Source organism: Polaribacter sp. 20A6, from assembly GCF_011378915.1.
Lineage (GTDB): Bacteria > Bacteroidota > Bacteroidia > Flavobacteriales > Flavobacteriaceae > Polaribacter > Polaribacter sejongensis.
This window is the reverse complement of record NZ_WTPZ01000011.1, coordinates 1-98,858: the sequence shown is the minus strand read 5'-3', so window position 1 is coordinate 98,858 and position 98,858 is coordinate 1. Positions and strand designations below refer to the sequence as shown.

Genomic DNA, 98,858 nt, shown 5'->3' with positions numbered 1-98,858 from the left:
GATTTTGAGGCTGATGTAGAATCTTCATAAACGATAGTTCCAATATTTTCGAATCTTTTTTCGAAACCTGTTGCTTTGTCTATAATACTTTTTAACATAATTATGCTATTAGAATTTTTATATTAATACGTATCTTTTATCCAATTATAAGGTTTACGCTTTACCCACATACCTCTTGTAAAATCTGGAAAATCTTGCGGTTCTCCATTATTTTCTATAGAAGCTTCAGAAAGTGGTGTTACAGCACTCCAAGCTGCAGCATCGTAAACATCTATAGGTGGTGTTACATTTTCTTTTGCAGCTTCTATAAAGGCATTTAACACAAAAAAGTCCATACCTCCATGTCCTGCTCCAGTTGCCTGCTCCTCATACTTTTTCCATAAAGGATGATCATATTTATTAAGCCACTCATCTGCTTCATCCCAACGGTGTGGTTTAGATGCACCTTCAATATACATGCGGTTACCATCTACTTCCCATAATCCATTAGCTCCTTGTACTCTAAAACCTAAAGAATATGGTCTTGGTAAATTACAATCGTGTGTTATAATAATGGTTTCTCCGTTAGCTGTTTCAATAGTAGAAGTAATTACATCTCCTTGCTTAAATTTTAACTTTGCATTAGGATGTTCTTTCCCTCCTTTTTCGACAATATAATTATGCAAACCAATACCTTTTGTAGCATGTGAGGTTAAAGACATAAAACGATTTCCTCTATTAATATCACACATGGCGGCAATAGGTCCAACACCATGAGTAGGATACACATCTGCATTTCTTAAAAGAGAATGTTGTGTGCGCCATTTAGCTTCCGAATATCCTTTATCACCAAACTCCACACCTCCTCCGTAAGGTTGTTTACCATTGTTAAATTTAACTTCACGTAAATCGTGCTGGTAACCACATCTAAAATGAACCAACTCTCCAAAAACATTTTGTTTTACCATATTTAGAACCGCAAGTACATCTCTACGATAATTTACGTTTTCTAAAAGCATTAAGTGTGTTCCTGTTTCTTCATGGGTATTCACTAAGTCCCAACACTCTTCCATTGTATTTGCTGCAGAAACCTCTAACCCCGTATATTTTCCTGCTTTCATGGTGTCTACCGCCATTCTTGTATGCCATAACCAAGGTGTAGAAATTACTACAGCATCTACTTCTTTTAATGCTAGTAAGTTTTTATAATCATAATCTGAATTTCCAAAAACTTTTGGTTTTTTAAACTTTCTATCAGCTACCATTTTTAGCGCAATATCTATTCGTTTAGAATCTACATCACAAATAGCAATAACTTCTACATCTTTTCTGTGCATAGCATTGCTTAAATGCATAATCCCCCTTTCTCCAATTCCTATAAAAGCTAATCTAAGTTTTTTGTTAGAACTACTATCTAAAGCACCAAACGCCATGTTTGGTAACATTGTTAATCCGGCTCCTAAAAGCGCTGTTTTTTTTACAAAATTTCTTCTAGAACTCATACCTTGTATATTTAATTATCCTTTTTTCTATACTAAACACTTTCTACCTTTTGTTTGTTAGGTAATATCAAACTAAAAATATATCCAAAACAAAAACAGGAAGCTACGCCTAAAAATGAATACATTAAAAAATTGATTTCAGTAAATACACTTATATACCAAATAAAAATAGCACTTACCAACAAGCCTAATAACGTCCCTTTTGCATTGGCTTTTTTAGTTAACATTCCTAAAAGAAACATACCTCCTAAACCTCCTGTAAAAAGACCTAAAAAACGATAAAATTGGTCCCAAAGAGATTTAATATTAGAACCTGCCATCCAAAGTGCTAATAACACACCCAAAACACCTGTAACTAAAGTTACTATCCTTGCAATTTTTAAAAGGTTTACATCTGCTACATTAGGTTTAAAGTGCATGTAAAAATCGTTGCAATACGCTGTAGAAACAGAGTTTAAACTACTACTAATACTAGACATCGCTGCAGAGAAAATACCGGCTACCAATAAACCAGAAACTCCTACTGGTAATTCTCTAACAATATACCAAGGAAAAATAGAGTCGTTATTTGAAATTGCAGGCGATAATTTTTCTGGCATTTCTGTATAAAAAACAAACAAGAGTGTACCTAAACCAAAAAATATTATTGTTGCTGGTAGCGTAAGTACCGCATTGGTGTAAAGCGTTTTTTGAGAATCTTTTACACTAGAACTTGTTAAGAAACGCTGCACTATAGTTTGGTCTGTACCCTGAGTAACCATTGCAGAAGCAAGCCCTCCAATAAATACAACCCAAAAAGTAGAATCTGTAAAATTCATCTCAAAATTAGCTATATTAAACTTATCCCTTTCAGATGCATAGGTTATCATGTCTCCAAAAGAAGTTTCTGTATGTAACATAATCCATACTACCGCTAATACACTTCCTCCAAGAAGCACAACTACTTGCATTACATCCGTCCAAATAACTGCTTCAATACCTCCAAAAGTGGTATAAAAAACACAAAGTATTCCCATTATTAAAATACTGGTTTCTACAGGAATCCCCGTTACAATAGAAATTGCTAAAGAGGGCAATAGTAATACAATACCAATTCTTCCTAATTGAAATAATATAAAAGATAAACTACCAAAAGCACGTGCTGTATAATTAAAGCGATCTTCTAAGTATTCGTAAGCTGTTTTTATTTTTAGCTTATTAAAAAAAGGAATAAAAATAAAAGCAATGACTGGCGTTATTAAAATTGCCGTAATATTTAAGAAAAAGAAAGACCAATCTGTTACAAAGGCTTTGGCAGGAATAGCCATAAATGTAATAGCGCTTAGTAAAGTACCAAAAACACTTAAACCTGCAGCCCACCAAGGTATTCTACCTCCACCTGTAAAGTAGTCTTCTGTAGATTTTTGTTTACGAGCAAAATAAAGACCAATTAATACAGAGATTAATAAGTACAAAGCTAGTATAGTATAATTAACAATTCCGAAAGGATGACCAGCATCCCCAATTTTAAAAATTTGCACACCTGGTGTCCGTATCCCAGGAGAAATTTCTCCAGAAACAATTACAAATTCATCATTATTTTTAAACGAAAGTGCTGTTACAGGTATTTTTGTTGTAATACGATCATAAACAAACCATTTCTTTGTTATGGTGTTATAAGCTAAAATATCTTTAGAAAAACCTTCATGATTATTTAAAATATAGTCTCTTCTTTTTTTCAATTGATTCACTATAGAATCATCTTGTGCAGCTCCCATTTGTAGAGAAATATTTTCCAACTCATCAAAAAGAGACTCATCACTGCCGCCATAAGTCATAATATGCATAGACCCCATCGTTTCTGCTGAAGCCCCCATTAAAACTCTAGGTTTTCCATCTATTTCGAGATCCCCTTCTTCTTGCCATTTTTTCTCCTTAAAATCATAAGATAAATAATTTGTAAGTGTTTTAGATTTTTTTCCGGCCACTTCATTTCTTCCACCAATAACAAATAATTTTTTATTGGTCTGTGTTTCTTGAACCGCTATACTATGAAGTGCTCTGGGAGCACCAGGAAAATCTGCTAATTTTACCCAATTGTTCTCTTTTAGATTTAGTCTATAAAATAAGTTTGTGCTATTCTTAACATTATTGTTACCACCTACTACATATACAAAATCATCTACTACAACGGCAGATGAAAATGCTAAAGGTTCAGGAAGGTTTGGGTATTCTGAAATCTCAACATCTTTGGTAGATTTATTATAAGACAAAAGCAGCACTTTATCACTTATAAGAGTTTTATTATTACCCCCAATACTTAAAACTCCTTTTGGAGTAGCAACTGAAGCAGCATACCCTAAAGGAATAGGTAATTGTTTTGTAGATAATCGCCATTCGTTGTTTTCAAAAATATAAATACGCTTACTCCATACTTTATCACCACCCTCCCACGGCAAACCATCAGGAAAATTAGCTCCACCTGCAGCTAAAAACACTCCATTATGAGTACCACCCAACATACCAGCAAACCCTAACGATTCTGTAGAACTATTATCTGATGGTAAACTTGGTAAATCGGTAATACTTAATTTAGATATTTCTTGTCCGTAAGAAGGAATTAAAGTTAAAACTATAAATAGAATTACGACTAAACTTTGAATTTTTTTCATTTTAAAAATACTTTAAATAAGGGATTCTTTTTGTAAAGCCAAAACCCTCTAAATTTTATTACCTATACTCTTTGTGTTCTAATTTAACAAATTAGAACTTTTACATTACAAAATTTTATGTTGCGAAGCTAATAAAAATAATTCAATTGTATTATGTATTACATATAAAATTGTAAATTTGCATATCTTTTAATTTTTTTAATGTACTTTTTATGAAATCTGTAACAATCTATTTATTAATACTTGTGGTAGTAATTGTTCAATCTTGCTCTTCTGTAGAGCCTCCAAAACCAATCTACCCAATTCCTACAGCCCCCCAAATGGCGTGGCAAGAAATGGAGTTTTATGGTTTTATCCACTTTAGCATCAATACATTTACAGATGTAGAATGGGGATATGGAGATAAATCTCCAGAATTATTTAACCCAACCGAATTAGATGTGCGTCAGTGGGTAAAAGTAGCTAAAGAAGCAGGAATGAAAGGTTTAATTTTAACAGACAAACATCATGACGGATTTTGCTTATGGCCTTCTGAATACACGGATTATTCTGTAAAAAATTCTCCATGGAAAAACGGTAAAGGTGATGTTGTAAAAGAACTAGCAGAAGCTTGTAAAGAATACGGCTTAAAAATGGGGATTTATTTATCTCCATGGGACAGAAATCATGCCGACTATGGTAAACCAGAGTATATAGAATATTTTAGAAACCAACTAACCGAATTATTAACCAATTATGGTGATATTTTTGAAGTTTGGTTTGATGGTGCCAATGGTGGCGATGGATATTATGGTGGTGCAAACGAGGTGCGTACTGTAGATAAAAGAACTTATTATGATTGGGATACCACCAATGCATTAATAAGAAAATTACAACCTAATGCAATTATTTGGAGCGACAATGGTCCAGATGCACGTTGGGTAGGTAATGAACATGGTTTCTCTTATGATACCACTTGGTCTCCGCTATTAAGAGACTCTATTTATGGTGGTATGCCAGAATACAAAACCAAATATGCTTTTGGGCAAGAAAACGGCACACATTGGGTGCCTGCAGAGGCTGATGTTTCAATTCGTCCGGGTTGGTATTACCATAAATCTGAAGACAATAAAGTAAAAACCTTAAAAGAATTATTAAATATCTACTATAATTCAATTGGAAAAAACAGTACTTTTTTATTAAACCTACCGGTTGATAGAAGAGGTATAGTAAACGAAAATGATGAACGTCAATTAAAAAAATTAACAGCACAGTTAAAAGTAGATTTTGCTAATAACTTAGCTTTAAATGTAAAAACTACTGCAAGTAATGTTCGTGGAAACTCATCTACTTATAATGCTGATAACGCTGTAGATAATGATAAAAATACGTATTGGGCAACAGATGATAACATTATAAAATCGTCTATAACTATAGATTTTGAAAAACCTACCCTATTTAACAGATTCTTAATTCAAGAATACATTCAATTAGGACAACGTGTAAAACAGTTTTCTTTGGAAGCTGAAATTAATGGAAAATGGAAAACTATAGACAACCAAAGTACCATAGGTTACAAAAGAATTTTAAGGCTTGCTGATGTAAAAGCAACCAAAATTAGGATAAATATTGAAGATGCAAGAGGTTGTCCATTAATTTCTAATATAGAAGTTTACCACGCTCCAATAATTGTAGATGCTCCTAAAATAAGCAGAAATAAAAAAGGCGAAATCAGTTTACAAGCACCAGAAGAAGGCTTAATAGTTTATTACACTTTAAACGGAGAAACACCTACAACAGCATCTTCAAAATATTCGATTCCTTTTTTAATTGAGCAACCAACGGTTCTAAAAACAATATCAATAGATCCAGCTACTAATCGTACAAGTGACATTATCTCAGAAAATTTTGATATTAGTAAAAATCTTTGGAAAATAACGACATTGAAAGGTGCACCAATTACAGAACAGGCTATTGATGAAAACCCATTAACAAATTGGATTGCCAACAAACATACACTATCCAATTATAAAATAGATTTAGGAAAAACTACCGATATAAAAGGATTTACCTACACACCTACTCAAGGCAGAAGGGTTTCTGGCGTAATTACACATTATATTTTTTACGGAAGTACCGATGGTAAAAGTTGGATTCAATTATCAAAAGGTGAATTTTCTAATATTATCTCTAACCCTATTCAACAAAAAGTACTTTTCAAAAAAAGTACTTCTGTAAAATATATAAAATTAATTGCCAATAAAATAATAGATGATAAAGACCAAGCAACCATTGCAGAAATAGGCGTTATCACAAAATAAAAACTAAATAAAAATTAAATTAAAACTAAATTGTATTATGAAAACTACTTTTTTAACATTAATCATAATGATGCTTTTTGCATGTAACACTCCAAACAAAGACCATCAGAATTTAGCAACAGATTATCAAATTATTCCAAAACCAGTGTCTTTAGAACTATCTAATGGTCTATTTTTGGTTGATCATAAAACGAAGGTTGTTGGTGACGAAAATTTAAAAAATGAAGGTGATTATCTTGCAGATATGTTAAGTCATATTTCAGGCTCAAACATTACTTTTAAAGCAACTTCTACTGGTAATATTGAATTAAAAATTGATGAGGCTATAGAAAATAATGAAGGATACACACTTTCTGTTACCTACAACAAAATAACTATTTCTGGTAAAACAGCAAAAGGTGTGTTTTATGGTATTCAAACATTAAAACAATTAATACCAGCCACAAAAGTTAGCCAAGAAACAGCACTAACCATACCTGCAGTTACTATAAAAGATGAGCCAAGGTTTATTTATAGAGGAATGCATTTAGATGTAGCTCGTCATTTTTTCTCAATAGATTTTATAAAAAAATACATCGATTTATTAGCAATGCATAAAATGAATACGTTTCATTGGCATTTAACAGAAGATCAAGGGTGGCGTATTGAAATTAAAAAATATCCAAAACTTACCGAAGTGGGTTCTAAAAGACATGGAACTATTAATGGTCATTTTAATAAAAAAGAAGGAAATGATGAAACAGCCTACGGCGGATTTTACACGCAAGAAGATATTAAGGAAGTTGTTAAATATGCTACTGAAAGACATGTAACGGTAATTCCAGAAATAGAACTACCTGGTCATGCTAGTGCTGCCATTGCTGCCTACCCATTTTTAAGCTGTTTTCCAGAAGAACCAACCATCGTTAGTAAAAATATGGGCTCTAAAGCAGGGAAAAAAGTACAAGCCAATGGTACACCAAAAATTGTACAAGAAACCTGGGGTGTTTTCGATGATGTTTTTTGTGCAGGAAATGAGAAAACGTTTCAGTTTCTAGAAGATGTATTAGCAGAAGTAATTCCATTATTTCCATCAGAATATATCCATATTGGTGGAGATGAATGCCCTAAATCTAACTGGAAACGATGTGCAGATTGCCAAAAGAGAATTAAAGATAACAACCTAACAGATGAACACCATTTACAAAGTTATTTTATTCAACGTATAGAAAAATACTTAAATGCTAAAGGCAAAAAAATTATTGGTTGGGATGAAATTTTAGAAGGAGGTTTGGCACCTAATGCCACGGTAATGTCTTGGAGAGGAGAAAAAGGCGGAATAGTAGCCGCAAAAGAACAGCATGATGTTATTATGACACCCGGACACTCTTGCTATTTTGATCATTATCAAACTGAAAACAAAGAAAAGGAACCTTTAGCATTTGGTGGTAAAACAACCGTAGCAGATGTATATGCCTACAAACCGCTCCCTAAGGAATTAACCCCAAAGGAAAGTAAATATGTTTTAGGAGCCCAAGGAAATGTTTGGACCGAATATATGGAAACTTCAGACCACGTAGAATATATGATTTTACCTAGAATGACAGCTTTATCAGAGGTAATATGGTCTCCTAAAGAAACCAAAGACTTTAACGATTTTAAACTACGTTTAAAAAACATGAAAGGACATTATGATGCTATGGACTTAAATTATGCAAAACATATCTTTGAAACTAAATAATCTTAATATTATGATAAAAACATTCATATCATCTACCTTAGTTTTTGTTTCATTTATGGGGTTTTCTCAATCTGAAATTACAGAAAATGAAATTAAAGACCACATTGTATTTTTGGCTTCAGAAAAAAATGCAGGCAGGTACCCTGGTACAAAAGCCAACAGAAAAGTTGTAAAATATATTGCAAAAGATTTTAAGAAACAAGATCTTATTCCTTTTGAAAAAGGGTACAAACAAAAATTTAAAGCTCGTTTACGGGTAGCAAAAGGTGAGAATGAAAAGCCTTTAGCAAAAACAAGTAATGTAGTTGGCTATATAGAAGGTACCGACCCAATCTTAAAGAATGAATATATTATTTTAGGAGCACATTACGATCATTTAGGCTTGGGTGGACCATCTTCTAAATCAGAAAACAAAAACACCATTCATTATGGTGCCGATGATAATGCTAGTGGAACTTCAGCTCTTTTAGAAATTGCAGAAAAAATAGCAGCTAATAAAAAAGCCTTAAAACGTAGTGTAATATTTATTGCTTTTGGCGCCGAAGAGCAAGGTTTATTGGGAAGCCAATATTTTATAGATAATTCTCCAGTTCAACTTTCGCAGATTAAATTAATGATAAATATGGATATGGTGGGCAGGTTAAATACAGCAAAACACGTCTATATAAACGGTGCAGGCACATTTCCGGAAGGGGTTACATTTATGCAAAATTTAGGAGAATCCTTAGAGTTAACCCCTATTGTTCATGCTGGTTCTGTTGGTGGATCGGATCATGTTTCTTTTTTTAAAAAAGACATCTCTGTTTTAGGGATCCATACAGGTGCACACCCACAATACCATAGACCAGAAGACACAGTAGATTTAATTAATGTTCCAGGACAAAAAAAGGTGTGTGAGTATATTTATAAAACAATAATGAAACTTGCAACTACAAATTATAAAATGGAATTTATTCCACAAAAATAAAATGTATTGTAAAAAATAAAAAAATTAAAAATATATTATAACCTAATAACACTTATATACGAAGAGCTTAGTCGTTTGTCGAAATAATTTAAACCTTGCTGTACATTATATCTATATTCGATACAGTTGGTTTAAAAAACAACATTTAGACTAATGACAGTTATTCCGCCTTCTTAAAATAAACTTATTAAAAAATGAAAATTATTGTATTCGCACTAATCGCACTTTTAACATTTAGTAACTGCGCAGAAAAAAACATGTCCTTTACTCAATCTGAAATAGCCATTCTACCAAAACCAGCCAATTTAAACCTACAAGAAGGCTCATTTGCTATTCTAAAAAATCAACTTATTTTAGCTAACCTAGAGGAACAAGAAAAGGCAGCTAAAGCTCTAGAAATCTATATTAATGAAACAGCAAATTATACAGCTACCATAGTTGATAGCAATACAGCTACCATCCGTTTCGAGAAAAAGGAAGATTTAGAGACAGAAGCATACGAATTAATAGTAACTCCAAAAAACATACGCATTTTAGCGAATGATGCTGCAGGCTATTTTTATGGAGTTCAAACGATAAAACAATTGATGTCTTTAGAGACTTCTGACGACAGTAAAAAATCGATTTATCTAATTCCTTCGATTACCATTAAAGATAGTCCGCGTTTTAGATGGCGAGCATTTATGTTAGATGAATCTCGTTATTTTCATGGTGAAAAATTTGTAAAACAGATGCTAGATCAAATGGCGCTGCTTAAAATGAATACTTTTCACTGGCATTTAATAGACGATGCAGGCTGGCGTGTTGAAATAAAAAAATACCCACTATTAACCGAAGTTGGTGCTTTTAGATCTGATAGTGAAATTGGTACTTGGAAAAGTGGAAAAACATCTGGAAAGCCACATGGCGGATTCTACACGCAAGAACAAATAAAAGACATTGTAGCTTATGCTGCAAAAAGAAACATTAAGATAGTACCAGAGTTTGAAATGCCAGGACATTCTAGTGCTGCCATTGCCGCTTATACTTGGTTAGGAACTGCTGGTGTAGATATAGAAGTTCCGATTAAATTTGGCCGTTTATACGACAATTATGATGTTACAAAACCAGAAGTAATTACATTTATAAAAGATGTTTTAAACGAATTATTTGAATTATTCCCTTCGGAAGTAATACATATTGGAGGTGATGAAGTAGGTTATGAAGTATGGGAGAAATCTGCTTCTGTTCAGAAATACATGAAAGAAAATAACATTAGTACTCCTGCCGATTTACAGATAAATTTTACCAATAAAATATCTAAATACCTAGAAGAAAATAATAGACGTATGATGGGGTGGAATGAAATTTTGGGTAAAAATATTCATAAAGATTTTGGAGAAAAGAAAAACGACAAAGAGGCAGAAACAACTTTAGCAAAAAATGTAATTGTTCACTTCTGGAAAGGAGATTTAGAACTATTAACAGATGCTGCAAAAAACGGTTATGCCATTGTAAACTCATTACTTAGTGAAACCTATCTAGATTATAATCATAAAAATATAACGTTAGAAAGAGCCTATTCATTCAATCCAATTCCTGAAGGTTTGGATGCAAAATATCATAAAAACATATACGGTTTAGGTTGCCAAATGTGGAGCGAATGGACACCTACAAATGCAGATGTAGAACGCCAAACTTTTCCTAGAATTGCTGCTTATGCAGAAGTTGGTTGGACAACTCCTGAAAACAAAGAGTACAAAAGTTTTAAAATTGCCCTTAAAAAAATGCAAAAACACTGGGACAAACTAGGTATCAATTATTTTAAGGATAGTGATAAAATTGAAGCTGAATTAAAATCAAAACAAAATAATTTAAACAACTAAAAACATGAAAAATTACGCTATACTCTTACTTCTTTTTGTTGCTTTTACTAGTTGTAAAAACACGTCTAAAACATTTACTGCAGAAGAAATTTCCATCGTTCCTAAACCTTCTTCAATGCAAATTGCAAAAGGTTCTTTTTCGATTACTAAAAACAGCAAAATTTCTGTTGAAAATGAAACTCAAAAACCAGCTGCAAAATACTTGTCGGATTTATTTGAGAACGCAGTAGGTTATACACTTGCAATGTCTGAAGGTACAAACAATGCAAATATTATTTTCATAGAAGACAAAACATTAAACCCAGAAGCATATACTTTAGAAGTTACTACAGAAAAAATAGTTATAAAAGCAAGTGATGCTCCAGGGTATTTTTATGGAGTACAAACACTTCGTCAATTGCTTCCTCCTAGTATTGAAACCACAAACAGTGCAGAAAAAAACTGGATCATTCCAAGTATTAATATTACAGATGAACCTCGTTTTGCATGGCGTGGTATGCAAATGGATTTTAGCCGTCACTTTTTTAGTATAGACAACGTTAAAACCTTTTTAAATTATATGGCTTTGTATAAGTTAAATACATATCACATGCATTTAACAGATGATCAAGGATGGCGTATAGAAATAAAAAAATATCCATTATTAACAGAAAAAGGTGCGTGGCGCGTAGAAAGTTCTCATGATAAAACGTGCAACGAATTAGCTAAAACAGATTCTTCATATACCATTGATAAACAACATTACCACAATCGTAATGGAGAAAGAATGTACGGTGGTTTCTTTACTCAAGAACAAATTAAAGAAATTATTGCATACGCTGCAGAAAGACAAATTGAAGTAATTCCGGAAATTGATATGCCAGGTCACTTTAAATCGGCTATAGACAATTATCCATATTTATCTTGTACAGGAAAAGCAGGTTGGGGAGAAACTTTTTCAGATCCTGCTTGTCTAGGAAAAGAATCATCTTATGAATTTACAAAAAACATTTTATCAGAAGTTGCCGAGTTATTTCCATCAAAATACATACATATTGGTGGCGATGAAGTAAGTATTCAATCTTGGAAAGAATGCCCGCTATGTCAAACAGCTATTAAAAATAACAACCTAAAAGACGAACATGAATTACAGTCTTTCTTTAATAAAGATATAGAAGCTTTTCTAAAAACTAAAGGAAAACGACTTTTAGGATGGGATGAAATTGTTGAGGGTGGTTTATCTGATGACACTACTATGATGTGGTGGCGTAATTGGGCTCCTAAAATGAGAGACATTGCAGCAAACAATGGTAATGACATGATTATTACGCCGTGTTTCGAGTATTATTTTGATGCACAACACACTGTAACTCCATTTGAAAAAGTATATAATTACGAGCCTATCCCTGAAGATTTTACCCCAGAACAAGCCAAACACGTTTTAGGTATTCAAGCCAATTTATGGTCAGAGATGATTCCTAATTTTAAGCGTTTAGAATACCAAGCTTTTCCTAGGTTATTGGCCATGGCAGAAACAGCTTGGACTTCTAAAGAGGCAAAAAACCTTGGTGATTTTCAAAATAGAATGACGCTACAGTATAACAGGTTAGATGCCTTGGATATCAAATACCATATTCCGTATGTAACAGGCTTTAATGATAAAATAGCTTTTTTAGACAAAGCTACTGTAGAACTGCAAGCTCCGTTAAAAGGGATGGATATTTACTATACCACAGATGGAAGCGTACCTACAAAAGACTCTAAAAAATACACAGAGCCATTAGAATTTACAGAAACAATTACATTAAATACAATTGCTTACAGAGGCGATATTGCTAGTGACACTAGAGCTGCACATATAGAAAAACAAACCTATTTAGAACCACTAGACATCAACCCTAAAACAGGATCTATAAACCGTTGGGTAGCTGTTAAAGAATTTAAAGTAGTAGATGATATTGTTTTGCCTAAAAATGCTTCTTTTACATCAGTCGATCACATTTCTTTAGAAAATTATGATGTTGTAGAACAATTATCGATGGTATTTAAAGGCTACTTCTATGCAGAAGAAGAAGGTTTGTTTGAGTTTGCTACAAAATCAGATGATGGTAGTTTGCTGTACATAGGCGATAAATTTGTAGTGGATAATGGAGGTAACCACTCTGCAATTGAGAAAAACGGAATGGTTGCACTTAAAAAAGGATGGCATCCTCTTACTGTAAAATTCCATGAAGCAACTGGTGGCGGCCAGTTAACCGTTTGGTATAAATCTCCTAATGGAGAAAAGACAGTTTTAAAAGGAAATGTAATTGCACATGATTAATTCACTAAGAAAAAGTACCTATTTTCTACTATTTCTTACTGTTTTTATAGGCTGTAAAACGGTAAATAAATACACTGAAATAAATGAAGAGAAACCAAATATCATTTTATTTATGGTAGATGATATGGGATGGCAAGATACTTCTGTTCCGTTTTGGAAAGAAAAAACAGCTTTTAATAGTCGGTATCATACACCAAATATGGAACGTCTTGCTAGTCAGGGTATGAAATTTACACAAGCATACGCAACACCAGTTTGTACGCCAACACGGGTAAGTTTAATTTCGGGAATGAATGCTGCGAGACATAAAGTGACCAACTGGACTTTTAAAAGAGATATTTCTATGGTAACGCCTCTAAAAGGGTTAAAAATGCCCCTTTGGAATTTAAATGGAGCACAACCTACAGATACCGTACCACGTTCTGTTCATATTACACCGTTACCACAGTTATTAAAAAACAATGGCTATGAAACTATTCATGTTGGTAAAGCGCATTTTGGTGCAATTGGTACGCCTAGTGCAGATCCCAAAACGCTTGGTTTTAATGTAAATATTGGTGGTCATGCTGCAGGACAACCCGGAAGTTATTACGGAACGGATGATTTTAGAAGTCTAAACAGTCAAACCACTATTTGGGATGTTCCTGGTTTAGAAAAATACCACGGAAAAGATATTTTTCTTACAGAAGCACTTACTAAAGAAGCAATCACTGCAATAGACAATTCGATTGCCATTGATAAACCTTTTTATTTATACATGTCTCATTACGCAGTGCACACTCCAATTCAAGGAGATTCTAGGTTTGAACAAAAATATATGGACCAAGGATTGCATCCAACAGAGGCAAAATACGCTTCGTTAATTGAAGGAATGGATAAAAGTTTGGGTGATTTAATGAATCATTTGGAAGATAAAGGCATTGCAGAAAACACAATTATTCTATTCATGTCAGATAATGGAGGTTTAAGCGCTGTTGCTCGCGGAGGTAAAAAACATACGCACAACAAACCATTATCTAGCGGAAAAGGTTCTGTACACGAAGGTGGTATTCGCGAACCAATGCTCGTAAAATGGCCAGGAATTACCAAAGAAAATTCAATAAGTAATGATTTTGTTATTATTGAAGATTTTTTTCCTACCATTCTTGAACTAGCAAAAATAGATGGTTACAAAACCGTACAAACAGTAGACGGTAAAAGTTTTACTCCTATTCTAAAAGGAGAAAAACAAGACAACACCAACAGAACCTTAATTTGGCATTATCCTAATAATTGGGGACCAACAGGCCCTGGAATTGGAGCTACAAGCACCATCAGAAAAGGAGATTGGAAATTAATTTATTATCATCTAGACAGTAGTTTCGAGTTGTTTAATATCACTGCAGATATTGGAGAAACAACCAATTTAGCATCCAAAGAGGGTGAAAAGCTACACGCTTTAGCAAAAGAGTTGAGTACCTACTTAAGAAGTGTAGATGCTCAAATGCCAACGAACACAAACACCAACGAGCTTGTGCCTTTACCAGACAATGAGTTCGTATTAAAATCTTATATAAAATAAATTATGAGTTATCGTTTTTTACTATTTTTAAGTATCAGTCTTATTGCTTTTGGTTGTCAAAAACAAGACTTTAAAATTGAGCAAACGTATCAAGAGCCAAATGATCCGTCACCAAGTTTAGATGACAATTGGGCTGCCGTTCCTAAAGGATTGCAAGCGTCTATTACTTCTACTAACATTCGTTTTGTTAGAAGTAAAATTCCAACTATAGAACCACAAAACACTTGGTCTGGAAATGTTTGGAAAGGCGAGAGAACATCTGCACAATTAGTACTTTGGAGCACCGATTCTATAACAGAAGTAAAAACGACTATTTCAGCTTTTAAATCTGATACTGGAGACGTTTTACCTTCTAATATTGCTAAAATCAGTTTTGTGAAATATCTAATTACAGATGAATTTGCGAACGGTTGTGGTTATAGAAAACCAGAAGATTTCGCCGCTTCTTTAGCCGCAGATGTTTTAGACCCTGTGAGTTCTTATACGGTTAAAGCAAATGAAACAAGACCAATTTGGATTACAATAAACACACCATCCGATGCCAAAGCAGGAAGCTATAAAAGTACTTTTCAAATAGTAATAAATGGACAAAAAACTCAGAAATTCGAACTCACTTTACATGTAATTGAAAAAGTATTGCCACCAGCAACCGAATGGAAATTTCATTTAGATTTATGGCAAAATCCGTATGCCGTTACACGTATTCACAATGTAAAACCTTGGTCTTCGGAACATATAGAGCTATTAAAGCCTGTAATGAAAAGACTTGCAGATGCCGGACAAAAAGTAATTACTGTATCGCTAAATAAACGCCCTTGGAATGGTCAAACTTTTGACCCGTTTGAGGCTATGATTGATTGGAAAAAGAAAACCGACGGTACTTGGACCTATGATTTTACTGTTTTTGACAATTGGGTGCAGTTGATGATGGATTTAGGAATTAAAAATCAAATTAGTTGTTATTCTATGGTTCCTTGGGGAAATGAGTTTTATTATTTTGATGAAACAGAAAACAAGGAAATTAAAATAGCTGCAGCACCAGGTACCAAAGCTTACGAAGATTTATGGGTTCCGTTTTTAAAACAGTTTAAGATACATTTAGAGCAAAAAGGATGGAATAAAATAACAAGAATTGCAATGGATGAACGCGGTCCTAAAGAAATGAAAGCAATGCTTGAATTATTAAATGAGCATGCGCCAGAATTTGGAGTTTCTTTTGCCGATAATCATAAAAGTTATAAATTATATCCAGATGAATTAAAAGATATGTCTGTAGCTTTTGGGCACCCTGTAGACGATAAAGACTTACAGCAAAGAAAAGCAGTTGGTCATATCAGTACCCATTATGTGTGTTGTACCGATAAGTTTCCGAATACGTTTACCTTTTCTCCTCCTGCAGAAGGTGTTTTTATAGGCTGGTATACAATTGCAGCAGATTTTGATGGCTTTTTACGTTGGGCTTACAATAGTTGGACCGAAAACCCATTGCAAGATTCTCGTTTTAGAGCTTGGCCTGCGGGCGATACGTATATTGTGTATCCTAAAAACAGAAGTTCTATTCGTTTCGAAACGCTTCGAGAAGGGATTCAGGATGCTGAAAAAATTAGAATTTTAAGAGAAGAGTTTTCTAAAAAAGGAATGTTAGCGGAACTAAAATCCTTAAATAATTTAGTAGCCACTTTTAACATCACTACTAAACCAGCAGATTTAGAAAAGATGTTACAAGATGCAAAAAACACAATTAATGCTTTCGCTGAAAAATAAAATTGAATACAATGAAAATCCAGAAAAATAATCAACAGAAAAAAAACAAAACGAACTTAAAGATGCGTCTTACTTTTTTAATAGCTTTCGTTTTAGTATCTAACTTTAGTGTTGCACAAAGTTTAGATATAAATCCTACACCTCAACAATTTATGAGTGAAGGAAGTATAGAAATGCCAATTAGTTTTAATATTCAACAGAAAAACACAGACAAAGCTACACAACATTTATTGAGCTCTTTTTTTACTACTGATAATACAGATGCTAAAGGCTTTTCTATCATTATTGGCGATGTTGATAGTAAAATATCAAGAAAACTAAGAAGAAAAGTTCCTGGAAAAGCAGAAAGTTATTTTATTAAAAGTACCAAAAAAAGCATCACTATCATTGGTAGAGATGCCAGAGGAACCTATTATGGTGTTCGTACATTATTGGCATTATTGCAAAATAAAAAAATGCCTTTAGGAGAGATTTTAGATTATCCAGATGTTGCTGCGAGAGGAACTGTAGAAGGTTTTTACGGAACTCCTTGGAGTTTTGAACATAGAATTCGTCAAATAGATTTCTACGGAGAAAACAAGCTAAATACGTATATCTATGGACCAAAAGATGATCCTTATCATAGTTCACCAAATTGGAGAAAACCCTATCCAGAAAATGAAGCAGCGCAATTAAAAAAATTAATAGACAGAGCTGAAATGAATCAAGTGGATTTTGTGTGGGCAATTCACCCCGGAAAAGACATCAAATGGAATGATGAAGACAGAAAAAACCTATTAAATAAATTTGAATTGATGTATGATTTAGGTGTGCGTGCCTACGCTGTTTTTTTTGATGATATTTCTGGTGAAGGTACAAACCCAAAGCAACAAGCTAGTTTATTAAATTTTTTACATACCGATTTCATCAAAAAGAAAAAAGACGTAAAACCTTTAATTATGTGCCCAACAGAATATAACAAAGGTTGGTCTAAACCAGAAGGAGGTTATTTAAAAACTTTGGGAAAAGAACTAGATCCTTCTATCAGAATTATGTGGACAGGAAATACGGTTGTTGCTGATATTGATAAAGAAACGATGAATTGGATTAATACTGAGATTGACAGAAATGCATTTATTTGGTGGAATTTTCCTGTATCCGATTATGTGAGAAATCATATGCTTTTAGGCCCTACCTACGGAAACGGAAAAGATATTGCCAATGATGTATCTGGCTTTGTTTCTAACCCGATGGAACATGCAGAAGCTTCTAAAATAGCTATTTATGGTGTTGCAGATTATTCTTGGAATATGACTGAATATCAACCAGAAAAAAAATGGTTAGAGGCATTAAAAGTAGTGATGCCAAAAAGTTATAAAGCACTAGAGGTTTTCGCTCGTCATAACAGCGATTTAGGCCAAAATGGACATCGATACAGACGAAAAGAATCTGTGTCTTTTTCGCCGAAAGCAACCGCTTTTCTTAAACAATTAAAAGCAGGTGAAAATATTGATAATTTTAAAGCAGTAGAAAATGAGTTTCATGCAATGGTAGAAGCTTCTTATATTTTACTAAACAGTTCAGACAATGCGGTGCTTTTAGATGAAATTCGTCCTTGGGTACAACAATTTAAATTATTAGGTCAATCTGGACTTGGTATGCTACATATGCACACATCTTTACAAGCAAAACAAACTGATGATTTCGAAAGAAGTTACAATGCTATTATTGCAGTTAAAGCAGAAATGTATCAAATTGATCGTACAAAAAACCAAAACCCATATCAACCAGGAGTAAAAACGGCTACTTTAGTGGCTACCCCTTTAATTGATGACAGTTTTGCTTATTTAACAGCTGCTTACAACAAAGAATTTAATAAAAATTTAGCGGTAGCATCCAATTACAATCCACATCTTTTATTTACAAATATTAAACAATTACAGAACCAACAAATAAGTTTAACAGACAGAACATTGGTTTTAAATCCGCCATTAGAAGTAATTCAAATCGCTGCCAATGCCTATTTTGGTTTCGAATTAGACAAAACAACGCGCGTACCTAACGTTCAGTATCAATTAGAAAATACTTCTATTTATAAAAAATTAGAACTACAAACTTCTACTAATGGAACAACTTGGGCAACTATAAAAACGGAAGTTAAAAAAGACGCCATTCATGTTAGAGTAAACAAACAAGTAAAATACATTCGAATTATAAATACTAGCACAGAAAACATAGAGACTAAGATTATTCATTTTAAAATTGAAGTGAAATAATCTATTTTATAAACAAAATTTATCAAGCTAGATTAACTGTATATAAAAAATAAAAGTTGGTAGTTAGATGTATTGGTCAAAACAAAAAATTTCTTTTTTATAACATTAACAAAATACAACTTTATCAGTCAAATCCATTTTACCCCATTTTTTTTTTACTAGTTTCGTTTTTTTTTCGTATCTAATTTATCATCAATAATTAATTATATCTCTAAATAAAAGCTCAAAAAAGCACTTAATTTACTAAAAATATAAGTTATTAGTAAGCCAAGTGCTTAAATAAAATTCGTCATTTAATGCAATACTACTTATTGCCGTTTTTATGGAAGCTTTTTACATCTGTAATTAGACTATTTAATAGGTGCAATAGTGCAACCGTAGTTATATGTTTTATCATTTTACACGAATAAAATTTTGATTGTGAAATTTAAGTGCATACTGGCCTTTAGCACAAAAAATCGCTAATAACGAAATGAAACCTAAAAAAAGGAATGTGAAAACCATAAATTAAAATTTTAAAATTTGAGAATTAAATACATATTAAAAAGGTAATAAAACCTGACAAGTCTGAAGTACTAGAAACTGTTATAATTAATACACCGATTTTTTATAATACTTCGGATGAAAACGAATGCCATTTGCTTTCCAATAATCATAGTGACCTTGATTTAAACGTTTCTTAAAATCGATGTAATTTTTATTTTTAGGAACAGACCACATATTTTCTGCAAAAGCAGGCATTCTAGGTAAAAGTGTGTATTCTAAATATTCTACGGATGAAATAAATTCTGTCCAAATAGCAAACTGTCCGCCAATAATATACTGCGCTTCTTCTTTATTCAATTCTTTCGGAATTAAATTATATTCATATACTTTTTCTAATGTATTTATTGAATATGCGACAGCAAGTGGTTCATTTTTAGGATCTTCTTGATACCTATTAAAATATAACGGATTGTTAGGTGTCATAATTACATCTTGCTTTAGTTTTGCCGCTTCAATACCGCCTTTTTCACCTCGCCAAGACATTACGGTCGCATTTATCGGTGCTCCACCTTCTAAAATTTCATCCCAACCAATTAATTTACGGTTGTTCTTTTCTAAAAATTTTGCGATCCTTTTTATAAAATAACTTTGCAATTCATTTTCATCTTTCAAATGATTATCTGCTAATCGCTGTTGACAATCAGCACATTTTTTCCAATAAGATTTATCAACCTCATCACCACCAACGTGAATGTATTTTGAAGGAAATAACTCCATCACTTCAGTAAAAACATCCTCTAAAAACTCAAATGTAGTTTCTTGACCGGCACAATAATTTAGGTTTACATTGGCTGGGTTTACAACCCCATTCCACAACGTAGAATTAGGAGACTCTTGTACATGTTTTTCACAAGAAAATTCTGGATATGCTGTTAAAGCCGCACCCGAATGACCAGGAACATCTATTTCTGGAACTACCGTTATATTTCTGTCTTGTGCGTACGCAACAATTTCTTTTACTTGTTTTTGGGTGTAAAATCCGCCATATTGATAGGGCTTACCATTTAATTTTTCAGTGTATGTACTGTCTTTTTTATAAAATAAACTACCCGGAATTTCGGTTCTCCAACCACCAACTGATGTTAATTTTGGATATTTTTTAATTTCTAATCGCCATCCTTCATTATCTGCCAAGTGCCAGTGAAACACATTTAATTTATAAAAAGCCATTAAATCTAACAGCTCTTTTATCGTTTTTGTATTATAAAAATGTCTGCTGACATCCATGACCATTCCACGCCATTTTACATTTGGTTTGTCGCTAATTATTAACCCTGGTAATTGAATAGGCGTTTGTGTATTGTTGTGAATTACATATTGCAAAAGCGATTGTGTTCCGTAAAACAAGCCTGCATATCCATTTCCTGTAATATGTATTTCGGTTTCAAAGATTGTTAAAAGGTATCCTTCCTCCCCTAAATTCTTAATAGGCTTCTGTAGTATTTGTAAAATAATATTTTTTGAAGCTTTCTTTTTCGAAGCGATGCGAACACTTGTTTCTGCTTCTATTTTATCAACCAAATAATTGGTTAACTTTGTGCTCTCTTCCTTTTTTAAGCCTTTAAAAATGACTCCTACGGTTGCGTCTAACTCAAAATTCCCTTTGTTAAATTCCAAAGATACTGGCGCAGGAATAATTTGTGCATAATGAGAGAGACTTGCTAAAATTAGAAAGATAATTACTAGTTGCTTTTTCATGATTTTTAAATTGAAACGTTCTTTTAATTTTAATAAGTAGTCATTATTATTTATTCTACAAGCTCCCAGACTTTCAAGTAATCTATGGCCATTTCATACGGAAGATTTTCTGTTGAAGTAACCTTCCCTGGCCAATAATAAATTCCTGATTGCCCTTTATCTGCGAGTGCGTGATTTAAAATAATGTAGAAATCGGTTTCAAAAGGCCATCTTTTTTCAAATTCTCCTTTAGATTCATGCACCATTGTTAAAATATCATTTACATAAAACTCAATGCGGTTTGGTAATTTTATAATTCCATACGTATTGTAAGCATCTACATTTATAGCAGCTGTTGTTGCAAAAGAATTTTTCTTGGCTTCACCGTCTGTTTGATGTACTACTTGATGCACAAAACCATCATTATTTAGACGTTCCATAATATCGATTTCACCACCATTTGGCCAACCTTTGTAAATTTCATTTTGTGGCATCAACCAAATTGCTGGCCAACCTCCTTGTCCAGCCGAATTAAATTTTGCTCTAATTTCAATTTTTCCGTATTTAAAACTGAATTTATCTTGGCTTCGTATAGCACCCGTTTCTGGCAAATCGGTTTTAGTATTCCAACGCGCCCTCATGTGTAAATTCTCGTTTTTAACCTCTGCCAATGTGGGGTCTTTTACCACATATCTATTCCAAGCGGCACCACTAGTTTGTGTTGGTAAACTCGTCCAATATTTGGTATTGTAAGCATCTCCGTTAAATTGGTCTTCGAAAACTAAGTTATAGTGTGTTCCGTTTTCACCGTCGTTTATATTTCTATTTACAGAACATGACACAACTAAAAGAAAAAAAAAGGCTCCAAAGCAAACTTTTACGAATTGTAATTTATAATTTACTTTCATCCCATTTATTTTTTATTATATAATTCAATATAATGATTGTCTAATATTTCTGAATCTTTGTATTTTTCTCTTGTTTCTTTTAATTTCTGTTTCATTTCGAGAACCACTTCAGCATACGCAGGATCATTAATTATATTATTAATCTCTTTTGGATCTTTTTTGCTATCATACAATTCCCATTCATTCACATCGTGGTAAAAGTGAATCAATTTAAATTCTTTCGTTGCAATACCATAATGTCTTTTCACTGCATGCTCTGCAGGATATTCATAATAATGGTAATAAACAGCTTCTCTGTCCCAAGCTTCTTTTTTCCCTGTTAATAAAGGCACCAAACTTTCTCCTTGCATCTCTTTTGGGGCATCAACACCAGCAATTTCAAGAAAAGTTTGAGCAAAATCTAAGTTCTGTACCATTTCATCTTCTGTAATTCCTGGCTTAATTTGATTAGGCCATTTGATTAAAAGTGGTGTTTTAAAAGACTCGTTGTACATAAAACGTTTATCAAACCAACCGTGTTCCCCTAAATAAAAACCTTGATCTGAAGTATACACTACCAACGTATTGTCTGCAAGCTTTTCTTCGTCTAAGTAATCCAATACACGTCCTACATTATCATCTACAGAAGCAATTGTTCCTAAATAATCTTGCATATACCTTTGGTATTTCCAAACAGTTAATAAAGAATCATTCATGGTTGGATATCGCTTTTTAAAATCTTCGTTAATAGGTCCATAAACGGCATCCCAAGCTGTTCTTTGTTCAGGATTCATCCCACCAATACTTTGTCCTAAATTACTCCACTCTTTGATCCCTAATTCCTTAATAGTTTGTGGCGTAAGCTTGTTATCATTGGTTAAAGACATGTGTTTAAAAATTCCCATTTGCGCAGTTTTAGACGCGGTTCCTCTTGTCTTATAATCATCAAACAGCGTTGCTGGTAAAGGAAATGTCTTTTTAGTGTACTCTGTAAAATACTTTTTACTCGGCAACCAAGCTCTGTGTGGTGCTTTGTGCAAATACATTAACATAAAAGGTTTTTTAGGATCTCTTCTGTTTTTCATCCAATCTAAAGTAAGATCGGTTGTAATATCTGTTACATAACCGTTAATAATGGTATCTCCTTTTTGTGTGATAAATTTCGGATTGTAATACGCTCCTTGGCCTGGTAAAATTTTAAATTCATCAAATCCTTTAGGATTATTTCCAAAGTGTAACTTACCAAACATTGCTGTTTGATAGCCTGCTTTTTGGAGAATTTGTGGAAACGTGACATTGTTGGTATCAAACTTGCTTAAATTATCAATTTTACCATTGATATGACTATGTTTTCCTGTTAAAATTACGGCTCTAGATGGCGCACAAATAGAGTTGGTAACACTTGCATTTGTAAACAACATTCCTTCTTTTGCAATTCGATCTATGTTTGGTGTTTGTATCAACCTATCATCATAAGCACTTATCGCTTGATACGCATGATCGTCTGACATTATGAAAATAATGTTTGGTTTTTCTGTATTTTCTTTTGATGAATTTTCAGTTTTACATCCCACAGTTAAAAGGGCTGCAGCAAAAAAGGTAATATATTTAAATAATTTCATATTGTTTTTTAGTTTGATGTTATATTGTTTCTAAAGCTTCAATTATAAAAGAGCTATTTTCTGGGGTTTTGTGTTCTTTTTTAATAATTTCAAAGAATTTCTCAAGCAATTCTGGATGTTGCTCCATCACATTATTTTGTTCTTGAATATCAATATCTAGATCATACAATTCTACTTCCTTGTTTCCTGTTTTAATATTTTTCCAAACCATTTTCCACTTCCCCATTCTTACGGCAACTTGTCCTTTATATCCTGCAAATTCCCAATACAAATACTCATGTACCTCTTGTTTGTTTTCATTTGTAAGTGCATTGTAAAAACTAATTCCATCACTTTCATAATCGGTTTTTACGTTTGCAATTTCATTAAAAGTTGGTAATACATCATAAAATGCAGATATATGATTGCTTTTAGAACCCGCTTCTATTTTAGCTGGCCAAGTAGCAATCATCGGTACTCTAATTCCTCCTTCATAGGTAAAACCTTTTACCCTTCCGTAGTTATTCTTGAAGATTCCGCTACTGTTAAACCATTCAGAATCTGCCCCACCATCACCAGGACTCGCAGGTCCATTGTCTGATGTAAAAATGATTAAAGTATTCTCATACAAGCCTTCTTTCTTTAAATAAGTAACCAACTTCCCTACGTTTTCATCTAAATAAGAAACCATTGCTGCATAGGTTGCACGCGGGTTTCTGGCTGGAAAATAACTTCCTTTTTCTTTGTGATAATAAGGTTTTTCATCTCCAAACTTGTTCACATAATAGTCTACCCATTTTTTTGGTGCTTGCAAGGGCACATGCGGAATAGGACTAGCCCAGTACATAAAGAAGGGTTCTTTTTTGTTTTTTTCAATAAACCCCATCATTTTATCAAAAATTAAAGTCGGACTATAATCTGGTTGATAAAACTTCTCATATGTTTTTTCATCTAATGGATTACCATCATTCCCTGTGCCTTCATGAGGTGCAATCGTGTCATTCTTTAAGTGAAAACGATGGTTATTTTCATATAAATGCATTGGTGTATAGGTATGTGCTTGTCTTTGGCAATTGTATCCAAAGAAGTAATCGAAGCCCATTTCTGTAGGAATAGATTGTGTTTGTGGCGCTCCTAACCCCCATTTACCAACAATACCTGTTTTGTAATTTGCTGATTTTAATAATTGGGCAATCGTTGTTGTATTTTTAGGCATAGGCCTTTGCCCTTCTAAAGTAGAATCTTTTAACATGGCAGTATAACTCCAAACATCACCTCTTTCCTCCCATTCATCATTTCCGCGAATACTTGCGCTTCCACCGTGTTTGCCAGTTAAAAGTGAAGCTCTTGCTGGCGCACAAACTGGTGCTCCTGTATAATGTTGGGTAAATAACATGCCTCCTTTTGCCAAAGCATCAATATTTGGAGTTTCAATTTTTGTTTGTCCATAAACGCCTAAATCTCCATAACCTAAATCATCTGCTAAAATATAAATGATGTTTGGTTTTTGATTTTTTTCTTCTTCGGATTGTTTTTTTGATGAACAACTCACTAATGAAATTAGTATAATAAGTGTTGTTAGAATGCGAAATGCTTTCATATTTATTATTTTTTAGTACTTATATTTATTTTTGCTGTTTTTAAACCTTTACCTGAAACTGTTAAATCTATTTCCCCTTGCTCTTCATTAGATTGCACTAAAACAACCAATTTTCCGCTAAACAACTTCATAGTTGGTGCATGAAACATTTCTAGCGAAGTAGCATCGCCATTACTTGCAGCTCTATAAGTTCCGTTTCCTTTTACTTTAAATTTTAATTGATTGGTTGCTGTCGGACAAATAATTCCGTTTTTATCTACCACAGAAACTGTAACAAAAGCCAAATCTTTTCCGTTTGCTTTTAATGTTTTTTGGTCTGATTCTAAAATTAGTTTGTAGGGTTTACCAGCCGTTTTTATTTCTTTTTCTGATGCAACTTTTCCTTCATCATCAAAGGCAACCACTTTTATAGTTCCTGGTTCATATTTTACGTCCATCCACATTAAACGGTAGCGATTTTTAGGAGAACTATTATTCTTTTTCTGAATCCCCATACTTTTTCCGTTTACAAAAAGTTCTGCACTCTCATAACTTGTGTAGACAAAAACGGGTGTAATTTCTCCTTCTCGTCCTTCCCAATTCCAATGTGGCAACATGTGTAACGTTTCTTCTTTTGTATTCCAACGACTGCGATATAAATAATAGCGATCTTTTGGTAAACCTGCCAAATCGTTAATTCCGAAATACGAACTACGAGACGGCCATTTGGTATCATAAGGAGTTGGTTCTCCTAAATAATCGAAACCAGTCCATACAAACTCACCAATAACCCAAGGCTTATCATCTTGTAAAACAAAATCTTCATCAGGAATATTAGACCAGCTGCAAGCTTCTAAATCGTAAGAAGATGACTGAAAATCGTCATATTGTTTCATTTTAGCTTCTACGACTGGGAATTTATAAATTCCGCGAGAACTTACGGTAGAAGCTGTTTCTGAACCTAAAATTAAACCTTGCGGAAAAGATTCGTACGCTTCTTCGTATAAATTTACACGATAATTTAAACCCGGAATATCTAACAGCGCTCCAAAACCAGATGCCATGGTAGCTTTTACTTGATCCATCCCCACAGTTACAGGTCTTGTTGGATCTTCTCTATGAAAAATATCTTGCAATCTCTTCGCACGTTTTGCGCCATCACTTCCCCATTGATCTGGCACCTCGTTTCCAGAACTCCACATAACAATACTTGGGTGGTTTCTGGTTGCATGTACCAAATTGACAATATCTTTTTCTGCATCTTCTTCAAAAAAACGATGATACCCATTTTCTACTTTTGGTTTTGCCCATTCATCAAAACTTTCCGCTAAAAACAAGAATCCCATTTCATCACTTAATTCTAGTTGTTCTAAAGAAGGCATATTGTGTGCGCTTCGAATGGCATTTACGCCCATATCTTTTAAAATACGCAATTGTCTTCGGATGGCAGATTTGTTTACAGCCGCTCCGATAGGTCCCAAATCGTGATGCAAACAAACTCCTTTAAACTTTGTAATCTCTCCGTTTAAACTGAAGCCTTTTTCTGCTTCGTATTTGATGGATCTAATTCCGAAACGTGTTGAAATTTCATCTTTTAGAATAGTTCCTTTGTATACTTGAGAAATAGAAGTGTATAAATAAGGCGTTTCCGGACTCCATAAATTCGGATTGTTGACAGCTATATTTTGCTCAAATTCATTTCCATAAATGGACGAAGTTTTATTGGTAGTAATTAGACTTCCTTGTGCATCTAAAATTTTGGTAACAAGAGTCAATCCTTCTCCTAAAACTTTCGTTTTTACGTTTATTTTCGCTAATTCTTTGGTAACTATGGGCGTTGTTATAAACGTTCCCCATTGCTTAATACTTTCTTTATTCTTGGTAATAATTCGAACATTTCTGTACAAACCTGCTCCCGGATACCAGCGTGAAGACAAACCTTTATTTGTTAATTTAACGGCTAATGTGTTTTTTTTATTTGCTAGAATATGCTCAGTAATATCAAAGTAGAAATAACTGTATCCATAGTTCCAACTTCCTATTTTTTTTCCATTCAGAAAAATTTCGGGTTCACTCATCGCACCTTCAAATAATAGTATTACCTTTTTATCTTTGTTGAAATTTGGCAACGAAAACTCATTTCTGTACCAACCAACACCAATGTATGGCAACGCACCTGTTCTACCAGTTTTTTCGGTAGGGACTTTTTCTCCATTCTGAACAATGGCAACCATTTGTTTGTCTATTTCTTTATCAAAAGGACCTTTAATTGCCCAATCATGAGGAACAACAACCGTTTCCCATTTAGAATCATCAAAAGAAATATCTTGTGCATTTTTTAGATCACCTTTGGTGAATTTCCAGTTTTTTTCTAAAGTGAGTACCTCTCTTACATTGTTTTGCGCCAGTATTGAAACTGTAAAAAAAAGAATATAGAAAGTTGATATCAGATTTTTCATTGGTTTTATTTTACTCTTTTATTTATTATTAATAGACAGAGATATAGTTTATAGAAGTATCTTACCTCCTAAAATAATGCTTCCTTTAGTAACTTTTAAAATATCATTTAATTATAAAAAAACATCTTTAAAAACATCTCTATATAATTTTGTGATAAACAAAATCACTAGATCTCGCAGTTTGCAAACTAGAATTGATAAAATTGGCTGTCCGTTCGAGTGAAATTACTTTCTCAAAAATTTTGCATCAAATAATCAATTTGACTTTATCCTTTTCTAGCTTTTCGACTGAACTCAATATAAACTTTAGGAGATTCCTCCTATCGTCGGAATGACACTACGAATAACGTATCGAAAAACTTAACAAAAACAATCAGAATTTAGAGAATCTTCATTCCGTTAAACTTCAAACTAAATGACGTACACTTTATTTATTCTGAAATACATTAAATGGTTTTGAAGTTCCATCTATTGTTAAAACTACTACTCCGTGAGGAGCTACTTCAAAGGTCCAAGTTTCTGTTGTTGTTTTATCATAGTCTTTTTTAGCCCAAACATCTCTAAAAGTATACCCTTTTGAAGCATCTAACCCTACTTGATCTAAATCAAAAGAAATATTTGCTATTTCGTTTGACCTGTTCAATAAAGTTACTGCTACTTTACCACTCATCGTAGAAACTAATGGTTTTGCCCAAACTTCTAAATCGCCATGATCTATCAACCTTCTTGCTTGGTAAACCAACGGATCTTGATTTAAGGCAATAATTTCTTTATTTGTTAAAATATCAATGGTTTGCTGACTCATATCTCTTAAATCATTACCCGCCAATAGCGGCGAATTCATCATTGCCCACATAGAAAAATGGGTTTTATCCTCTTCAAAACTCATTCCTCTACCTACTTGTAACATATCCATATCATTTACATGACCAGGACCAGAATACCTCCATAAATCTGCATTCAAATCAATGATGTGTAAAATAGAACTAAATTCATTTGAAATATCTCCTGAAATCCTCCAAGAATCAGCTATCTGAAGCACCCATGTGCCAGGAAATTCCCATCTACAAATATTGTAAACAGTATTTGGTTTTACCTCTTTTATAACATTTGCTATTTGTGTGTATCTCGTTTCTTCATCCAATCCTAACCAGTCTCCACCACACCAATCTATTTTTATAAAATCGTAATTCCAGTCCTTTAACATCAATTTTAAATCTTTTCTATCGTGTCCTAAAAGACCTCCACCAACACCAATCGTATCCCTATCCCAATGAGATGCACAGGTATTAATCCCTGCATCAGAATAAATTCCGGCTTTTAATCCTTTAGAATGGATATAATCTGAAACAACTTTCATTCCGTTTGGAAATCTTTCTTTATGCACTAATAAATTTCCTTTTTCATCTCTACCTCCAAAAAAACCATCATCAATATTCACATACGAATAACCAGCGTCTGCCATTCCAGAAGACACCATGTAATCTGCTTGTGCTTTAATAATTTCTTCATTAATATCTACATGAAAATTATTCCAACTAGACCAACCCATAATCGGAGTTTGTGGTTTGCTGGTTTCTTGAGTATTATTTTTATGTGAAGAAATAGCATCATTTGTCTGCTCTTGCATTTTACAAGAAGCTAAAACAATAAGCGATAAAAAAAGAAAGTATTTATTCATATTCGTTTTAATTTAAAAAATAATTTAATTGTCAGTAAAATAACATTATGCTACAAATGGTCTTATTATCATGACATCTGTTCTTCATTAGAAAAACCGAATTGTTGTTTTTATTCTGCGTAAAGCTGCAATATTTGATAGATAATTCTCCCATTTCTTATAGCGTTATCTCCCGCTGATATTCACAGATTTTTTTACGGGTATATCACAACCGATATATCGTTAAATTAATATCGACTTTTATTATAAAAATAATCGTCGATATTAACCTAATTTCATTTACTATTTATCTAAAGGAATCATCCAGTAAGAATATGAATAATCTTTATAAGGCAATCTGTATTTTTCCATTGGTAAAGTACCCCAACTATTAATACTACCTAAACCTTGTTGAAAACCATCTATATTTACAAAAACTTCTTTTCTTACATCTAATTCTCCAGCATGTTTTTGAGTTCTCTTTTCTCCAGAACTTAAATCATCTTCACTATAATTAAGTGCAGATATAGAAAGCGGATTTTCACTTAAAATTTGAATTCCAGATCCATCTTCTTTTGTAATAGTTGCCCAACGTACTTCTAGTTTATTTCCATTTTCTTGCGGACGGATGTAAGGGAAATACTGTTCTGCTATAGTCTGTTTGTATAAGCCTACTTTTGCTGCATGTTGCCTATCTGTATATGCCTCAAAAGGTCCTTTACCGTAAAAAGTAATATTTTTATAGGTTTCTGGCAACACCATTTTATTTCCAAATTTATAGAAACCAACATGTTCTCCTTTTATAGCTTTTAAATCGTTGGTAACTTTAACAGCACCATTACCATCTACTATATACGTTTCTGTTAGACTAGCATCTCCATTAAACAAATTTCTTGTGAATGTAATTTTAACTTCCGTTTTTGAAACTTGTTTTACAGAAGTTACAATATCTCCAGATACACCTGCATCTTTCCATTGCTTGTATCTTCTTTGCGTTCCTGCACCATAATCATTATCTACGGGTGCTCTCCAAAAATTAACTTCTGGTCCACTATTTAACAAATTTGTATTCTTAAAACTATAGTCTGTTAACTTACCTGTTTTCTGATTAAATGTTACTACAAAGTCTTTTCCGGTTACGTGAACCACATCATCTTTTGCTTTATAACTTACTACTTCTGTTGCTTTTTTAGGACCTTGAAATGTTGCTGCTTGTAATTTAAATTGCTCATAAGCAATTCTATAACCTGCTTTTAACAAAGGTTCATCCATTTTTAAAACTACAGAAACATTTAAAAAATATTCTACACCTTTTGTAAACTGCTTTTTAAATGGAATATGTAGTGCTTTTGTTGCTTGTGGTGCTGTTACAATATTGTCTTCCTTTCCGGTTTCAACAACCTCTCCATTGGCAATAACTTCCCAGTTTAAAGTGTAGTTAGATAAATCTCTAAAGAAATACCAGTTTTTAAGATCTATCATGCCATTGGCAAGGTTGTTTTCATAAAACTTTACATCCTGTTGTATGTGTGCTACTTCATGAATATGTGGATTTACTTTTCTGTCTGGTTGTACCAACCCGTTATTTAAAAAGTTGTTATCACTTGGTGTTCCTTCTGGACCGAAATCTCCACCATACGCAAAAATTTCTCTACCATTCTTTTTAATTTTAATACCCTGATCTACAAAATCCCAAATAAAACCACCTTGTAATTTGTCATATTTTTCAAATAAATCCCAGTATTCTTTAAAACCTCCCATACTATTTCCCATAGCATGTGCATACTCACATTGCACTAAAGGCTTGGTTCTTCTATCATCTTTAGCATACGCTTCTACATCTTTTGGTGTTGCATACATTGGCACAAATAAATCTGTATTCCATTCATGTACTGCTCTTTCATGCTGTACAGGTCTTGTATCATCTATTTTTTTAGCTAACAAATACGATTGATAAAAATTATGTCCATTTCCTGCTTCATTTGCCAAAGACCAAATTACAATAGAAGGATGATTTTTGTCTCGCTCTACCATTCTACCTACACGCTCTAAATGTGCTTTTAACCAAGCAGGATTGTTTGCCAAAGTTCTATCTAAAGCATACCCCATTCCGTGAGATTCTATATTTGCTTCATCTACCACATAAATACCGTATTCATCACATAATTCATAAAAATAAGGGTCATTAGGATAATGCGCCGTTCTTACTGCATTGATGTTGTATTCTTTAAATATCTGAACATCTCTAAGCATATCTTCTCTAGAAATTACATGCCCTGTATTAGCATCATGCTCGTGCCTGTTTACTCCTTTAAATAAAATTGGCTGCCCGTTTACCAAAAAATTCCCATTTTTAACTTCAGAAGTTCTAAAACCTAATTTTCTAGAAATAGCTTCTAAAACTTTTCCTTTTTTATCTTTGATGGTAATATTTAATTGATATAATTCTGGCACCTCTGCAGACCACGTTTTTACTTGCGGAATCGTTTTGTTAAACTGTAAAGTTTTACTAGAATTTGCCCCTAATTCATACAATGATGAATTGCTATAAACGGTTTCATTATTTTTTGTAATTGCTACAGCAACCGTTCCTTTTTGCTTTTTAGTATGAATGTTTTTAAGAGCTACAGATAAATCAAAAACACCGTCTTTATAATTATTTTCTAAACCCGCTTTAGCAAAATAATCTTGTAACTGTACATTTGGTCTAGCATATAAATAGACATCACGCTCTATACCAGAAATTCTCCAGAAATCCTGACACTCTAAATAACTACCATCACTCCAACGATACACCTCTAAAGCAATACTATTGCTACCAGGTTTAACAAATTGGGTTAAATTAAATTCAGCAGGAAGTTTAGACCCTTGGCTGTATCCTACTTTTTTACCATTTACCCAAATATAAAAAGCAGATTTAACGGCTCCTAAATGAATAAAAATATCTTTTCCATCCCAATTTTCTGGAACATTAAAAGTTCTTTTATAAGATCCAACAGGATTGTCTCCATCTGGAATATCTGGTGGGTTTAAATATCCTTTTTGAAAAGGATAAGAAGCATTTACATAAATAGGAACTCCAAAACCTTCTACCTCCCAGTTTCCTGGTACTTTTATAGTATTCCAATTAGAAGAATCAAAATCGTCTTTATAAAAATCTGTTGGTCTAACTTCTGGCGTATCGCTATAATTAAATTGCCAAACACCATTTAATAGTAAGTAATTTTCTGCCTTAGACAACTCGTTTTTATTTGCCAATGCAACCGAATTGTAAGGAAAAAAAGTAGCGCGAGCATCTAATTTGTTAATACCTACTACATCCGGGTTTTCAATAACCGGGTCTAGTGTTTGTGCCTGCACGAAGTTCGTTCCTATTAGCCAAAGGAAAATAACTTTTAATAGTTGGTTTGTTTTTTTCATTTCTATACTGTTTTATGCTACTAATTATTTTTGGTTTGCGTATAATTTACTCCACTTTATAAAATCTTCTTTTGTTCCTTTGTTAAAAGGAATAAGGTAAAAATTATAAACTTGTTTTGTTTTTCCTTTAATCTGATATTTTTCTTGTGGTTTAGAATACCAGCTATCATCGCCAGCAAGCCCACGTTGCCCTAAATCTATATTTAATTGAACCAGATCTTGTTCTTTAATATCGTTGGTGTGTTTAGAAGCGTTAATTTTAGGAATACCATCAATTCTATATTCGGTATCTAAAGTATCATTTTCATTATATTTTAATCCTGTAGTAGTATCAAAATCTTCGTTTGGCATATGCAACGCACTTATACCAACGCCTTGTAATTGTTTGCCTGCAACAACCAATAGTCCGTTGTTATTGGCATCAGAAAAAGCAGACCATCTAACATCTACTTTATATCCATTTTCTTGCGGACGAATATATGGCACGTATTGATCTTTTACTTTAGATTCATATAAATCTATAAAAGCAGATGCCTTTCTATCTTGATAATTCTCCCAAGGACCACGTCCAAAATAGGTCATATTTACATATTTTTTTGGCATTTGCATACGCATACCTACACGAGGAATGTCTGCGGTATACTCCGTTTCATTTAGGATGTTACTAATTTTAACAACTCCGTTTCCAGATACTTTATAAATCGATTCAAAAGTAGTATCAACACCTGGTAAATTATAAGTAATAGTAACACTTACGCTACCGTCTTTATTGGTATTAGATGCTAATTTAGACACCTTCATAAAAAGTGACGCTTTTTTCCATTCAATATTTTTAACCTGCATATGATTCCCAAAATCGTTGTCAGTTGGTGCACGCCAAAAATTAGGTTTTGGTCCATTTTCGTCTTTTATTAATTCTTCATTTTCATAAACATAAGAACTAATTTGTCCTTTTTCCGTATCGAAAACCAATTGCACTTTATTATTAGAGATTTTTAACTCTTTACCAGATTCCTGAATTTTAAGTGATTCTTTGTTATCAATTTTAGTAACTATATTTTTGTATTTTTTAGATAAAACAATTTGCTCATGTGCAACTTCATAACCTTTTGGTAGTATACCCCAAGCAGTTTTAGTTTTTGCTGAAATCTCTACAAAATACTCGGTATTATCAAGAAACTGAATATCCTTAAGCGAAATTCTAATTAACTTACCAGTATGCGTATCTACCGAAATAGTTTCTAAAGGAATGGTTTTTAAAACAGTACCATCTGCTTTTATTTCTGCACTAAAGTCGAAGAAATCTAAATTGGTAAAATCATATAGATTTTCTAACAATACTCGTAATTCGTTATGACGGTTAATGCCTTTCTCTTTAAAGTTGATAAATTCATGTACTTTTTTTACTTCAAACAACGCAGGTTGTGGCGTTCTGTCTGGAAATACAATTCCGTTATTTAAAAATGAGTTGTCGGTTGGCATATCTTTTCCATAATCACCACCATAGGCATAATAACGTTCTCCTTTTTCGTTGGTTTTCCAAATAGATTGATCTACCCAATCCCAAATAAAACCTCCTTGCAAGTTGTCATATAGTTCTATTATATCCCAATAATCTTGAAAATTACCTGTACTATTCCCCATTGCATGAGCATATTCACTTGGTATGTAAGGTCTGTCTGTTTTTGTTTTTCCTATGGCTTCAAATACTGCAGGCGATGGATACTGAGGTACAATAATATCTGTATTAGAATCCATATCCCATATACTGCCATCATAATCTTTATACGGACGTTCATATTGCACAGGACGTTTTGTTTTGTCGTTTTCTTTTATAGCATCATAGCCTTTAAAGAAATTAACACCATTTCCGGCTTCATTACCCATAGACCAAATAATTACAGAAGGATGGTTTTTATCTCGTTTTACCATTCGTACCATTCTATCTACATGTGCGTTTTCCCAACTTTCTTTTTTTGCTAATGAATATTTTCCATAATACATTCCGTGCGACTCTATATTTGCTTCATCCACCACATACAAACCGTACTCATCACATAATTCATAAAACCTACGCTGCTGCGGATAATGACTTAAACGCACCGCATTAATGTTATTTTCCTTCCAAAGCTGAATATCTCTTAGAATATCTGTTTCCGAGACTACATGACCTGTTTCTGGATTTGCTTCTTGAGTATTTACCCCTTTTAGAGTAATACGTTGTCCGTTTACTAAAAGTAAACCCTGTTTTATTTCAATAGATCTAAATCCTATTTTAGAAGTAGTAACCTCTAATGTTTTTCCTTTTCTATCTTTTGTTTCAATTAATAAAGTATATAAATTAGGATGTTCTGCACTCCATTGTTGTACGTTTGGTAGTGTTGTAGAAAAATTAAAATTGTTTTCTTTAGAGTTTTTTACTGCAAACGATTTTGTTTCTGATGCTACTATCTTAGCTTCCGAATTTAATAATTTATAAGAAATACTTCCCTTTGTAGTTTTAGATAAGTTATTTTCTAGTAGTACAGATAATTCAAAAACACCATTTTTATAAGCACCATCTAAAACAGAAAGCACTTCATAATCCTGCACTCTTATTTTAGGTTGTGCATATACATAAACGCTTCGTTCAATTCCGCTAATTCTCCAGAAATCTTGACATTCTAAATAAGAACCATCCGTCCATCTAAAAATTTGAATCGCAATTTTGTTATTACCTGTTTTTGCTGCTTTTGTAATATTAAACTCAACGGGTAATTTACTCCCTTGTGAGTAGCCAATATACTCTCCATTAAGCCATACAAATCCTCCAGATTTCATAGCACCAATATGCAAGAACATTTCTTTGCCATCCCAATTATTATCAATAGAAAAATCACGAACATACGTACCTACAGGATTGTATTCATTTGGAACTTTACCTGGGTTTTTTGGATAAATTCTATTAACAAACTCCATATCATCTGCAACAGGAGCTTTATAATCTGAAAACTCATATTGATGATTTACATAAATAGGAACACCAAACCCTTCTACTTCCCAATTTGATGGCACTTTAATATCATCCCAAGTAGATACATCTTCTTTTGGGTTCATAAAAGTGGTTGGTCTGTCTTCCGGATTTCTTACCCAATTAAATTTCCATGTTCCATCTAAAGATTTATGAAATTCTGGCGTGTTTTGTAAGGCATCAGCCTCTGAAGCATACGAGGTAAAAGAAACATGTGTCTCTAACTTATTTTCACTTATAACTTTTTCATTTTCTATATAATCCTTGTAATCTTTAATAGGATGTTTATTCTGACTACTTAGAGATGTACCTGTAAAAAAGACACCTATAAGTGATAACATTATGAAACTGTTTTTTTTTAAAATCATCATAATTAGTAGCGTTTATCTAAGTTAAATATTTCTTTTAGTTTTGATTGGTTAAATCAATTTGCTAAAATAATTAAAACATCCATTATTCGTATTATGTTATACATATTAATTAAACTAAATTCAAAAGTATTATCACTAAAGAAATAGCTTCTTATAAAAATAAACCCCGTGAAATCAATAAGATTACAAGGGGTTTACAAAACTAATTCAAATTCAAATAATATTTTACCACCCTGGGTTCTGCGTTAAATTCTCTAGGCTCAATACAATTTCTTCTGTAGGTATTGGCGACAAGTAATCTCTTCCTATTTTAAACTCAAACCCTGAAGGAATTGTATTCTTATAAGGATCTATATTACCATCTGAGTTTACAAGAATAGAATTTCCAATTAAATCTGTAAATTCTGTTTCCATATCACCACTTCCAATTATTTTAAAGCCTAACAATCTTTTACCAACAATTAATTCATCTGCAGCTGCCCAACGCATTAAGTCATCAAAACGCTTTCCTTCTAATGCCAGCTCTACTCTACGCTCTCTTCTAATTTCATTAATAACATCGCTTAATGCAGGAAATGCTTTGTTTGAATCTGCAACTGGTGCTGTTGATAAGTTTGGCATCCCTACACGAGTTCTTAATAAATTAATAGAAATATCTAAATCTCCTTGTGTTAAAGTACCTAACTCTGCCTTTGCTTCCGCATAGTTTAACAATACCTCTGCATATCTAAATATAATAGCCCCCGTCCAACTATCATATCTTTGAGCCTCATCTGTAGTACCACCTTTGTAGATTTGAAAACCTGTTGTTGAAGTAATTTCATTGTTTCCCCTAAATACTGGAAATTCAAATATTTCATCTGCTACCCCTGAGTTTACAGTTATTAAATCTCCAGGTGTGCAAATTGTTTGTGCAAGCCTAGGATCTCTATTCGCAACAATATCTGTAAGACTACTTTCTTGATTTACATTGTACATTGAACTCACTGAAATTGGTTGTCCATCTAAAGCTAAATAAGAATCTACTAAAGATTTAGTTACACCAGTTCCAGAACCTGTGTACGGTAAATAATGACCAACCTTATGACTTACTCCTTCAGAAACACTATATTTTTTCCAAAACATTACTTCGGGATTTCCTGAATAATCGATTTGATTGAATAAATCCCAATACGTTTTATCGGTTCCATTATTATACAAAGAATAATTCCCTTGATCTATTAATGTTTTTGCAGCTTCTGCAGCCCATTCTAAAAACTTAGTACTTTCATTAGTTGGTGCTGCAAAGACAGTACCATCATGATATTTCTCCCAAGTACCTTCATAAAGACAAATAGTAGATTTTAAAGCCAATGCAATACCTTGGTGCACTCTAAATGATTCTGCAGAGCTTTGAGGCTTTAACTTAGCAATCGCCATATCTAAATCTTCTACTATTTTAGTAGCCAATTCATTTCTAGGTAATCTTGGAGAATACAGTTCTGGAGAATCTGTATTTAACGTTTTAACAATATGTGGCACACCACCATATCGTTTTAATAAATTGAAATAAAACATAGCACGGAAAAAATAAGCTTCTCCATTATAATGCTTAATGGTTACTTCATCTCCTTGCGCAGTACTACTATTTTCAAGATAAAAATTTACGGCTCTAATGGAGTTAAAATTCCAAGAAGCATCAGTTGTAGGTACATTTGTAGAATTACCTACTAATCTAGTATTAACAAAAATATCTGCAAGATTATCACTATTATTATCTATTTCAAAAGTACCGCCATTAAACCCAGAGTGAACTTGAAATGATGTATAAAATTGATTTAAGAAAAGTGCCAGATCATTGGGAGTTTTCCAATACGCCTCTGGAGAAATTTCATCCTCGGGTAATTTATTTAATAAATCATCAGAACAGCCTATAAAAGAAACCATTGCTAAGATTAGAGTGATGTATTTTATGTGTTTCATAATATATATATATTTAAAATTGAACATTTAAACCAAGTGATAACGATTTTTGAAGTGGGTAAATTTTACCACTTCCCCAATAACCTCCAGTAGCTTCAGGATCGTACATTGTTGGCATATCTGTAATGGTAAGTAAGTTTTCGCCTGTTACAAATACTCTAAGTTTTTTAAGATTTAATTTTTCCATGATATCTTTAGAAAAAGTATAACCAAGACTCACATTTTTTAATCTTACGTAAGCTCCATTCTTTAAATACCTAGTTTGCACTTCTTGATTTCTCCAAGCACTATTAAAAGTAGGTCTAGGTAAGTATGCGTCTGTATTATCTTCAGACCAATAATCTGCATGTTCTACAAATGCTGCAGACTGCCATTGGTTACCTACCGCACCAAAAGTATAAGGATCTTGTTTTCCTGTATTTACATCTCTTTTTCCAACACCTTGCCAGAACATAGAGAAATCAATACCTTTATAGTCTAAACCTGCAGTAATAGAGTAAGAATATCTAGGTGTACTGTTACCAATTACTTTTTGATCTCCAGCATCATCTGAAGTAGACTTACCCCAATCTATATGACCATCTCCATTTATATCATTATACTTTACGTCTCCTGGTTTCCAAACACCACCCCAAAAAGTAGATTGATCAAAACCATTATCTATTTCATCTTGATTTTGATATAAACCTAGTGTTTCAAATCCCCAGATTTCTCCAAGTGTTTGCCCTTCACGGAACGTATTTAATAAGTTGTTTGGGTTACGGTATTTTGTAACTTTTGTTACAGCATCAGATAAAACAACACCTACATTGTAACCAACATCACCAATATTATCTTTCCACTGTATACTAAAATCAAATCCTTTTGTTTCTATAGACGCATTATTAGCTTGTGGTGCCGAAGTACCTAATAAAGCTGGTAAACGTTCTGCAGGACCAAACATATTGTCTGTAGATCTTATAAAGTACTCAAAAGTCATTTGCAAACGATTGTTATACGCAGCTAGATCTAACCCGTAGTTATCTGTTTTTACTGTTTCCCAAGTAATATCTGGACTAATAAGACCAGGAGTTGTAGTGTAATTTGGTCTTCCAGAATCTCCTAACCACCATAAATTGGTATTAATAGGCATACGAGAAATATATAAATAGTTAGACACATTTTGGTTTCCAATAGATCCTGTAGAGTAACGAAATTTAAACATGTTAATTCTATCTATCGTCCAAAAATCTTCTTTTGCTACGTTATATCCAACAGAGATAGACGGAAAAAAGTTCCAACGACTGTCTGGTGCAAATCTAGATGATGCATCATAACGTCCGTTAATTTCAAAAAGATATTTTTCTTTGTAATTGTAATTTAATCTTCCAAAATATCCTTGTGTAGCATAAGCACCTGCAGAATCATTTACGTTATCTTCTCCAACTGCTGTAGATATAGATGGCACATTGTCTGTTATAAGATCATTCTTAGAACTTGTTAAAGAACTATAATCCGTATTTTCTTGTTGAAAACCAAACAATCCCGAAAAATTATGTATTTCGTTTAACGATTTTTCATAAGAGATAACTAAGTTAGGTGAAACATAGTTAGATTCTGAAGCATATCTAGTAAAACTATTATTTTGACGAATTAATCTGTCTTGTCCATCTGGCTCTGTAACACTTACTTTAGCACTATGAGAAGTAATATTAGAAGTACCACGTTGGTAATAAAGACTTGTTTTAATCTTTAAATTCTCGATAGGTTCAAATATTAAATCTAGACCAGCATTGGTGCTTAGGTCTTTAGACACACGTCTACCACCTCCTAAAAGAAAAGGAATTTCTGAACCATCACTATAACTTCCGTTTGGCATTACAACACCGTTTACAGGCCAGCGTCTTGCTATGTTATGTAAATATAAACCTGGATCATAACTAGGCCTATCTAAATCTTCTCTAGCAATTCTAATATTTGCGTTAAAAGTAAACCAATCGTTCATTTTACTTGAAACCTTACTATTAAGCGTATATCTCTGGTATGTATCATCACCAAAACTCATTATCCCTGGCGCATTAAAGAAAGAACCAGACACATTATAATTCACTTTATTTTCGTTACCAGAAAAGCTAAGATTGTGCTGCTGACGTACTACTACATCTTTATACATAACATCAAACCAATCTGTATTTGCATTAGAACCAGTATATTGTTCCCATTTAGTACCATTTGCATTCGGAACTGTTACAGGTGTATTTATAGGGTCGGCGATATAGTCTTTTATACGACCTAAAACATCATCACTAAATATAGGAGCACCACCACCATTGGTAGCAGATAGGTTAAAATAATTTGCAAAATCTAAAGAATTCATCATTTCCGGAGTTTTTGTCGGTGATGAATAAATAAAATTATTTGAATATGTAATAACATGCCCTGACACTCCTTCACCACTCTTAGTTTTCACCAAGATAACACCAAAGGCTGCTCGAGATCCATAGATAGCTGAAGAAGATGCGTCTTTTAAGACAGAAATACTTTCTATATCATCTGGATTTATATTATTTAAATCTGAAGGATCACTTAATGGAATATCATCTACAATAACCAAAGGAGATCCCGTTCCTTGAAGGTTACCAACACCACGAATACTAATATTCATACTAGATCCTGGCGCCCCACCTGCATTCCCTACAGTTAAAGCTAATCCTGGTACAGATCCTTGAATAGCCTGCATTACGTTACTTACAGGTCTATTTTCTAATACCTCTGCATCTATAGTACTTACAGCTCCCGTTAAATTTCCTTTTTTCTGAGTACCGTAACCTACAATAACGATCTCTTCTAAAGTACTTGTATCTTCAGTTAAACTAGCGTTAACCACTTGTTTTCCGTTTACAATAATCTCTTTAGTTGTAAAGCCAATGTAGCTAAACTGAAGCGTAGCATTCGCACTTACGTTAATTGAATAATTTCCATCAAAATCAGAAACTACCCCTTTTTTTGTTCCTTTCTCCATAATGTTAACACCAGGTATTGGGTCTTCATTATTAGCATCGGTAACTGTACCGGTTACTGTACTTTGAGCATGAACAGTCATAAGACCGAACGCAAAAAATGTAAACAGTAACAAACTTAGTTTTTGAATCATAAAATTTAGTTTATAGTTGAGTTATGTATTATGTATTACTTAATACAAATATGCATAAAATTTTGTTAATTTTTTATATCATTTCGACAAGTAACAATACAACTGCTATAAAGAGCAAGTTAGGAAGTATGAGCTAAAAAAGCATATAAACAATAAAATCAGTTAGTTATCAATTCAAAATGATAACTAACTGATTTAAAAAAAAACAACTATTTTAAATACTACTTTATTCGTATGTTAAATATGCAGAAACTAACCAATGATTTAATTTATCTCCGTCTACTGGTGTAGCAGCAATTTTTATTTTTAATGTGTGATCTCCCGCTTTTAAATCTCCTAAATTAACAACCATAGGCTTTACAAAAGAGCCTGGACACCAATTAGATCTAGATAAATCTGATGAAGCAATACGTTCTTCAATTTCTTTAACTTGATAAGAATGAGTTTTAGAATCTATATAAGATGCAGAATCTTTTCTAATCCAAACGCCAGAAGTAGGGTTAAATCTTCTAAATGAAGCACAATCATCTCTCCAAGGAATGGTATCTAAAACCAATTTGTTGTTAAAAAACACACTATTCTTAATTTTGATAAATTCATCACCACCACTATGCCCTCCATGACCTGTTGTAATATAATGTAATTTTACATTTTTTGCATTCTTTTTTAAATGTATAGACTGTTCTAAATCATTATGAGCAAAATTATCTGGTATTTGCTGTCCACCAACGTAAGGTATTGTATTCACCAAAGGCAATACAGATACTTTTTGCTGTTTTCTATTAGAGTACGTTAGTTCTAAGTCAAAATCATAGCCTTCTGCTGTCCAAGTATCAATCCAAACACCAACATAAAATGTACCTGTTACTAAACTCTCTAAATCTGTAATGTCATTTTCCCAAACCACTTGTTTTTCCCAACTTGGTATGTATACTGGTCTTCTATATTTTACTTTATTGTCGCTATAATGCCCTACTCCAAAAGGAGTCATAAATCGCATTAGTTCTACAACAGGATTGTAATTTGTTCCTTTTACAAAACCGGCATATTTACCATCGATATAAGAATCTTTTGGAAAATCATTCTTTTTTTCTGTAACAGAAAGTATAGATAGTTTTTTTGGATCACTTACTACAAAACAAGAACCAGATTTATCCCAACGATCACCATTTGAGCGTACAGTTATTTTTATTTTTACGTCTGTTCCTTTTTTAAACTCTGGAATGCTTACTTTTTTATACACCAATCTTCCGCTCATTAAGCTTACTGCCTCTGAGTCTGTACCTTTTTCGCCACCAAAATTTAAAACTTGTTTATTAAATACATTAATTTTAGTACTATTTTCTTGCGCAAACAAATTAACACAAAGCACTAATAAACTGATTGTTATACTATTTTTAAACTTCATTTTATTCTAATTAATTATTATTTATGTAATGTATACTTAATAACAACAGGTAGGTGATCTGACGGAAATTCACCATCTTTAGAATCACTTAAAGTTGCATATTTTAATACTTTAACCTGTTCTTTACTTGTAAAAATATAATCTATTCTATCTACAACTGGTTTGTTAAAATCAAAAGCATTAAAGGTTCCGATAGGCCCAAAAGGTTGTGATTCACTTGCTATCTTAGCATCATTAAAGGCATTGGATAATAATTGAATGGGTGCTGTTTCTGGTTTCAAGTTAAAATCTCCAATTACAAGAACAGGTAAATTATCTGTGTTAAATTCGGCTATTTTATCAATGATTAATTTAGCACTTTTTACTCTCGCTATGTTACCAATATGATCAAAATGCGTATTAAAAACCCAAAACTGATCATTATTAGACTTATTAATTAAAAGAGCGAACGTACAAATTCGCTCCATAGAAGCATCCCAACCAACCGAAATTTTATTTGGTGTTTCAGACAACCAAAATGTACCTTTATTTAGGACATTAAATTTTTCTTTCTGATAAAAAATAGCACTGTACTCACCTTTGGTTTTACCATCATCTCGTCCAACTCCTACATAAGAATAACCTACCAAAATACTATCTAAATACTGTACTTGATGCTCCAACCCTTCTTGTATACCAAAAACGTCTGGACTATTATACACTATTTGATTACTTAAAAAATCTTTTCTATTGGACCATCTATTTACACCATCGTTCGGGTTATCATATCTAATATTATAGGTCATTATTTTATAGGCTTCTTTTTCCGAAGTACAAGAAAATAAAAAACAGACTAAAAGTAAAATAACCGTTTTTTTCATATTATTTATTTATTTATTGGTAAAAATCGGATAGCTTGTCCACCACCACCAGCTAATTTTATAGTAAGATTGGTTTTTGAAGTCACTTCTTTTTTTAGAATATCAATTTCTGTCGGATTGGTTTTCCAATCGGCATTCATACCATCGGCATAGATTTGAGCGATGTACGTTTTATTCTCTTCAAGAAAACTTAACTCTATATCTAATTCTCTTTGGCTCTCATCCGTAATGCTTCCTAAAAACCAATCATCACTATTTTTATCTTTCCTAACAATGGTTATGTAATCTCCTATTTTTCCATTAATCATTTTTGAAGACTCCCAATCTGTAGCAACATCTTCAATAAATTTAAAAGCAGGTTGATTTTCATAATTCTCTATCAAATCGGATGCCATTTGCATTGGGCTATACAACACAACAAATAAAGCTAATTGCTTTGCTAATGTTGTATTTACCCTAGAAGTCCCATCGTCTAAATCATTCCATTTCACTCTGTTTTTAGCGTTTTTATATAAAATATCAAATACACCAGGTGTATAATCTATTGGTCCTGCTAAACCTCTTGTAAAAGGCAAAATTGTATAATGTTCTGGTGGATTCCCTGAACTCCAAGCATTCCATTCCATACCTCTTGCACCTTCACGAGTCATCATATTTGGATAGGTTCTTCTTATTCCTGTGGGTTTAATCGGCTCATGAGCATCAATCATAATTTTATATTTAGTAGCAGTTTTAACAACCTCTCTATAATGATTTACCATAAACTGCCCATGATGAAATTGACCTTTTGTTTGAATGCCTCCTGCGTAACCCGTTTTTACAGCTTTAACCCCCAATTGTTGATACATTGAAAAAATAGGTTCTAATTTATTTTCAAAAGATTGTGCAGCCCCACCAGTTTCAACATGACCAATAAATGAAATGTTTTTTTCAGTTGCATAGTTTGTAACTTCTTTCAAATTAAAATCGTCGTAAGGTGTTACAAAATCGAAAGCATCCTTCTTTCCCCAATTTTCCCAACCTGTATTCCAGCCTTCAACTAAAACACCTTTAATTTTATGTTTGTCTGCAAAATCGATGTATTTCTTTGTTTCTTCGGTTGTTGCTCCATGTCTTTCACCTAAAGTCCAAGTTTGTGTTCCTAAGTGCATTCCCCACCAAATTCCAATATACTTCATGGGTTCAACCCAAGACACATCTTCAATTTTATTTGGTTCATTTAAATTCAAAATTAAATTAGACTCCACTAAATCTTTTGCATTGTCTGTTATTTGAATGGTACGCCAAGGAGAAACCATTGGTGTTTTTGCTTTTACTTTAACACCATCTGGCCACGGTGCCAAATCACTTTTAAAAGAAAATGAGGCCGCTTTATTTTTCTTTAAAGTCATGCCTGCATAATTTGTTAAATTCGCTTCATGAATACTTATAAAATTACCAGCTTCCGTTTCTAATGTTATTGGTGTATTTGCTGACTCAATTTCATTTAAAGATGCATTTTTATAGAGTGTTTCGTATGATTCAAAATTTGCTGGAATATACCAACCACTATGGTTTTTCACGAAATTAAATTCCGTTAATTCTTGTGTAATTAGAAGACTGTCTACATTTTTTTGTTTAGGAATTTCATAGCGAAACCCAATACCGTCGTTGTAAACTTTAAAATAAAGATTCAGTTTTCTTTTGAATCCATCTTTTTCTTGTAAGCAAATTAATAGTTGATTGTAATTATCTTCTATTACACTTTTTTCTCCCCAAGCTGTAGTCCATTTGGTGTTGGATTGTGTAATGCTATAATCTGTTACTATAAAGTTTTTAGATAAAGGATTTGCATTTTTAAATTCGTACCCTAATTTTGAGGAATTTATAATTACAGAATCTTTAAAATTAACCATGTAAGATATACCACTGGTCGTCTGTATTGATACCCCAATTTTGTTATTTGGTGATTCAATTTTTAAAACCTTTTCACTAGAGCAGCTTACAAATGAAAAAATTAACAAGAATGCTATATAAGTTTTTTTAATCTTCATCTTTATTTAATAAATTTTAATTTACGATTGGCCTTATTTAGCCGAACGACCTACATTAGAGCGAAACGTTAGTTTACTGGTAGCATCGGTTACTTTTTTAAACTTTAGAACGATTCCCTTTTTATAGATTAAAGCGACTACCTTGTAAACTTGTTACTTCTTTACCTCTAACTTTTTTACCTTTAAAGTTGATAGATTGATGCCTAAAAATGGCACAGCTTGATTCTACTTATACTATTCCTTTTAAGCAAAATAAAAAGGAAAATTAGAATTAATTTTTATACCAATAACTTAATTTATATTAAGTTAATATTTTGTATTCTAGTAATTTACGATTCTAAAATCAATAGCCCAGTCTTTCTTTTGCATCTTCTTGATTAAAATCAGATTTTTTAAAGGTATGAGCTTCTGTATTAAATACGTGCTCATTAAAATTAAATTCACCTTGAGAAAAAGCTATATAAAAGTATTTGAATGTTTCTGCAAAAACATAAGTAGCTAAATAATCTTTTGGCTCTTTTGTTCTAACATCTTTGATTGAATTGTAGGCTACATCATTTCTACAATACTTATTTATATCTTTCCAATACTTCTTAATCATATTCAAATACTCTTCCTTACCTGTTATTTCATGAAGGTAATATGCTGACTCAATTATTTCTGGGTTTATTTCTGATTCTGCATATTCAATTCTATCCTCATCATATTTATATCTAGTTGGTAGAAGTCCATTTTTATCCCACAACCAATCCCAAGTTTTTTGATTTTTTTCTGCGGCAGAAATATCTCCAGAAATTGCTTGTATAGCAGGGAAAAAAGCATCGTATAAAGATACAGAGCGTTTTAATACTTTACCTGTTTCCATATCAACAATAGTGTAGAATGTATGTCCCTCGTATTCATCTAACAAATATTCATCAATTTTAGATTTACTAAAGTCCCAGATTTCTTTAATTTCAGGATCAGGAAAAATCATCCAACTTTTATACATGTATTCATAATAAGCATCAACTCCAGCCTGCAGATGGTGCCATTTTGTACCAACCCATTCACCTGTATTTATGTTTATTTGCTCACCAGGCAAACCTATTTTTGATTTGCGATTAAAGACAGCTTTTGTTGCTTTTTTAGCAGCTTGATAGTATTTAGGATCCTTTGTATAATAACTTAAAATACCAAACTCAAATAAATAAGTGGCTGCTTGTGCAACGTTAACCACATCACCTTTTCCTTCTCCTAAATTACCTGCTAACTTGCCTGTTTTTAAATTAACTGAATGAGCAGGAATTCCTGTAGGAGTATTAAATGCTGGTAAAATTCTATCACCAAAATCTTTAGTTTTAGCTAAAATAGCTTCGTTTTTTGTGTAATGATACATTGATAATAAACCACCTAAAATTCTTATGTTTACCTCAAAAGTTTGAACATATAAATCTTTATCCCAATCCATTGCGAGCGCATAGTCTTCAATTTCTTTAGCTTCTTTTTCTAAGCCCATTACTTTTAAGGTGCTATAAGCGTCTATTGGAGAAATTCCCAAAGAACCTTCATACCAATCTTTGTGTGATTTAGATAAAGGTAATAAAACATCATGACCCCAAGCATATTTTTTATAAGCATTCCAAGAGCGTAATGTTTCTTTTTTAACTTCATCTTGGAGCATTGAAATTTCTTTATCCTTTACTTTCTGTTTGGTTTTTGTTTTATCTTCTTGCTTACAAGAAAGCAACATGAATACACTAAAACAGATAACTATTAGTTTATTGATTTTAATCATTTTTACTTAGTTTATTTTTGAATAATTTTTAAATTTTGACCATTAACAAATTCATCATTTGAAATAAAATAACTCTTATAATTTTTTCCGTTAAGTTCTATTCCTTTTATAACAGCTTCTTTATTACCAACTCTTTCAATTATAATTTTTTTGTTCTTATAATATCTTGTGTCTAAATGAATGGTAATTTTATCAAATGTCGGTGCTGTAATTGTGTACATAGGATCTGCAGGAGAAACTGGATATATTCCCATCATGCTATAAATTAACCAAGCAGACATGGTTCCAGTATCATCGTTTCCAGGCAAACCTGCCGGTTTATTTGTAAAATATGTATGAATTAAATTGGTAACACGTTGTTGTGTTTTCCATTCATATCCTTTTGCATAGTTGTATAAATAGGGGTAAGCAATATCTGGTTCATTCGCCATATCAAATTGTTTTTTCTCAAAAACTTCATCTAATTTAGCAACGTATTCTTTTTTACCTCCCATTAACTTCATTAGGGCTTTTGTATCATGTGCAACCATAAAAGTATATTGCCATGAATTCCCTTCTATAAATCCGACATTTTTTTCGAAATTAGCACCTTGATTAGGATTAAAAGGCGAATGCCATGAACCATCATCATTTTTTGGACGCAATAAATTAAATTCCTTGTCAAAGAAACTTCTATAGGAAACAGCACGATTAGAAAATAATTTATAATCTTTTTTCTTCCCTAATTTATTTGCCAATTGTGCGATTGCAAAATCACTGATGTTATATTCTTGTGTTGTTGAAACAGAACCGCTATTGGTTGTTTTTGTTGATAAATATCCGTTCTTTATATAATCTTTAATTCCTGGTCTTAACGAGTTGTTTTCTAGTTGTGTAGCGCTTTTTCGCATGGCTTCATACGCTTTTTCAATATCAAAATCTTGTATGCCTCTTAAATACGTATCTGCTAGAATAATTCCTGCAGGATCACCAACCATTGTGGTTGTTTCGGTTGCATTCAGTTCCCATTTAGGTAACCATCCGCTTTCATCATAAATATTCAACATACTTTTAACCATATCCGATTGTTGTTTTGGATAGATCAAAGACATTAAAGAATGAAGGTTTCTATAGGTATCCCAAAAAGAAAATACGGTAAATCGTGTTCCGTCAGTTTTTGCAGTTTTGCGTTTTCCCATTGTTGGATATTCGCCATTCACATCATTTAACGTATTCGGGTGAATTAATGTGTGGTACAACGCTGTATAAAAAATAGTTTTATCATCTTTTGTTCCGCCTTCTACTTCAACTTTAGATAATAATTGATTCCATTGTGAAGCAGTATTTTTATAGATAGCATCAAATGATAAATGTTGCGTTTCCTTTTCTAAATTTTCTCTGGCATTTTCTATACTAACGTAAGAAACACCAATCTTAACCTCTACTTGCGTTGGTTTTTCAAAATTATAAGTAAAATAAGTTCCAATACTATCGCCAATAACCTCTTTTCTATAGTTTTTATAAAAGCGTTTTTTGCCATTATATCCCATCCATTGTCCTTCTACACCTTCGTTTTTTCTAGTTTTTTTCCAAACTCCAAATTCATCAGCTGGTTTACTAAATTTTGCAACAAAATAAACAGGATATGATTCTTCTGGTTTGTAATAACAAAATGAACCCACATTACGCATGCCTTCTATTTCGGTTGGCGATACTACTTTAACCATAGCGCCTTCTTCGTTGGTTAAACCCAAGCCTAAATTGATTAAGATGTTCGATTTTCCTTTTGGAAATGAATATTTACTTACGCCAACTCTGGTGGTTGCAGTAAGTTCGGTTTTTACATCATATTTTGAAAGTTGAACACTGTAATAACCAGGTTTTGCAACCTCATTTGTATAAGTCGTTCCGTATTTTAAATGATCTGTTTCCAGTTCTCCTGTTGTAGGCATCGCTAAAATAACACCCAAATCTGGACAACCAACACCACTTAAATTTACATGAGAAAATCCGGTTAAAAAAGCATTTTCATTTACATAAGGTGTAGACAACCATTGGCTATCTTTTTCTAAAGGTAAATTTTTAGGACCAGCAACATTAAAAGGCGATGCACTTGCCATTCCTCTTGGTGCAATTGCACCAGGATTTGTTGCTCCAAAATTAGATGTTCCAATAAATGGGTTCACATAATCGATAGGTTCTTGTGCATTAATACACGTTAAAAACGATATCATAAAAATTAACAAACAAGTATCTTTATTCATAATCGAATATTATTTTTTAAGTTTTTTACTTAATGAATATGGCGCATTTTCAGGTTTACTTGCCCATGCTTTATTTGGTACAGCATCCATATTAAATTCTAAAGAACCACCATCTTGAACAGCATCTGAGTATAAAAAACTATTATTCCATGGTTTTCCATTTAACGAAGCAGATTCTATATACACATTCTTTTCTGAGTTATTACTGGCTGAAATAACAAAGGTTTTTCCGTTTTCTAAAGTCAGCGTTGCTTTTTTAAATAATGGACTTCCAATTACATATTCATTAACAGCAGGTGTTACTGGGTAAAAACCTAAAGAACTAAATACGTACCACGCAGATGTTTGTCCATTATCTTCATCCCCACAATATCCATCTGGGGTTGCAGAATATAACTTGGTTAAAACCTCACGTAATTTTTCTTGTGCTTTATAGGATGTATTTGCATAATTATACAAATAGATCATGTGCTGAATCGGTTGGTTTCCGTGTGCATAATTTCCCATGTTGGCAATTTGCATTTCAAGAATTTCATGAATTCTAAAACCATAATAAGAAGCATCAAAATTTGGTGGCATTTCAAAAACCTCATCTAATTTAGCTTCAAAAATTTCTTTTCCTCCCATGAGGTCAATTAAACCTTGGGTATCATGAAAAACAGACCAGGTATAATGTAAACTATTTCCTTCTGTAAAAGCGTCTCCCCATTTTAAAGGATTAAAAGGAGATTGAAAAGTACCGTCTTCATTTTTTCCTCGCATTAAGTTAGTAGAGGAATCAAATAAGTTTTTATAATTGTAAGATTTCTTATAAAAATCTGCAGCTACCCCATCTTTATTTAGTTTTTTCGCCATTTCTGCAATGGTAAAATCTGCAAATGCATATTCTAATGTTCTTGCTGCATTTTCATTAATCCCAACATCATAAGGTACGTAGCCTAATTTATTGTAGTAATTTGCTCCTTCTCTACCAACAGAATTTACTGGACGTCCTTCTACTTCATTTGCATTTTTTAAAACAGCTTCTAAAAGTACGCTTACATCTTTTTCTTGCATGTTTCCTTTTAAAAATGCGTCAGCAATAATAGTAGCTGAGTTAGAGCCAATCATACAATCTCTATGCCCAGGACTTGCCCACTCTGGCAACCAACCAGATTCTTTATAGGTATTTGCTAGCCCTTCCATAATTTGTGTATTTAACTCAGGATACATCATATTAAAAAATGGAAAAACAGCTCTAAACGTATCCCAGAAACCATTGTCTGTAAACATATACCCAGGTAAAACCTCTCCGTTATAAGGACTATAGTGTATTACGCTTCCTGTAGCATCATACTCGTAAAACTTTCTTGGAAATAATAAAACACGATATAAACATGAGTAAAAAGTTCTAACATTGTCAATATTATCATCTTCAATAACAATTCTTTGCAATTCTTTTTCCCAAGCAGCAGCCGCTTTTTCTTTAGTATTTTCAAATGAATCGTTCCCTATTTCTGTTTTTAAATTTAATGCCGCTTGCTCATGACTAATAAATGAGGATGCTACTTTAACATTTACTTCTTCTCCCTTTTTTGTTTTAAAACCAATAATTGCTCCAACGTGTTCTCCTTTATTGTCTGTTGAGTTTTCTATTAGCTTCCAACCATCTCCCCAAGTGTGGTTTAATTCGAAATCTTTATCAAATTCAGCCACAAAATAATTATGAAAATTATCTGGTACGCCTCCACTATTGTTTCTACAATAACCAATAATTTTTCTTTCCTTCGGAAGGATTTTCACCATCGATCCTTTATAAAAAGCATCTAAAATAATGAAAGCCGAATCTGTTTTTGGAAATGTAAATTTAAAATGTGCGGCACGTTCTGTAGGTGAAACTTCTGCAGTAACATCATAATCTGCAAGATATACACTATAATGATTTGGTTTAACTATTTCTGCTTTATGCGAAAAATAAGAAGCGCGTTCTTCTTCTTTATATTTTAAATTACCTGTAACCGCCATTAAAGAAAAGGCCGCATAATCATTAATCCATGGACTAGGCTGATGGGTTTGTTTTATACCTCTTATCGTTTTATCATCGTACTTATAAGCCCAACCATCACCCATTTTGGCAGTTTGTGGTGTCCAAAAATTCATTGCCCAAGGTGTTGCAATTGCTGGGTAGGTGTTTCCGTTTGATAAACTAAAATCGGAATCTGTACCCATCAATGGATTTACATAATCAATAAGTGCAGTCGTTTTCTCATTTTTATCTATGGTCTTCGTTGGCGAATCACATGCCATAAATAAACCAATACTTGCAATTAATATACTCTTTAAAATATGTTTTATCATCTTTATAAATTCAATTATTAATTTTTCTCAACTACTATAACTACGTTCCTAAAAACATTGAGAAAAAACTTAAAAACCATTAATTGTTTGCTTTAGTTCTTTTTCCTTCTCAACACTACCATCAATACATATTAATGCTGTTATTTATTTAATTCTACAGCATTTCCATGTCCTCTATACAGTTTTAAAGCATCCTCTAATTCAACTTCTAAAATAGTTGTATAAGCATCTAAATTATTTTCTTTAGGAATTTCTATTCTTAAAATTCCAGGAATATTGTTCCAAGCGGCACCACCGTTTCTTTCGAAACTAAGTTCTTGCCCACTACCTACAACTTTAATAGATTTTACTTTATTCTGAATTCCTTTTAATGAAATGTAGTTTTTAGGAGCATCAAAAATGGCCAAATAAATTTTAGTTTCATCTTTACTTAAAAGTGTTGGTCCATAAAAATGGCCATAAGGCAAACCTGCTTTTGAGTTAAAAACAGCTGTTTCATGTTTGTTAATCCAAGTTCCTAAAGCTTCTAAACGCTCTAATTGCGGTGCTGCAATAGTACCATCTGGTTTTGGACCAATATTTAATAACACGTTTCCTCCAGAACCAATAACTTCTACAAAAGTTCTTACAATTTGCGATATTGGTTTGTAATTTGTATCCGAAGGAAAATACCCCCAATTATCATTCATAGTCATACAGAACTCCCATGCTCCTTCTGGTCTTACTACAGGAATCCCTTGTTCTGGCGTACTATAATCTCCATGTGTTTTTAGTCTAGAGTTAACAATAATTTTTGGGTTCCATGTTAATAATGAATCCTTTAAAGATTCTGCTCTCCATTGTTCGCTAGATTTTTCCCAGTCTCCATCAAACCAATATAAATCTGGATTAAATTTAGTACTTAACTCTTTTAACTGCCCTGTATTAAATCTTATAAATCGCTCCCAAGGTGTTAACTGGTTTTGCCTTTTTTGAGGATAGTCTTTTCTGGTATTAGGACGTGGAAAAACTACATCGTAATCTGGATGCGACCAATCTATTAAAGAATAATACAGACCTACTTTTAAACCTTCGTTTCTTAAAGCGTCTACATAAGGCGCCACTAAATCTCTTTTTGCAGGTGTTTTTTCTATTACATTTAAATGACTAAGTTTTGTGTTCCACAATGCTACACCATCATGATGTTTTGTTGTTAAAACAACATAACGAGCTCCTATTTTTTTAAATAATTTTGCCCAAGCTTCAGGGTTGTAATTTTCTGCTGTAAAGCCTTTTCCTTGTGCCATATAATCATCATAAGAAATACGTTTATGATACATAGACCAAGACTCACCAATACCATTTACACCATAATATCCCCAATGTATAAACACCCCTAATTTAGCATCTTGAAACCACTCTAAACGCTGTTCTTTAGTCAGTTTTTCTTGTGCCGAAATTTGATTCACAAACAAGAAAAATAAAACAATTGTTATATTTAAATACTTCATATTTTAATTTATTATAATTTCATCAACAAATAACCAAGCGTTTCCTCCTTTAGGCGTTTTTCCTAAATTTTTAGCAATCACTTTTACATATCGTACAGATTGTGCTTCAAAAGAAACTTTAAAATCCTTTAAATCGAACGAAGGGTTTTTAGCATACGCTCTTTTTTCTACCCCCACTTCTGTATAATTTTTACCATCGTTAGAAACAAAAACAGTTACCGCTGTTGGAAAATAAATTTGAGGACCTTGATTTTCTAAAGTACCTACAATTACTTCTTTTATTAAAGTTAGCTCACCTAAATCTACCACTGCTTCCATGTCTTTCTTTAACCATGCTTGCCAATGACCGTCTGTATAATTTTTTGTTGCACGCAAAGTATTTACCAAACCAAACTCTCCTTCTCCTTGGTATCTATCATCATAAATTTCTTTAAACGTTACTTTTTTCCCTACAGCTTTATGAAACTTAATAGTGGTATTAAATGCAACGCCTACTGGTTTATCATCCTTGAATAAAGATGCATGAACCTCTGTTGTTTTATCAATTTTTATAGGTGTTGAATATCTTATAGCGTTTTCTGATAGTTTGTCTTCATTTAATGTATAACGAATATCTGAATCTGTAAATTCATTGTTCAACACTAAAGTAACTTCCTCTGTATCCATATTAATTTTCACATCTTCCATCACCAAAAATGCACTTTTTGCATAATTAATATCCATTACATCATAACGTTTAAACATGCTAGTCATTCTTAATGAAAAATCTTCCCAATTACGAGATTCTTTTGTTGACCAAAGTGTTTCTGACAATGCAGCCAATCTTGGAAAAATCATATATTCTGAGTGAGATTCTGTTTTAATTTGTTCAGACCAAAGGTTTGCTTGTCCGCCTAAAACATGATTTGCTTCTGTTTCTGTCATTCCTTCTACAATAGGATCAAAAGTGTACACTTTACTTAACGGAGTATAACCTCCCCAAGCCAAAGGCTCTTCGTTTTGTGGCCCTTGATAATGATCAAAATAACAATGAGAACCCGGTGTCATAATAACATCATGTCCTTGTTTTGCTGCTTCTAGTCCGCCGGCAACACCTCTCCAACTCATTACAGTTGCTTCTGGCGCTAAACCACCTTCTAAAATTTCATCCCAACCAATTAAACGTTTTCCCTTAGAATTTATCAAACGTTCCATTCTTTTGATAAAATAACTCTGTAACTCTTCTACATTTTCTAATTTTTCTGAACGCATTCTTTTTTTACAATCAGCACATTTTTCCCAATTGGTTTTTGTTGCTTCATCACCACCAACATGAATATATTTTGATGGAAAGATATCCATTACCTCTACTAAAACATTCTCTAAAAACTCGAATGTATGCTCTTTTCCTGGACAATAAATATCTGTAATAGGCCAAAGTCCGCCAGAAGGAACTCCGATAGGTCTTTCATGACACGATAATTCTGGATACGCTGCAATTGCAGAAGATACGTGCGCAGGAATTTCTATCTCAGGAATAATTTCAACATTTTTTGTTGCTGCATACGCTACTAAATCTTTTAATTGGTCTTGCGTGTAAAAACCACCATAAGTTCCTTTTTCATCTGGTGAAGTTTCATCTCTACCATCCCAATGTTTGTCTTCTTGGTCTACTCTCCAAGCACCAACTTCTGTTAATTTTGGATATTTTTTAATTTCGATTCTCCAACCTTGGTCGTCTACTAAATGTAGATGAAGCACATTCATTTTTAACATTGCCAAACGATCTATGGTCTTTTTTAAATAATCAATTTCAAAAAAATGACGTGATACATCTAACATTAACCCTCTGTATTTATAACGAGGATTGTCTGTAATACTAAGATTTGGTATTTGCCATTGTTCATTAGAAACTACGCTCTCACTTTCAATACTTACAGGAAGTAATTGCCTAAGCGTTTCTATTCCATAAAGAAAACCTGCGTTTCCACTAGCAGTAATGATTACTCGGCTAGAATTTACTTCTAACTTATATGCTTCCTTCTCTAGATTTTCATCTACCGTAAATTGAATAAAATTATTTTCAGGAGCTTTTTCAGAGATACTAAGCGTCCACCCTGCAGCATTCTTAAATTTATCAATTAAAACTTTAGTTACTTCTTTTTGGGAAGCATCTGTGGTTACAAATGTTGTTTTGCCAGTAAATTCAAACGATCCTTGTTCTAAATTTAATGCTACCGGTTTCGGAATAACAGTAATATCTTCTGTTGTGAAAATTTTTGCTTCTTTACTTTTTTGGCATGATGCTGTTATGGCTATTAAAACCAAAACTAACATCGTTTTAAATACATTCATTCTAATCGGTTTTTATATTATTAATTTTTATTAAGTTGGTTTACGCTACTCGTTTTATGTAAAAAATTATTTCTAAACATAATTATCTATTACTGTCCAGTTTTTTAATCATCCCAAGACATTTTAAATGCGGCATCCTCCATTCTATTGCCACTTTTTTCATCTGCAACCGCATAATTAAATCCAGATCGCAAACTGTAGCCTGCATGTTCACCTTTTTTATTTACTGCTATAAAACCAACTTGTAAATACTCCATATCTTTATGGTTTTTATGTTTTGCATAAATGCGTTCTACAATTTCTTTACAAGCTTCATAAGGAGATTTTCCTTGGCGCATTAACTCAACTACCATTGCACTTCCTGCGGTACGCAAAACAGCTTCTCCTAAACCTGTTGCAGCAGCAGCTCCAATATCATTGTCTAAAAACAATCCTGCTCCTATTATTGGTGAATCTCCCACACGACCATGCATTTTCCAAGCAGCACCACTTGTAGTGCAACCTCCAGAAATATTACCGTCTTTATCTACAACCAACATAGAAATGGTATCGTGATTTTCCATATTGATAACTGGTTTGTACTTGGATTCTTCAACCCAGTTTTTCCAGTCTTTTTCAGCTTCTGCTGTTAGTAGGTTTTCTTCCTTAAACCCTTCAGACAATGCAAATTGGAAAGCACCTTCTCCAACAAGCATTACATGCGGTGTATTTTGCATTACTTTTTTAGCTACTGAAATAGGGTGCTTAATTCCTTGTAAAAAGGAAACCGAACCACAATTACTGTCATGATCCATAATACAAGCATCTAAAGTTACCTTTCCTTCTCTATCCGGAAATCCGCCATAACCTACACTTCTTACTTTTGGGTCTGCTTCTGGAATATTCATTCCTGCTACAATAGCATCAACCGTAGGTTTACCCTCTTTTAACTGTTTCCAAGTTTCTTCATTTGCAGGCAAACCATGATTCCAAGTAGAAATTATAATAGGTTTAGATCCTTTACTAATTTCCGTGCTTCCCGTAATTTCAGATTTGGTCTCTACAGACTTATCGCAACTTAAAATTGCACCAATACCTACTGTTCCTAAAGCTGCTTTTTTTATAAAATTTCTTCGATCTGACATGCGTTGTTTTTTTTATTGATACATTTTTGAGGTTAAAGCCATTGAGTTTTTAGTATTCTTATTAGGAGTGCTTCCCATCGTAAAAATCAATTCGCCACCGTTCATAATTTCCTTATGTGTAATGTAATTTCGTTCTATTACTTCGTTATTTAATGAAATAGACTGTATGTATTTATTGTCTGAACTATTGTTTAGAACCTCTATAGAAAATGTATTCCCGTTTTCTAAATGAACTAAAGCAGTATCTACAATTGGTGAACCAAAAGCATAAACGCTTTGTGCTGGATTTGTAGGGTAAAAACCTAAAGCACTGAAAATATACCAAGACGACATTTGTCCGCAATCTTCATTTCCGCAATGTCCGTCTGGTTCATTTTTATATTGTGTTTCTAATATCTGACGCACCAATTTTTGAGTTTTCCATGGTTTATCAATATAATTATATAAGTAAGCTACATGATGACTTGGTTCGTTTCCATGTGCATATTGACCAATCATTCCGGTACTAAAAATGGGTAATTTATCTTCTGGAAGCGGATCTAACGTAAACATTGAATCTAATTTTTTTTCAAAAATATCTTTACCACCTATAATATCTGTTAACCCTTCGATATTATGCTGAACCGACCAGAAATATTGCCAAGCATTACTTTCACAGAAATAAGGTGAATATTCTTTAGGAACAAAGTTTTTAATAAACGAACCGTCCTTTAATTTTGGACGCATAAACCTACTTTTAGAATCGTAAACATTACGCCAATTCTCCGATCTTTTTAAAAACACTTCATAATCATCAATCTTTCCAATGGCTTTTGCAAACTGAGCAATGCACCAATCATCATAAGCGTATTCTAATGTTTTAGAAACCGACCAATTTTCATGTTGCTCGTCAATCGGTACATAACCCAACGCCGTGTATTCATTAATTTGCCTAGAATTATCTTTGGCACTTTTTAAACATGCTTCATATGCCAAAGCGGTATCAAAACCTTTAATACCTTTAAAATAAGCATCTACAATTACAGGAACTGCATGATAACCAATCATCATATTCGTTTCATTTCCTTGCAAAGACCAAACTGGCAGCAACCCTGTTTCCTCATAATGAGCAAGAAGTGAATTTACCATATCTGAAACCCGATTAGGATGTAAAACAGTGTACAATGGATGTGCAGCCCGATATGTATCCCATAATGAAAAGGTATCATACCTATTAAATCCTTCTGCTTTCATAACGCTATCATTTGCACCTTTGTAGTTTCCGTTATGATCACTTAACAAAGTAGGTGCCAGCATAGATTGATACAGCATGGTGTAAAAAATTCGCTTTTGAGTTTCATCTTTAGTAGTAATAACTATTTTACTAAGTTCATTTTCCCATTTGGTTTCAGCTTCACCTTTAATAGCATCAAAATTAAAATGAGGAGCCTCTACTTCTAACGATTTATAAGCACCTTTAATATCTGCAGTTGATACGCCTGTTTTTAAAATGACTTGTTCCCCTTTTGTAGTAGCATAATTTAAACTAATTCTTATATTTTTAGCGGTAACAGGCGATGTTGTTATCGTATCATTTTTATATAATTGATAAGATTCAAATGGTTTAGATACTTTTATTACAAAATATGCACGCTGGTCTTTTGCCCAACCTGTAGATTTTCGATATCCTTCTATAGTAGTATTATCAACAACCCTAAAATGAGTTTCCGTTGGGCTATCCCAATTTAAAGCATAGCCTAAATCTATATGAATCTGAGTAGCTTTATCTTCTGGAAAAGTATACCTATGAACACCTGCTCTTTCTGTAGTGGTTAATTCGGCTTTAATTCCATAATCTAATAAATCTACCGAATAATATCCTGGAGACGCAGTTTCTTTAGCATGTTTAAAACTAGAAAAAGGCTTAAAGTTATTAGCTTCTATCCGTTTAGAGGATCTGCTGTTGGTTGGCATTACTAAAATATCATACAAATCTCCGGCACCTGTTCCTGTTAAATGCATGTGAGAAAAACCAGAAATTATAGAGTCTTTATAAAAATACCCTGCTATTCTATCCCATCCAGGAATACCAATATCTGGACTCAACTGCACCATACCAAAAGGAACCGTTGCTCCTGGATAAGTATTACCTGGTCCATCTGTTCCTATAAACGGATTTACAAAACTGATCAATTTAGATTGAACTAATACATCTTGGGGCTCTTTACATTGTGAAAAAAGAACAATATACAATAGCGTTATAAAACAAATCTTTTTCATTCACTTTTATTCTAAAATATTTATTTTTAAATAGAAATACTTCTTGTTAACCAGTTAAACGAACTATACAACCGCTACTTGAGCTTTACCATTTTTATAACCAAACCAAACAATATATGCATAACAAAGTATAATTAACAATAATGCATTTTTAAATGCGATATAATCTGTTAAGAAACCAAACATTGGAGGAATAATTGCCCCACCAACAATAGCAGTACATAATAAACCTGATGCTTTTGGTTTTAAGTGTCCTATACCATCTATAGCTAGGGTAAAAATGGTTGGAAACATAATAGAGTTGAATAAACCAACTGCCAAAATACTCCACATACTAACCAAACCAACAGTACTCACAGATAAAATAATTAAGGAAATAGAAATGGTGGCAAAAATAGCCAATACTTTTCCTGGTTTTATAATTCTGGTAAGATATGCACCTGCAAACCTACCAATCATTGCACCAGACCAATAAAATGTTACAAAAACACCTACAACTGCTTTGTCATCTCTTTCTGCCAATCCAGAGTTTAAAATGCCTTCTGCAATGGTTCTCATAAATCCGTTTTCTTTAATAACCGATACAAGATTCATGTCTAAGAAATAGTTTACTAAGTAACTACCAATAGCAACTTCTGCCCCAACATAAAAAAAGAGACCTAAAACTCCTTGCATTAATTTCTTGTTTTTAAAAGCCTCTCGATATGTTCCTGAAGAAGTTTCTGAAATCATATTTGGTAATTTTGCAAACAGAAAAATAATTGCTATAACTCCTATAAAAACAGCCAACCCTAAAAAAGGAGTTTGCACTGCTGCTGCTTCAGAAGTTAAGTAAGCTTCTTTTGCAGCTCCTTCTAATTCTGCAATTTGATCTTTGGTTTTTATAACATCACTTAAAATAAACAAAGCACCAACCGCAGGTGCTACTGCAGTACCTAAAGAGTTAAATGCTTGAGAAAGATTTAAACGACTAGATGCTCCGTCTTCAGAACCTAATACAGCTACAAAAGGATTGGCTGCAACTTGTAAAACAGTCATACCTGCTGCCAAAATAAAATATGCCAACATAAAAATACCAAACTCACGATATGAAGCTGCTGGATAAAACAATAAGCACCCTAAAGCCATGGTTGATAACCCCAAAATAATTCCTTTTTTATATCCTATTTTAGATAAAATATAACTTACTGGAATAGACAATAAAAAATAGGCACCAAAAAATGCAAACTGCACCAAGCCTGCTTGAAAATAAGTTAATGTAAATAATTCTCGTAAACGAGGAATCAAACTATCTACGAGTACAGTGATAAATCCCCAAAGGAAAAATAACACCGTTAATAAGATAAATGCTGAGCGATAGGATTTTTGATTCGTCATAATTTTATTTTTTTACTATTTAAAACGTACAATGATTTTCTAATTTCTACTTAAAACTATCTTTGGTTTCTTTAATAGCTTTTAAGTACTCATCGGTTAACTGTGGACCATCAAAAAAGGTAACCCCTTTTGCTCCATTTTCTTTTGCTAAAATAATTGCTTGTTTTAGTTCTGCTGATGATGTGAATGGTGGAATATAAATACCCGTATTAACTGCAATATTTTCTGATTCTACATCAGCAACACTCTGTTTGGTAGCATAACCAATCCAATCTATTTCTTCATTATAAAAACCATGATAAATCATTGGGTATACCTCATCAATATTCCATTTATCCCAACGCTGACGTACCATATGGTCTGCCATTTCTGGATACGGAAATACTGCTGCTGTTAATTTTTTATTGTGTTTGTGTACCAGTTTATATGCATCATCTACAATCGCTTTTATAGCATTTAATCGGAAGTTTTTCCATTCCATATCAATAGCTGTATTTTTACTTTCTCTTGGGTTTTTATCGTGAATTTTCTCAAAAGCATTGATACATTCATCACAATAACAAAAATCATATTCTGCCATTTCTGTATCTTGTACTAGGTCGTATTTAGGAAGTAATCCAATAGGTAAAAAAATATCTGGAAAACGGATATAATCTAAATGTACACTTTCAATTCCTTCTACTTTTGCCAAACCTTCTACCAAGCCTAAAATATGATTTCTAGATTCAGTTCTTGTAGGACACAGCCATTGATAATACCCAACATACGGTCTTGTATCAAAGCAAGATTTACCATCTCTACTTACCATATACCATTCCGGATGCTTTAGTGCAACCGTATCTCCTGGACGATTTACAGCCATAATCCACGCATGTACATTTAAACCTTCTTCCTTTGCTATAGGAACCAAACGTTCTAATTCTTTAGGATCTGTTCCTGTATTAATTAAAATTTCATCAATTCCGCCAGCTTTATATTTTTTAAATTCAGACTTATAAGCCTCATTTGTTTTCTCTTTACTAGAAGTTATCCAAGTACCAAAAGTAAATTCATCAACTTTCTTTGCTGAAATATCAGAAGATTTCACTTCTTTTTCTTGTTGCACTTGATTACAGCCTACTATTAAAAAAATAGACCAAACAAATAATGTAAATTTTGTCTTCATAAAAACCTGTTTTTATACGTTAAAATTATTTTAATCCTTTAAAAAGTGTGTTTAATAACTCTTGATCTTTGTCTAAACTATATTCCCAGAACATCGCTCCACCAAAACCATTTTCCTTTATAAATGCTGTCTTTAATTGAATATCTTTAGACGTTTCCCAAGAAACAAATGTACTATCGCTTTCACTCCATAAATAGGACGCTTTTGCAGATTCATCGTACATTTCTTTATATTTTCCGTTAGCAATTCTTTCTTTAAGTTCTTTGTAAGGCACAATATAACCGCCTTCTTGAGAATGCTCATTTAATCCATCTTCTGTAGAGCTCACCTTTTTCCATTGTCTTCCGTAAAAAGGAATCCCCATCACTAATTTATCTGCTGGCACACCCGCTTCCAAATGTCTTTCCATAGCATCTACTCCGCTATTTACATTGTATGCATCTCTTTCTGAAGGATATAAATTTGCATGATGCCCCGTTTGATAATACCAACCTTGATAAAAATCGTAACACATTACATTTATAAAATCGAGGTATTTATGTGCTTCTCCCAAATCAGTTTGTTCTATGTAAGTTTCATCAGATCCAGTAGCAATGGTTAACAAATAATGGGTATTATTTTTCTTCCCTTCAACATCTAAAGCTTTTCGAATTTCTGCCAAAAGCAAGGTAAAATTATCTTTATCTGAAGGACGAAAAGGATTGTCTTGTCCACGTTGACCTGGATATTCCCAATCTAAATCGACGCCATCAAAACCATGTTCTATTAATAAGTTTACACAACTTTCTGCAAACTTTATTCGAGAGTTATCAAAAGCTGCCATCGTAGAAAATTGATCTGACCAAACCCAACCGCCAACAGAATACAATACTTTTAAAGTTGGATTTTGTTTTTTTAAGGATATCAACGTCGCAATTTTTGCTTTATCTGTCTCTAACTCAAATTTTGCTTTACCATCTACAATATTTGCAAATGCAAAATTGATGTGTGTTAATTTAGTTGCATCAATTTTAGAGAAATCATAGTCTTCATAACCTGCTGCGTAACCAATTATTTTATAATTTTCATTTTGCTTTTCTTTCGGTACACTATTTTGTTTTTCTGCGGTTTTATTACATGCAAAAAACAATAGCAAAAGGAATATGTATTTTATAAATTTCATCTTATTTATTTTTTAATAAAAGTACCATCTTCTTTTATCGTCATCAATTTATTTGAAAATGGACTCTTTACAAAAATAGACCAACCAAAACGATGATTAATAAGCGTTGGTTTTATTGTTTTTCCATCTACATTTATTGCAGAGGATGCTATTTTCTTAAGAGAAGTTGACCACGTTTTATTTGTTTCAAAATACTGTTTTTGAGCACGGTATAATTTATACAATTCCCATTTAATTTTTTCATCATTAGAAATTTCAAACGTATCTTTTTCACCAACTTCTTTGGATGAAAAATAAACATAGCCCCACTTTTCTGGTTCGTGCATATTAATAACTCCTTGTGGAGACCAAACCCAATTGTATTCTGGAAGATACTTACCGTTCGCATCTTTTTTACGTTCATATTTACCATCGGTAAGTTGATAATCCCAATTTACTCTAGAAAAATTAACACGCCAAAACTGATCTTTAGGAACATTTTTTTCAAAATAAGATTTCTTATAAACACTCCAAGGAATCGCCATTTCAAGAGTCCAACCTTTGTCTGTATCATTTGGGTTATTTAAAGTACCATCAATGGTAATGGCAGTTTTCATTCCGGTTGCAGTCCAATCATTTAAAACAACATTATTTTGTTCTCTATACGGTTTTGTAATAAATAAATCCCAAATGGTATTGATTGCATTTACTTCTATTTCATAATAATTATGTGTATCTCCGTCTGGATCAACAAAAACTTCAAAATCATTATTATGAAAAATAATAGCATCATGCTCTGTAATATCTGCCCAAACGTGCGGCTCTTCCATTTTTGCTAAAATGTAAAAATACGTATCGTCCCACAGCATTTTAATCTGGGTTTTATAGGTTGGCTTTTTTATTCCTTGAATATCTATAAAAGGGTCTGACCAGTCTACTTTGCTCCAAGAAACATCATTTTCATTTCCATCAATAATAATTGCTTCAGCACTATGATATGCAATGTAGTTTTCTGGTGTAATGGTCTTTGTTTCTTGGGCATAAGATGCCATTGAAATCAAACAAAATAAAGGTGCTAAATATTTTAATTTTAAACTCATTTTTAATATTCTTAAGTTTGGCTAAAGCCAATTATCCACTCATTATTCATAACACAGACTGAAGCCTATGCCTATTTATAAACTATGCTCTTTTGTATATTGAATAACTTCACTCAATTTACCAAAAGCCATTGCTACCACTGTATCTGCAGCACCATAATAAATAGCTAATTTATCTTCTTCTACATCGTGTAACGCTGCACAAGGAAATACAACATTAGGTACATCGCCAGTAGTTTCATATGATTCTGCTGGTCCTAATAAATAAGGTTGCGTTCTGTATTTAACTTTGTCTGGTTCATTTTCATCTAAAAGTGCAGATCCCATTGCATAACGGAACCCATTGCAAGTATTTATTACTCCGTGATAAATCATTAACCAACCTTCGTCTGTTAAAATAGGAATTGGACCTGCACCAATTTTGGTACATTGCCACGCACTATCTTCAAAAGGTGTTGCTTTCATTACACAACGATGTTCTCCCCAATATTTCATGTCTGGACTGTAGCTAATGTAAATATCACCAAACGGAGTATGTCCATTATCACTTGGGCGACTTAACATTGCATATTTACCATTTATTTTCTGCGGAAATAAAACACCGTTTCTATTAAAAGGTAAAAAAGCATTTTCACATTGAAAAAATTCTTTAAAATCGAAGGTATACCCAATTCCAATTGTTGGCCCGTTATAACCATTACACCAAGTAATCCAATATCTATCTTCAATAAATACCACACGTGGGTCGTATTTATAATCAGACTCTATCATTTCGGTATTTCCTGCTTGCATTTCAATTGGCTCATGATTGATATCCCAATCAATTCCGTTTTTACTAAAACCAGCAAAAATATTCATTTGTACTGCTTTGTTATCACACCTAAAAACACCTGCAAAACCATCTTTAAAAGGAACAACAGCACTGTTAAAAATACTGTTAGAAGATGGAATGTCATACCTGTTTATCACAGGGTTTTCCGAATATCTCCAAACTACATCATTGCAACCTTCTGGTTTATCTTGCCAAGGAATTGATTTCATATTTTATTTATTATTTAATGTCAATTTTATTATTTTTAATTCGGAATTTTTCTCACTTTATCTAGCCATGTAAACTTCAAAATAATAGAAGTCACCAAAAATACGCCTAAAGAAATAAACGCTTTCGGGTAATCTCTTATTAGAAAATAGATAGGCAATACAATCATACTAGATTGCCAAACAATACCTATTGCACAGTTTAACATATCTGACCAAAATTCAGAATTTTTCTCAATTTTATGATTCTCTTTCTTTAATTCTTTTAATACCGGTTTCCAAAATCCCCAAGGATGTACATTTGTATAGAATGCTTTTAAAACCTTTATATCTGTAGGTTTCGTTAAAAAGGTTCCTAAAAATGAACCAAGTAATGAAAAACCAAATATGACTGGGAATAAGTAAATAGCAGAAACATTAGACAAGTCATATAAAAGTGAGCCTTCTGTAAAATGTGCTTTATTTTGATCTAATAGAAATTGCAAACTGGCAATAATTAAACCAGATAACATTCCCCAAAAGTATCCCCAACCGTTAAATCGCCACCAAATCCATTTTAAAAAATTAGCTGCTACATAACCACCAAATAAAGAACTTGTAATCCATAAAGTTAGTGAGTTAATAGAATCTGCAAAAAAGCCCATAAAAACACCCAATCCTACCACTGCAAAAGAAGCCAAATGACTCGCTTTAATATAGTGATCATCCGTTGCTTCTGGTTTAAAATATTTTTTATAAATATCGTTAACAATATATGCAGGACCTGCGTTTACAAATGCGGAAAAGGTAGACATAAAAGCAGCCAAAAGTCCTGCTAAAAGCAATCCTTTAATACCTACAGGAACGTGAAAATTAATTACTTGTGGTAGTAAAATTTCTAAATCTCCACCTACAAAATTGGGATTAGCTGCCATTTGGGGTGCTAAAACTACCAACGCAATAACTACAACACCTCCAATTAATAAATAGCGCGGAATAAACAATACCAAATTTGTAAAACCACTCATGTAAGCAGCTTCTTTTACTGTTTTTGTTGATAAAATACGTTGCATATCGAAACTTGGTGTTGGACCAGCAATACTTGCGAAGAATCCTTTAAAAAGACTCATACCAATTAAAGCACCAAACATTTTATACCCTTCGGAATCTACCAAATCATTAAATTTTTGATACTTAGAATCCCAATGTGTATCTAACTCCCATCCGAAGAAAACGTTTTTCCACTCTTCTGTAATTACACTTGTAATTTCTATATCACTAAAAGCAATAAAAGTATAGCCTGCAACCAAAACACCTGCAATAACCATTATTCCGTATTGTAACACCTCTGTTGCCACTACAGAAAACATTCCTCCTTTTATTGTATAAATAGTAGTTAGAATAATTATAATGAGTGCATAAGATTGCTCTGAAGTTAAAATTTCTGAAGCACCTATTATAAAAGTCATATCCCAAGGTAAAATAACGGTCATAAACTTACCTACACCTTCAAAAAAGTAGGCAATAAAACCAATGGCAGCCACCACAGCAAACAGTGCTACAATTTTATGAGATGCTCGTCCTGCTTTATCATCACCAAAACGTGTTAAAATCCATTCAGACCCCGTCATAATATTAGAGCGTCTAATCCAAACGGCTAGGAACATCATAATAAAAATCTGATTCCATATGGGCCAAAGCCACATTAACATAAAACTCTTTGTTCCGTATAGAAAAAGCCAACCTACCATTAAGGCTGTTCCAGAAATATCGAACATTCCAGAGCCATTACTTAACCCTAAATAGTACCATTTTATAGATTTACCTCCTAAAAAATAAGAATCTAATCCTTTAGAAGCTCTTTTTGAAATCCAAATTCCAACAGCCAGTGTTAGAATAATGTAAATTGCTATAATTGAAATATCTATTATATTCATTAGAGGGTAATTATTAGTTGATTAGTTATTGTTGGTTACCTGTTACTCCCCAATTTTTATTAGGGTTAGCCCCCATTACAAAATGCAAGCTCCCTCCTTTTAAAATAGCATCGTGTGAAATAGCCGTTTTATTAAAAACTTCACCATTAAAAGTTGCCGATTGAATATAGAAATTTTTGTCAGATACATTTTCTGCTTCAATAGTAAATGTTTTACCATTAGGAAGATTCATCGTTGCTTTTTCAAAAATTGGAGTTCCAATTTCATATTCTCCAGAAGCCGGATTCATAGGGTATATTCCCATAGAACTTAACACATACCAAGCACTCATTTGCCCACAATCTTCATTACCACTCAATCCGTTTGGCGTTGTGTTATATTGCGTGTCCATAATAGTACGTGCCCAAAACTGAGTGCGCCAAGGTTGTGCTGCATGATTAAACATATACGCAATGTGGTGACTCGGTTCATTACCATGTGCATATTGACCGATAAGCCCCGTAATATCTGCAGAAACATTATCGCCAGTAATTTCTGAGCTTTCTGTAAATAATTGCTCTAAACGATTTGTAAAAACTTTATTACCACCATGAATTTCGATTAAATTATCTACTGCATGAGGCACAAACCAACTGTGTTGCCAAGCATTTCCTTCAGTATAATCTGTCTGCTCTCTGTGGTTAGAATGTTTTGGATCGAAAGGTTCGTTCCACGATTTTCCGTCTTCAGATTTCCCGCGCATAAAACCACTTTCTTTGTCAAATAAATGTTGATATGCTTTAGATCGATTTAAGAAAAATTGATAATCTTCTTCCTTTCCTAACATTTTTGCCATTTCTGCAACACACCAATCATCATATGCATATTCTAAAGAAATGGTTACAGACTCATCTATTAGATTATAAGGAATATATCCGTATTTTTTATAATGATTTAAGCCACGTTCGTCTTGCAGCATGGTAATTTTCATTGCCTCGTATGCTTTTTCCGCATCAAAACCACGAATACCTTTTCTATACGCATCTACAATTACAGGTATAGAATGATAGCCTGTCATCGTATTTGTTTCGTTTCCATACAAAGTCCAAACTGGTAATATTTTTTTAGGCTCGTAATATGCCAACATAGAGTTAATCATATCCGATGCTTTATCTGGAGCAATCAAGGTTAATAAAGGGTGTTCTGCCCTAAAAGTATCCCAAAGAGATAAAGTAGAATATGCCGTATAATTTTCTGCAGTTACAATACTATCATTCTCTAATCTAAACTGTCCGTTTTTATCACTAAACGTAACAGGAGCTAGTTGAGCATGATACAATGCGGTATAAAAAATAGTTTTTAAAGACTCTGTTTTTGTTTCTACATTAAAACTAGACAATGCTTTCTCCCAAGAGTTCTCTGCAGATGTTTTTACACCTTCAAAATTAAAATCAGAAGTATCTAAATTGTCTTTTGCATTTTCTATACTCACAGATGAAAGTGCTACTTTTACTTGCAATTCATTTTTATCATCTGTATCAAAAAATAATTGTGTGGATGTTTTTTTGCTTTTTGCTGATTTTTCAGCTGTTAGATTACCATCAGCATACAACTTATGACTGACAATTGGCTTCGAAAATTTAGCGACAAAAAATACTTTTTGATTATTAGCCCAACCTTTACTAAATCTAGTTCCACTTACAGTGAACTCGTCTTCAATATTTAAAGAAGTTTCTAAAGGTCTGTCCCAATTAATAGCAAAGCCTAAATCGATGACAACAGAATTTTTATCTCCTTTTTTAAATGAATATTTATGATTTGCTATTCTTTTAGAGGTTGTTAACTCTACATTAACATTATGGTCTTCTAAAAAAACTTGATAATATCCAGGAGAAGCTTTCTCTTTTTTATGACTGTAAGAAGATTTATAAGAAATGCTATCTCTAGACTGCGGATTTATAGTTAAATCTACTTCTTTATTTACCGGCATAAAAATAATATCAGCCAAATCTCCAATACCTGTTCCGCTTAAACTTAAGTGGCTAAACCCCACCAGAACATCGTCTGAATAATGATAACCAGAACACCAATCCCACTCGCTAATACCGTTTACCGGACTTACCTGCAACATACCAAAAGGCACCGTTGCGCCAGGATACGTATGACCATGTCCACCAGTACCTATAAAAGGATCTACATAGCTTATTAAAGATTTTTCTTGAGTATTATTTATGGTTTCTGAATTCTTAGAGCAGCTTACCATTAAAATAGAACAAAGAATGATTAGGTATTTTTTTTTCATGTGTATGTATTAAACAAAATTATAAAACTCAATATTTACTTTTATCAAAACTAAAATACTTAAAAGAGTTTCTTTTTTATGAATAAATAGTATCATTAATTTATAAATAACCTCAACTAACAATTTTAATTCTAAAATGAAAAAGGCAAAATCTATTTATTCTATAAAAATTCATAAATTTAACCACAATTAAAATAATTTTAGACGGATAGCACAACAACTCTCCTAAACATCAAAAAAAAGATTTTTATTAATGAATTTTAAATCGAATCACCTCTATCAAATCTCTTTTTGGCACCACATTATTTTCTGGTCTATTTATTTTCTTTTCAACACATTTCGTTGGGGTAGCTATTTTAACGACTATTTGTATTCTTTAAAAACAAATTTATTAGGGTTTCCAATTCACATCTCTTTATGTTATTTTAACATCCTTTTTTTGATGCCAAAATTTCTATTCAAACGAAAATATACGTTATACATTTCTCTATTTTTTATTGCAATATTTTTAATGGTGGTCACAAAATTTAATTTAACTTATTTTTTAATAAGTAATGAAGTTTGGCCAGAAGGCCCTGAACCTATTAATTCGCTGTCATTAAATTACGTTTTAGACATGATGATAGGTGAAGTATATGTGATAACTTTTGTTACGGCCATTAAGGTTACTTTCGATTTTTTAGAGAAGCAAAAACTCGTTGCAGATCTTGAAAAAACACAATTAGAAACAGAATTATTGTTTTTAAAAGCGCAAGTATCTCCTCACTTTTTTTTTAATACACTTAACAACATTCATTCACTTGCGTTAGAAAAGTCAGAAAAAACATCCAAAATAATTTTAAGACTTTCCGAGCTCATGCGATACCTGCTTTATGAAACAAAATCTAAACGACAATCTTTAATGAATGAGATACAATGTATTCAGAATTATTTAGATTTAGAGAAAATTAGACATGATGAATTGTTACAAATTAACATGTCTATTTCCGGAGATATTCAAGACAAAGAAATTTCTCCTATTTTACTACTTACTTTTGTAGAGAATGCTTTTAAACATGGGGTTAATAAAAACATAGGTGTTAAAAAAATTGATATCGATTTTACTATAAAAGAAGATTTCCTCTATTTTACCATTACCAACCCACTACCTGCAGTATCAGAAAATAAAAGTTCTTTTGAACATTCCAGTGGTATAGGTTTAGAGAATGTAAAAAAAAGGTTAACTTTAGGCTATAATAAAAACGACTATAAACTAACTATAAATACTAATGATAAGTTTACTGTAGAGCTAAAAATTAAAGTAACTTAATTGTACTTATTTTTTCTATAAAACTTTTTATGAATGTGAAGGTGTATGAAAATAAAATGCTTAATTATTGATGATGAACCTTTAGCGGTTAATGTTGTAAAGAACTACTTAGAACAAATTGAAGATGCAGAATTAATAAACTCTTTTAACAATGCAATTGATGCTTTAAATTTTCTAAAAAACAATAAAGTTGATCTTATATTTCTTGACATTAACATGCCTGTTTTAGACGGACTTAATTTTATTAAAAGTCTAAAAACCCCACCTTTAATTATAATTACTAGTGCATATACGGAATTTGCTATAGATGCCTACGAATTTGATGTTATTGATTATTTAGTAAAACCTTATGAATTTCATAGATTTATGAAAGCCATAAATAAGGTATATAGTAGATTAGACATTAACAACGCTACAAATCCTGTTAAGAATACACGCCAATATCTTTTTATTAAAATTGATAAGAAAAAAATGAAAAAAATTTTCTTAGATGAAATACTGGTTATAGAAAGTCTTAAGGACTACTTAAAAATCAACACTACTAACGGCAAGTTTTTAATTCACAGCACCTTATCTAGATTTACCGATTTATTACCTAAAAATAATTTTATTAGAATACATAGATCCTATACTATTGCTATGAATAAAATTGATGCTGTAGAAGGTAATAGTATTGAAATTGATGGAATGAGGTATGTGATAGGAAGATCTTACATAAATGAAGTAAAGGATATAATCTTAAAATCTTCTATTTAATTTTTTATAACAAGAACATACAATACCAAATAAATTTACAAAATAAATAACAATAAAAAAGGAGAGCTATTAAGCTCTCCTTTTTCTTTACATCTAAAAACCAAGTATTACCTTTTTGGCATCCTTAAATTTTAATTTTGCTGTGCCCACCATAATGGTGTAAATACAGTATCTGGCCCCCCTAACTTACCAACTGCTTGTTGGTATCCTCCAGGAATATTACTAGAGAAATTTGAAGGATACTTTAAACGTTGACCATAAAAATCAATACTATTGGTCATAAAGTTTCCATTTGTTAATTGTGGCATGTCCGTTAAAGGCTTTTCTACTGCTGGATTCTCGAAAAATGGCAATCCAAGTCTTCTGTGATCACTCCAAGTTTCTAAAGGCAACCATGGTGTTTGCGCAATAAACTTTTGAGTAATAATCTTTGTTAAAAGGTCATTCTTTACTGCTCCATTTTTATAGATTGTATTATCTGGATACTGTAAATTCATTGTTCCAGGTAAGTTGGTATATCCATCTAAGTAAGTTACAAGAACAGAAGAAGAAGGCTCTGTGGTATGTGACCAACTAACAGAAGTACCTACTCTACTGTAATCTTGAGAAGTTAAATAGTTAGTTAAATGACTAGCAACACCATTATATGCAAAACTTTGTGCAATTCCCTGCTCATAAGCTACTTGACCAGTCATAGGAACTACCCAACCTCTTACTGCAGCTTCAGCTATTAAAAAGTGAGATTCCCAAGAAGCAAAGAAGATTCTACTATTAGAGTTATTTCTATATTTATTAGCTAAACGAGGTAATGTGCCTGTAAAACCATACACTTTGTTTTTAGACCCTTTGTCTCCCCAATTACCACCTGGGTAAGCGTTCCATGTAAAAGCAGACTCTATTTCTTTAACAATATTATCAGAAGCATCTACAAGGCTTCTTTTAGTAGTACTAGCATTACTGTTCCATGAAGGGTATGAGTTAAATTCTGAATCTGAAAAATCTCCTGGAATTTTAAATAAATCATACGCTCTAGGATCTATCTTATTGTGCAATCCGTCAAAAAAGAAACCTGCTGAAGGATCATTCGTCATAGACGTAAAATGATCATCAAATTTAAGCCCCATATAATTTGCAGGCTTAATATAGCCGTGCTTATCTGCAGATAACAAACTTTGAGAAGTTACCCCACCTAAACCAATCATTAAATTGTTAAGTGTTGCAGAAACCTCATGATCCCACCATTCTCTAGTTATAACACCTGTATAATCACTCCACCCTGCTGTTTCTTTTACAGAAAAATTATCTGCAGCTTCTGTAATAAAATCATTACTAACTGCACTTTCAAATTCTGCTTGTGCTTTTGCAGGATCTACTTCAGACAAACGCATTGCTAAACGCATTCTTAGAGAATTCCCATATTTTTGCCATTTTTTAAAATCATACTCAAAAGCTGGGTCTAATTTCTTTAAAGCATCATTAGGGTTAGAAACTGTAAGATCTAATGCACTTGTAGCCTCACCTAATTCCTGTAACATATAATAATACACATCTTTAACATCACTATATTCTGGATTTACACCTTCAAAACCATTAATAGGAATAGGTCCAAAATTATCAGTCATTTCACTCATAATATATGCACGCCAAATTCTTGCAACCTGTTTAAGGTTTGGTGTATGTTCTCTAAAATTACCTGAAGCTATTTGCTCATCAGCAATTTTAATCCCTGCATTAATATTTCTTAACCATGAAGATACATATCCGTTGTAATAATCACTAGACCAACCATCATTAGCGCTTCCTTCTGACAAAGTACCAACCCTTGTCATTCTTCCTGCATCATTCCAATAAAGAACAAAAATACGTTCTGAAATATGTGGGTTTTGTTGAGCACCACCTATAGCGCTGTTAATAAAATATTCTATTTGTACTTGATCTTCATTTGCTGCAGTTGGATTGATATTTATCTCCTCAAAATCTGAACAAGACATAAATGCAAATAGCATTAGAACAAGTAAGTTTGTATTTTTTAATATTTTTTTCATTACTTATATTTTTTAATTTTTAGAAACTTAATGATAGGTTTAAAAACACGCTACTTGTTGTAGGAGGAGAAAGATATTCAAAACCTGTAGCATTTGTAGACGTAGCAAAAACTGATTCTGGATCTATACCATTCAAGTTATTTTTTATCATCCACACGTTATTTGCAGAAATTCCAATTTTAGCATTTTGAATTCCTGAATCCGTTAACCACTTACTTTTTAAATTATAATTAACATTTACATTTCTTAACCTGATGTTTGTAGCATCAAAAATATTCGCTTCAGTTATACCTAAGTTACCTGTTCTTGCAGTAATAGCTGTCCAATAATCTTGTGGAGAAACTGCAGTATTGTTTGCCGTAAAACCTCCACTACCATCACTAACTACTCCTTCTACGATAAAATCTGCTCTATCTCCATTAACTACTGTTGCCGATGCGTTTCCTGAAGCTTGTAATGCATGGTTAGATCCAGAGAAAATCTCTCCTCCTAAACGTGCATCAATTAAAAAACCAAGAGTTAAGTTTTTATAAGTAAACGTATTAGAAATACCAACCATAGCATCTGGCTGTTGCTCACCTAATTTAAATTTTTCTGATGTTGCAGTTGGCAAACCATTACCATCTACTATAATTTGTCCAAAATTAGCACTCGTTTCATCAGCTACTCTTGCATATTTAGTTCCCCAAATTTCTCCATAAACTCCATTTTCAATAGCTAATACAGATAAGTTATCAAAACCTCCTAGAGCATATTGCGTTACATCTTCTGCTAAGCTTTCAATAGTGTTATCATTTTTAGAGTAGTTTACACCTAAATCCCAATTTAAACCTTCTGGATTGTTAAGAATTCTACCATTTAAAGACAATTCAAAACCTTTATTTTGAACATCACCAGCATTTACTTTTTTAGAGTTATAACCACTTAAAGGATCTAAAGGCAAGTTAATCAACTGGTTTGTTGCATTAGATTGGTAGTATGCAAAATCTAAACTTAAACGGTTATTAAAAAATCTACCTTCAAAACCAATCTCTTTAGATTTAATTAACTCACTTTTTAAATCTGGATTAAACAACACGTTATTAGTACCCGCAGTAGTATTACCATTTGCGTCGTTACCAACCGTATAGAAGTTATACAGTTCATAAGGAGATAAATCATTACCAACGGTTGCGTAAGAAGCTCTAATTTTACCAAAATTCCACCAACTAGGCATGTCTACATCTTGTTTTCTTAACATTTCTGTAAAAACAAAAGAAGCACTCACAGAAGGGTAGAAAAAAGACCTATTTTCTTCACTTAACGTAGAAGACCAATCATTACGACCTGTAAAATCTACAAATAAATATCCATCGTAATTAACCTGGAATGTACCATAAATAGAGTTTGTTTTTCTGTTACTAGAACCTTGATTGATACTTGCTGGATTTACACCATTATTTAATGTAAATAAATTTGGTACAACTAAATCCCCAGAACTTCCACTAATATTATCAGAAGATCGAGACATTAAATTACCACCAAGCGTTGCAGAACCTCCAAATTTGCCAAAGATATTATCTTTGCTTGCAAGTAATAATAAGCTGTAATTTTTCTCGATAAAAGAATCTTTACCAAAACTATATCTACCAGTATTATTTCCTGGGCTACCAGAATATAATTTAGTTTCTGTAGTTGTAGTGTATAAATCTGCTCCTGCTTTTAATTCTGAACTTAACCAATCATTAAATTTATACTTTAATGATCCATTTAATAAGAAACGATCTCTTGCATCTTCACTCAATCTGTTTTTTGCAGACCAGTATGGGTTTTCTGCATTCTCAGAAACAAACCATCTCATGTTACCAAATTGATCTGAACTTTCTTCAAATTGTGTAATATCTACAGAGACTGGTAATTGTGCTAACGTAGCAAAAGCATTGTTATTATTACTACCATTTAAAGGTCTGTTACCTGCTTGCGTATTAATATACTGCACCTTTACATCAGAAGTCCATTTATTATCTTCACCAAAATGAGAAACCGCTCTAGTAGTTAAGTTTAACCTTTCTAATGTAGATCCTGGAATATTACTTTCATTTTCTAAATAATTTACAGAAGTATATAATGATGTTGCATCTGTAACTTGTTGTTGAAATGATACACTATAATTTTGATTAAATCCTCCATTATAAAAATTATCGATATTATCATACGCTCTTAAAGTAGTTTGATCACCTTTAAAATCTGTTACTGTTTGACCTATAATTTGAGGTCCCCAACTTGCACGAGAATCATTTACATACACACCTTCATTTCCTTGTCCAAATGACTGTTGAATTTCTGGTGTTATAAATAATCTTTCAAAACCAGTAGTTACAGAAACTGTAATACCAAGACCTTTTCTAGATTTACCCGTTTTAGTAGTTATTAAAATTACACCGTTTCCTGCACGAGAACCATACAAAGCAGCAGCAGAAGCACCTTTTAAAACCGTCATTGTTTCAATATCATCTGCATTTAAATCTCCTAAACCATTCCCTAAATCTTGAGAAGGATTAAAGAAATCTGTATTCTCTGCTCCTGTAAAGTTATCCATAGGAATTCCATCGACAACAATTAAAGGTTGGTTATCTCCAGATAATGAACTATTTCCTCTCAATACTATTTTTGATGAACTAGCAGGACCATTACTCCCTTTTATAATCTGTACACCTGCAACCTTACCTACCAAAGCATTAGCAACGTTAGACTCTCTTGCTTCTGTTAAACTCTCTCCTTTTACTTCTTGAACCGCATATCCTAAAGATTTACGTTCTCTTTTAATACCAAGAGCTGTTACTACTATTTCGTCTAATTGGCTAACATCTGGCACCAATGTAACATTAATAACTTTCTGCCCATTAACTTCAATTTCTTGCAAAGCAAACCCCATGTAAGAAAACTGTAGAATAGCATTTGATCCTGCTATATTAATGCTGTAATTACCATCAAAATCAGTTGTAGTACCAGCGGTAGAGCCTTTAATAACTACACTAACTCCTGGCAGCGCTAAATTGCTTCCTGCTTCTACAACACTCCCTTTTACAGTTGTTTGTGCCTGCATACCGTATGTGCATAGAATGCCCAACACAAACAGTAATTTAAGTACCTTTTTTGTCATAATTTTTTGAATTTAGTTTTATTTAAAGTTAAATTAAGTTTAAATTAACAAAATAAAACACAATCAATTAATTATTTTCGACTAACAACTAAACATAAGTGGTGTTGGTTAAAATTATTGAATAATAAAAATATGTAACTTTTCCATAGAACAAGCGCTAAGATTATGTTAAATAATTGTAATTTACTCTAAAACCGAAGTAAAACCAACCGCACCAACTCCAGTAACTTTATCTACAAGCCATGGACCGCTATAAGGTTTTGATGTTAAAAAGTAATTATCTCCTAAAACATACGTTAAGCGATCTCCTTTTGATAAGGACTGTTCTGAAAATGCTAACCTTACCTTTTTTGAGTTTTCTGCGAAGATTTCTATTTTTGAGATAGAAGATATTTTATGACTATTTAAAGCAAACAAATGATCTTTCACAGCGTACAAAACGCCATCAACTAATAAATTTGGTTGAATAGCAATCGGTTTATCAAACGCTATAATTAAAGACTTAGATGACTCTAGCTGAACTTTAATTAATTGAGGAGCCTGATAATCTACTTCTCCTCCATAGAAATCATATTTAGCTAAATTAGAAATCCAATTTGCTAAGACTTCATAACCATGCGCATGATAATGACAGCCATCTGATAAAAAATAACTTCCGTCCTCAGTCTTGGGATTTTCTAAAAAACCGTGGCGTGTTAGAATCCGTATTTTTTCATGTTCCTTTGCAAACTGTCTTTGAGCCTCTCTAACATTTTGATGTCCTATATTAGAATTACACCCTGGAGGAGTTTGAATGATATAAAATTTTTCAAAGGAAAAATCAGTTTTTAAATCGTTGTAAAACCTTTTAAGCGCTTTTTTATAATGCACTATACTATCTGTAGCATTGTTTTCACCTTGATTCCAAATAAAGGCTTTTATACTCCCTTTTACCCCAGAGGCTTCTAACCTCTTTTGTAAACGTCCATAGGGTTTATTCAAATCATAATCTATTGTTTTTTGATAGTAAGAAATTGCTCCTCCACCTCCGCTTCCATTAATAATAGCAATAGGCACATTTTCTGATTTCACCAAATTCAAGCCAATATTCATTCCCAAAACACCAACCATACCTCTACCTACAAGTTCTTTCCCACTGCGAATATCTGGTGCTTTTCCACTAGCCAAGTACCAATCTGTATTTTCTGCTTCTGGCAAAATAGCAGGGTGGTTGTAAACGTGCATTGCTCCAATAGTACGCACCCACTGAGCGTTTTCTGGTAAATGGTTATTATTATAATCATAATCTATAGCCCAAGCATTCGATTGCCCGTTTATAACATAAACATCTCCAGCTGTAACGTGAGTCGCTTTTTTAATAAACACTTCTTCCCCATTCTTTGCTTTTACAAAAAGAGCTATCGTATAATTATGCTTAATTGCATCAATTTCTATCGGAACAGAAAACTCTGTTTTTACTGCAATAGCTGTTCTTGTAACAGTACTCTGTGCTCTGTGCACCTTCACTATTAAACTATCTATAGAACTGTCTACTTTACCAGAAATATTAATGTTTGCTTTATTATTAAAATTTCTGGCGTAAAGTTGATAATTTTTAGGGAAAGAACTCAGAGAAACTTTAGAAGTCATATTAAAAGCGGTTCTAAACTTTAATTCTTTAACCTCACTTACACCCTCATTTTTAACAGTTACAGGTACACAGGTAAACATCCATTTCCATGAATTTCTATCTTGTGGTATTTTTAAAAGTACAGTATTCCACCCTTTTTTCAGATTGATTTTGGTTGGTGCTCTATAAAAATAATCTTCATCTATAAACGCAATCTCATCTGTTTTAGTCCCCAAATTGGGTTGCTGCCAAATAGGTGGTGCAATTTCATTATTGTTTACCCAAATTTTAGGATTTGTAGTGTGCCACTGCCCTTGATCTGGAAAAGGACCAACTCTACGTCCGCCAGAGCGCGACCAACCCTGAAAACCAATCCAAAAATCTTGTGTTCTGTTGTTTGGTGAATAAATTTGAGTACGCGCATAAAAAGTTCCGGTTTTCTGACTTGTTAAAGCTGGGAAATTAAAAAAATGTTTTAAATGAACCGTAGCGCCAACCACGGGTTCCGACCAATTAAATGTTTTTCCATTACTTTTATAAGATTGCTTTAAAGTATCTTCAACCTCAAACGCTGTTAAAACATCTCCTTTATGATCAAAAGGACCAATTATGTTCCATAAAACATCTGTTTGTTTTAGATACGGAAACTCCTTTCCCTTAAAAAACAAATCTCTGTGAGCTATCACTTTTTCTTCAAATTTTTGAAATGCTTTAAAAGCGTGTGTTTCTTTTGATGGTAATTTTGCCCAATATTCCAAATGATCTTTTTCCCTTCCTTTCCAAATCGCATCAGCATAAAATAAGATAGAAGGATAAATAGGGTTTTGCTTTAAAATATCTCTTTCATTATTTACATTATTGTCTGGCCATGCACATAAAACACCTCCTAAAGCAAATTCATCTCCTTTTGGCTGCCTGCAAGGTTGTTGAAAATACAATCTAGACATGCCTGCAAAAGGATCTAAATGATTAATATAATTAGCTCTCGAATCTATAAAACGATGTCCTGCTCTTGGTTCGTGCTGTGCCCATAATTGATTTATAGAGGTTGTATCTTCTTTTATTTCGATTCCCTCTTTCCAAACAATTAGCTCTCTATTGTTTGCTTTAATTCGTTTCATAATTTCTAACACAAAATCTTTAGAAACATACTCTTCACTGTTCCTTACTTCATCTGTGCCAATATGGATATAAGGCATTTCTTCTGGCCCCGCCAACGAACAAAGTTCATTAAACAATGCCAGTAAAGCAGGCAGTGCCCTTTCATCTTTCATCGATTTAAAACCTAACGCAGTTCTAAAAGCTCTAGAATGTCCAGGAATATCAAATTCTGGAATTACTGTGATGTTTCTATCCTTGCAAAATGCCAAGATCTCTTTAAAGTCTTCTTGTGTATAAAACTTCCCTTTGCCACGAGAGGTTGCGGCTTCAGATTGTAATTCTGGGTAAATTTTGCTCTCTAAACGCCAACCAGGATCATCTGTTAAATGCCAATGAAACACGTTGTATTTGTATTGAGAAAGCACTTCAATCTGTTCTTTTAATTGAGATACAGACTGAAAATTTCTTCCTGTATCATGCATAAAACCTCTAATTTTAAATGCTGGCCAATCTGTAATTTCAAGCTTTGGAAAACTTCCTTTTTTACCGTACTTTCTAAAAATTTGTTTTAAAGTTTGCATCGCATAATAAGCGCCTTTTTCTGTAGATGCCCAAATTTTAATTTTAGAATCTATGACTAACCGATACGCCTCATCACTATTGTCAACAGGAATTTCTGCTTTTATAATTTGAATACTTAAACCTTTTGATGACACTTTAATTCCTTTAGCATAAAAGAATGCTTCTAATTTATTCGATACATTTCTAAAATTAGACTTCGCAATATTGATGGTTTTAAACGCTACCTCTCCATCTCCATAATTAATTTCTTGAGGTGTAGGAATTACTGGATACTTTTTTTGAAGATTATCTCTCAACAAATTAGAAGAATACACATTAAAAGATAGTAGTAAAAGAGCAATTAAAAAGAAACTTGATTTAAAAAAATGATTCATATTCAAAGAGTTTTATTATTTCATCAACCTAAATACTACAACATCTCTACTAGGAATTTCAATTGTAAAATTAGCATCGGTAGTCCCAATTACTTTATTTTTCCAAAGATCTTTTACTTTATATGTTCCAGAAAAATCCTTTATTTTAATTTTAGACCAATCTACTTGATATTTTTTTCCTTTCGTTTCCCTATTGAATAAACAAATTGCCATATCACCATTTGATAATGGTTTTTGCCAAATTTCAAAATTCCCCATGTCTTCAATCTTAAAACCTTGTTTTCCTAAAACATCTTGATTTATAGCAATTAGCTCTTTATTTGTTAAAATATTTTGATCGTTTACAGACATATTTCTTAAATCGTTGCCAGCCATAAGTGGAGCTGCCAACATACTCCACATGGTAAAGTGTGCTCTAGCCTCATTTTCTGGCATATCATTATTTCCAACTGCTAACATATCTGGGTCGTTCCAATGCCCTGGGCCAGCATATTTTTCTAAGCCAACTTGCATATCTAAAATAGTTGTCCAACCAAGATGATTGTCCCAAATATCGCCATCAAACCTACCTTTCATATCTATATCTAGAGTTGTTCTCCATAAATGACCTACGTCTTCTGCCCATTCCCAAGGCTTATTTTCACCCCATTCACACATACTAAAAACAATAGGTCTACCAGCTTTATACAAGGCGTCACGCATTTTTTTGTACGATATTTTAGCATCTTGTCCTTCTGTAAAACACCAATCGTATTTTAAATAATCTACACCCCATTTAGCATACATTTCTGCATCTTGTGTGTCAAACCCTTTACTTCCCGGACGACCAGCACAAGTTTTTGTACCAGCATCAGAATAAATTCCAAATTTTAGACCTTTTGAATGTATATAATTGGCTAGACTTTTAATTCCAGAAGGAAACTTCTCTTTATCTACTATAATATATCCATTTTTATCACGGCCTATTTGCCAGCAATCATCAATAACAATATATTCATAACCGGCATCTTTTAATCCTTTTTCTACCATGGCATCTGCCATTTCCTTAATCACGTTTTCATTTACAAATTCACATTGAAAACTGTTCCAACTATTCCATCCCATTGGTGGAGTTTGTGCTAAGTTTTCAAATTTCTGAGCAATAATTTCGTTTGTTAAAAATAGGATTAGCATTAATAAAAGCGCTTTTGTTTTCATGTATTTACTTTTTAAATTATTCAATAATATTAGAAAATGTTGAAGCAGGTAAACCTTGCTTGTTAACTAAATTCCCACTAGAAAAAGATGTATAGCCATATTTTACATATCTAGGGTTTTTAATTTCTGATGACCAAACCTGCAGAGTATTTTTAACAATCTTAGCTTTTGCAGGAACAAATTTTTTATCGGAATTAGCTATAAAAATATCTTTTACAGATAGATTATCTATCGTTTTTAATCCTTCGTTATATTTAAAATAAACTTCTAAGATGTTACCTTTTACATTTACAAAGTCTAAAAGTGGTCCAGAAAAAGTGGTATTAAAATTATAACTCTTATGAAGTGCAATATTTGACAACCGCTCTCCAACAATCCATTTTTTCTTAGGATGGACATCCTTTTTGTTTCCTACATCCATAGAAACTGCCATACCTGTATTTGGAATTTCTAATAAAGATCTTTGTGAATCTCTAAATGGTCCCCAATTTGGTCTATCAATACTGCTTAACTGAACATAATAGAAAGGCAATTCTTTATTATTAAAATGAGTACGCCAATCGGTTACTAACATTTTAAACAATTTAGAATGCAGCTCTAATTGTTCTGTATTAGATTCTCCCTGATACCAAATAACACCATTAATGGCATACTCTTTAATTGGTAAAATTCCTGAATCAAATAAAAATGTAGGTTGGTATGGATGTCTTGCTTTTATTTTATTTTTGGCTACATCTTCCATATTCAATACAATTCTTTCTGCAACCCATTTATCTACCATAGGGTTTAAATGTGTGTCATTTAGTAAATTGATGGTTTTATGTTTTTGCTCCATAGATTCTCTACTAATCCAACTCTGAATAGGAGAACCACCAACAGCATTATAAATGATACCAATAGGTACGTTTAATTTTTCTTGAAGTTTATACGCGAAGGCATAAGCAACTGCAGAAAAGTTTTTTAGATTATTTTCTGTTGAAGTTGTCCAACCAGTATTTTTAAAATACTCTTTGGTATTGCAATTTAGAAGGTCTTGTTCGTTAAATTTTTGTCCAGACAATGCTTTCCCATCCATAGAGAATAAGAAAACGTTTTTATTTAAAGAATCTTTTAAAACAGTGGAAGCACTTTCCATATCTCTGACTTTAAAATCCATATTAGACTGCCCAGAAGCTAACCAAACTTCACCAACATAGACTTTATTGATCTCAATAGTTTTATTTGCTGTATGGAATTTTAAGGCATAAGGCCCTCCTGCTTCCATGGGATAAAAGCTAATGTTCCAACGCCCATTAAAATCGGCTTTTGCAACTTTTATTTCGTTTTTAAATTGAACTGTAATGGTTTCATTCACATTAGCGATTCCATTAAATTTTATAGGCTTGTTTCTTTGAAGCACCATATTTTCTGCATAGAGAATTGGTAATTGTAAACCACCATAATCTCCTTTTATAGCACCATAAACTTTTTTAGAAATTATTTTAGCACCTTCTTTTGTAGGATGTAAATTATCTGGAAATAACTCCGGATAGCGATACAAAGGTTCATGTAAATCTATCACTTCAACAGAAGCTTTTGCTGCTATTTCTTCAATTTTAGATTGTATTTCTTTAAAATTTTCACGCATACCTTCTTCAAACCAATGATGTCCAGAAAAAGTAGGAGTCATTTTGCAGATTATAACTTTTGGTTTTGAAGGCAAATTTTTATAAACAGCAATCATATCTAAATAATCACTTTCAAACTCGTCTTTATGTTTTGGCCAATTGTTATTGCCTTGGTCATTTAGTCCTAAGTGAATAATGACAATATTTGGCGTAAATTCTTGTGATTTTTTAAATTCTGATTTTTCCCAATACGGCTTGTGCCCCTTTTTTAGCATGGTAGCACCGGGATACCCAAAATTTTCTACCCTATAACTTGAACCTAATAATTGTTGCAATTGTTCTGGATACGAGTTGTCTTCTCTGTTTTCAATTCCTGAGCCATATGTGACGCTGTCTCCAATACATGCTACTTTTATTATTTGGCTATTGCATATAAATGCAAAAAACAACAAAAACAGCGTTAGTAAATAGTCATTTTTTGCATTCATTTTTTTATTTTTAATAAAATATTAATCTTCTTTTCTTACTTTTTCCTTGGCTTTTTATATACATCTGCTCCATCTGTTAACCATTCTAAAGAAAAGCTTACAAACGGATTTTTAGTATATCCATCTTGTTCAAAAAACAATCCGATATCTCCATTTTCTAGCACTGTTAAAGAAGAATATGCAGAAGAACCTTCGTAAATTGTTTTTCCTTCTGTCCAAGTTTTACCTTCATCATAACTAACTCTAACCGCCATATTTACACGTCCTTTTTCTGATTTTGCATTCGAAAAAAGTAAACGATTCTTTTTATAACCATCTTCTATAGAGGTATAACGGATAATACTTGCATTACAACCTGGATCTATTAATTCTGGAACTGCTTTAGTTTCCCAAGTTTTACCTTCATCTGTTGATGTATGTACATAACGAATTCCTTTACCATTTACACGAGCATTAATCATTAAGGTGCCATCTGCAAGTTCTATTATTTTAGATTCATCTGCAGGCTGAATTGGTGAATCTATAAAATACCAAGTTTTACCGTGATCATCACTACCAAAAACATGTAAGCCACTATTTAAATTAACCATAGTGTGTAATAATTTTCCTGAACGGGTTTGAATACCTCTACCAGAAGTAATAAATTTAAAATCTTTATGCCACTCACTTTTGGCTATTTGAGACGTAATATCTACTGGTTTACTCCATGTTTTACCATTATCTGCACTTTTTACAACATGTAAATAATAAATATCCTTTTCTGTATCTAAATTCATATAGTTGTAAAAAAGAAAAATTTCTTTAGTAACCGCATCTACAATCATAGAAGGATCTGACGCTGATTTACCGTAAGGAAAATCTACCACAGTTTCTATAGCCGACCAAGTTTTACCATTGTCTGCACTTCTTCTAATTATAATGTTAATGTCTTTACTCCATTTTAAATCTCCACAGTTAGGTACACGCTCATCTATTGACGCTATTAAATCTCCATTTGGAGCAGTCACAATAGAAGGAATTCTGTAGCAATTAACATCCTCATCCATAGAAGAGTTAAATAAATCTTGAAACACCAAAGCCTCTTTAGACTTTTTTTCTGACTTCGTTTTGTCTTGCACTGCACAACTAAAGCAGCATATCGAAATTAATAGTACAATTACTTTTTTCATCTTATAAAATTTACATTATTTATTCATACATATTTTTAGCATCGGCATGGTGCAGTTCTTCAAAAAACGCTGCAACTTTATCAACAACTACTTCTAAAAACATTTTCACTCTTAATCTATTTTATTTATTTTCTATGTTCTCAAAAGCTTTCCAGCATTGAAACATTGCTCTAGGAACATGAAAACAACCTTTCCACTTACCTCCTTTTAAATCTAACAATACTTCACCTTGTCTATTTAAATAACCAAACCATTCACCATTTTCTGGATCAGAAAAATGTGACCAAGTATATTTATGAACTTTCTCATACCAATCTTTTAATTCTTCTCTTCCTGTTTGTTCATAAGCTTTAGACAAAGCCACCAAAGCCTCTAAGTGTACCCACCATAATTTTTGATCCCACTCTAATTGTTGTGGTGGTTTTCCATGGGCATCCATAAAGTATAAAATCCCTCCGTGTTTTTGATCCCAACTATAGTCTAAAATTTTTAAAATGGTATCTGCTGCCTTTTCAATCAATTTAGTATCATTTCTTCTAACACCAATATCAATCATAAACCACATAGCTTCAATACCATGTCCTGGATTTAAGAGGCGACCATTATAACTATCTTCATGCGATCCATCTGGTTTCACAAATTCATAAATAAGTCCAGATTTTTTATCTAAAAAAACCTTCATTACTTCATGGACACTAAAATCTATCGTTTTTTCTACTTCTTCTTTATCTAAAATGCCTTCTAACTCTAACACCAAATTAGATAAAATCATAGGTAATGCAAAGCTTTTTAAAGGACGTGCATTCGTAGATTTTTCGTAAATACCTTTCGGATTGTCTTTCTTTTTTAAAATATTAAGATAGGTTTGTTTTGCTAGCTTCTTAATTTCTTCATCACCCGAAGCTATGGCATATTGGCTAAATGCCATAGCAGCAAAACAATCTGAAAATATATTATAAGGCTGAACAAGAGGTTGTCCCTCCTTAGTAGTAGAAAAGTAAAAGTTACCTTCCTTATCCATACCATGTTTTATAATAAAATCGATACCATGTTTTGCTATTTTTAGCCAATTTTCATTTCTATCAACATTATTATACAACATAGAGAACGTCCAAGCTTGTCTACCCTGAAGCCACATAAACTTATCTGTATCATACATTTTACCGTTTCTGTCTAAACAAGTAAAATAACCACCATCTTTTGTGTCTATAGCGTTTTTTTCCCAAAAAGGAATAATATCACTTAATAGTGTACTTTTATATAAATCTTTATATAACATATTGTATTTTTTATTATATTTAGGAAAAATTACGTGTTATGTATAACATAATACAAACTTAATGAAATAAATTATATAAATTACCGTTGTAATAAATTAAATAGCAATAATGAAAAATAAAATAAGCATTTCCCCTTTAACGAATCTTAGCTTAGTCGATAAAGTAGAAATTCGTATTACAGAATATATAAAAGAGAACAAACTTTCGGTGGGTGACACAATACCGAAAGAAATGGAATTTGCAGAAGCTTTAGGTGTTAGTAGAACAGTTATTAGAGAAGCTTTATCTAGGCTGCGAACTATAGGTATTATTGATTCTAAAAAACATAAAGGAATGGTGTTATCTCAACCAGACTTTATACATAATTTTGAAAAAGTAATTGACACTCACTTACTAGGGGACGAAACTTTAAAGGATATTTTTGAGCTTCGCTTGATATTAGAAATGGGTATGATAGATCTATTGTTTGCAAGAAAGACAGAGAAAGATTTAGTTGAGCTAGAGGAAATTGTTAGCAAAATGGAAAACGAGGAATCTGGAGCGACTCTTTTTAGCTTAGAAAATGAAGTTGCCTTTCACGGAAAATTATATGAAATGTCTGGTAACAAAACATTACAAAGGTTTCAGAATTTATTATTACCTGTATTTCAATATGTACATACTAACAAACTACCAGACGCAGAGACTTACATGTATACTAAGAAGTTTATAACGCATAGAGAACTTTTAAATTTCTTGAAAGAAGATAATAAAAAAGCATTTAGAAAAGGAATGAGTCAGCATTTAGAACCACATTTTGATAGAATTTTAAACAACTCTACAACTTAACTTTTACAATAACCTTTTTAACTATTAAAGAGCTATTTAAACTGATTTCTGGTAAATGAATATCATCTGGAAAAAAAATAGCGAACATTCCTTTTTGTAATGTTTGTAAATTAAATGGCTCTTTATACAAAGCATAGTCATCTAAGACGTCATAAACTTTATGCGGTTCTTGATCAAATAGCGTAGTATATCCTATCCCCTCACTACCCTCTGCCATAAAATGAATATCAATATATTTAAGATGCCCTTCTAACAAGTTATGATCTATAGGTTTTGTCTCATATTCTTTTACTAGTGCATAAACAGATTTATCTTTAATTTCATATTTACCAATAGGTATTTTGGCAAAGTTGGTGTTTTTTAAATAATTTAAGGCTCTATCAATTCCTTTATGCATGCCTCTATATAAATTGGCATTTTCTATTTTATCAACAATCATTATATATCTACAGTTAAAAAAAAACCAAGCAAAATGTATATTTTAACTTGGTTTTTACCCTATTATTATTTACTTAAATGATCTAACAACCCAATGTTGTCTAATTCTGTTTTAATTTCTAAATAGACTTCATCTGGCAATGTAGTATGCGGAAATCTACTTGGTCCACAATCTACACCTAAGTATTTCATAAACCCTTTTGCCACACCATTAAAGCCTCCATAACCATCTAAAATCTCAACAAACCTAATTGCTTTTGTTTGCAATTTAGCGGCCTCAACCATTTTACCTGCTTCAAACAGTTCCTTTATTTTGTAATATAAAGGTGCTAGATGATTATATGTACTTCCTACCCAACCATCTGCCCCTAATGGCAAACTAGCAAGAAGTATTTCATCAAAACCAAACAAAATATTAAACTTCCCGTTTTCAAAATTCTTACAATGCAAATAATCTATTAAATTATTATTAGTAAATTTAATTCCTTCTAGTGTTGGTATTTCTTTAGAAGCTACTTTTAAAAATTCTAACATATTTAAATCAGCACCGCTTAAAACAGGAATATGATAATAATAAAACTGAAGGTTTGGAGCAGCTGCTGCAACTTCTTTACAATATTTCACCAATTTTTCAATAGTATTTAGTTTAAAGTAATAAGGAGCCAATACTGCAATGGCATCTACTTTATCTGATGCATAAGCTGCCAATTCTTTAGACACCTTTAAACTAGGTGAGCCTACATGATCTATTAAATATAAATTAGAAGTTTTGTTCTTAGACCATGCTAAAGTAATTTCTTTACGCTCTTCTATTGATAGAGAAACAAAGTCTCCTGTAGAACCATTCATAAAAACCCCAGCAATATTGTTTCTTATTAAAAAACTGCTATAATCTTTAATAACACTTGTGTTTAAAGAGCCATCTTTACGCATGGGTGCATACGTAGCTGCTACTAAATTTTTTATCTTCATTTTTATTTTTTTTAATGACGTTAATTTTGAAGTTAAAAAAAGAGCGTTAAGATGTTCACCAAAACACTCTTTTAAAACTAATTCAAATAATAATCTTTACTCTAATTTGTATACCCAGAAGTTTGTTCTAAGAATGGGTTTCTACCTATCATATCAAGAGTAATAGGCAACACTAATTTATACTCTTCTCCTGGTGATAAAAAAGGCACATTATCTATAGTATAACTATCTCCAGCTCTCCTTAAATCCCACCATCTTTTTCCTTCTCCTATAAACTCTTTATTACGTTCTTGTAAAATAGCGTTTACATTATCTACAATTGATCCATTTACATACGCATGCGTTGCCGCTACATAATTTGTACCATAGGCTCTTTTACGAATTTGATTAATTTCTCCTGAAGGATCTTCTCCCAATAAGTTTTTAGCTTCCGCTAATAGTAAAAGAACATCTGCATATCTATATACAGGTAAATCGTTTTCAAAAATTCTACCACCAGTACCATCTTCAGCTCCTAAAAACTTAGCAAAAACAGCTCCAAAATAATTACTAGCATCGTAGTTTTGGTAACCAGCACCTCCATTATCATTTGAATATAGATAAATAAAATTGGCCGCTTTACGAGCATCATCATTGTCATCTAATAACAATAATGTTTTTTCTGATGGTCCATATCTGTTTGCTCCTCCAATTATAAAGTCTTGCATAGAAGCACCACTATCATTAAAAGTTGGTGAAATCTCTGTAGCTCTTCCTGTAAAGCTATTGTAATAGTTTGTTGCTTCATTTTCTTTATATTGTACTGAGAAAATAAATTCATTATTACCTTCGTTGTCTGTACCCCATAAATTATCATAACTACTTGCCAAACTGATACCTGTTGCTGCTATTTGTTGTAATGCTGTTTTAGCCTCGTTAAAGTCTGCAGCACCACCACCCATTAAATTTCCAGACCAAATAAAAACATCACCTTTTAAAGCCAAAGTAGCCGCTTTAGACCAATACACTTTACTACCTGTCCAGAAACTATTATCTGAACCGAAAGATGTTAAGGAAGCCGCTAAGTCTGATTTTATTAAAGCCATCACTTCACTTTTTGGTGATCTTGCCCTACTTAATCCCTCTGGATTTACATCTGTTAAGGGTTCTAGTACAATTGGCACATCACCCCATGTTTTTAATAATGTATAGTAATAGAAAGCCCTTAATCCATAAGCCTGCCCCATTAAATGTTTTTTCTCTACTTCATTAGTAAAAGTAACATTTGGTACATTTACAATAAAATCATTAAGCTTATGCAGGTTAGAATAAAACCCTGCCCACCCACCAAATGGTGCGGTAGTAGCCGTAAAATTAGACTCTATAAGCGAAGTATTAGAAGCAGACTCAAATGTATCTCCTCCCCAAATATCACTTCTTATTTCACCTAGTAACCAAAATGTATAATTACTAGACCTATACGTACCATACAAACCTGTGTGTGCAGCTTTGGCTCCTTCTTCAGTATCCCAAAAACCTGCAGCAGTCAATTCACTAGGACTTGTTATTTCTAATTCGCTTTCGCATGCACTTAATGCAAAAACTGCAAATAATATATATATATATTTTTTCATTGTATAAAATTTTAAAATAATATGTTAACTCCTATAGTAATTGTTCTTGGCATTGGAAATTCACCATATTGCACACCACCTACCTCTGGAGAATCTCCACTATAGCTTTTAAAATAATGTAAATTAGATCCTGTAGCATAAATACTTAGATTACTTATAGCATCATTAAAGTATTTTGTTGGTACATTGTACTTAAAAGTTACCTCTCTTAAAGCTAAGTAATCTCCTTTTTCCCAAAACCTAGAAGAACTTCCATCTCCTCTAAAAATATTTTTTTGAGCATCTACAAATATAAAACGTGGCAAATCTGTATCTGTGTTAGTCGGTGACCAAGAATTTAGTACCTCTATAGGTTGATTTAAATTTCCTTGTGTCTGTGCTAAACCTTTTACTCTAATATGGTTGTTAACTAAATGACCTGTAGCAAAATCTGTTTTAATATATAAGTTAAAGTTTTTATATGTTAAACTAGAGGTTAAACCTCCAATAAAATCTGGAGTAGATCTTCCTAAAACTTTTCTATCTAAACTATTAATTACATTATCATCATTTTGATCTACCCAAGCTACATCACCAGGAAAACGTTTTGTAGGATCACGTAACAGTTCATCTGATCTAGTTGCATGAGCATCTACAGCTGCTTGATCTGCATATATATAATCTTGCTCATAGGTAACAATAAGATCATTACCGACACGCTGTCCTTCTTGTAAACCACCTACCCATTCATTTTGACCAGTTGCAGGATTGTAAATTTCCGTACCACCTTGTCTGTTTAATTCATTATCATTTTCTGGCAACTTAATTACATAGTTTTTATTACTTGTTAAAGTAGCACCTACATTCCAAGTTAAATCATCATTTCTAATTACATCAGCATTCATTTCTAATTCGAAACCTTTATTTCTAATGGTTCCATTATTAGTAAGTATCCCTCCAAAACCAGTATAGTAAGGCAATGTTAAATACGCTAATTTATCTTTTACATCTCTAGAGTACACATCTGTTATAAAGTTAAGTCTGTTATTAAAGAATGATACATCTAACCCAACATTAAAAGTTGTAGATCGCTCCCATACAAGATCTAAAGTTGGTAAACCTGTGTTTGCATATCCTGTTTGCCCATTATAAGTTCCTTGTGATCCATAAGAACCAAAAACGCCAAAATTAGACAAGACTTCTAAGTTACCATTAGATCCGTAACTAAATCTAGGTTTTAATTTAGACACATATTTGCCTATAACAGAATTCTGAATAAACTCTTCATTATGCGCATTCCAACCTAGAGAAACACTCGGGAAAAAGTCAAATTTTTCATTTCCTAATCTAGATGAACCATCTCGCCTAAAAGTTGCAGAAACTAAATATTTGCTATCAAAATCATATAACAATCTTCCAAATGTAGAAACCAATGCAAACTCTGTTTCAAAACTAGTAGCACCAGTTGGTTCTGCTCCTGCATTAAGTGTAGGAATTAAATCTGTAGGAGACCCTTTAGTGCTTGCGTAAGAACTAAAGTTGTTATCTTTATAATATTCACCTCCTAAAAGCACATTAAAGTTATGATCACCAAACTTTTTAGTATAAGATAATGTACCTGTTAATTGGTTTCTTAATGTTCTTCCCAAACTTGTAGATGCATTACGCGTTGTGTTAAGTGGGCTTGACGTACTACCTTGTCTGTATGCTTTATTAAAACTTTGGTTATGGTTATTAATAGTAAAATGACTTGCCTGTGCAGATGCAGATAAATTTTCTAAAATTTCCCAATCAACACCAACAGAAGCCGTTAATCGTTGTTCTAAGTTTTCTCTCACAAATTTATCTTGATAATATAATGGATTACCAAAACCTGCATTTGTACCTGGACTTAAAACAGTAGACATCGTTCCGTCTGGGTTGGTATCATAGGTTCTAGAGGTTGGTGCTTGACCTGCATACCTTCTAAACACAGTATCATCACCTCCTAAGGGACTTGTATTTAAATTAGAGTGTGCATATAAAACATTAGAATTCACTTTAAGTTTATCTGATATATTGTATGAACCGCTAAACTTTGCAGAATATCTTTTAAAACCAGAACCTAAAATTAAACCGTCATTATCTAAAAGGCCTAAACCTAAATAATATGTTCCGTCTTTATTACCTCCGTCAAATGATAAGTAATGATCTTTAATTGTACTGTCTTGATAAATATTATCACTTACGTCATTATCTAAAAACAAAATTTGTTTACTAGGATCTAAAGGATCTACTACTGTTTTCCATCCAGGTTGATCTAATAAATATCTATTAGAATCTGATAAAAACTGTGTAGTAAAAGCTGAATCTGTAGTATTATTACCTGTAGAGAAAGCTGTACTACCATTATTTAAAAACCCAGAATCGAAATTACTATTACCTGTAACTTCTGTATAGTTTGCAACAGCTTGTCTGTTATATGTTATAAAGTCGGCAGCTCCAATAAACTCTTGGTCATCCCTTCTTTCATTCATACTAAACTTATACTTATAATTAATAGAAGATCTCCCCTCTTTTCCGGTTTTGGTTGTTACCAAAATAACACCGTTTGCAGATCTTGCTCCATAAATAGCAGTTGCAGCAGCATCTTTTAACACCTCAATAGATTCAATATCATCCGAGTTTAAAGCATAAAATGATCCTGGAACTCCATCAATCAAGATTAAAGGAGAACCTCCACCATCAAAAGTAGTACCTCCACGTAAAACGATTGAAGGCGTAGAACCAGGTTGCCCTGTATTGTTTGTAACTCTTAAACCTGCAATTGTACCTTGTAAAGCTGTTGCAGCATTAGATCTAGATGATGTTTCTAAAACCTGTGTATCTAACTTAGAAATTGAAGTTGTTAAAGTAGCTCTGGTTTGTTTACCATACCCAGTAATAACAATTTCTTCTAACAAAGCAGCATCTTGGCTAAGAGACACATTAATTACGGTTTCCGAAGCCACTTTAACTTCGTTTGAAGCAAAACCTATATAGCTAAATACAAGGATATCTCCTGTTTTTGCACTAATAGAATATTTCCCATCAAAGTCTGAAGTAGTCCCAGTACTTGTTCCTTTTACAATAATTGAAGCCCCTGGTAATGGAAAATCATCTCCAGAAGTAATTACTGTACCTGTAATTGTTTTTTGCTGACCAAAACCTAGAGTCGGCAGGCATAAAAACAAAATCAATATCATGCATATAATATTGGAGTCTTTTTTTTTCATGTGATTAATTTATTTAGTTTATATGTATTATGTATAACATAACACAATATTATAACAAAATATTAACTTATCAAAAAGTTTTTTTTAAAACATTACATTTTGAATAAAAAAAGGATCTTATTAAAATAAAAATTATTAAATAATTAATGTTTACAGAAAATTATATTATAATTGAAAGTTTTATAAGAATCAATTCTGGAAAAGAGATAAAAACAAGAGTAGTTGATTTCGCTAATTTTATAAAATCAAGAGAACTACCTTAACTCTTAAATATCTAAACAACAACGTTATAAAGTCTTACAAGAAAATGAAAAAACTTTAGACAATTAATTTTAGAGATTTTACACTATAATTACTAAATTAATAACAAGAAACTTACTTTAAAACCAGTGACAAGAGGTGAAATAATAAAACTATCAAATAAAAATTTATAATTTATAAGAAAAAGTAGAATTAAAAACACGAGTTTCTTTTATTAACATTAGAGAGGATTATCTCATGTTATTTTTAATGATATAAGTTATATTTATAGTACATAAATTTATGAATACTATCCAATTTGCTGTATGGTCGAAATAAAATATCCTTTTAAATTAATAACAGAACAATATAAATATTTTAATTTTATAGGTACTTATATAAAAATCAAAAAATCACATTACAATCCTACTTACAGTTACACTTAAAACTCCACAACTTTATCCAATGCATCATCAATATCTTGTTGCATAAAATTAGACTGATATAAAATAGTAGTTGTAATTGAAGAATGACGATATAACTTTTGAAGCATTTGAATTGTAATTTTATCACCAGAAATATTACCAAAACTATGACGAGCAATATGCATCGTTAGTTTTTTATCAATACCAGCCTTTTCCGCTACCATTTTCAAGCGTCTATTAAAGTTTCTTGTAGCAGTCTTTATTCTAGTTTTTAAATACCTGTCATCATCTAAATCAACACCTTCCAATTCTTTAAAAAGATAAACTGTTTCCTCATTTTTCTCTAACTGACTAAGAATACCTTTTACTTTATTTGGAATTTTTAAAGAAACAAGTTTTTTATTTTTCCCCATTCTATAATGCAATCTATTATCTAAGAAATCTTTCCACTTCAATAATAAAACATCACTAACTCTAATTCCGGCAAAATAAAAACTAAGTAACCAAGCATTTAAAGCATATTTCTGTGCTTTAGTAATATCTTTTATATTTTCTAAAATTCTAATTTCTTCAATAGTTAAACCAATCTTAACTGATTCCGGAAATTTTATTTGATACTTCCCTTTACCAAAAGGATAACTTACATTTTTAATTGAAAAATCAGAGATGGCCAAATTCAAAATCGTTCTAATTGTAATCATATAATTTGCAATCGTTCTTTTAGCTAATTTCCTTTTAGTAAATAAATGATTTTCAAATTCCTTCATCAACCGTACATCAAACTCTCCTAAGTTAAATGTATCTTTTTTAATAAATTTTTTAAAAACTTGAAGGCGCTGTTTTTCGATATCTACTTGATGGAATTGTTTTCTATTTTTTAATTGATTCAAATAATAATTTGATATTAAGAAAAAGTCTTCGTTTTTTTTATTTAAAACTTTACTTTTTATGGCAGTTACCGACTGATAGTTGACTTCCATCTCAGCATCAATTAATTTTTTATTGGCCTCAGACTTTTTATTTAAAATAAGTTGATTGATATATAAAAAATCAGGGTGAGACTTTTTAACAACACTATTTTTATTATCCCAGTCAATTTGTTTTATATATTGACCGATATAAATAAAAGTAGCTTTTCTGTCTTTTATAATCCTAAGTGCAATAGGATATAATTTTTGAGAATTTGCTTTTTTCCTTAAAACTGCTTTAATTGAAGACACCTTTTTAAAATTTATTATCTAAAGATACAAAATTCAGGTACAACATAGGTACAACATTTGATGGTATTATATGGAATTATTCGATATCAAGCAAAATTAAAATACACTTAACAAATTGACAGTCAATAAATTTAGTTTGTTTTAGTATATACATTTTAGAATTCATAACCCTGAGGTCACGGGTTCAAATCCCGTTCTCGCTACAAGTACAAATCACTTACAAGACAACAGTTTAGTTCACGCTAAACTGTTTTTTTATGCATAACATTCAAGAATTCCTTACCTTTAACTCTAAAATTGAACACGATTTAGAACACGATTTGGAACACAAAAGACAATTCTCTCTTCCTAAAATATATTCTGCAAAAGAAAATCTATCAAAACGCTGGTATGTTTATTTTTCTTTTAGAGATCCTGCAACTGGAAAACTCAAAAGAATGCAAAATATTTATGGAAAAGCAAATTTTTCACAAAAAAAAAAGAAGAACGTTTACAAATTCTAACTTCCTATAGAAAAAGGGAAATTGATCCTAGTGCTTTTTTAATTAAAAACATCACTAAAAACGAATATCTGACCTCGTATCGGAAAAATTTCTTCTTGAAACAATATTTAAATCAGAGACTTCTTCAAAGCTTCTAACTCCACTCCTAACCCATTAAACATTTGAATAATACTACTCAATTTTAATTCGTGTTCTTCATATTCTTGTGTATTAATACTGCAGGTAAATTTCCATAATTCTAAAATTTCAGAAACAGGCACTTCATAAGGTTGATAAGAAGGATTATCTGGTTTCAATAAAAAAGATTGCCTTTCTTCTACTCTATTCTCTAACCTTTTATATGTCATTCCATCGTCTTTTGTAACTACAATATAAGAGAGTCCACTTTTAGCTTCTTTTATATCTTCTACAAATTCTGCCACTACATAAGAACCGTCTTTCATGGGCAACATAGAATTTCCTTTTATCGGAAAAGCTCTGTGTTTTCCTGTTGGTAAAAAAGGTAATTTTATTTTTTGCAATTGCTCAATATATTCAGGATCGTCATACCCTAACAAATAACCTGCAGATGCTTTTGCCGAAACCACCTCAATCAAATTTTCATTTTCAGCATCAATACTTATCGGAAACAATACTCTTTTATTTCCAACTTCAATAAAAGAAACATCTTTTGCTTTTGTCAAATCATTTCTTACAATAATATCTATTGGCAGCTTAAAGTAATTAGAAAAATCTATCAAAAAATCGATGCTAGGCGACGACCTACCCTCTTCATAAGAACTTATTCTTGATCTTGTTACCGACAATTCTTCCGCCAGAGACTCTTGCGTTAACCCTTTTAAACCTCTTAAATGTTTGATGTTTTTTGATAAATTACACATAAAGCTACAATATTAAACACCAAATGTATGGATTTATAGCCAACTTTACATCGTGAAAAAAAATATTTTACATCTCGATTTATTCAAAATTACGTCAGTGGATTATTAAAGAAAGTAGATTGCCTATTTCCTTCGGAATGTCGCAAAACAAAATTGTTTCTAAAATTGCCACTAGAGAAGCAAAAACTAAATAATCAATTATAGATTGAAGCAGGTTTTAAAAAAGATATTTTAGCACCTTTATCAATTAAAAAAAAGTCTTCTGTAGGCAATAAAACCTATCAAATTCTTAGAAACCTTGGTGTTGATAAAATAAAAATGATTAAAGAAATGCCTTTAGAAATGAGGATTAGCATTTGGGTTAAAAACAGATGATAATAGTAATTGTTTTGATGCTGTCCATTTTACAAATGTGATACACAATAAATGCAACAGGTATTTATGTTTGTTATGATAAAATTACCAATCGTTTTGTTTTATGTAGCATGAATATAATTCAGTCTAAAAAATAAATATTACTGGTGATCCAAAATGTTGAATTAGATATAATTCCCCAAATAATTGATTATTTATATAATTTTCATTAAATTTAAGTGCTTTATGAAAAAAATACCTACAATTTTATTAGAACAAAAGACTTATAAAAACGAGTCTCAATTACTCGTTAAATTCAAATATAACAATTCTTTAATCAATTTGATGAGAAAAATCCCTGATGCTACTTGGAGTTATTCTTTAAAATCTTGGTATGTAAAAGACACTACAAAAAATTTAGCTTTAATTTTAAATACTTTTAAAAACATAACCACCGTAGATTCTAGCAAACTACCTAAAAAGAAAAATTTTAAACGAAATTTAACCGAAGATCAGAAAAAACTTCTAAATAATTTCTACTTATACTTAAAAGGTAAAAGATATAGTGATAGCACTATACAAACCTACACGTTCTTTGTTGCAGATTTTGTTAATTTTCACAAAAAAACTCCCCTAGAAGAATTAACAAATAGAGATGTTGAACACTTTATTGAAAAGGTGTTTATAGAACGTAAATATTCTATTAGTTCACAAAGACAGTTTATAAGTGCTTTAAAGATTTTTATAAACTTTTACCCACAGACAAAAATTAATGACCTAGTATTAGAGAGACCAAAAAAATCAAGAAAATTACCTAATGTTTTGTCACAGGAAGAAGTTTTAGAGATTATTAGGTGTACGCAGAACTTAAAACATAGAGCATGTATAGCTTTAATTTATTCTTGCGGTTTACGAATAAGTGAATTGATTAATTTGAAGTTGTCTAATTTTCATATTGAGAGAAAGCAATTAATAATAGAAAATGCTAAAGGAAGAAAAGATAGGTATGTAAGTTTAGCCGATAGTTTTTTACCTTTGTTATCTAATTATTACCATTCTTATAAACCAAAGATATACTTTGTTGAAGGACAAAATGGAGGGAAATATAGTCCAGAAAGTGTTCGTCAGTTTTTAAGAAAGAGCTGTTCAAGAGCAAAAATTAAAAAACCTGTTACACCACATACTTTAAGACATAGTTATGCTACCCATTTATTAGAAAATGGTGTAGACATAAGGTATATTCAATCGTTATTAGGGCACTCTAGGCCTGAAACAACAATGATCTACACTCATGTACAACGTAAAGATTTAATGAAGATTCAGAATCCGTTGGATATCGCCTTACAAAAAATAAAGCATGAAGATAAAGACAAGTCAAATGTTTTATTATCCCGTAATATTTAACCAAAAAACAATATATTTGTTTACATATAACCGGTTGGGCGTAAGTTAAAAGTAAACTCAGATAAGCTATAAAAATTCGTTATTTTAAAGACAAATTAACCAAAAAAAAAGTGAAATATTGAATTTTAAGTCAATTTAGAAAAACTGAAAAATTTAGAGTTTCAAGAAAACGAAAAACTGAACGCAGCCAAACTTTGTGAAAACTAAAATTTCAAGATTTAAGACAATTTAGAAAAAAGTTGAAAAATCTAGAGTTTTAAGAAAACAAAAAATTGAACGTTGCCAAACTTTGAGAGAACAAAAATTTAGAAATTTAAGACAATTTAGAAAAAACTGAAAAATTTAGAGCTTTAAAAAACGAAAAATTGAACGCAGCCAAACTTTGAGAGAACAAAAATTTAGAAGTTTAAGACAATTTAGAAAAAACTGAAAAATTTAGAGCTTTAAAAAACGAAAAATTGAACGCAGCCAAACTTTGAGAGAACAAAAATTTAGAAGTTTAAGACAATTTAGAAAAAACTGAAAAATTTAGAGCTTTAAAAAACGAAAAATTGAACGCAGCCAAACTTTGAGAGAACAAAAATTTAGAAGTTTAAGACAATTTAGAAAAAACTGAAAAATTTAGAGTTTTAAGAAAACGAAAAACTGAACGCAGCCAAACTTTGTGAGAACTAAAATTTCAAGGTTTAAGACAATTTAGAAAAAGTTGAAAAATTTAGAGTTTTAAGAAAACGAAAAATGTTCTGAATGTAAATTAAAATAATTAGGAATTTAATTTAGAAAAATCGATAAATAAAATAACCTACGCCCAACACCGTGTATAAAAAATTGCTTATTTTTATCCTAACTAAAAGTAGTTGCTTTTTTGTGAACATCAATTTTCCTGCGGAAAATAGCCGTTCACTTTAAACGCAACTTTCCATAACACAACAACGTTAGGTGTAAGTAAAAACTGAAAACTTGAAGATTAAGATAATTTAGGAAAACTAGATAAAACTGAAATATCAAGATTATTAAAATCAAACTCTTCCGAA

At 32.3% G+C, this 98,858-nt stretch carries 55 protein-coding genes and 1 pseudogene; 14 read left to right on the top strand and 42 right to left on the bottom strand.

Translation table 11 applies throughout. The features are described 5' to 3' along the window. Positions 1-122: 122 nt before the first annotated feature. Positions 123-1,481 carry a Gfo/Idh/MocA family protein gene (locus GQS57_RS17465; RefSeq protein WP_165734262.1) on the bottom strand — a complete coding sequence of 453 codons (1,359 nt, stop codon included), beginning with the start codon at positions 1,479-1,481 and terminating at the stop codon, positions 123-125. A gap of 32 nt (positions 1,482-1,513) precedes the next feature. Next, the gene (locus GQS57_RS17460; RefSeq protein WP_165734261.1) at positions 1,514-4,132 is read right to left on the bottom strand and encodes a sodium/solute symporter; all 2,619 of its coding nucleotides are present in this window, start codon (positions 4,130-4,132) and stop codon (positions 1,514-1,516) included. 212 nt (positions 4,133-4,344) lie between these two features. Here GQS57_RS17460 and GQS57_RS17455 point away from each other — a divergent pair, with 212 nt between their 5' ends. The 8 genes from GQS57_RS17455 (at position 4,345) to GQS57_RS17420 (ending at position 18,866) form a co-directional block, all read left to right on the top strand. Beyond that, positions 4,345-6,432 (top strand): alpha-L-fucosidase, encoded by a 2,088-nt coding sequence (locus GQS57_RS17455; RefSeq protein WP_165734260.1) that lies wholly within the window; start codon positions 4,345-4,347, stop codon positions 6,430-6,432. A 37-nt stretch (positions 6,433-6,469) separates the two neighbouring features. Beyond that, a complete protein-coding gene (locus GQS57_RS17450) occupies positions 6,470-8,152 on the top strand; it encodes a beta-N-acetylhexosaminidase (RefSeq protein WP_240915520.1) in 1,683 nt (560 codons plus the stop codon). A 10-nt stretch (positions 8,153-8,162) separates the two neighbouring features. Continuing rightward, positions 8,163-9,119: a M28 family metallopeptidase gene (locus GQS57_RS17445; protein ID WP_165734259.1), complete on the top strand. Its 957-nt coding sequence runs from the start codon at positions 8,163-8,165 to the stop codon at positions 9,117-9,119. Between the two features lie 194 nt (positions 9,120-9,313). After that, positions 9,314-10,984 carry a beta-N-acetylhexosaminidase gene (locus GQS57_RS17440; protein WP_165734258.1) on the top strand — a complete coding sequence of 557 codons (1,671 nt, stop codon included), beginning with the start codon at positions 9,314-9,316 and terminating at the stop codon, positions 10,982-10,984. Positions 10,985-10,988: 4 nt separating this feature from the next. Next, positions 10,989-13,286 carry a family 20 glycosylhydrolase gene (locus GQS57_RS17435; RefSeq protein WP_165734257.1) on the top strand — a complete coding sequence of 766 codons (2,298 nt, stop codon included), beginning with the start codon at positions 10,989-10,991 and terminating at the stop codon, positions 13,284-13,286. Continuing rightward, a complete protein-coding gene (locus GQS57_RS17430; protein ID WP_165734256.1) occupies positions 13,279-14,847 on the top strand; it encodes a sulfatase in 1,569 nt (522 codons plus the stop codon). The genes GQS57_RS17435 and GQS57_RS17430 overlap by 8 nt, the downstream gene beginning before the upstream one ends. Positions 14,848-14,850: 3 nt before the next feature. After that, positions 14,851-16,611, top strand: coding sequence for a DUF4091 domain-containing protein (locus GQS57_RS17425; protein ID WP_165734255.1), 1,761 nt, complete (start codon positions 14,851-14,853; stop codon positions 16,609-16,611). A gap of 11 nt (positions 16,612-16,622) precedes the next feature. Continuing rightward, entirely contained in the window at positions 16,623-18,866 is a 2,244-nt protein-coding gene (locus GQS57_RS17420; protein WP_240915519.1) for a beta-N-acetylglucosaminidase, read from the top strand. A gap of 591 nt (positions 18,867-19,457) precedes the next feature. Here the strand turns inward: GQS57_RS17420 and GQS57_RS17415 are convergent. From GQS57_RS17415 to GQS57_RS17285, 27 genes are all read right to left on the bottom strand, one after another. Further along, complete coding sequence (locus GQS57_RS17415; RefSeq protein WP_165734254.1) at positions 19,458-21,110, bottom strand: beta-N-acetylhexosaminidase; 1,653 nt, start codon at positions 21,108-21,110, stop codon at positions 19,458-19,460. Between the two features lie 50 nt (positions 21,111-21,160). Beyond that, on the bottom strand, positions 21,161-21,997 hold the full coding sequence (locus tag GQS57_RS17410) for a glycoside hydrolase family 16 protein (RefSeq protein WP_165734253.1): 837 nt from the start codon (positions 21,995-21,997) through the stop codon (positions 21,161-21,163). Between the two features lie 5 nt (positions 21,998-22,002). Then, positions 22,003-23,598, bottom strand: a complete 1,596-nt coding sequence (locus tag GQS57_RS17405) for a sulfatase (RefSeq protein WP_165734252.1) — start codon at positions 23,596-23,598, stop codon at positions 22,003-22,005. Positions 23,599-23,617: 19 nt separating this feature from the next. Then, positions 23,618-25,177 carry an arylsulfatase gene (locus tag GQS57_RS17400; RefSeq protein WP_165734251.1) on the bottom strand — a complete coding sequence of 520 codons (1,560 nt, stop codon included), beginning with the start codon at positions 25,175-25,177 and terminating at the stop codon, positions 23,618-23,620. A 5-nt stretch (positions 25,178-25,182) separates the two neighbouring features. Beyond that, complete coding sequence (locus GQS57_RS17395) at positions 25,183-27,615, bottom strand: DUF4982 domain-containing protein (RefSeq protein ID WP_165734250.1); 2,433 nt, start codon at positions 27,613-27,615, stop codon at positions 25,183-25,185. A gap of 427 nt (positions 27,616-28,042) precedes the next feature. Continuing rightward, entirely contained in the window at positions 28,043-29,296 is a 1,254-nt protein-coding gene (locus GQS57_RS17390; RefSeq protein ID WP_240915518.1) for a glycoside hydrolase family 27 protein, read from the bottom strand. Positions 29,297-29,578: 282 nt separating this feature from the next. Next, positions 29,579-32,695, bottom strand: coding sequence for a glycoside hydrolase family 2 TIM barrel-domain containing protein (locus tag GQS57_RS17385; RefSeq protein ID WP_165734249.1), 3,117 nt, complete (start codon positions 32,693-32,695; stop codon positions 29,579-29,581). A gap of 24 nt (positions 32,696-32,719) precedes the next feature. Next, positions 32,720-36,046 (bottom strand): glycoside hydrolase family 2 TIM barrel-domain containing protein, encoded by a 3,327-nt coding sequence (locus GQS57_RS17380; RefSeq protein WP_165734248.1) that lies wholly within the window; start codon positions 36,044-36,046, stop codon positions 32,720-32,722. Positions 36,047-36,301: 255 nt separating this feature from the next. Continuing rightward, complete coding sequence (locus tag GQS57_RS17375) at positions 36,302-38,038, bottom strand: RagB/SusD family nutrient uptake outer membrane protein (RefSeq protein WP_165734247.1); 1,737 nt, start codon at positions 38,036-38,038, stop codon at positions 36,302-36,304. A 13-nt stretch (positions 38,039-38,051) separates the two neighbouring features. Then, the gene (locus tag GQS57_RS17370) at positions 38,052-41,171 is read right to left on the bottom strand and encodes a TonB-dependent receptor (RefSeq protein ID WP_165734246.1); all 3,120 of its coding nucleotides are present in this window, start codon (positions 41,169-41,171) and stop codon (positions 38,052-38,054) included. Between the two features lie 226 nt (positions 41,172-41,397). Continuing rightward, positions 41,398-42,579 (bottom strand): PNGase F N-terminal domain-containing protein, encoded by a 1,182-nt coding sequence (locus GQS57_RS17365; RefSeq protein ID WP_165734245.1) that lies wholly within the window; start codon positions 42,577-42,579, stop codon positions 41,398-41,400. A 17-nt stretch (positions 42,580-42,596) separates the two neighbouring features. Continuing rightward, a complete protein-coding gene (locus GQS57_RS17360; RefSeq protein ID WP_165734244.1) occupies positions 42,597-43,439 on the bottom strand; it encodes an endonuclease/exonuclease/phosphatase family protein in 843 nt (280 codons plus the stop codon). A gap of 5 nt (positions 43,440-43,444) precedes the next feature. Continuing rightward, positions 43,445-45,472, bottom strand: coding sequence for a glycoside hydrolase family 97 protein (locus GQS57_RS17355; protein WP_165734243.1), 2,028 nt, complete (start codon positions 45,470-45,472; stop codon positions 43,445-43,447). Positions 45,473-45,815: 343 nt separating this feature from the next. After that, positions 45,816-47,249, bottom strand: a complete 1,434-nt coding sequence (locus GQS57_RS17350; protein WP_165734242.1) for a glycoside hydrolase family 47 protein — start codon at positions 47,247-47,249, stop codon at positions 45,816-45,818. An 11-nt stretch (positions 47,250-47,260) separates the two neighbouring features. Then, a complete protein-coding gene (locus GQS57_RS17345; protein WP_165734241.1) occupies positions 47,261-49,492 on the bottom strand; it encodes a GH92 family glycosyl hydrolase in 2,232 nt (743 codons plus the stop codon). A 9-nt stretch (positions 49,493-49,501) separates the two neighbouring features. Continuing rightward, entirely contained in the window at positions 49,502-51,829 is a 2,328-nt protein-coding gene (locus tag GQS57_RS17340) for a GH92 family glycosyl hydrolase (protein WP_165734239.1), read from the bottom strand. Between the two features lie 140 nt (positions 51,830-51,969). Then, on the bottom strand, positions 51,970-53,319 hold the full coding sequence (locus tag GQS57_RS17335) for an alpha-L-fucosidase (protein ID WP_165734237.1): 1,350 nt from the start codon (positions 53,317-53,319) through the stop codon (positions 51,970-51,972). A gap of 3 nt (positions 53,320-53,322) precedes the next feature. Next, complete coding sequence (locus GQS57_RS17330) at positions 53,323-55,653, bottom strand: family 20 glycosylhydrolase (RefSeq protein ID WP_165734235.1); 2,331 nt, start codon at positions 55,651-55,653, stop codon at positions 53,323-53,325. Positions 55,654-55,757: 104 nt separating this feature from the next. Further along, the gene (locus GQS57_RS17325; RefSeq protein ID WP_165734233.1) at positions 55,758-56,777 is read right to left on the bottom strand and encodes a N(4)-(beta-N-acetylglucosaminyl)-L-asparaginase; all 1,020 of its coding nucleotides are present in this window, start codon (positions 56,775-56,777) and stop codon (positions 55,758-55,760) included. 12 nt (positions 56,778-56,789) lie between these two features. Then, positions 56,790-59,036: a GH92 family glycosyl hydrolase gene (locus GQS57_RS17320; protein ID WP_165734232.1), complete on the bottom strand. Its 2,247-nt coding sequence runs from the start codon at positions 59,034-59,036 to the stop codon at positions 56,790-56,792. Between the two features lie 63 nt (positions 59,037-59,099). Beyond that, positions 59,100-60,413: a sugar MFS transporter gene (locus GQS57_RS17315; RefSeq protein ID WP_165734230.1), complete on the bottom strand. Its 1,314-nt coding sequence runs from the start codon at positions 60,411-60,413 to the stop codon at positions 59,100-59,102. A gap of 46 nt (positions 60,414-60,459) precedes the next feature. Beyond that, complete coding sequence (locus GQS57_RS17310; RefSeq protein WP_165734228.1) at positions 60,460-61,578, bottom strand: family 10 glycosylhydrolase; 1,119 nt, start codon at positions 61,576-61,578, stop codon at positions 60,460-60,462. Positions 61,579-61,603: 25 nt separating this feature from the next. Continuing rightward, positions 61,604-62,740, bottom strand: coding sequence for a glycoside hydrolase family 18 protein (locus tag GQS57_RS17305; protein WP_165734226.1), 1,137 nt, complete (start codon positions 62,738-62,740; stop codon positions 61,604-61,606). A 5-nt stretch (positions 62,741-62,745) separates the two neighbouring features. Further along, the gene (locus tag GQS57_RS17300; protein WP_165734224.1) at positions 62,746-63,819 is read right to left on the bottom strand and encodes a carbohydrate-binding family 9-like protein; all 1,074 of its coding nucleotides are present in this window, start codon (positions 63,817-63,819) and stop codon (positions 62,746-62,748) included. 75 nt (positions 63,820-63,894) lie between these two features. Next, a complete protein-coding gene (locus tag GQS57_RS17295; protein ID WP_165734222.1) occupies positions 63,895-64,860 on the bottom strand; it encodes a glycoside hydrolase family 130 protein in 966 nt (321 codons plus the stop codon). Between the two features lie 35 nt (positions 64,861-64,895). Beyond that, positions 64,896-66,773 (bottom strand): sodium:solute symporter family protein, encoded by a 1,878-nt coding sequence (locus tag GQS57_RS17290; protein ID WP_165734220.1) that lies wholly within the window; start codon positions 66,771-66,773, stop codon positions 64,896-64,898. 25 nt (positions 66,774-66,798) lie between these two features. Further along, entirely contained in the window at positions 66,799-69,054 is a 2,256-nt protein-coding gene (locus GQS57_RS17285) for a GH92 family glycosyl hydrolase (protein ID WP_165734218.1), read from the bottom strand. A gap of 511 nt (positions 69,055-69,565) precedes the next feature. Here GQS57_RS17285 and GQS57_RS17280 point away from each other — a divergent pair. Next, entirely contained in the window at positions 69,566-70,363 is a 798-nt protein-coding gene (locus GQS57_RS17280) for a sensor histidine kinase (RefSeq protein ID WP_306772170.1), read from the top strand. A gap of 45 nt (positions 70,364-70,408) precedes the next feature. Beyond that, complete coding sequence (locus GQS57_RS17275; RefSeq protein WP_165734215.1) at positions 70,409-71,119, top strand: LytTR family DNA-binding domain-containing protein; 711 nt, start codon at positions 70,409-70,411, stop codon at positions 71,117-71,119. Between the two features lie 131 nt (positions 71,120-71,250). On the opposite strand, the gene GQS57_RS17270 is transcribed toward GQS57_RS17275, so the two are convergent. The 7 genes from GQS57_RS17270 to GQS57_RS17240 all read right to left on the bottom strand — a co-directional run bounded on the left by GQS57_RS17270 (position 71,251) and on the right by GQS57_RS17240 (position 85,712). Continuing rightward, on the bottom strand, positions 71,251-73,164 hold the full coding sequence (locus tag GQS57_RS17270) for a SusD/RagB family nutrient-binding outer membrane lipoprotein (protein ID WP_165734213.1): 1,914 nt from the start codon (positions 73,162-73,164) through the stop codon (positions 71,251-71,253). A 19-nt stretch (positions 73,165-73,183) separates the two neighbouring features. After that, on the bottom strand, positions 73,184-76,306 hold the full coding sequence (locus GQS57_RS17265) for a SusC/RagA family TonB-linked outer membrane protein (RefSeq protein WP_165734211.1): 3,123 nt from the start codon (positions 76,304-76,306) through the stop codon (positions 73,184-73,186). A 183-nt stretch (positions 76,307-76,489) separates the two neighbouring features. Continuing rightward, a complete protein-coding gene (locus GQS57_RS17260) occupies positions 76,490-79,972 on the bottom strand; it encodes a family 20 glycosylhydrolase (RefSeq protein ID WP_165734203.1) in 3,483 nt (1,160 codons plus the stop codon). 15 nt (positions 79,973-79,987) lie between these two features. Then, complete coding sequence (locus tag GQS57_RS17255; protein WP_165734201.1) at positions 79,988-81,169, bottom strand: glycoside hydrolase family 27 protein; 1,182 nt, start codon at positions 81,167-81,169, stop codon at positions 79,988-79,990. 16 nt (positions 81,170-81,185) lie between these two features. Beyond that, on the bottom strand, positions 81,186-83,264 hold the full coding sequence (locus tag GQS57_RS17250) for a GDSL-type esterase/lipase family protein (RefSeq protein WP_165734200.1): 2,079 nt from the start codon (positions 83,262-83,264) through the stop codon (positions 81,186-81,188). Positions 83,265-83,299: 35 nt separating this feature from the next. Then, entirely contained in the window at positions 83,300-84,433 is a 1,134-nt protein-coding gene (locus GQS57_RS17245; protein WP_165734199.1) for an exo-alpha-sialidase, read from the bottom strand. A gap of 121 nt (positions 84,434-84,554) precedes the next feature. Further along, complete coding sequence (locus tag GQS57_RS17240) at positions 84,555-85,712, bottom strand: AGE family epimerase/isomerase (protein WP_165734197.1); 1,158 nt, start codon at positions 85,710-85,712, stop codon at positions 84,555-84,557. 109 nt (positions 85,713-85,821) lie between these two features. Here GQS57_RS17240 and GQS57_RS17235 point away from each other — a divergent pair, with 109 nt between their 5' ends. Then, a complete protein-coding gene (locus GQS57_RS17235; RefSeq protein ID WP_165734195.1) occupies positions 85,822-86,541 on the top strand; it encodes a FadR/GntR family transcriptional regulator in 720 nt (239 codons plus the stop codon). On the opposite strand, the gene GQS57_RS17230 is transcribed toward GQS57_RS17235, so the two are convergent. The 5 genes from GQS57_RS17230 to GQS57_RS19040 form a co-directional block, all read right to left on the bottom strand. Beyond that, entirely contained in the window at positions 86,531-86,980 is a 450-nt protein-coding gene (locus GQS57_RS17230; RefSeq protein ID WP_165734193.1) for a YhcH/YjgK/YiaL family protein, read from the bottom strand. The two genes, GQS57_RS17235 and GQS57_RS17230, sit on opposite strands and share 11 nt — an antisense overlap. A 65-nt stretch (positions 86,981-87,045) precedes the next feature. Further along, positions 87,046-87,951: a dihydrodipicolinate synthase family protein gene (locus tag GQS57_RS17225; RefSeq protein ID WP_165734191.1), complete on the bottom strand. Its 906-nt coding sequence runs from the start codon at positions 87,949-87,951 to the stop codon at positions 87,046-87,048. A gap of 101 nt (positions 87,952-88,052) precedes the next feature. Continuing rightward, positions 88,053-89,564, bottom strand: a complete 1,512-nt coding sequence (locus tag GQS57_RS17220) for a RagB/SusD family nutrient uptake outer membrane protein (RefSeq protein ID WP_165734189.1) — start codon at positions 89,562-89,564, stop codon at positions 88,053-88,055. A gap of 11 nt (positions 89,565-89,575) precedes the next feature. Next, positions 89,576-92,797, bottom strand: a complete 3,222-nt coding sequence (locus GQS57_RS17215) for a TonB-dependent receptor (RefSeq protein WP_240915517.1) — start codon at positions 92,795-92,797, stop codon at positions 89,576-89,578. A gap of 682 nt (positions 92,798-93,479) precedes the next feature. Further along, entirely contained in the window at positions 93,480-94,682 is a 1,203-nt protein-coding gene (locus GQS57_RS19040; RefSeq protein ID WP_165734187.1) for a site-specific integrase, read from the bottom strand. A gap of 257 nt (positions 94,683-94,939) precedes the next feature. On the opposite strand from GQS57_RS19040, the gene GQS57_RS17205 reads away from it, so the two are divergent. Continuing rightward, positions 94,940-95,185 (top strand): hypothetical protein, encoded by a 246-nt coding sequence (locus GQS57_RS17205; protein WP_165734185.1) that lies wholly within the window; start codon positions 94,940-94,942, stop codon positions 95,183-95,185. 107 nt (positions 95,186-95,292) lie between these two features. On the opposite strand, the gene GQS57_RS17200 is transcribed toward GQS57_RS17205, so the two are convergent. Continuing rightward, the gene (locus GQS57_RS17200) at positions 95,293-96,066 is read right to left on the bottom strand and encodes a LexA family transcriptional regulator (protein ID WP_165734183.1); all 774 of its coding nucleotides are present in this window, start codon (positions 96,064-96,066) and stop codon (positions 95,293-95,295) included. A gap of 80 nt (positions 96,067-96,146) precedes the next feature. Here GQS57_RS17200 and GQS57_RS19030 point away from each other — a divergent pair. Both GQS57_RS19030 and GQS57_RS17190 read left to right on the top strand, forming a co-directional pair. Next, a pseudogene (locus tag GQS57_RS19030) lies at positions 96,147-96,423 on the top strand (DNA polymerase IV); the annotation flags it as partial. 243 nt (positions 96,424-96,666) lie between these two features. Beyond that, positions 96,667-97,824 carry a site-specific integrase gene (locus GQS57_RS17190; RefSeq protein ID WP_165734181.1) on the top strand — a complete coding sequence of 386 codons (1,158 nt, stop codon included), beginning with the start codon at positions 96,667-96,669 and terminating at the stop codon, positions 97,822-97,824. Positions 97,825-98,858 lie beyond the last annotated feature (1,034 nt).

Bases quoted from the DNA above. Each gene is read 5' to 3' on its own strand.
- GQS57_RS17465 (WP_165734262.1), bottom strand. From the start codon at position 1,481: ATGAGTTCTAGAAGAAATTTTGTAAAAAAAACAGCGCTTTTAGGAGCC.
- GQS57_RS17460 (WP_165734261.1), bottom strand. From the start codon at position 4,132: ATGAAAAAAATTCAAAGTTTAGTCGTAATTCTATTTATAGTTTTAACT.
- GQS57_RS17455 (WP_165734260.1), top strand. From the start codon at position 4,345: ATGAAATCTGTAACAATCTATTTATTAATACTTGTGGTAGTAATTGTT.
- GQS57_RS17450 (WP_240915520.1), top strand. From the start codon at position 6,470: ATGAAAACTACTTTTTTAACATTAATCATAATGATGCTTTTTGCATGT.
- GQS57_RS17445 (WP_165734259.1), top strand. From the start codon at position 8,163: ATGATAAAAACATTCATATCATCTACCTTAGTTTTTGTTTCATTTATG.
- GQS57_RS17440 (WP_165734258.1), top strand. From the start codon at position 9,314: ATGAAAATTATTGTATTCGCACTAATCGCACTTTTAACATTTAGTAAC.
- GQS57_RS17435 (WP_165734257.1), top strand. From the start codon at position 10,989: ATGAAAAATTACGCTATACTCTTACTTCTTTTTGTTGCTTTTACTAGT.
- GQS57_RS17430 (WP_165734256.1), top strand. From the start codon at position 13,279: ATGATTAATTCACTAAGAAAAAGTACCTATTTTCTACTATTTCTTACT.
- GQS57_RS17425 (WP_165734255.1), top strand. From the start codon at position 14,851: ATGAGTTATCGTTTTTTACTATTTTTAAGTATCAGTCTTATTGCTTTT.
- GQS57_RS17420 (WP_240915519.1), top strand. From the start codon at position 16,623: ATGAAAATCCAGAAAAATAATCAACAGAAAAAAAACAAAACGAACTTA.
- GQS57_RS17415 (WP_165734254.1), bottom strand. From the start codon at position 21,110: ATGAAAAAGCAACTAGTAATTATCTTTCTAATTTTAGCAAGTCTCTCT.
- GQS57_RS17410 (WP_165734253.1), bottom strand. From the start codon at position 21,997: ATGAAAGTAAATTATAAATTACAATTCGTAAAAGTTTGCTTTGGAGCC.
- GQS57_RS17405 (WP_165734252.1), bottom strand. From the start codon at position 23,598: ATGAAATTATTTAAATATATTACCTTTTTTGCTGCAGCCCTTTTAACT.
- GQS57_RS17400 (WP_165734251.1), bottom strand. From the start codon at position 25,177: ATGAAAGCATTTCGCATTCTAACAACACTTATTATACTAATTTCATTA.
- GQS57_RS17395 (WP_165734250.1), bottom strand. From the start codon at position 27,615: ATGAAAAATCTGATATCAACTTTCTATATTCTTTTTTTTACAGTTTCA.
- GQS57_RS17390 (WP_240915518.1), bottom strand. From the start codon at position 29,296: ATGAATAAATACTTTCTTTTTTTATCGCTTATTGTTTTAGCTTCTTGT.
- GQS57_RS17385 (WP_165734249.1), bottom strand. From the start codon at position 32,695: ATGAAAAAAACAAACCAACTATTAAAAGTTATTTTCCTTTGGCTAATA.
- GQS57_RS17380 (WP_165734248.1), bottom strand. From the start codon at position 36,046: ATGTTATCACTTATAGGTGTCTTTTTTACAGGTACATCTCTAAGTAGT.
- GQS57_RS17375 (WP_165734247.1), bottom strand. From the start codon at position 38,038: ATGAAACACATAAAATACATCACTCTAATCTTAGCAATGGTTTCTTTT.
- GQS57_RS17370 (WP_165734246.1), bottom strand. From the start codon at position 41,171: ATGATTCAAAAACTAAGTTTGTTACTGTTTACATTTTTTGCGTTCGGT.
- GQS57_RS17365 (WP_165734245.1), bottom strand. From the start codon at position 42,579: ATGAAGTTTAAAAATAGTATAACAATCAGTTTATTAGTGCTTTGTGTT.
- GQS57_RS17360 (WP_165734244.1), bottom strand. From the start codon at position 43,439: ATGAAAAAAACGGTTATTTTACTTTTAGTCTGTTTTTTATTTTCTTGT.
- GQS57_RS17355 (WP_165734243.1), bottom strand. From the start codon at position 45,472: ATGAAGATTAAAAAAACTTATATAGCATTCTTGTTAATTTTTTCATTT.
- GQS57_RS17350 (WP_165734242.1), bottom strand. From the start codon at position 47,249: ATGATTAAAATCAATAAACTAATAGTTATCTGTTTTAGTGTATTCATG.
- GQS57_RS17345 (WP_165734241.1), bottom strand. From the start codon at position 49,492: ATGAATAAAGATACTTGTTTGTTAATTTTTATGATATCGTTTTTAACG.
- GQS57_RS17340 (WP_165734239.1), bottom strand. From the start codon at position 51,829: ATGATAAAACATATTTTAAAGAGTATATTAATTGCAAGTATTGGTTTA.
- GQS57_RS17335 (WP_165734237.1), bottom strand. From the start codon at position 53,319: ATGAAGTATTTAAATATAACAATTGTTTTATTTTTCTTGTTTGTGAAT.
- GQS57_RS17330 (WP_165734235.1), bottom strand. From the start codon at position 55,653: ATGAATGTATTTAAAACGATGTTAGTTTTGGTTTTAATAGCCATAACA.
- GQS57_RS17325 (WP_165734233.1), bottom strand. From the start codon at position 56,777: ATGTCAGATCGAAGAAATTTTATAAAAAAAGCAGCTTTAGGAACAGTA.
- GQS57_RS17320 (WP_165734232.1), bottom strand. From the start codon at position 59,036: ATGAAAAAGATTTGTTTTATAACGCTATTGTATATTGTTCTTTTTTCA.
- GQS57_RS17315 (WP_165734230.1), bottom strand. From the start codon at position 60,413: ATGACGAATCAAAAATCCTATCGCTCAGCATTTATCTTATTAACGGTG.
- GQS57_RS17310 (WP_165734228.1), bottom strand. From the start codon at position 61,578: ATGAAGACAAAATTTACATTATTTGTTTGGTCTATTTTTTTAATAGTA.
- GQS57_RS17305 (WP_165734226.1), bottom strand. From the start codon at position 62,740: ATGAAATTTATAAAATACATATTCCTTTTGCTATTGTTTTTTGCATGT.
- GQS57_RS17300 (WP_165734224.1), bottom strand. From the start codon at position 63,819: ATGAGTTTAAAATTAAAATATTTAGCACCTTTATTTTGTTTGATTTCA.
- GQS57_RS17295 (WP_165734222.1), bottom strand. From the start codon at position 64,860: ATGAAATCAATTCCTTGGCAAGATAAACCAGAAGGTTGCAATGATGTA.
- GQS57_RS17290 (WP_165734220.1), bottom strand. From the start codon at position 66,773: ATGAATATAATAGATATTTCAATTATAGCAATTTACATTATTCTAACA.
- GQS57_RS17285 (WP_165734218.1), bottom strand. From the start codon at position 69,054: ATGAAAAAAAAATACCTAATCATTCTTTGTTCTATTTTAATGGTAAGC.
- GQS57_RS17280 (WP_306772170.1), top strand. From the start codon at position 69,566: ATGGTGGTCACAAAATTTAATTTAACTTATTTTTTAATAAGTAATGAA.
- GQS57_RS17275 (WP_165734215.1), top strand. From the start codon at position 70,409: ATGAAAATAAAATGCTTAATTATTGATGATGAACCTTTAGCGGTTAAT.
- GQS57_RS17270 (WP_165734213.1), bottom strand. From the start codon at position 73,164: ATGAAAAAAATATTAAAAAATACAAACTTACTTGTTCTAATGCTATTT.
- GQS57_RS17265 (WP_165734211.1), bottom strand. From the start codon at position 76,306: ATGACAAAAAAGGTACTTAAATTACTGTTTGTGTTGGGCATTCTATGC.
- GQS57_RS17260 (WP_165734203.1), bottom strand. From the start codon at position 79,972: ATGAATCATTTTTTTAAATCAAGTTTCTTTTTAATTGCTCTTTTACTA.
- GQS57_RS17255 (WP_165734201.1), bottom strand. From the start codon at position 81,169: ATGAAAACAAAAGCGCTTTTATTAATGCTAATCCTATTTTTAACAAAC.
- GQS57_RS17250 (WP_165734200.1), bottom strand. From the start codon at position 83,264: ATGAATGCAAAAAATGACTATTTACTAACGCTGTTTTTGTTGTTTTTT.
- GQS57_RS17245 (WP_165734199.1), bottom strand. From the start codon at position 84,433: ATGAAAAAAGTAATTGTACTATTAATTTCGATATGCTGCTTTAGTTGT.
- GQS57_RS17240 (WP_165734197.1), bottom strand. From the start codon at position 85,712: ATGTTATATAAAGATTTATATAAAAGTACACTATTAAGTGATATTATT.
- GQS57_RS17235 (WP_165734195.1), top strand. From the start codon at position 85,822: ATGAAAAATAAAATAAGCATTTCCCCTTTAACGAATCTTAGCTTAGTC.
- GQS57_RS17230 (WP_165734193.1), bottom strand. From the start codon at position 86,980: ATGATTGTTGATAAAATAGAAAATGCCAATTTATATAGAGGCATGCAT.
- GQS57_RS17225 (WP_165734191.1), bottom strand. From the start codon at position 87,951: ATGAAGATAAAAAATTTAGTAGCAGCTACGTATGCACCCATGCGTAAA.
- GQS57_RS17220 (WP_165734189.1), bottom strand. From the start codon at position 89,564: ATGAAAAAATATATATATATATTATTTGCAGTTTTTGCATTAAGTGCA.
- GQS57_RS17215 (WP_240915517.1), bottom strand. From the start codon at position 92,797: ATGAAAAAAAAAGACTCCAATATTATATGCATGATATTGATTTTGTTT.
- GQS57_RS17205 (WP_165734185.1), top strand. From the start codon at position 94,940: ATGCATAACATTCAAGAATTCCTTACCTTTAACTCTAAAATTGAACAC.
- GQS57_RS17200 (WP_165734183.1), bottom strand. From the start codon at position 96,066: ATGTGTAATTTATCAAAAAACATCAAACATTTAAGAGGTTTAAAAGGG.
- GQS57_RS17190 (WP_165734181.1), top strand. From the start codon at position 96,667: ATGAAAAAAATACCTACAATTTTATTAGAACAAAAGACTTATAAAAAC.